At 44.4% G+C, this 115,343-nt stretch carries 89 protein-coding genes, 6 rRNA genes and 1 riboswitch (2 of these 96 only partly in view); of the genes, 81 read left to right on the plus strand and 14 right to left on the minus strand.

Annotated elements, in window-relative coordinates; translation table 11 throughout:
* From AABM38_RS01595 to rrf (AABM38_RS01620), 6 genes are all read left to right on the plus strand, one after another.
* Positions 1-96, plus strand: a 16S ribosomal RNA gene (locus AABM38_RS01595) (it extends 1,455 nt beyond the left edge of the window).
* A gap of 243 nt (positions 97-339) precedes the next feature.
* Positions 340-3,274, plus strand: a 23S ribosomal RNA gene (locus AABM38_RS01600).
* A 74-nt stretch (positions 3,275-3,348) separates the two neighbouring features.
* A 5S ribosomal RNA gene (gene rrf / locus AABM38_RS01605) occupies positions 3,349-3,464 on the plus strand.
* Between the two features lie 323 nt (positions 3,465-3,787).
* Positions 3,788-5,338: ribosomal RNA gene (locus AABM38_RS01610) — 16S ribosomal RNA — on the plus strand.
* A 243-nt stretch (positions 5,339-5,581) separates the two neighbouring features.
* Positions 5,582-8,516, plus strand: a 23S ribosomal RNA gene (locus AABM38_RS01615).
* A gap of 74 nt (positions 8,517-8,590) precedes the next feature.
* Positions 8,591-8,706 (plus strand): 5S ribosomal RNA (gene rrf, locus AABM38_RS01620).
* Together the 16S, 23S and 5S rRNA genes form the textbook arrangement of a ribosomal RNA operon.
* Before the next feature lie 778 nt (positions 8,707-9,484).
* On the opposite strand, the gene AABM38_RS01625 is transcribed toward rrf (AABM38_RS01620), so the two are convergent.
* Positions 9,485-10,258 (minus strand): DeoR/GlpR family DNA-binding transcription regulator, encoded by a 774-nt coding sequence (locus AABM38_RS01625; protein ID WP_423408816.1) that lies wholly within the window; start codon positions 10,256-10,258, stop codon positions 9,485-9,487.
* 280 nt (positions 10,259-10,538) lie between these two features.
* On the opposite strand from AABM38_RS01625, the gene AABM38_RS01630 reads away from it, so the two are divergent.
* The 14 genes from AABM38_RS01630 (at position 10,539) to purD (ending at position 25,196) form a co-directional block, all read left to right on the plus strand.
* A complete protein-coding gene (locus AABM38_RS01630) occupies positions 10,539-11,081 on the plus strand; it encodes a DUF2179 domain-containing protein (RefSeq protein ID WP_335378195.1) in 543 nt (180 codons plus the stop codon).
* Positions 11,078-11,284: an NETI motif-containing protein gene (locus tag AABM38_RS01635; RefSeq protein ID WP_423408817.1), complete on the plus strand. Its 207-nt coding sequence runs from the start codon at positions 11,078-11,080 to the stop codon at positions 11,282-11,284. Before AABM38_RS01630 ends, AABM38_RS01635 begins: the two co-directional genes overlap by 4 nt.
* A gap of 152 nt (positions 11,285-11,436) precedes the next feature.
* A riboswitch (purine riboswitch) is annotated at positions 11,437-11,538 on the plus strand.
* 141 nt (positions 11,539-11,679) lie between these two features.
* Positions 11,680-12,168 carry a 5-(carboxyamino)imidazole ribonucleotide mutase gene (purE, locus tag AABM38_RS01640; protein ID WP_423408818.1) on the plus strand — a complete coding sequence of 163 codons (489 nt, stop codon included), beginning with the start codon at positions 11,680-11,682 and terminating at the stop codon, positions 12,166-12,168.
* Positions 12,155-13,315 (plus strand): 5-(carboxyamino)imidazole ribonucleotide synthase, encoded by a 1,161-nt coding sequence (gene purK / locus AABM38_RS01645; RefSeq protein WP_423408819.1) that lies wholly within the window; start codon positions 12,155-12,157, stop codon positions 13,313-13,315. Before purE ends, purK begins: the two co-directional genes overlap by 14 nt.
* Positions 13,312-14,604 carry an adenylosuccinate lyase gene (purB, locus tag AABM38_RS01650; protein ID WP_423408820.1) on the plus strand — a complete coding sequence of 431 codons (1,293 nt, stop codon included), beginning with the start codon at positions 13,312-13,314 and terminating at the stop codon, positions 14,602-14,604. Before purK ends, purB begins: the two co-directional genes overlap by 4 nt.
* Positions 14,605-14,704: 100 nt before the next feature.
* Positions 14,705-15,424: a phosphoribosylaminoimidazolesuccinocarboxamide synthase gene (purC, locus tag AABM38_RS01655; RefSeq protein ID WP_423408821.1), complete on the plus strand. Its 720-nt coding sequence runs from the start codon at positions 14,705-14,707 to the stop codon at positions 15,422-15,424.
* Complete coding sequence (gene purS, locus AABM38_RS01660; protein ID WP_423408822.1) at positions 15,417-15,671, plus strand: phosphoribosylformylglycinamidine synthase subunit PurS; 255 nt, start codon at positions 15,417-15,419, stop codon at positions 15,669-15,671. Before purC ends, purS begins: the two co-directional genes overlap by 8 nt.
* A complete protein-coding gene (purQ, locus tag AABM38_RS01665; RefSeq protein ID WP_423408823.1) occupies positions 15,668-16,354 on the plus strand; it encodes a phosphoribosylformylglycinamidine synthase subunit PurQ in 687 nt (228 codons plus the stop codon). Before purS ends, purQ begins: the two co-directional genes overlap by 4 nt.
* Positions 16,338-18,554 (plus strand): phosphoribosylformylglycinamidine synthase subunit PurL, encoded by a 2,217-nt coding sequence (gene purL, locus AABM38_RS01670; protein ID WP_423408824.1) that lies wholly within the window; start codon positions 16,338-16,340, stop codon positions 18,552-18,554. The genes purQ and purL overlap by 17 nt, the downstream gene beginning before the upstream one ends.
* Positions 18,539-19,951, plus strand: coding sequence for an amidophosphoribosyltransferase (purF, locus tag AABM38_RS01675; RefSeq protein ID WP_423408825.1), 1,413 nt, complete (start codon positions 18,539-18,541; stop codon positions 19,949-19,951). The genes purL and purF overlap by 16 nt, the downstream gene beginning before the upstream one ends.
* A 292-nt stretch (positions 19,952-20,243) precedes the next feature.
* A complete protein-coding gene (purM, locus tag AABM38_RS01680) occupies positions 20,244-21,287 on the plus strand; it encodes a phosphoribosylformylglycinamidine cyclo-ligase (RefSeq protein ID WP_423408826.1) in 1,044 nt (347 codons plus the stop codon).
* Positions 21,288-21,337: 50 nt separating this feature from the next.
* A complete protein-coding gene (gene purN / locus AABM38_RS01685) occupies positions 21,338-21,940 on the plus strand; it encodes a phosphoribosylglycinamide formyltransferase (protein ID WP_423410625.1) in 603 nt (200 codons plus the stop codon).
* Positions 21,919-23,457, plus strand: a complete 1,539-nt coding sequence (gene purH / locus AABM38_RS01690; protein ID WP_423408827.1) for a bifunctional phosphoribosylaminoimidazolecarboxamide formyltransferase/IMP cyclohydrolase — start codon at positions 21,919-21,921, stop codon at positions 23,455-23,457. The genes purN and purH overlap by 22 nt, the downstream gene beginning before the upstream one ends.
* A 476-nt stretch (positions 23,458-23,933) precedes the next feature.
* Positions 23,934-25,196: a phosphoribosylamine--glycine ligase gene (gene purD / locus AABM38_RS01695; RefSeq protein WP_423408828.1), complete on the plus strand. Its 1,263-nt coding sequence runs from the start codon at positions 23,934-23,936 to the stop codon at positions 25,194-25,196.
* Positions 25,197-25,237: 41 nt separating this feature from the next.
* Here purD and AABM38_RS01700 read toward each other — a convergent pair whose 3' ends face one another.
* Together AABM38_RS01700 and AABM38_RS01705 are read right to left on the minus strand one after the other, a co-directional pair.
* The gene (locus tag AABM38_RS01700; RefSeq protein WP_423408829.1) at positions 25,238-25,351 is read right to left on the minus strand and encodes an EYxxD motif small membrane protein; all 114 of its coding nucleotides are present in this window, start codon (positions 25,349-25,351) and stop codon (positions 25,238-25,240) included.
* 68 nt (positions 25,352-25,419) lie between these two features.
* Entirely contained in the window at positions 25,420-25,692 is a 273-nt protein-coding gene (locus tag AABM38_RS01705) for a YgaP family membrane protein (RefSeq protein WP_423408830.1), read from the minus strand.
* 156 nt (positions 25,693-25,848) lie between these two features.
* Here AABM38_RS01705 and AABM38_RS01710 point away from each other — a divergent pair, with 156 nt between their 5' ends.
* The 8 genes from AABM38_RS01710 (at position 25,849) to AABM38_RS01745 (ending at position 36,093) form a co-directional block, all read left to right on the plus strand.
* Positions 25,849-27,588 carry an adenine deaminase C-terminal domain-containing protein gene (locus tag AABM38_RS01710; protein WP_423408831.1) on the plus strand — a complete coding sequence of 580 codons (1,740 nt, stop codon included), beginning with the start codon at positions 25,849-25,851 and terminating at the stop codon, positions 27,586-27,588.
* A gap of 63 nt (positions 27,589-27,651) precedes the next feature.
* Positions 27,652-28,695 carry a DUF3048 domain-containing protein gene (locus AABM38_RS01715; protein ID WP_423408832.1) on the plus strand — a complete coding sequence of 348 codons (1,044 nt, stop codon included), beginning with the start codon at positions 27,652-27,654 and terminating at the stop codon, positions 28,693-28,695.
* Between the two features lie 74 nt (positions 28,696-28,769).
* Positions 28,770-29,087, plus strand: coding sequence for a YerC/YecD family TrpR-related protein (locus AABM38_RS01720; RefSeq protein ID WP_335378212.1), 318 nt, complete (start codon positions 28,770-28,772; stop codon positions 29,085-29,087).
* A 289-nt stretch (positions 29,088-29,376) separates the two neighbouring features.
* Positions 29,377-30,066: a heptaprenylglyceryl phosphate synthase gene (locus AABM38_RS01725; protein WP_423408833.1), complete on the plus strand. Its 690-nt coding sequence runs from the start codon at positions 29,377-29,379 to the stop codon at positions 30,064-30,066.
* 147 nt (positions 30,067-30,213) lie between these two features.
* Positions 30,214-32,436: a DNA helicase PcrA gene (gene pcrA, locus AABM38_RS01730; RefSeq protein WP_423408834.1), complete on the plus strand. Its 2,223-nt coding sequence runs from the start codon at positions 30,214-30,216 to the stop codon at positions 32,434-32,436.
* A gap of 81 nt (positions 32,437-32,517) precedes the next feature.
* A complete protein-coding gene (gene ligA / locus AABM38_RS01735) occupies positions 32,518-34,524 on the plus strand; it encodes an NAD-dependent DNA ligase LigA (protein WP_423408835.1) in 2,007 nt (668 codons plus the stop codon).
* A 14-nt stretch (positions 34,525-34,538) separates the two neighbouring features.
* On the plus strand, positions 34,539-35,747 hold the full coding sequence (locus AABM38_RS01740; RefSeq protein WP_423408836.1) for a CamS family sex pheromone protein: 1,209 nt from the start codon (positions 34,539-34,541) through the stop codon (positions 35,745-35,747).
* 211 nt (positions 35,748-35,958) lie between these two features.
* Positions 35,959-36,093: a hypothetical protein gene (locus AABM38_RS01745; RefSeq protein ID WP_423408837.1), complete on the plus strand. Its 135-nt coding sequence runs from the start codon at positions 35,959-35,961 to the stop codon at positions 36,091-36,093.
* A 163-nt stretch (positions 36,094-36,256) separates the two neighbouring features.
* Here the strand turns inward: AABM38_RS01745 and ftsZ are convergent, their stop codons facing one another.
* Entirely contained in the window at positions 36,257-37,540 is a 1,284-nt protein-coding gene (gene ftsZ, locus AABM38_RS01750; protein WP_423408838.1) for a cell division protein FtsZ, read from the minus strand.
* Between the two features lie 349 nt (positions 37,541-37,889).
* On the opposite strand from ftsZ, the gene AABM38_RS01755 reads away from it, so the two are divergent.
* The 16 genes from AABM38_RS01755 (at position 37,890) to AABM38_RS01830 (ending at position 58,908) form a co-directional block, all read left to right on the plus strand.
* Entirely contained in the window at positions 37,890-38,993 is a 1,104-nt protein-coding gene (locus AABM38_RS01755) for a sugar ABC transporter substrate-binding protein (RefSeq protein ID WP_423408839.1), read from the plus strand.
* Between the two features lie 86 nt (positions 38,994-39,079).
* A complete protein-coding gene (locus tag AABM38_RS01760) occupies positions 39,080-40,600 on the plus strand; it encodes an ATP-binding cassette domain-containing protein (protein WP_423408840.1) in 1,521 nt (506 codons plus the stop codon).
* Positions 40,601-40,612: 12 nt separating this feature from the next.
* A complete protein-coding gene (locus AABM38_RS01765; RefSeq protein WP_423408841.1) occupies positions 40,613-41,788 on the plus strand; it encodes a sugar ABC transporter permease in 1,176 nt (391 codons plus the stop codon).
* A gap of 343 nt (positions 41,789-42,131) precedes the next feature.
* Positions 42,132-43,109, plus strand: coding sequence for a sugar ABC transporter substrate-binding protein (locus tag AABM38_RS01770; RefSeq protein WP_423408842.1), 978 nt, complete (start codon positions 42,132-42,134; stop codon positions 43,107-43,109).
* On the plus strand, positions 43,106-44,575 hold the full coding sequence (locus AABM38_RS01775) for a sensor histidine kinase (protein WP_423408843.1): 1,470 nt from the start codon (positions 43,106-43,108) through the stop codon (positions 44,573-44,575). Before AABM38_RS01770 ends, AABM38_RS01775 begins: the two co-directional genes overlap by 4 nt.
* Positions 44,550-46,091, plus strand: a complete 1,542-nt coding sequence (locus AABM38_RS01780) for a response regulator (RefSeq protein WP_423408844.1) — start codon at positions 44,550-44,552, stop codon at positions 46,089-46,091. Before AABM38_RS01775 ends, AABM38_RS01780 begins: the two co-directional genes overlap by 26 nt.
* Positions 46,092-46,118: 27 nt before the next feature.
* Entirely contained in the window at positions 46,119-47,204 is a 1,086-nt protein-coding gene (gene xylF, locus AABM38_RS01785; RefSeq protein WP_423408845.1) for a D-xylose ABC transporter substrate-binding protein, read from the plus strand.
* Entirely contained in the window at positions 47,201-47,374 is a 174-nt protein-coding gene (locus AABM38_RS01790) for a hypothetical protein (RefSeq protein WP_423408846.1), read from the plus strand. Before xylF ends, AABM38_RS01790 begins: the two co-directional genes overlap by 4 nt.
* 133 nt (positions 47,375-47,507) lie before the next feature.
* The gene (gene pruA, locus AABM38_RS01795) at positions 47,508-49,055 is read left to right on the plus strand and encodes an L-glutamate gamma-semialdehyde dehydrogenase (RefSeq protein WP_423408847.1); all 1,548 of its coding nucleotides are present in this window, start codon (positions 47,508-47,510) and stop codon (positions 49,053-49,055) included.
* A gap of 880 nt (positions 49,056-49,935) precedes the next feature.
* Positions 49,936-51,216 carry an isocitrate lyase gene (gene aceA / locus AABM38_RS01800; RefSeq protein WP_423408848.1) on the plus strand — a complete coding sequence of 427 codons (1,281 nt, stop codon included), beginning with the start codon at positions 49,936-49,938 and terminating at the stop codon, positions 51,214-51,216.
* Positions 51,217-51,893: 677 nt separating this feature from the next.
* Positions 51,894-52,340: a YueI family protein gene (locus tag AABM38_RS01805; RefSeq protein WP_423408849.1), complete on the plus strand. Its 447-nt coding sequence runs from the start codon at positions 51,894-51,896 to the stop codon at positions 52,338-52,340.
* Positions 52,341-52,893: 553 nt separating this feature from the next.
* A complete protein-coding gene (gene gatC / locus AABM38_RS01810) occupies positions 52,894-53,184 on the plus strand; it encodes an Asp-tRNA(Asn)/Glu-tRNA(Gln) amidotransferase subunit GatC (RefSeq protein WP_423408850.1) in 291 nt (96 codons plus the stop codon).
* 12 nt (positions 53,185-53,196) lie between these two features.
* The gene (gene gatA, locus AABM38_RS01815) at positions 53,197-54,654 is read left to right on the plus strand and encodes an Asp-tRNA(Asn)/Glu-tRNA(Gln) amidotransferase subunit GatA (RefSeq protein ID WP_423408851.1); all 1,458 of its coding nucleotides are present in this window, start codon (positions 53,197-53,199) and stop codon (positions 54,652-54,654) included.
* 12 nt (positions 54,655-54,666) lie between these two features.
* A complete protein-coding gene (gatB, locus tag AABM38_RS01820; protein ID WP_423408852.1) occupies positions 54,667-56,094 on the plus strand; it encodes an Asp-tRNA(Asn)/Glu-tRNA(Gln) amidotransferase subunit GatB in 1,428 nt (475 codons plus the stop codon).
* 387 nt (positions 56,095-56,481) lie between these two features.
* Positions 56,482-58,119: a PTS transporter subunit IIBC gene (locus AABM38_RS01825; RefSeq protein WP_423408853.1), complete on the plus strand. Its 1,638-nt coding sequence runs from the start codon at positions 56,482-56,484 to the stop codon at positions 58,117-58,119.
* Positions 58,120-58,122: 3 nt separating this feature from the next.
* The gene (locus tag AABM38_RS01830; RefSeq protein WP_423408854.1) at positions 58,123-58,908 is read left to right on the plus strand and encodes an endonuclease/exonuclease/phosphatase family protein; all 786 of its coding nucleotides are present in this window, start codon (positions 58,123-58,125) and stop codon (positions 58,906-58,908) included.
* 603 nt (positions 58,909-59,511) lie between these two features.
* Here the strand turns inward: AABM38_RS01830 and putP are convergent.
* The 3 genes from putP to AABM38_RS01845 form a co-directional block, all read right to left on the minus strand.
* Positions 59,512-60,987 (minus strand): sodium/proline symporter PutP, encoded by a 1,476-nt coding sequence (putP, locus tag AABM38_RS01835; RefSeq protein WP_423408855.1) that lies wholly within the window; start codon positions 60,985-60,987, stop codon positions 59,512-59,514.
* 192 nt (positions 60,988-61,179) lie between these two features.
* A complete protein-coding gene (gene plsY / locus AABM38_RS01840; protein ID WP_423408856.1) occupies positions 61,180-61,803 on the minus strand; it encodes a glycerol-3-phosphate 1-O-acyltransferase PlsY in 624 nt (207 codons plus the stop codon).
* Positions 61,804-61,865: 62 nt separating this feature from the next.
* Complete coding sequence (locus AABM38_RS01845) at positions 61,866-62,732, minus strand: aminoglycoside 6-adenylyltransferase (RefSeq protein WP_423408857.1); 867 nt, start codon at positions 62,730-62,732, stop codon at positions 61,866-61,868.
* 288 nt (positions 62,733-63,020) lie between these two features.
* Between AABM38_RS01845 and AABM38_RS01850 the strand changes: the two genes are divergently transcribed.
* From AABM38_RS01850 to AABM38_RS01890, 9 genes are all read left to right on the plus strand, one after another.
* Complete coding sequence (locus AABM38_RS01850; RefSeq protein WP_423408858.1) at positions 63,021-63,962, plus strand: diacylglycerol kinase; 942 nt, start codon at positions 63,021-63,023, stop codon at positions 63,960-63,962.
* Positions 63,963-64,858: 896 nt separating this feature from the next.
* Positions 64,859-65,410 carry a cysteine hydrolase family protein gene (locus tag AABM38_RS01855; RefSeq protein ID WP_423408859.1) on the plus strand — a complete coding sequence of 184 codons (552 nt, stop codon included), beginning with the start codon at positions 64,859-64,861 and terminating at the stop codon, positions 65,408-65,410.
* Positions 65,411-65,455: 45 nt separating this feature from the next.
* A complete protein-coding gene (locus AABM38_RS01860) occupies positions 65,456-66,931 on the plus strand; it encodes a nicotinate phosphoribosyltransferase (protein ID WP_423408860.1) in 1,476 nt (491 codons plus the stop codon).
* Positions 66,932-67,200: 269 nt separating this feature from the next.
* Complete coding sequence (locus tag AABM38_RS01865; RefSeq protein ID WP_423408861.1) at positions 67,201-68,286, plus strand: ATP-binding protein; 1,086 nt, start codon at positions 67,201-67,203, stop codon at positions 68,284-68,286.
* A 111-nt stretch (positions 68,287-68,397) separates the two neighbouring features.
* Positions 68,398-68,778 carry a VOC family protein gene (locus AABM38_RS01870; RefSeq protein WP_423408862.1) on the plus strand — a complete coding sequence of 127 codons (381 nt, stop codon included), beginning with the start codon at positions 68,398-68,400 and terminating at the stop codon, positions 68,776-68,778.
* Positions 68,779-69,415: 637 nt separating this feature from the next.
* Positions 69,416-70,237 carry a cupin domain-containing protein gene (locus tag AABM38_RS01875; RefSeq protein ID WP_423408863.1) on the plus strand — a complete coding sequence of 274 codons (822 nt, stop codon included), beginning with the start codon at positions 69,416-69,418 and terminating at the stop codon, positions 70,235-70,237.
* Between the two features lie 313 nt (positions 70,238-70,550).
* Complete coding sequence (locus AABM38_RS01880) at positions 70,551-70,694, plus strand: hypothetical protein (RefSeq protein ID WP_423408864.1); 144 nt, start codon at positions 70,551-70,553, stop codon at positions 70,692-70,694.
* A 19-nt stretch (positions 70,695-70,713) separates the two neighbouring features.
* Positions 70,714-70,971: a hypothetical protein gene (locus tag AABM38_RS01885; protein ID WP_423408865.1), complete on the plus strand. Its 258-nt coding sequence runs from the start codon at positions 70,714-70,716 to the stop codon at positions 70,969-70,971.
* A 692-nt stretch (positions 70,972-71,663) separates the two neighbouring features.
* The gene (locus tag AABM38_RS01890) at positions 71,664-72,314 is read left to right on the plus strand and encodes a pyridoxamine 5'-phosphate oxidase family protein (RefSeq protein ID WP_423408866.1); all 651 of its coding nucleotides are present in this window, start codon (positions 71,664-71,666) and stop codon (positions 72,312-72,314) included.
* 120 nt (positions 72,315-72,434) lie between these two features.
* Here the strand turns inward: AABM38_RS01890 and AABM38_RS01895 are convergent, their stop codons facing one another.
* Positions 72,435-72,974: an MEDS domain-containing protein gene (locus AABM38_RS01895; RefSeq protein WP_423408867.1), complete on the minus strand. Its 540-nt coding sequence runs from the start codon at positions 72,972-72,974 to the stop codon at positions 72,435-72,437.
* A gap of 450 nt (positions 72,975-73,424) precedes the next feature.
* Between AABM38_RS01895 and AABM38_RS01900 the strand changes: the two genes are divergently transcribed.
* From AABM38_RS01900 to AABM38_RS01955, 12 genes are all read left to right on the plus strand, one after another.
* The gene (locus tag AABM38_RS01900; RefSeq protein WP_423408868.1) at positions 73,425-74,378 is read left to right on the plus strand and encodes an ABC transporter permease subunit; all 954 of its coding nucleotides are present in this window, start codon (positions 73,425-73,427) and stop codon (positions 74,376-74,378) included.
* Complete coding sequence (locus AABM38_RS01905; protein WP_423408869.1) at positions 74,371-75,261, plus strand: ABC transporter permease subunit; 891 nt, start codon at positions 74,371-74,373, stop codon at positions 75,259-75,261. The genes AABM38_RS01900 and AABM38_RS01905 overlap by 8 nt, the downstream gene beginning before the upstream one ends.
* A gap of 304 nt (positions 75,262-75,565) precedes the next feature.
* Positions 75,566-77,698, plus strand: a complete 2,133-nt coding sequence (gene recQ, locus AABM38_RS01910) for a DNA helicase RecQ (protein ID WP_423408870.1) — start codon at positions 75,566-75,568, stop codon at positions 77,696-77,698.
* A 141-nt stretch (positions 77,699-77,839) separates the two neighbouring features.
* Entirely contained in the window at positions 77,840-78,319 is a 480-nt protein-coding gene (locus tag AABM38_RS01915) for a hypothetical protein (protein WP_423408871.1), read from the plus strand.
* Positions 78,320-78,506: 187 nt separating this feature from the next.
* A complete protein-coding gene (locus AABM38_RS01920; RefSeq protein WP_423408872.1) occupies positions 78,507-78,929 on the plus strand; it encodes a hypothetical protein in 423 nt (140 codons plus the stop codon).
* A 168-nt stretch (positions 78,930-79,097) separates the two neighbouring features.
* On the plus strand, positions 79,098-80,450 hold the full coding sequence (locus tag AABM38_RS01925; protein ID WP_423408873.1) for a TrkH family potassium uptake protein: 1,353 nt from the start codon (positions 79,098-79,100) through the stop codon (positions 80,448-80,450).
* 154 nt (positions 80,451-80,604) lie between these two features.
* Positions 80,605-81,069: a BsuPI-related putative proteinase inhibitor gene (locus AABM38_RS01930; RefSeq protein WP_423408874.1), complete on the plus strand. Its 465-nt coding sequence runs from the start codon at positions 80,605-80,607 to the stop codon at positions 81,067-81,069.
* 190 nt (positions 81,070-81,259) lie between these two features.
* Positions 81,260-81,604, plus strand: a complete 345-nt coding sequence (locus tag AABM38_RS01935; protein WP_423408875.1) for a DUF3221 domain-containing protein — start codon at positions 81,260-81,262, stop codon at positions 81,602-81,604.
* A 69-nt stretch (positions 81,605-81,673) separates the two neighbouring features.
* The gene (gene rlmD, locus AABM38_RS01940; protein WP_423408876.1) at positions 81,674-83,044 is read left to right on the plus strand and encodes a 23S rRNA (uracil(1939)-C(5))-methyltransferase RlmD; all 1,371 of its coding nucleotides are present in this window, start codon (positions 81,674-81,676) and stop codon (positions 83,042-83,044) included.
* 189 nt (positions 83,045-83,233) lie between these two features.
* On the plus strand, positions 83,234-87,016 hold the full coding sequence (locus AABM38_RS01945; RefSeq protein ID WP_423408877.1) for an AAA domain-containing protein: 3,783 nt from the start codon (positions 83,234-83,236) through the stop codon (positions 87,014-87,016).
* Entirely contained in the window at positions 87,009-87,770 is a 762-nt protein-coding gene (locus AABM38_RS01950; protein ID WP_423408878.1) for a hypothetical protein, read from the plus strand. The genes AABM38_RS01945 and AABM38_RS01950 overlap by 8 nt, the downstream gene beginning before the upstream one ends.
* Before the next feature lie 565 nt (positions 87,771-88,335).
* A complete protein-coding gene (locus AABM38_RS01955) occupies positions 88,336-89,319 on the plus strand; it encodes a tRNA dihydrouridine synthase (protein ID WP_423408879.1) in 984 nt (327 codons plus the stop codon).
* Between the two features lie 220 nt (positions 89,320-89,539).
* Here the strand turns inward: AABM38_RS01955 and AABM38_RS01960 are convergent, their stop codons facing one another.
* Both AABM38_RS01960 and AABM38_RS01965 read right to left on the minus strand, forming a co-directional pair.
* Positions 89,540-90,715, minus strand: coding sequence for a hypothetical protein (locus AABM38_RS01960; RefSeq protein ID WP_423408880.1), 1,176 nt, complete (start codon positions 90,713-90,715; stop codon positions 89,540-89,542).
* A 441-nt stretch (positions 90,716-91,156) separates the two neighbouring features.
* Positions 91,157-92,899, minus strand: a complete 1,743-nt coding sequence (locus AABM38_RS01965) for an ABC transporter ATP-binding protein (RefSeq protein ID WP_423408881.1) — start codon at positions 92,897-92,899, stop codon at positions 91,157-91,159.
* Between the two features lie 345 nt (positions 92,900-93,244).
* Here AABM38_RS01965 and AABM38_RS01970 point away from each other — a divergent pair, with 345 nt between their 5' ends.
* Complete coding sequence (locus AABM38_RS01970; RefSeq protein ID WP_423408882.1) at positions 93,245-93,415, plus strand: hypothetical protein; 171 nt, start codon at positions 93,245-93,247, stop codon at positions 93,413-93,415.
* Positions 93,416-93,430: 15 nt separating this feature from the next.
* Positions 93,431-94,435 carry an ABC transporter substrate-binding protein gene (locus tag AABM38_RS01975; protein ID WP_423408883.1) on the plus strand — a complete coding sequence of 335 codons (1,005 nt, stop codon included), beginning with the start codon at positions 93,431-93,433 and terminating at the stop codon, positions 94,433-94,435.
* 174 nt (positions 94,436-94,609) lie between these two features.
* Here AABM38_RS01975 and AABM38_RS01980 read toward each other — a convergent pair whose 3' ends face one another.
* Positions 94,610-95,179 (minus strand): DUF6143 family protein, encoded by a 570-nt coding sequence (locus tag AABM38_RS01980; RefSeq protein WP_423408884.1) that lies wholly within the window; start codon positions 95,177-95,179, stop codon positions 94,610-94,612.
* The gene (locus AABM38_RS01985) at positions 95,172-95,714 is read right to left on the minus strand and encodes a DUF6143 family protein (protein WP_423408885.1); all 543 of its coding nucleotides are present in this window, start codon (positions 95,712-95,714) and stop codon (positions 95,172-95,174) included. Before AABM38_RS01985 ends, AABM38_RS01980 begins: the two co-directional genes overlap by 8 nt.
* A gap of 317 nt (positions 95,715-96,031) precedes the next feature.
* Here AABM38_RS01985 and AABM38_RS01990 point away from each other — a divergent pair, with 317 nt between their 5' ends.
* The 7 genes from AABM38_RS01990 (at position 96,032) to AABM38_RS02020 (ending at position 103,473) form a co-directional block, all read left to right on the plus strand.
* The gene (locus AABM38_RS01990; protein ID WP_423408886.1) at positions 96,032-97,231 is read left to right on the plus strand and encodes a sensor histidine kinase; all 1,200 of its coding nucleotides are present in this window, start codon (positions 96,032-96,034) and stop codon (positions 97,229-97,231) included.
* Positions 97,232-97,888 (plus strand): response regulator, encoded by a 657-nt coding sequence (locus AABM38_RS01995; protein WP_423408887.1) that lies wholly within the window; start codon positions 97,232-97,234, stop codon positions 97,886-97,888. It begins immediately after the preceding gene.
* Positions 97,889-98,053: 165 nt separating this feature from the next.
* A complete protein-coding gene (locus AABM38_RS02000) occupies positions 98,054-98,989 on the plus strand; it encodes an ABC transporter ATP-binding protein (RefSeq protein WP_423408888.1) in 936 nt (311 codons plus the stop codon).
* 11 nt (positions 98,990-99,000) lie between these two features.
* Complete coding sequence (locus tag AABM38_RS02005) at positions 99,001-100,215, plus strand: ABC transporter permease (protein WP_423408889.1); 1,215 nt, start codon at positions 99,001-99,003, stop codon at positions 100,213-100,215.
* Positions 100,216-100,229: 14 nt separating this feature from the next.
* Positions 100,230-101,387 carry an ABC transporter permease gene (locus AABM38_RS02010; RefSeq protein ID WP_423408890.1) on the plus strand — a complete coding sequence of 386 codons (1,158 nt, stop codon included), beginning with the start codon at positions 100,230-100,232 and terminating at the stop codon, positions 101,385-101,387.
* 560 nt (positions 101,388-101,947) lie between these two features.
* Positions 101,948-103,186, plus strand: a complete 1,239-nt coding sequence (gene sstT / locus AABM38_RS02015; RefSeq protein WP_423408891.1) for a serine/threonine transporter SstT — start codon at positions 101,948-101,950, stop codon at positions 103,184-103,186.
* Positions 103,187-103,326: 140 nt separating this feature from the next.
* Positions 103,327-103,473, plus strand: coding sequence for a hypothetical protein (locus AABM38_RS02020; RefSeq protein ID WP_423408892.1), 147 nt, complete (start codon positions 103,327-103,329; stop codon positions 103,471-103,473).
* A gap of 244 nt (positions 103,474-103,717) precedes the next feature.
* Here the strand turns inward: AABM38_RS02020 and AABM38_RS02025 are convergent, their stop codons facing one another.
* Complete coding sequence (locus AABM38_RS02025; RefSeq protein WP_423408893.1) at positions 103,718-106,759, minus strand: efflux RND transporter permease subunit; 3,042 nt, start codon at positions 106,757-106,759, stop codon at positions 103,718-103,720.
* 224 nt (positions 106,760-106,983) lie between these two features.
* Here AABM38_RS02025 and AABM38_RS02030 point away from each other — a divergent pair, with 224 nt between their 5' ends.
* Positions 106,984-107,715: a sulfite exporter TauE/SafE family protein gene (locus tag AABM38_RS02030; RefSeq protein WP_423410626.1), complete on the plus strand. Its 732-nt coding sequence runs from the start codon at positions 106,984-106,986 to the stop codon at positions 107,713-107,715.
* Positions 107,716-108,203: 488 nt separating this feature from the next.
* On the opposite strand, the gene AABM38_RS02035 is transcribed toward AABM38_RS02030, so the two are convergent.
* Positions 108,204-109,559, minus strand: coding sequence for a helix-turn-helix domain-containing protein (locus AABM38_RS02035; RefSeq protein ID WP_423408894.1), 1,356 nt, complete (start codon positions 109,557-109,559; stop codon positions 108,204-108,206).
* Positions 109,560-109,923: 364 nt separating this feature from the next.
* On the opposite strand from AABM38_RS02035, the gene AABM38_RS02040 reads away from it, so the two are divergent.
* From AABM38_RS02040 to AABM38_RS02065, 6 genes are all read left to right on the plus strand, one after another.
* The gene (locus tag AABM38_RS02040) at positions 109,924-110,643 is read left to right on the plus strand and encodes an EAL domain-containing protein (protein WP_423408895.1); all 720 of its coding nucleotides are present in this window, start codon (positions 109,924-109,926) and stop codon (positions 110,641-110,643) included.
* 32 nt (positions 110,644-110,675) lie between these two features.
* Positions 110,676-111,131, plus strand: a complete 456-nt coding sequence (locus AABM38_RS02045; RefSeq protein ID WP_423408896.1) for a chemotaxis protein CheW — start codon at positions 110,676-110,678, stop codon at positions 111,129-111,131.
* Between the two features lie 25 nt (positions 111,132-111,156).
* Complete coding sequence (locus AABM38_RS02050) at positions 111,157-112,854, plus strand: methyl-accepting chemotaxis protein (RefSeq protein WP_423408897.1); 1,698 nt, start codon at positions 111,157-111,159, stop codon at positions 112,852-112,854.
* A 265-nt stretch (positions 112,855-113,119) separates the two neighbouring features.
* Complete coding sequence (locus AABM38_RS02055; RefSeq protein WP_423408898.1) at positions 113,120-113,275, plus strand: cytochrome c oxidase subunit 2A; 156 nt, start codon at positions 113,120-113,122, stop codon at positions 113,273-113,275.
* Between the two features lie 11 nt (positions 113,276-113,286).
* The gene (locus tag AABM38_RS02060; protein WP_423408899.1) at positions 113,287-113,754 is read left to right on the plus strand and encodes a cytochrome c oxidase subunit II; all 468 of its coding nucleotides are present in this window, start codon (positions 113,287-113,289) and stop codon (positions 113,752-113,754) included.
* 14 nt (positions 113,755-113,768) lie between these two features.
* Positions 113,769-115,343, plus strand: the 5' portion of a protein-coding gene (locus AABM38_RS02065) for a cbb3-type cytochrome c oxidase subunit I (RefSeq protein ID WP_423408900.1). The gene runs 111 nt beyond the window's last position; the window shows 1,575 of its 1,686 coding nt (coding positions 1-1,575); its start codon is at positions 113,769-113,771; the stop codon falls past the right edge of the window.

The raw sequence follows: 115,343 nt of genomic DNA on the forward strand, positions 1-115,343 counted from the left end.
CCTTTATGGAGCCAGCCGCCTAAGGTGGGACAGATGATTGGGGTGAAGTCGTAACAAGGTAGCCGTATCGGAAGGTGCGGCTGGATCACCTCCTTTCTAAGGATATTGCCTATTGGCAATCGGAACTCAGATCTTCGGATCTGATGAATACGAATCTTAGGATTCGTACAGTTGACCGCTTGTTTGTTTAGTTTTGAGGGAGCAATTCTCTCAAAACTTTTTTGTTCCTTGAAAACTAGATAATCGTAAGTAAGAAGAACCAAGAAAAACCGAGTGATCGCCATTTTAGTTTTTCTCTCTATTTAATAGAGAATCAACCACGACAATTTATTGTCAAACGGTTAAGTTAGAAAGGGCGCACGGTGGATGCCTTGGCACTAGGAGCCGATGAAGGACGGGACTAACACCGATATGCTTCGGGGAGCTGTAAGTAAGCTTTGATCCGGAGATTTCCGAATGGGGAAACCCACTGTTCGTAATGGAACAGTATCTTTACCTGAATACATAGGGTATTGAAGGCAGACCCGGGGAACTGAAACATCTAAGTACCCGGAGGAAGAGAAAGCAAACGCGATTCCCTGAGTAGCGGCGAGCGAAACGGGACATAGCCCAAACCAAGAGGCTTGCCTCTTGGGGTTGTAGGACACTCTACATGGAGTTACAAAGGAACGGGGTAGATGAAGTGGTCTGGAAAGGCCCGTCAGAGAAGGTAAAAACCCTGTAGTTGAAACTTCGTTCCCTCCTGAGTGGATCCTGAGTACGGCGGGACACGAGAAATCCCGTCGGAAGCTGGGAGGACCATCTCCCAAGGCTAAATACTCCCTAGTGACCGATAGTGAACCAGTACCGTGAGGGAAAGGTGAAAAGCACCCCGGAAGGGGAGTGAAATAGATCCTGAAACCGTGTGCCTACAAGTAGTCAGAGCCCGTTAATGGGTGATGGCGTGCCTTTTGTAGAATGAACCGGCGAGTTACGATCCCATGCAAGGTTAAGTTGAGAAGACGGAGCCGCAGCGAAAGCGAGTCTGAATAGGGCGAATGAGTATGTGGTCGTAGACCCGAAACCAGGTGATCTACCCATGTCCAGGGTGAAGGTTGGGTAACACCAACTGGAGGCCCGAACCCACGCACGTTGAAAAGTGCGGGGATGAGGTGTGGGTAGCGGAGAAATTCCAATCGAACTTGGAGATAGCTGGTTCTCTCCGAAATAGCTTTAGGGCTAGCCTCACGTTGTAAGAGTCTTGGAGGTAGAGCACTGTTTGGACTAGGGGCCCTCATCGGGTTACCGAATTCAGACAAACTCCGAATGCCAAAGACTTATCCGTGGGAGTCAGACTGCGAGTGATAAGATCCGTAGTCAAAAGGGAAACAGCCCAGACCACCAGCTAAGGTCCCAAAGTATACGTTAAGTGGAAAAGGATGTGGAGTTGCTTAGACAACCAGGATGTTGGCTTAGAAGCAGCCACCATTTAAAGAGTGCGTAATAGCTCACTGGTCGAGTGACTCTGCGCCGAAAATGTACCGGGGCTAAACGTATCACCGAAGCTGTGGATTGACATCTCTGATGTCAGTGGTAGGAGAGCGTTCTAAGGGCGTTGAAGCTAGACCGTAAGGACTGGTGGAGCGCTTAGAAGTGAGAATGCCGGTATGAGTAGCGAAAGATGGGTGAGAATCCCATCCACCGAATGCCTAAGGTTTCCTGAGGAAGGCTCGTCCTCTCAGGGTTAGTCGGGACCTAAGCCGAGGCCGAAAGGCGTAGGCGATGGACAACAGGTTGATATTCCTGTACCACCTCTTTATCGTTTGAGCAATGGGGGGACGCAGTAGGATAGGGTAAGCGCGCTGTTGGATATGCGCGTCTAAGCAGTAAGGCTGCAAGTGAGGCAAATCCCGCTTGCGTGAAGGCTGAGCTGTGACAGCGAGGGAAATATAGTACCGAAGTTCCTGATTTCACACTGCCAAGAAAAGCCTCTAGCGAGATAAAAGGTGCCCGTACCGCAAACCGACACAGGTAGGCGAGGAGAGAATCCTAAGGTGAGCGAGAGAACTCTCGTTAAGGAACTCGGCAAAATGACCCCGTAACTTCGGGAGAAGGGGTGCTCATTTGGGTGAATAGCCTAGATGAGCCGCAGTGAATAGGCCCAGGCGACTGTTTAGCAAAAACACAGGTCTCTGCGAAGCCGCAAGGCGAAGTATAGGGGCTGACGCCTGCCCGGTGCTGGAAGGTTAAGAGGAGGGGTTAGCGCAAGCGAAGCTCTGAATCGAAGCCCCAGTAAACGGCGGCCGTAACTATAACGGTCCTAAGGTAGCGAAATTCCTTGTCGGGTAAGTTCCGACCCGCACGAAAGGCGTAACGATCTGGGCACTGTCTCAACGAGAGACTCGGTGAAATTATAGTACCTGTGAAGATGCAGGTTACCCGCGACAGGACGGAAAGACCCCGTGGAGCTTTACTGTAGCCTGATATTGAATTTTGGTACAGCTTGTACAGGATAGGTAGGAGCCTGAGAAACCGGAGCGCCAGCTTCGGTGGAGGCGTCGGTGGGATACTACCCTGGCTGTATTGAAATTCTAACCCGCGCCCCCGATCGGGGCGGGAGACAGTGTCAGGTGGGCAGTTTGACTGGGGCGGTCGCCTCCTAAAGAGTAACGGAGGCGCCCAAAGGTTCCCTCAGAATGGTTGGAAATCATTCGCAGAGTGTAAAGGCACAAGGGAGCTTGACTGCGAGACCTACAAGTCGAGCAGGGACGAAAGTCGGGCTTAGTGATCCGGTGGTTCCGCATGGAAGGGCCATCGCTCAACGGATAAAAGCTACCCCGGGGATAACAGGCTTATCTCCCCCAAGAGTCCACATCGACGGGGAGGTTTGGCACCTCGATGTCGGCTCATCGCATCCTGGGGCTGTAGTCGGTCCCAAGGGTTGGGCTGTTCGCCCATTAAAGCGGTACGCGAGCTGGGTTCAGAACGTCGTGAGACAGTTCGGTCCCTATCCGTCGTGGGCGCAGGAAATTTGAGAGGAGCTGTCCTTAGTACGAGAGGACCGGGATGGACGCACCGCTGGTGTACCAGTTGTCTTGCCAAAGGCATCGCTGGGTAGCTATGTGCGGACGGGATAAGTGCTGAAAGCATCTAAGCATGAAGCCCCCCTCAAGATGAGATTTCCCATAGCGCAAGCTAGTAAGAACCCTGAAAGATGATCAGGTTGATAGGTCAGAGGTGGAAGCGCGGTGACGTGTGGAGCTGACTGATACTAATCGTTCGAGGACTTAACCAAAATAGATTACTCGTTCTTCTTTTTTCTTCTTACACATTATCTAGTTTTGAGGGAACAAACCTCAAACCAAATAGTCTGGTGGCGATAGCGAGAAGGTCACACCCGTTCCCATACCGAACACGGAAGTTAAGCTTCTCAGCGCCGATGGTAGTTGGGGGTTTCCCCCTGTGAGAGTAGGACGCCGCCGGGCGAAAAGACAGAGATTCAAATCCCTGTCTTTTTTAATCCCTATAATAGAAAGAATCGATTATAAGGACCTGTTGTTTTTATAACGAAGTTATCTTGTTCTACACAGTGCATGAAACAGCATTAAATGTTTTGAAAAAAACTTAAAAAAACTGTTGACTTGCCGGCTTGGTAGATGATAAGATATAAAAGTTGTCACTGAAACAACAACACAAATTGTTCTTTGAAAACTAAACAAACAAGCGTCAACAAACAATATTATAGTGACTTCTATTATATAGATGATCACTAGCCAACGTTTTAAATTATGAGCTTAACTCATACTCTTTTTTGGAGAGTTTGATCCTGGCTCAGGACGAACGCTGGCGGCGTGCCTAATACATGCAAGTCGAGCGGATCTTCATTAGCTTGCTTTTGAAGATCAGCGGCGGACGGGTGAGTAACACGTGGGCAACCTGCCTGTAAGACTGGGATAACTTCGGGAAACCGGAGCTAATACCGGATAATCCTTTTCCTCTCATGAGGAAAAGCTGAAAGACGGTTTCGGCTGTCACTTACAGATGGGCCCGCGGCGCATTAGCTAGTTGGTGAGGTAACGGCTCACCAAGGCGACGATGCGTAGCCGACCTGAGAGGGTGATCGGCCACACTGGGACTGAGACACGGCCCAGACTCCTACGGGAGGCAGCAGTAGGGAATCTTCCGCAATGGACGAAAGTCTGACGGAGCAACGCCGCGTGAGCGATGAAGGCCTTCGGGTCGTAAAGCTCTGTTGTCAGGGAAGAACAAGTATCGGAGTAACTGCCGGTACCTTGACGGTACCTGACCAGAAAGCCACGGCTAACTACGTGCCAGCAGCCGCGGTAATACGTAGGTGGCAAGCGTTGTCCGGAATTATTGGGCGTAAAGCGCGCGCAGGCGGTTCCTTAAGTCTGATGTGAAAGCCCCCGGCTCAACCGGGGAGGGTCATTGGAAACTGGGGAACTTGAGTGCAGAAGAGGAGAGCGGAATTCCACGTGTAGCGGTGAAATGCGTAGAGATGTGGAGGAACACCAGTGGCGAAGGCGGCTCTCTGGTCTGTAACTGACGCTGAGGCGCGAAAGCGTGGGGAGCGAACAGGATTAGATACCCTGGTAGTCCACGCCGTAAACGATGAGTGCTAAGTGTTAGAGGGTTTCCGCCCTTTAGTGCTGCAGCAAACGCATTAAGCACTCCGCCTGGGGAGTACGGCCGCAAGGCTGAAACTCAAAGGAATTGACGGGGGCCCGCACAAGCGGTGGAGCATGTGGTTTAATTCGAAGCAACGCGAAGAACCTTACCAGGTCTTGACATCCTCTGACAACCCTAGAGATAGGGCGTTCCCCTTCGGGGGACAGAGTGACAGGTGGTGCATGGTTGTCGTCAGCTCGTGTCGTGAGATGTTGGGTTAAGTCCCGCAACGAGCGCAACCCTTGATCTTAGTTGCCAGCATTTAGTTGGGCACTCTAAGGTGACTGCCGGTGACAAACCGGAGGAAGGTGGGGATGACGTCAAATCATCATGCCCCTTATGACCTGGGCTACACACGTGCTACAATGGATGGAACAAAGGGCAGCGAAGCCGCGAGGTGAAGCCAATCCCATAAAACCATTCTCAGTTCGGATTGCAGGCTGCAACTCGCCTGCATGAAGCCGGAATCGCTAGTAATCGCGGATCAGCATGCCGCGGTGAATACGTTCCCGGGCCTTGTACACACCGCCCGTCACACCACGAGAGTTTGTAACACCCGAAGTCGGTGGGGTAACCTTTATGGAGCCAGCCGCCTAAGGTGGGACAGATGATTGGGGTGAAGTCGTAACAAGGTAGCCGTATCGGAAGGTGCGGCTGGATCACCTCCTTTCTAAGGATATTGCCTATTGGCAATCGGAACTCAGATCTTCGGATCTGATGAATACGAATCTTAGGATTCGTACAGTTGACCGCTTGTTTGTTTAGTTTTGAGGGAGCAATTCTCTCAAAACTTTTTTGTTCCTTGAAAACTAGATAATCGTAAGTAAGAAGAACCAAGAAAAACCGAGTGATCGCCATTTTAGTTTTTCTCTCTATTTAATAGAGAATCAACCACGACAATTTATTGTCAAACGGTTAAGTTAGAAAGGGCGCACGGTGGATGCCTTGGCACTAGGAGCCGATGAAGGACGGGACTAACACCGATATGCTTCGGGGAGCTGTAAGTAAGCTTTGATCCGGAGATTTCCGAATGGGGAAACCCACTGTTCGTAATGGAACAGTATCTTTACCTGAATACATAGGGTATTGAAGGCAGACCCGGGGAACTGAAACATCTAAGTACCCGGAGGAAGAGAAAGCAAACGCGATTCCCTGAGTAGCGGCGAGCGAAACGGGACATAGCCCAAACCAAGAGGCTTGCCTCTTGGGGTTGTAGGACACTCTACATGGAGTTACAAAGGAACGGGGTAGATGAAGTGGTCTGGAAAGGCCCGTCAGAGAAGGTAAAAACCCTGTAGTTGAAACTTCGTTCCCTCCTGAGTGGATCCTGAGTACGGCGGGACACGAGAAATCCCGTCGGAAGCTGGGAGGACCATCTCCCAAGGCTAAATACTCCCTAGTGACCGATAGTGAACCAGTACCGTGAGGGAAAGGTGAAAAGCACCCCGGAAGGGGAGTGAAATAGATCCTGAAACCGTGTGCCTACAAGTAGTCAGAGCCCGTTAATGGGTGATGGCGTGCCTTTTGTAGAATGAACCGGCGAGTTACGATCCCATGCAAGGTTAAGTTGAGAAGACGGAGCCGCAGCGAAAGCGAGTCTGAATAGGGCGAATGAGTATGTGGTCGTAGACCCGAAACCAGGTGATCTACCCATGTCCAGGGTGAAGGTTGGGTAACACCAACTGGAGGCCCGAACCCACGCACGTTGAAAAGTGCGGGGATGAGGTGTGGGTAGCGGAGAAATTCCAATCGAACTTGGAGATAGCTGGTTCTCTCCGAAATAGCTTTAGGGCTAGCCTCACGTTGTAAGAGTCTTGGAGGTAGAGCACTGTTTGGACTAGGGGCCCTCATCGGGTTACCGAATTCAGACAAACTCCGAATGCCAAAGACTTATCCGTGGGAGTCAGACTGCGAGTGATAAGATCCGTAGTCAAAAGGGAAACAGCCCAGACCACCAGCTAAGGTCCCAAAGTATACGTTAAGTGGAAAAGGATGTGGAGTTGCTTAGACAACCAGGATGTTGGCTTAGAAGCAGCCACCATTTAAAGAGTGCGTAATAGCTCACTGGTCGAGTGACTCTGCGCCGAAAATGTACCGGGGCTAAACGTATCACCGAAGCTGTGGATTGACATCTCTGATGTCAGTGGTAGGAGAGCGTTCTAAGGGCGTTGAAGCTAGACCGTAAGGACTGGTGGAGCGCTTAGAAGTGAGAATGCCGGTATGAGTAGCGAAAGATGGGTGAGAATCCCATCCACCGAATGCCTAAGGTTTCCTGAGGAAGGCTCGTCCTCTCAGGGTTAGTCGGGACCTAAGCCGAGGCCGAAAGGCGTAGGCGATGGACAACAGGTTGATATTCCTGTACCACCTCTTTATCGTTTGAGCAATGGGGGGACGCAGTAGGATAGGGTAAGCGCGCTGTTGGATATGCGCGTCTAAGCAGTAAGGCTGCAAGTGAGGCAAATCCCGCTTGCGTGAAGGCTGAGCTGTGACAGCGAGGGAAATATAGTACCGAAGTTCCTGATTTCACACTGCCAAGAAAAGCCTCTAGCGAGATAAAAGGTGCCCGTACCGCAAACCGACACAGGTAGGCGAGGAGAGAATCCTAAGGTGAGCGAGAGAACTCTCGTTAAGGAACTCGGCAAAATGACCCCGTAACTTCGGGAGAAGGGGTGCTCATTTGGGTGAATAGCCTAGATGAGCCGCAGTGAATAGGCCCAGGCGACTGTTTAGCAAAAACACAGGTCTCTGCGAAGCCGCAAGGCGAAGTATAGGGGCTGACGCCTGCCCGGTGCTGGAAGGTTAAGAGGAGGGGTTAGCGCAAGCGAAGCTCTGAATCGAAGCCCCAGTAAACGGCGGCCGTAACTATAACGGTCCTAAGGTAGCGAAATTCCTTGTCGGGTAAGTTCCGACCCGCACGAAAGGCGTAACGATCTGGGCACTGTCTCAACGAGAGACTCGGTGAAATTATAGTACCTGTGAAGATGCAGGTTACCCGCGACAGGACGGAAAGACCCCGTGGAGCTTTACTGTAGCCTGATATTGAATTTTGGTACAGCTTGTACAGGATAGGTAGGAGCCTGAGAAACCGGAGCGCCAGCTTCGGTGGAGGCGTCGGTGGGATACTACCCTGGCTGTATTGAAATTCTAACCCGCGCCCCCGATCGGGGCGGGAGACAGTGTCAGGTGGGCAGTTTGACTGGGGCGGTCGCCTCCTAAAGAGTAACGGAGGCGCCCAAAGGTTCCCTCAGAATGGTTGGAAATCATTCGCAGAGTGTAAAGGCACAAGGGAGCTTGACTGCGAGACCTACAAGTCGAGCAGGGACGAAAGTCGGGCTTAGTGATCCGGTGGTTCCGCATGGAAGGGCCATCGCTCAACGGATAAAAGCTACCCCGGGGATAACAGGCTTATCTCCCCCAAGAGTCCACATCGACGGGGAGGTTTGGCACCTCGATGTCGGCTCATCGCATCCTGGGGCTGTAGTCGGTCCCAAGGGTTGGGCTGTTCGCCCATTAAAGCGGTACGCGAGCTGGGTTCAGAACGTCGTGAGACAGTTCGGTCCCTATCCGTCGTGGGCGCAGGAAATTTGAGAGGAGCTGTCCTTAGTACGAGAGGACCGGGATGGACGCACCGCTGGTGTACCAGTTGTCTTGCCAAAGGCATCGCTGGGTAGCTATGTGCGGACGGGATAAGTGCTGAAAGCATCTAAGCATGAAGCCCCCCTCAAGATGAGATTTCCCATAGCGCAAGCTAGTAAGAACCCTGAAAGATGATCAGGTTGATAGGTCAGAGGTGGAAGCGCGGTGACGTGTGGAGCTGACTGATACTAATCGTTCGAGGACTTAACCAAAATAGATTACTCGTTCTTCTTTTTTCTTCTTACACATTATCTAGTTTTGAGGGAACAAACCTCAAACCAAATAGTCTGGTGGCGATAGCGAGAAGGTCACACCCGTTCCCATACCGAACACGGAAGTTAAGCTTCTCAGCGCCGATGGTAGTTGGGGGTTTCCCCCTGTGAGAGTAGGACGCCGCCGGGCAAACGAAAGAACAGCTGTAATGGCTGTTCTTTTTTTTGTCTCTGTTATAGTTCGATGTTTATGTTGAGCACCTGTTGGTTGGAGCAAAGATCACTCGACTCCAGCGGGTTCAGCTGACGCCCCGCGAAAAGTGAATGCCTGAAGCCGACCTAAACGCGGGAAGATTGTCTTTCTGCTATTCAAGGTATGGGTAGAACAGCTGATAAGAGATAAAATAAGCATGACTTAACTGGCAAACACATGATAAAGGAGAAATTCATTTTATGTTTGGCTTCTTGAACAGAACGAAATTAATAAAAACTGATTTAAAAGGTATTGCGAAATTAATGTATCAGGATGTCTCAGATGATTCCTGGGATAAAGAGAATCATACAAAAAGAAACTTAGATTTTACTATTGAGAGCGTTCGATATATTGATGTGTATACTAAAAGGTTAATGAATACGGATTCGGTTACTGAACTGCTGAACAAGCATTTTGATAATTTTGTGTTCCGAATAGTACGTATCTTGGTGAGGTTATTAAAATTATTCTACGACAGGACTTTTGTTGGTATGAGTTTGATTCTGTATACAATTTTTCACACAAACTGGATGAATTGTATAGCAGTATAGAGTCACAGAGTGTTCTTTATTCAAAAAAGAGAGATTTAGTAATATTACCTTTGAATGAAGTATCGGAATTCTTGAACGGAAGCTCTTCTTATACTAATTTCCAAACTTACATAGAAGAAATGATTTGTGAAAATTCCTAAACAAAACTCCCGCTCTCCTTTAAATCAATTCTTATCAATGGTAGCTATTAATACTTCAACACCTTGCGCTTTTAACAAATCAACCTGTTCGCTGGTGGTTTCTTCATCGGTTATGATGATGTTTAGTTTTTTTACTGGATACATTCCAGAAAACATATCACTGCCTATTTTGAAATGCTCGACTAAAGCTATGATTTTTCTGGCGTTGTTATATACGGTTTTATGAAAAACTGCTACTTCCGGTGTGGCTGTGCTCAAGCCTTTTGCAGAAAGGGCACCCGCAGTTGCAAAGCATAGATCGACGGTAAATTGGCGGGCAAACTCATTGGCTAAAGCATCTGTGATATTCCCTGAGTTTTTTACTTGTCCTCCTATGATGTAGGTTTGGATATTATCAAAATTTCTGAGGTGATATGCGATTTCTACAGAATTGGTCAGGACGGTAAATGAAATTTCCTTCGGCAGGTATTTAAGCATGACATAGTGTATCGCAGCACCGCCAATGAAGACAGTCTGGTTATCCTGGATGTAAGTGACCGCCAGTTTTGCGATTGCGTTTTGAAATTCGCTTCCTTCTCCATAACGTATTGAGGGCGGCCGGGCCATCATTCTTACGTTGGTGACGGGGATAGCTCCACCATGGGTTCTTTTTAAAAGACCTTGCTCTTCCATAATCGATAAGTCTCTTCTGATTGAATCAATTGACATCTCAAATTTACTTGCCAGATCCTTCGCCAAAACCCTGCCGCTTTGCTCCAACATCTTTAATATTTCTTGTCTTCTCTCTTCTGAAAACATATGGTTCACCTCTACTGTTAAATTATGGTTCTCTTCTGCATTATTTCATGTTCATGCATGTTTAGTCAATAATTTATTCGTTTTTATTCATGTTTATTCCTTTTTATCCGTGATTAGTGGATGGATTTAAGGCTGGAAAATAATAAAGTTTCAAAAATCCTTATAGAGGAAAACCTTTAATAAAGCGATGCTTTTCGATATTTTCATGTACGTCCTTTACAACCAGATTAATTAATGGGAACATTAAGGCTTATTAGAAGAGATGCTTGGAGGGTTATAAATGCTGGAGAATAGTTTTGTCATGGTTGCCATCATCTTAATAATCAATATTGTGTACGTGTCATTTTTTACGATCAGGATGATCCTGACTCTGAAGGGTCAGCGATATCTTGCTGCGGGACTTAGTACGATTGAAGTTGTGGTCTATGTTGTCGGGCTTGGTTTGGTGCTCGATAATTTGAATGAGATACAGAACCTGATTGCTTATGCAGTCGGGTATGGAATAGGTGTTATTGTTGGGATGAAGATTGAAGAAAAGCTGGCGCTTGGTTATATTACTATTAATGTGATCACGAAAGAGTATGATCTTGATCTTCCGAAGGTATTACGGGAAAAGGGATACGGTGTTACAGATTGGGCTGCTAATGGGCTTGAAGGAGATCGGATGGCGCTGCAAATTTTAACGCCTAGAAAGTATGAGCTGAAATTATACCAGACCATCAAGGAATTGGACCCGAAGGCATTTATCATTGCCTATGAACCTAAATCAATTCACGGCGGATTTTGGGTTAAATCGGTACGGAAAGGGAAGTTGTTTTCATGAGCAAGGATACGAAAAAGAAACAAATGTATGAAGTTGGAGAGAATGAATCAATCGATGAGTGCCTTAATAGAATGAAGAAGGATGGATATGCTCCTGTCCGCAGGATGGAGAAGCCGATCTTCAAGGAAGTCGAAAGGAATGGGACGGTCGAATATGAGCCAGCTGGAAGGCAGATTATTTTCGAGGCAAGGCCTGTAGAGTAATTTGGGTGGTACCCGCTTTACTGCATTAACGCGCCGGGGGTCTGACCCCCGATGCGTTAATGTGGTAAAGGCGAACAATTATATTGAAATCACTTTAAATGTTCGATTATTGATTGACAAGGGTTTGATATAGTTGTTAATATGGAGTTGTTGATAGCGAATAGTTTTTCCCTCGTATAATAATGGGAATATGGCCCATGAGTCTCTACCCGGTTACCGTAAATGACCGGACTATGAGGGGAAGTAGTTTTTAAGTGAAGGGATAGGAATCATATTCTTTTGAGTATTGATTTCTTTGCGCATGCACCCGGACAGACTACTTTCTCTTCTGTATGTAGAGGGAGTAATCTATCCGGGTTTTTTGTTTTGATACTCCACACAGGGAGGTTAGATAAATGAGTGAATCGGTTGCGGTCATTATGGGGAGCAAATCGGATTGGGAAACAATGAAGCATGCTTGTGACATTCTGGATCAATTGGAGATTTCTTATATAAAGAAAGTGGTTTCGGCCCATCGCACTCCAGACTTAATGTTTGAGTTTGCAGAGGGTGCAAGAAAAGAAGGGATTAAGGTAATCATTGCTGGAGCAGGCGGTGCGGCACACCTGCCTGGAATGGTTGCGGCAAAGACGACACTGCCGGTTATCGGGGTGCCAGTCCAGTCTAAAGCGTTGAATGGTCTTGATTCACTGCTTTCGATTGTCCAGATGCCGGGCGGTGTACCGGTAGCGACGGTGGCAATTGGCAAGGCAGGCGCAACGAACGCAGGGCTGCTCGCAACTCAAATCCTTGGTACGTTTGACAGCGAGATTGCTGAAAAGCTTGAAAGACTGAGAGAAGAAACGAAGATGTCGGTGATGGAAAGCAGTGATGAGCTTGTCTAAATTGATTTTACCAGGACAGACAATCGGGATTATTGGCGGCGGACAGCTTGGCAAAATGATGGCTCTGTCAGCAAAAGCGATGGGATTTCGCGTAGCTGTGCTCGATCCGACAGATGATTGCCCGTGCGGCCAGGTGGCAGATGAGCAGATTCTTGGCGGCTATGATAATCTTGATAAAATAAAGCAGCTTTCTGAAATAAGTGATGTGATCACTTATGAATTTGAGAATATCGACGCGGATGCACTTGAGTGGCTGAATAAAAATGCTTATGTACCGCAGGGTACTGAATTGCTGAGGATTACTCAGGACAGGATAGAAGAGAAGCGCCATATGCAGGAAGCTGGGGTTAGAGTCGCGCCTTATGCAGTCGTGACGAAGACGGAGGATGTAGCTGCAGGGATCGGGAAGCTCGGAATGCCGGCAGTCCTTAAAACGGCAAGGGGCGGTTATGACGGCAAGGGACAGCTGGTTATCAGGACGACTGAGGATATCGCCATAGCTGAAACGCTTGTCAGCCAGGGAGCTTGTGTTCTGGAAAAATGGATTTCTTTTGAAAAAGAAATTTCGGTGATCATTACCCGGAGCACTGCCGGTGAGACAGCCGTTTTTCCAGTAGCGGAAAATATCCATATGGACAATATCCTGCACGAGACAATCGTGCCAGCAAGGATCAGCAAGCAGGCTGCAGAGAAGGCAATTGAGGCAGCGAAACAGATTGCTTCGGCACTTGATTTGACTGGTACGCTTGCTGTGGAAATGTTTTTGGCACCGAATGATGAGATTTATATAAATGAACTCGCACCGAGGCCGCATAATTCGGGGCATTACACGATTGAAGCGTGTGAAACCTCGCAATTTGAGCAGCATGTCAGATCGGTGTGCGGCTGGCCGCTTGGCAGCACTGATTTACTTAAACCAGCTGTGATGGTGAATATCCTTGGTGAGCATCAGCAGCCGCTATTAGAGAGAATTACAGAGCTGCAGGATTGGAAAATCCATTTATACGGCAAAAAGGAAGCGAAGCACAAACGAAAAATGGGCCATGTGACCCTTTTACGAGAAACAGTAGAAAAGGCGCTTGAAGAGGCTGAGCAAAGCGGCATCTGGGAAAGCGCGGCAGAATTGACTGGAGGACATAAGAGATGATCGATCGTTATACAAGACCTGAAATGGGAGCAATTTGGACTGAGGAGAACCGTTTTAAAGCATGGCTGGAGGTTGAGATCTTAGCATGTGAAGCGTGGTCTGAGATTGGAGATATCCCTAAGGAAGACGTTCAGAAAATCCGTGAAAAAGCGTCATTCGATATCGACAGAATCAAAGAGATTGAAGAAGAAACGCGCCATGATGTCGTGGCCTTCACAAGGGCGGTATCGGAAACACTTGGCGAAGAGCGAAAATGGGTTCACTACGGACTGACTTCTACTGATGTGGTTGATACAGCGTTATCGTATGTCCTTAAGCAGGCAAATCAGATTTTACAAAAAGATCTAGAGAACTTCATCGAAATCCTGACAAACAAGGCAAAGGAACATAAGTACACAGTCATGATGGGGCGCACTCACGGTGTTCATGCGGAACCAACTACATTTGGTTTGAAGCTCGCTCTTTGGCTGGAGGAAATGAAGCGCAACCTTGAGCGTTTTAAAATGGCAGCTTCTGATGTGGAGTTTGGCAAGATTTCCGGAGCGGTTGGAACGTATGCGAATATTGATCCGTTTGTAGAGTCTTACGTTTGTGAAAAGCTTGGCCTTCAGCCAGCGCCGATTTCGACGCAGACGCTGCAGCGTGACCGCCATGCATTTTACATGTCTTCGCTGGCATTGATCGCCACTTCAATTGAAAAATTCGCGGTTGAGATCCGCGGTCTGCAAAAGAGCGAAACAAGGGAAGTTGAGGAGTTTTTTGCTAAAGGTCAAAAGGGATCCTCTGCAATGCCTCATAAACGTAACCCGATCGGCTCTGAAAACATGACAGGGATGGCAAGGGTCATCCGCGGTTATATGACGACGGCTTATGAAAATGTTCCGCTGTGGCATGAGCGCGATATCTCACATTCATCTGCTGAGAGAATCATTCTTCCGGATGCGACGATTGCCTTGAATTATATGCTCAATCGCTTTGGCAACATCGTTAAAAATCTAACGGTATATCCAGAGAACATGAAGCGCAATATGGATCGTACACTTGGCTTGATTTACTCACAGCGCGTGCTGCTTGCCTTGATTGACATGGGCATGTCCCGTGAGGAAGCATACGATACAGTCCAGCCTCGTGCGATGGAAGCATGGGAAAAGCAAGTTCAATTCCGCAGTCTGATTGAAAGTGACGAGAAAATCTCTGGTCTTTTAAGTGAAGCGGAAATTGATGATTGCTTTGATTATCACTACCATATCAAGCATGTTGATATGATTTTTGAACGGCTGGGGTTGTAAGTTTGACTTTCTGAAAAACCATATGGGCGAGGTAATACCTTGCCCTCTTTTAACAATAGGTGACTGAAGATTGCTAATTATCTCAATCGGAGGCGTTGAAATGGAAAAGCAAGCACTGTTATATGAGGGAAAAGCAAAGCGGATTTACGCTACTGATGAAGCAGAGGTTGTAAGGGTTCAGTATAAGGACTCTGCTACGGCGTTCAATGGCGAGAAGAAGGCTGAGATTATTGGCAAGGGCCGACTGAATAATGAGATTACTAGTTTACTATTCTTAAAGCTTAGCGAAGCGGGAATCCAATCCCATTTTATCGAAAAAATTTCTGAGAATGAGCAATTGGTAAAACGAGTTAACATCATTCCACTTGAAGTGGTGGTCAGGAATTTTGCAGCTGGCAGCTTTTCAAAAAGACTTGGAGTGGAAGAAGGCAAAAAGCTTTCAAGGCCGATCGTTGAGTTTTACCTGAAGGATGATGCGCTCGGAGATCCGCTGATCACGGATGACCATGTTGATGTGCTGAAACTGGCTTCGGCTGAAGAAGTTGCACAGCTGAAGGATGCTGCTTTGAAAATCAATACGGTGCTAGGCGGATTTTTCGCAGAGATTGGTGTTACGTTAATCGATTTCAAGCTTGAGTTTGGGAAGGATGCTGATGGCCAGATCTTATTGGCTGATGAGATATCGCCTGATACCTGCAGGCTTTGGGATATGGAAACGCAGCAGAAGCTTGATAAGGACGTATTTCGCCGCGATTTAGGGAATCTGACAGATGCTTATGAAACTATTTTAACGAGATTGGGAGGACAACTGCATGTTTAAAGTAAAGGTGTATGTCACGTTAAGGGAAAGTGTTTTGGATCCACAGGGAACGGCTGTGAAAAATGCGCTGGCGACGCACGGTTACGAAGGCATTCAGGATGTCCGGATTGGCAAGTATATGGAACTGACATTGGATGAGAGCGTGAAGGATGTTGACGGAGCGGTCAAGGAAATGTGTGAGCGCCTGCTGGCGAATACAGTGATTGAAGATTACAGGTATGAAGTCGAGGAGGTTGTTGCAAAGTGAAATTTGCGGTGATCGTATTTCCGGGTTCAAACTGTGACATCGACATGTACCATGCGGTAAAAGATGAGCTTGGCGAACAGGCTGAGTATGTCTGGCATGACGCTGAAAGTCTTGAAGACTACGATGCTGTTCTTTTACCAGGGGGATTTTCATACGGAGACTATTTAAGATCAGGCGCGATTGCGCAGTTCAGCAATGTCATGAAGGAAGTTGTGAAGGCGGCTGAAGCGGGAAAGCCTGTGCTTGGCGTCTGCAATGGATTTCAGATTTTACTGGAAGCAGGATTGCTGCCTGGGGCGATGCGCCGAAATGACAGCATGAAGTTCATCTGCAAGCAGGTCGAGCTTAAGGTTGAAAATAACGAAACGATGTTTTCGGCTGGCTATGAAAAAGGCGAAGTCATCACGATTCCGGTTGCGCATGGTGAAGGCAACTATTATTGCGACGAGAAGACTTTAGCAAGTTTGAAGGAAAATAACCAGATTGTGTTCACATACAATGGCGAGAATCCGAATGGAAGCCTTGAAAATATTGCCGGGATCATCAATGAGCGTGGAAATGTCCTTGGCATGATGCCTCATCCAGAACGTGCAGTAGATGAGCTGCTTGGCGGCGCAGACGGTCTGCAACTATTCCGATCAATCGTCAAACAATGGAGGGAAGCAAATGCGGTTAATGCTTGAACCAAGTCCAGAGCAAATTAAAGAGGATAAAATCTATCAGGAAATGGGTCTTTCAGACAGCGAGTTTGCTTCTGTTGAAAAAATCCTTGGGCGCCTGCCTAACTACACGGAGACCGGATTGTTCTCGGTTATGTGGTCAGAGCACTGCAGCTACAAGAACTCGAAGCCTGTGTTGAAAAAGTTCCCTGTCACTGGCGAACGCGTTTTACAGGGACCGGGCGAAGGCGCAGGGATTGTGGATATCGGAGATGGCCAGGCGGTCGTTTTTAAGATCGAAAGCCATAACCACCCCTCTGCGATCGAGCCTTACCAGGGTGCCGCTACAGGTGTCGGCGGAATCATCCGCGACGTTTTTTCAATGGGAGCAAGGCCAATTGCATTGCTGAATTCTCTCCGCTTTGGCGAGCTTGAATCGCCGCGCGTGAAATATTTGTTTGAACAGGTTGTTGCCGGGATTGCTGGCTACGGAAACTGCATCGGCATTCCGACGGTTGGCGGCGAAGTCCAGTTTGACGGCGCATATGAAGGAAATCCGCTTGTGAACGCAATGTGCGTTGGATTGATCAATCACGAAGACATCAAGAAGGGCCAGGCACATGGCGTAGGAAACACTGTTATGTACGTTGGCGCGAAAACAGGACGCGACGGAATCCATGGTGCGACTTTCGCTTCTGAGGAATTGAATGAGTCATCTGAAGATAAGCGTCCTGCTGTCCAGGTCGGCGATCCTTTTATGGAAAAATTGCTGCTTGAAGCATGCCTGGAGCTTGTGAAAAATGATGCACTTGTCGGCATCCAGGACATGGGTGCAGCTGGATTGACGAGTTCGTCTGCTGAAATGGCGAGCAAGGCAGGTTCAGGGATTGAGATGAACCTTGATTTAGTGCCGCAGCGTGAAACGGGTATGACGGCTTATGAGATGATGCTGTCTGAATCCCAGGAGCGCATGTTGATTGTCGTTGAAAAAGGACGTGAACAGGAAATCATCGACCTATTTTCAAAGTATGAGCTCGAAGCGGTTGCAATTGGCCGGGTGACGGATGATAAAATGCTTCGCCTTTTACATAAAGGGGAAGTCGTTGCCGATGTTCCAGCAGATGCACTTGCTGAAGAAGCGCCTGTTTATTACAAGCCTTCTAGTGAACCAGCTTACTTCCGTGAGTTCCAGTCGATGAAAAATGAGATTCCTAACGTTGAAAACTATGAAAAGACCTTGTTGGATTTGCTGCAGCAGCCGACGATTGCAAGCAAAGAGTGGGTTTACGACCAGTATGACCATATGGTGCGCACGAGCACAGTTGTTTCACCTGGTTCTGATGCGGCTGTCGTGAGAATCCGTGGAACCGAAAAGGGTCTGGCGATGACGACAGACTGCAACTCCCGCTATATCTATCTTGATCCGGAAACAGGCGGGAAGATTGCTGTTGCTGAAGCGGCTCGTAATATTGTTTGTTCCGGCGGTGAACCGCTCGCGATCACGGATTGCCTGAACTTCGGAAACCCTGAAAAGCCGGAGATTTTCTGGCAGTTTGAAAAAGCAGTTGATGGCATGAGTGAAGCGTGCAGGACACTCGGAACGCCTGTCATTGGCGGAAACGTCAGCTTGTATAACGAAACAAATGGAACAGCCATCTATCCCACTCCGGTTGTCGGCATGGTTGGTCTGGTTGAGAATTTGCAGCATGTTACGACGCAGCATTTTAAAAATGCCGGCGATTTGATTTATCTATTGGGCGAAACGAAGGATGAATTCGGAGGCAGTGAGCTGCAGAAACTTATGTATGGGCGCATTTTTGGAAAGTCGCCTGAGCTTAATTTAGACGTAGAAGCAAGCTATCAGGGACAAATTTTAACCGCGATCAAGAACGGTCTTGTAGCATCAGCGCATGATGTCGCGGAAGGCGGAGTGGCGGTTGCTCTTGCTGAGTCGGTGATCGGAAGCAAGGGCTTGGGAGCTGAGGTCGAGCTGGAAGGTACTGCTGTATCGGCATTGTTCAGCGAATCGCAGTCCAGGTTTATTTTATCGGTAAAACCAGAGCACCAAATTGAGTTTGAGAGTTTAACAGACGCAGTGCTGATTGGAAAAGTGATTGAGACGCCAGTTTTAAAGATTGATGTAAACGGCGAGAATGTGATCAATCAAGATGCAACTGGGCTGAAGAAGGCCTGGAAAGGAGCCATTCCATGCTTGCTGAACTAAAAGGCTTGAATGAGGAATGCGGCGTTTTTGGAATTTGGGGACATACCGAGGCAGCACAAATCACTTATTACGGTCTTCACAGCCTGCAGCACCGCGGCCAGGAGGGTACTGGCATTGTCGTGACTGATGGCCAGCAGCTTAAGGTCAGGAAGGGTGAAGGACTTGTTAATGAGATTTTCACCGCTGATGTGATGGAAGACCTTCAGGGCGTTGGCGCAATCGGTCATGTGCGCTATGCGACAGCAGGAGGCGGCGGCTATGAGAATGTCCAGCCGCTCCTGTTCCAATCGCAAAGCGGCGGTCTGGCGCTTGCTCATAATGGCAATCTCGTGAATGCTGATGCTCTGAGGAATCAGCTTGAGGCACAGGGAAGTATTTTTCAAACGAGCTCGGATACTGAGGTCCTTGCCCACTTAATCAAGCGCGGCGGTTTCAGCCAGCTGAAGGACCGTGTGAAAAATGCGCTGCCGATGCTGAAGGGTGCTTATGCGTTTTTGATCATGACGGAAACGGAAATGATGGTCGCGCTCGATCCGCATGGCCTGCGCCCGCTGTCATTAGGGAAGCTTGGCGATGCTTATGTAGTAGCTTCCGAGACTTGCGCGTTTGATATTATCGGCGCTGAATTTGTCAGGGATGTCCTTCCTGGTGAATTGCTGATCATCGATGCTGATGGTCTCCATTCAGAAATCTATTCAATGAATTCAACGACTGCCATCTGTACGATGGAATATATATATTTTTCAAGACCGGATAGCAACATTCACGGAATTAACGTCCATACTGCCCGGAAAAATCTTGGCAAGCAGCTGGCGGTTGAAGTGCCGATTGAAGCGGACGTTGTTACCGGTGTTCCGGATTCAAGTATTTCTGCGGCAATCGGATATGCCGAGGAATCAGGCATTCCTTATGAAATGGGCTTGATCAAGAACCGCTACGTCGGACGGACATTCATCCAGCCATCCCAGTCACTTAGGGAACAGGGCGTGAAAATGAAGCTTTCACCTGTGCGCGGTGTGGTCGAAGGGAAGCGTGTCATCATGGTCGATGATTCGATCGTGCGCGGAACGACTAGCCGCCGGATTGTGAACATGCTGAAGGAAGCAGGTGCGACGGAAGTGCATGTCGTCATCAGCTCGCCGCCGATTAAGAACCCGTGCTTTTATGGAATCGATACATCCACTCGTGAGGAATTGATTGCATCTGAGCACTCGGTTGAAGAAATTCGTGAATTGATCGGTGCGGATTCGCTTACGTTTTTAAGTGTCGAGGGCATGCTTGAGGCGATTGGCCGCAATGAACCTGGTGAGACGCGGGGACAGTGTCTGGCTTGTTTTACAGGGAAGTACCCGACGGAAATTTATCCATCGGCGACTCCTGCTGGACAGAAGTGCTGATTGAGTTTTTCTATATATAGGATGACGGCGCGATTATGCGGGAGTTCCGGGAGAATAACGCCGTTTTTCGGGCAATTATGACGGTGATTCGGTAGAATTGGACTGTGTTTTGGGAGATTATGATCGATGATTGGGAAATTGCATTCAGTGATGGTACTAATACATGAATTTAGAGTGCACTTACACCCCGTAACCGAGGGAATCAGCCAATCAGGGTGCAATTACACAGAATGATGGCGTACAAATATCAAGAAATTTTAAATGAAAAACAGCCAAATAGGAGGTAGTGAACATGGCAAACGCGTATAAGCAGGCAGGTGTGGATATTGAGGCTGGGTATGAGGCGGTTGAGCGGATCAAAAAGCATGTGAAGCGGACGGTAAGGCCGGGTGTGATCGGTGCGCTGGGCGGATTTGGCGGGATGTTCGACCTATCCAGCCTTGGTCTGAAGGAGCCTGTGCTCGTTTCAGGTACTGATGGCGTCGGCACAAAGCTTATGCTGGCCTTCATGATGGACCGCCATGATACAATTGGCATCGATGCCGTGGCGATGTGCGTGAATGACATCGTTGTACAGGGAGCCGAGCCATTATATTTCCTTGATTACATTGCATGCGGCAAGGCTGTTCCTGAAAAGATCGAAGCGATTGTCAAAGGGATTGCCGATGGCTGCGAGCAGGCAGGCTGTGCGCTTGTGGGCGGGGAAACTGCGGAAATGCCAGGCATGTACTCTCCTGAGGAATACGATTTGGCTGGTTTTGCGGTTGGTGCCTGCGAGAAGTCAGATATCATAACCGGTGCCGGAATCAAAGCCGGTGATGTATTGATCGGGCTTGCATCAAGCGGGATCCACAGCAATGGCTACTCACTTGTCCGCAAGGTTTTTCTTGAACAGGCTGGACTGGAGTTAGACCATTATGTGGACGTATTTGGCTGTACACTTGGCGAGGAGCTTTTAAAACCAACTCGCATTTATGTAAAATCTGTGCTTGCCGCGCTGAAACAATATGAGATCAAGGGCCTTGCCCACATCACGGGCGGAGGTTTTATCGAAAATATTCCAAGGATGCTTCCGGAAGGATTGGGCGCTGACATTGAAGAGGGCAGCTGGGAAATTCCGCAGGTGTTTAAAACTTTGGAATCCCTTGGGGGACTTGAGCGCCAGGATATGTACAACATTTTTAACATGGGGATTGGCATGATCGCTGCTGTAGATCCGGACGTTGCGCCGGAAGTGGTTCGTTTGTTTAATGAAAATGGTGAAATGGCTTCGGTGATTGGTACAGTCTCTGAATCTGAAGGGATTCGTATTAAGATGGCTGGTGGCTTGATATGATGTGGGGCAAATTGCGTGCAGCTGCCGACCGGTCTGATGAGAAGCAAACCTTGAAGAAAATCGCTGTTTTCGCTTCAGGAAGCGGCAGTAATTTTCAGGCGATAGGTGTCGCTGTGCAATCTGGCATCCTAAATGCTGAAATTTGCTTGCTCGTATGCGACAAGCCGGGGGCATTTGTGGTGGATCGTGCAGAAATGTTGGGGATATCGAGCCTGGTCATTAACCCGAAGTGGTTTCGGTCAAAAGAAGCATATGAGACGAAGATTTTACAAAAACTAACGAGTCTTGATGTCGAGCTTGTGGTGCTGGCCGGTTATATGAGGTTGATCGGATCGACGCTGCTTAAGGCTTTTGAAGGAAGGATTGTCAATATACATCCTTCGTTATTACCTGCGTTTCCGGGGAAGGATGCCATCGGACAGGCGCTGGCAGCGGGTGTGGAGAGAACAGGTGTCACGATTCATTATGTTGATGAGGGGATGGACACAGGCCCTGTCATAGCCAGCAGCGCAGTCGCGATTGACGTGGGAGAAACGAGAGAGTCACTTCACAAGAAAATACAGCAGATCGAACACAGCCTGTATCCAGAGGTTTTGGAACAGCTGCTGAATGGAAAAGAGGAGGCAGTACAATGGGAAAAAAGCGTGCACTGATCAGTGTTTCAGATAAAAACGGAATTGTTGAGCTAGCGAGGGAATTAGTCGAGCTAGGTTTTGAAATCGTTTCGACTGGCGGAACAAAGAAAGCTCTTAAGGATGGCGGCGTGCCGGTCATTGGCATTAGTGATGTCACTGGTTTTCCTGAAATCCTTGAGGGCCGCGTGAAGACGCTGCATCCAAAAATCCACGGCGGTTTGCTTGCGAAATATAGTGATCCTGGACATCAGACTCAAATGGCTGACAATGAAATCGAGAAAATCGAGCTTGTCTGCGTGAACCTTTATCCTTTTAAAGAAACAATTTCAAAGCCTGGTGTGACGCCTGAGGATGCGATCGAGAACATCGACATCGGCGGACCTGCGATGCTGCGCGCTTCAGCTAAAAACCATCAATTCATAACCGTTCTAGTTGACCCAGCCGATTACCAGCAGGTCATCGAAGAATATAAGAGTAATAACGAAACGACGATGGAAACACGTCGCAGGCTTGCAGCAAAAGTGTTCCGCCACACAGCTGCTTATGATGCGCTGATTGCTGAATATATGACGAAACTTGCAGGTGAAGAGCAGCCAGAAAAAATGACGGTGACCTATGAGTTGAAGCAAAATCTTCGCTACGGTGAAAATCCGCACCAAAAAGCAGCGTTCTACCAGAAGCCGCTTGGGTCCGCATTTTCGGTCGCGGCTGCGGAACAGCTCCATGGAAAAGAACTTTCTTATAACAATATTAATGATGCAAATGCAGCTTTGCAGATCGTGAAGGAATTTTCTGAGCCGGCTGCGGTTGCGGTTAAGCATATGAATCCATGCGGTGTCGGAACTGGTAAAGATGTATTCGATGCTTTTGGTAAAGCGTTCGAAGCAGATCCAGTTTCTATTTTTGGCGGGATCATTGCCCTGAATCGCGAGGTCGACGGGGAAACAGCAAGCAAGCTGTATGAAATCTTTCTTGAAATCATCATAGCGCCTTCTTTTAGCGAGGAAGCTTTGGAGATTTTAACGGCTAAGAAAAATCTTCGTTTGCTAAAAGTGCCTTTTGAGGGGGAGATGGCGAAGGAAACTGCGTTAACTTCAATCGAGGGCGGAATGCTGGTTCAGGAACAGGATGCGTTTGGATTTGAAGATGCGGAAATTTCTGTGCCAACAAAGCGTGAGCCGAATGAGGAAGAGTGGGCAGCATTGAAGCTTAGCTGGAAGGTCGTAAAGCATGTGAAATCGAATGCGATTGTTGTTTCAGATAAGGATTCTACTTTAGGAATCGGCGCAGGCCAAATGAATCGTGTAGGCGCAGCGAAAATTGCGCTTGAACAAGCTGGAAAGAAAGCCGAGGGAGCTGCGCTTGCTTCAGATGCATTCTTCCCAATGGATGACACAGTTGAAGCTGCGGCAAAAGCAGGAATCACTGCGATTATCCAGCCAGGCGGATCCGTACGTGATGCTGATTCGATTAAAAAAGCGGACGAATACGGCATTGCGATGGTGTTTACGGGTGTCAGGCATTTCAGGCATTAAGATTTGGAGTAGAGGGATCAGCAAGTCAGGTTGAGTTACATTGGGTTTTGGGTCAGGGATGTTCTGCTGGTGATAAATGGATGGTTATTGGTAATAAAGCGGCACTTACTGGTGATAAACCGATACTTATAAGTAATAAATAAACTTACAAGTAATAAATCGATACTTATAAGTAATAAGTCCAAACTTACAAGTAATAAATCGATACTTATAAGTAATAAGTCCAAACTTACAAGTAATAAATCGATACTTACAAGTAATAAGTCCAAACTTACAAGTAATAAATCGATACTTACAAGTAATAAGTCCAAACTTACAAATAATAAAATCCAAACCAACTAGCAATTAATGAATCCAACACGAAAAAAAGCGATTGGGATCGTGGCTGGACGTTAAATATAGTTAAATAAACCTCATAAAGTACAATTTCAAACCAAAAAATCAGAAAAAGGTATTTTAAAACGGAGGTGCGGGGAATGAAGGTTCTTGTGGTTGGCAGAGGCGGCCGGGAGCATGCGATTTGCCAGAAGGTCAGCGAGAGTCCGCTGGTGTCGGAGGTTTTTGCGGCTCCGGGCAATCCGGGGATGATGGACTGCGCATCGCTTGTGAAGATCAATGAAAATCAGCTGGATGAGCTTGCTGTTTTCGCTAAGGAAAGGGAAATTGGCCTGACGATCATTGGTCCTGAGGTTCCATTACTTGAAGGATTGGCAGACCGATTCATTGAGGAGGGCCTTAAGGTTTTCGGTCCTCGAAAGTCTGCGGCAGTGATCGAGGGCAGCAAGTCGTTCGCGAAGGATCTCATGAAAAAATACGGAATCCCTACTGCAGAATACCAGGTTTTCACTAAGTATGCTGAAGCAAAAGCCTATCTTGATAAAATCGGAGCTCCGATTGTGATCAAGGCAGACGGGCTGGCGGCTGGCAAGGGCGTGGTCGTGGCGATGACCCAGCATGAGGCGGAAAACGCGCTCCAGGATATGTTATTGAACGAAAAGTTTGGCGAGGCGTCGGCAAGTGTGGTCATGGAGCAATTTTTAACTGGGGAAGAGTTTTCGCTGATGGCATTTGTGGACGGTGAAACCGTGATCCCGCTGGAAATCGCGCAGGACCATAAGCGTGCGTTTGATGGCGACAAGGGGCCGAACACTGGCGGAATGGGCGCTTATTCACCGGTACCGCATATTCGCAAGGAAACAGTCGAGGAAGCAGTGCAAAAAGTGCTGATTCCGGCGGCGCGCGCAATGGTTCAGGAAGACCGCAGTTTTACTGGTATCCTTTATGCCGGGCTGATTGAAACCGCGGACGGACCCAAAGTGATCGAATTTAATGCGCGTTTTGGCGACCCGGAAACTCAGGTGATTTTGCCAAGGATGAAATCGGATTTGGTTGAGGTTATGCTTGAGGTGCTGGATGGGAACTCTCCGCAGATTGAGTGGCATGAGGAAGCGATGGTAGGAGTTGTCGTCGCGGCAAATGGCTATCCCGAGGAGTACGAGAAGGGTGCGGTCCTCAAAGGAATAGAAAATATGTCTCAGGTTTTCCATGCAGGTACAGCGAAGAACGATGAAGGTCAGTTTACGACCAACGGCGGACGGGTCCTGCTGGTCGGGGCAAAAGCACCCTCATTAAAAGAAGCGCAGCAAAAGGTATATGCTGAGCTTGAAAAGCTGGAGTGCAAGGAAACGTTTTACCGTAAGGACATTGGCTATAAGGCAATCGGCCGCGTATCTTGTTAGGACCTGTAATCATACACGTATAGAGTAGGAACCAATAGAAGTTATCGTGCGCGTCTCTTGTTAACTCCACGGGTAAAAACAAGCAGCAGGGCAATGATGCTTCCGACGATCGCGATCCATACGAAGCTCATGTCCGTCACGTATTCCCAAAACATAATTTCATCTCCTTTATGGAGCCCCCAGGTTTGGGGGCTTTTGTCTTTCTCATTGACCCGGCAGAGTGTCAGCTTGGATTATAGGGAATCCATCCTTCGCCATCGCCTGTTTCGGCGTTGTTGTCCTCCATCATATCCTGGCCTTTTTCGTAGGCGGCTGTTAGCGGGCAGTAGCGGACGATGCCTTCGCCGACTTTCATTGCTCCAAGCATTGCCATGAAGATATATGAGTCTTTCCACGGGCGTTTCACCATTTTTGAAGTGGACCAAGCAAGAATCGTCAGTCCCATCGTGATTCTGACCAGTGCGTTAATGATTCCAATGTTCGGGCGTACATTCATTTTTTAATCGCTCCTTTACGAAGTTTTTACAATTAATTTGAAATTCTTTAGTGCGTTAAACGACGAAATATGTTACCATAGTAACCAATAATGAAAGGGCTTTCTTTTATTGGGATTAAACGATTTTTTTATATATAGAGAAAAGGGGAACATGGTATGGAACAACGTTATCGATGGAAAAACAAACAATTGCGCGACCATGCTGCTGTTTTGGACGGCTCCCTTTCACCGACGATTTTGCTGAAGAATGCGACTTATTTGAACCAGACTTTCCGCAAATGGATGACTGCGAACATTTGGATTTACAAGGACCGGATTGTGTATGTTGGTGAAAATCTGCCTGAGAATACGAAACAGTGCGAAACAGTTGATTGCAGCGGAATGAAGCTTGTGCCGGGTTATATTGAACCGCACGCCCATCCGTTTCAACTTTATAATCCCCATTCTTTTGCTGCCTATGCATCTCAGACTGGGACGACCACGATGATTAGCGATAATATGGTGCTTGCTTTACAATTGGGTAAAAAGAAAGCGTTTACTTTTATCAATGAGCTGAACAATAACCCTGTCACGATGTATTGGTGGTGCCGGTTTGATGCACAAACGGAAATCCAGCATGAGGAAGAAGTGTTTTCAAACAGCAATGTCAGAGCCTGGCTTGAGCATGAGAATGTCCTTCAGGGGGGCGAGCTGACGTGCTGGCCGAAGCTGATGAACGGGGATGACATGATTCTTCACTGGATGCAGGAAACGAAGCGCCTTCATAAGAAAATCGAAGGCCATTTTCCTGGCGCATCTGAAAAAACGCTTGCAAAAATGATGCTGTTTGGTGCGGATTGCGACCATGAGGCGATGACGGGTGAAGAAGTTAGAAGAAGGCTGATGCAGGGCTATATGGTGTCACTCCGGCATTCTTCGATTCGCCCGGATTTGCCGAAGCTGCTTGATGAAATTCATGAGCTTGATATCGCGGTTTATGACCGCTTCATGATGACAACGGATGGTGCGTCAACAGCCTTTTACGAAAATGGAGTGATGGATGAATTGATCCGGATTGCCATCGATAGAGGTGTTCCGGTCATTGACGCTTACAATATGGCGACAATTAATGTGGCGCGGTATTATAATTTCGAGCATTTGCACGGCAACATTGCGACAGGCCGGATTGCGAACATCAACTTTTTAAGTGATGAGCGTGAACCTGCTCCTGTTTCCGTGCTGGCAAAAGGCCAGTGGGTGAAGCGTGACGGAGACGCAATCGAAGCGGCAAGTGAGCTGGATTGGTCAGAATTAGGATTCGAGCCGTTAAAAATCGATTGGGAGCTGACGTTTGATGATATGCAATTCTCGATGCCGTTTGGCATTAAGATGGAGAATTCGGTCATTACAAAACCATATTCCATCTCAATTGATGTATCAAGTGATGAATTAGCTTCAAGTCATGATGAGTGCTTTTTCATGCTGATTGACAGGAATGGCGAGTGGAGGATCAATACAATTCTAAAAGGCTTTGCGACTGATTTGCAGGGACTTGCGAGTTCATTCTCCAACACAGGTGACATTATCCTGATCGGCAAAAACAAGCAGGATATGATGGCTGCTTTTAACCGGATGAAAGAGCTTGGCGGCGGAATTGTTGCCTGCGAGAATGGAGTGCCTGTAAGGGAAATTCCGTTAAGGCTGCAAGGCATCATGTCCAGTCATCCTGTAGGTGAATTGATGGCTGAAGAAAAGAAGCTGCTTGAGTATTTGAAGGAAAAAGGGTATAAGTTCGCAGACCCGATTTATTCACTGTTATTCTTCTCATCAACGCATTTGCCATACATCAGAATCACGCAGCGGGGCATCTATGATGTCATGAAAAAAACGGTACTCTTTCCAACGATAATGCGTTAAAATATAAAAGTGCATCAAGACATTTACAGCCATGAGAACAGGGAGTTCACAGGGGTGGCGAGAATGATGAAAAAATGGATCGCTGTAACAGCGGCTTTGATGATCCTTCTAGCCGGGTGCAGCAGTAAAGAGACAAAGACAGATAAAGATGCAGCGGAACAACATAAAGAAAAAGAAGTTGAAGACGTTGTCAAAGAAGCAGAAAAGCTGCCTTATCAGTTCCCGCTGACGGGAATTGGCACAAAAGAAGAGCCGGCAGGCAGAGCCATTGCGGTTGTGGTGAATAACCACCCGAAGGCAAGGCCGCAGTCGGGTCTCAATGAAGCGGATCTCATTTATGAGGTTTTAGCTGAAGGGGAAGTAACAAGGCTGGTTGCAATATACCAGAGTGAACACCCTGAGAAGGTGGGGCCCATCCGAAGTGCAAGGGAGTATTTTATCGACATGGCTTTAGGATATGACAGCTTTTTTGTGGCCCATGGCTACAGTCCTGAAGCGAAGGAAATGCTCGATCGCGGGGATATTGACAACATCAACGGCATTCAGTATGACGGTTCACTTTTTAAGAGGGCAAGCTTCCGCAAGGCCCCGCACAATTCATATATCACTTATGAGAATATGATAAAAGGTGCTGAAAAAAGAAACTACGATATGAATGCGGCACCAGATTCTGCAGCTTTTTTAAGCAAGGAAGAATTCGATGGGCTTGAAGGTGCAGCTGCCAAGGATATCATGGTATCTTACGGGACGCCAGCATTCGATTTGATTTATGAATATGATGCTGAAGCCGGGAAGTATCATCGTTTTTCAGGGAATGAAGAAACGGCTGATCTCGATTCGAAGGAACCAGTGCTGATTGATAACCTTCTGGTCGTGCAGATGGATCACAAAATTGTAGATTCAGCTGGCCGCAGGGATGTTGATTTGGAATCTGGCGGTACGGGTTATCTGTTTCAAAAAGGCAAAGTCAATGAGATACAATGGAAAAATGAAGCTGGCAGGATTGTCCCTTATAAGGATGGGGAAAAAGCTGGTTTCGTTCCCGGGAAAACATGGATTAACATCGTCCCATCAATCAGCGATGTCTCATTCGACTCTGAACAATAAGGCGATGTTCGCGGAGTAAATACAAAGCGGAAACAGTCATAATAAAAATTAGAGTATATAAGGGGTATGACTATATGCAAATTGATAAATTAAGAGGTAAAGAATTAGATCAACTTTTCAAGGCGATTTTATCGCTAAAAGATCTTGACGAAGCGTATCGCTTTTTTGATGATTTGGCGACTGTGAACGAAATCCAGTCACTGGCACAGCGACTCGAAGTTGCCCGCATGCTTCGCGAGGGCAAAACCTACCATAAAATCGAGACAGATACAGGTGCAAGCACAGCCACGATCTCAAGGGTCAAGCGCTGCTTGAACTATGGTAACGATGCATATGAAATGGCATTGGATCGTTTGAAGGAAGAAGAGAATGCTGCGAAGGAACAGGCTTAGAACCTGGGTTTTATAAGGCTAAAAGATTGCAGGAACCGGAGTCCAGTGGGGCTTCGGTTTTTTTGTTTGCGTTTGAGGCGGCCATTTAGGAATAGTTAGGGAAAAACGGCCTGGAGTTAGCGATAATGAAAATGATTGAAAGTCAGGAGTAGAACGCGCAAGGAAGGAAGAAAAGTTCTCCTCCTAGTTAATCTGTTAAATTCCCCATTAACCTGATGTTTCCTTTTTGTCTGGAGGGAACAAATGCTATAATGGTGGAATGGAAATATAGAATGGGGGCAATTCAAGGATGTACGATGTTCGCGAGTGGCGACATGTGTTTAAACTCGATCCAAATAAAGAAATAACTGATGAAGAACTTGATAGAATCTGCGAGTCTGGAACCGACGCGATCATGGTAGGAGGGACCGATGGTGTCACTCTTGAAGGAGTCCTTGATTTGATGTCCCGAGTCCGCCGTTACACGGTTCCATGCATTCTAGAAGTTTCTACTATAGATTCTATCACACCGGGATTCGATTTTTACTTTATCCCGACTGTACTCAACAGCGGCAATCCGCAGTGGATTACCGGGATGCATCACGAAGCAGTGAAGGAATATGGCGATTTGATGGATTGGGACGAGGTTATGATGGAAGGCTATTGCATCCTGAATCCAGAATGCAAGGCTGCTAAGCTAACCGAGGCCAAGACGGAATTGGACGTTGAAGAAGTCAGAGCCTATGCGATGATGGCAGAAAAAATGTTCAGCCTGCCAATCTTCTATTTAGAATACAGCGGTACCTATGGTGATCCCGAAATCGTCAAAGCAGCCAAAGGCGCACTCGAAAAGACCGTCCTCTTCTACGGAGGCGGAATCGAAACAGCACAGCAGGCAGCCGAAATGGCCGCCCACTCAGACGTAATCGTCGTAGGAAATGCAGTCTACAGCAACCTCGAAGAAGCGCTCAAAACAGTAGCTGCCGCTTCAGTGCGTTAAAGCGCTGGGGGTCAGACCCCCGGTGCGGTGATACGGTGAAGTGGTGGGGGTCTGACCCCCAGCGAGGTAGTGCGTTAATGTGTGTGTTTGTCTGGAATTGGATTTTGATATAAAATAAGAACAAATGTTTGTATGGTGGTGAGGAATGTGCAATTTTTGACGGATAAATTATTGAATGGTTTGAACCCGGAGCAACAGAAGGCTGTCAAGACGTTGGACGGGCCGTTATTGTTGATGGCTGGTGCGGGCAGTGGCAAAACGAGGGTTTTAACGCACAGGATTGCGTATTTAATGGTGGAAAAAGGGGTAAATCCTTATAACATCCTGGCGATTACGTTCACGAATAAAGCAGCACGTGAGATGCGCGAGAGGATCCATAAGATGATGGGCGGCGCGGCAGACGATATCTGGATTTCGACGTTCCACTCGATGTGTGTCCGTATTTTGCGCCGGGACATCGATCGTCTTGGCTTCAACCGCAATTTCACGATCCTCGATTCGACTGACCAGCAGTCAGTCATTAAATCGATTCTGAAAGACAAGAACATGGATCCGAAGAAATTCGATCCACGCGCGATTCTTGGAACGATCAGCTCGGCGAAAAACGAACTGATCACACCGGAGGAATACGCGAAAACAGCTGGTGATTACTTCTCGCAGAAGGTCAGCGATGTGTATGAAGAATACCAGCGCAGGCTTCGCAAAAACAATGCGCTCGATTTTGATGACCTGATCATGTCGACGATTACGCTGTTCACCCGTGTGCCGGAAGTGCTTGAATACTATCAGCGCAAGTTCCAGTATATTCACGTCGATGAGTACCAGGATACGAACAGGGCGCAGTATATGCTTGTAAAATTACTTGCGCAGCGTTTCCAGAATTTATGTGTAGTTGGTGACTCAGATCAGTCGATCTATCGCTGGCGAGGGGCTGACATCGCAAACATCCTATCATTCGAAAAGGATTATCCGAATGCATCTGTCATTTTGCTAGAGCAAAACTACCGCTCAACAAAGAAAATTCTTTTAGCAGCTAATATGGTCATCCAGAACAATATGAACCGTAAGCCGAAGAACCTCTGGACGGAAAACGCAGAAGGCAACAAAATCATGTATTACCGTGCAGACAGCGAGCAAGGTGAAGCCCAGTTTGTCATCGGTAAAATTCAGGAGCTCCTGAGGAATGGCCGCAAGCTTTCTGATATTGCGATTTTATACAGAACCAATGCCCAGTCCCGTGTAATCGAGGAATCATTCCTGAAGTCAAACATCGATTACAACATTGTCGGCGGCATCAAGTTCTATGACAGAAAAGAAATCAAGGATGTCCTTGCGTACCTTCGTTTGATTTCAAACCCTGATGATGATATCAGTTTGCAGAGGGTCATCAATGTGCCGAAGCGCGCGATTGGTTCCACTTCAATCGATAAAATCGCCAACTTCGCAACGATGCATGACCTATCGATGTACCAGGCGCTTGAAACGATCGAAATGATCGGCCTCAGCCCTAAAGCGGAAAAGGCGGCCATCGAATTCCGTAATCTGATCCGTAACTACACACAGCAGCAGGAATATCTTTCTGTAACGGAGCTAGTAGAGGAAGTTCTTGATAAGACTGGATACCGTGACATGCTGAAAGCGGAAAAATCGATTGAGTCTCAAAGTCGTCTTGAGAACCTGGATGAATTTTTAACCGTAACAAACAGCTTTGAAGAAAGCAGTGAAGATAAAACTCTTGTCGCATTCCTGACTGATTTGGCGCTAGTCGCTGACATTGACCGTCTCGATGATGATGGCCAAAAGAAGACGGATGTTGTCACACTGATGACGCTCCACTCTGCGAAAGGTCTTGAGTTTCCAGTCGTCTTCTTGATTGGGTTGGAAGAGGGAGTATTCCCGCACAGCCGTTCATTAATGGAAGAGATGGAGATGGAGGAAGAGCGCCGTCTGGCTTATGTCGGAATTACACGTGCAGAAGAAGAACTGTTCATCACGAATGCCCAGATGCGTACCTTGTTTGGCCGTACAAATATGAATCCAGAATCAAGGTTCATTAAGGAAATCCCGGCTGAATTGGTTGAAGATGCTGCTCCGAAACCGAAGAGATCTGCACCAGTAAGCGGCGGCAGACCAGCAGCAAGACCGGCAATCCCACAGCGAGGTGCAGTTGCCCGTCCAGTTGCAGCATCTAGCGGCGGCGAGGAAATCGGATGGAAGGTTGGAGACAAAGCGCAGCACGGCAAGTGGGGAACAGGCACGGTTGTCAGCGTAAAAGGATCCGGTGAAGGAATGGAGCTTGATATCGCGTTCCCAAGCCCAACAGGAATCAAACGACTGCTGGCAAAATTCGCGCCGATTCAAAAGGCGTAAACGACTGCTTGTAAAATGTGCTCCAATCAAAAAGCGTAATCATCTTATAAATTTAACGCTAGTTATGAAAGGGCTGGATTTATGGATTTTCAGAGCGCTGAAAAAAAAGCCAAGGATTTGCAAAATCTGCTTAATCAATATGGATATGAATATTATGTACTCGACCAGCCATCGGTCCCGGATGCCGAATACGACCGATTACTAAGAGAATTAATTGAGATTGAGGAGCAATTCCCTGAATTGCAGACACCTGATTCTCCAACACTGCGTATCGGCGGCGAGATTTTAACGATGTTCAACAAAGTGCAGCATGCCACGCCAATGTTAAGCCTGGGCAACGCGTTTGATGAACAGGATCTTCGTGATTTCGATCGCAGGGTCCGCCAGGGTGTTGGCGAAAATGTTGCCTATGTTTGCGAGCTGAAAATAGATGGACTTGCTGTTTCGCTCATTTATGAAGACGGTATGTTTATCCGTGGGGCGACACGGGGGGATGGAACGACGGGTGAGGATATTACATCTAATCTTAGGACAATCCGCTCCTTGCCGATCCGCCTGAAGGATTCTGTTTCACTGGAGGTTCGCGGTGAAGCGTTCATGCCAAAGAAGTCCTTTGAAAAATTGAACAAGGCGAAACTTGAACGGGAAGAGGAGCCATTCGCGAATCCGCGCAATGCGGCTGCAGGCTCTTTGCGCCAGCTTGATCCTAAAATTGCTGCTTCACGGAGCCTTGATGTGTTCCTTTATGGGATTGCTGATGTCGGCAATACAGGAATCGAGTCCCACAGCGAAGGTCTGGATTACCTTGAGATGCTGGGCTTCAAGACAAATAAAGAACGACGCAAGGTTGCTGACATTGAAGGTGTCATTGAATATGTAAACGGATGGGTCGAAAAGCGCCCGAATCTTCCGTATGATATTGATGGCATCGTCATTAAAGTCGATTCGTTTGATCAGCAGGCAGAGCTTGGTACCACTGCGAAAAGCCCTCGCTGGGCCATCGCTTTCAAGTTCCCGGCTGAAGAAGTCGTCACAACTTTGAAGGATATTGAATTGAGTGTCGGACGTACTGGAGTTGTTACGCCGACTGCCATTTTAGAGCCTGTTCAGGTTGCGGGGACGACGGTTGGAAGAGCATCGTTGCACAATGAAGATCTGATCCGTGAAAAGGATATTAAAATCGGCGATAAAGTGGTCGTGAAAAAAGCCGGGGACATCATTCCGGAAGTTGTGAACGTTCTTGCAGAGCAACGGACTGGCGACGAAGTGGAATTCCATATGCCGACCCATTGCCCTGAATGTGAAAGCGAGCTTGTCAGGATTGAAGGGGAAGTCGCACTTCGCTGCATCAATCCGAAGTGTCCTGCGCAAATCAGGGAAGGCTTGATCCATTTCGTTTCCCGCGATGCGATGAACATTGACGGACTTGGTGAAAGAGTGGTCAGCCAGCTGTTTGCTGAACAGCTGATCAAGGACGTTGCCGATATCTACAAACTGACTCGCGAGCAGCTGCTTGCACTTGACCGGATGGGCGAAAAGTCCGTCAACAACCTGCTGTCAGCGATCGAAGCTTCAAAAGCGAATTCGCTGGAAAAGCTCTTGTTTGGCCTTGGCATCCGCCTTGTCGGAGCGAAAGCAGCCAAAACGCTTGCCCAGGAATTTGGCACGATGGACCAGCTGATGGAAGCATCACGTGACCAATTAACAGCGATCAACGAAATCGGCGATAAGATGGCCGATTCAGTTGTCATGTATTTTGACAATGATGAGGTAAAAGAATTAGTCTCTGAGCTGAAGGCTGTCGGAGTTAACATGGAATATAAAGGCCCAAGAAAAATTTCTGCTGAAGATTCGGATTCATTCTTTGCAGGTAAAACGGTCGTGCTGACAGGGAAGCTTGAGCAAATGGGACGAAACGAAGCGAAGGAAAAAATCGAGGCGCTTGGCGGCAACGTAGCCGGAAGCGTGAGCAAGAAAACAGATTTGGTCATCGCAGGTGAAGATGCGGGATCGAAACTGACAAAAGCAGAAAGCCTGGGGATTGAAGTGTGGAACGAGGAGAGAATGCTTGAAGAATTAAATAAATAAGAGGTGTAAACGCCATGAGAAAGCTCTCAATGGTCGCTTTATCTCTTGTCCTTTTGCTGACGGCCTGTGCCCCTAATTTTCAAAAGCAGGAAGAGGTCGTCCAGAAGAAGGATGATGATACGAAAGAAAAAGCGATTATCCCGAAATACAAGATTTCGGACGAATATTACCGGACCATCATGCCGTTTGAGCCTGGGGAAGCCCGCGGTATGGTCGTCAATAATTTAAATACGCGCTATGATATCACCGAGTTTGAAACCGGCTTGATGCGCATTGCCCAAAACTCTTTTTCCACAGATCAATACGTTTTCAAGGAAGGGCAGTACCTTGATGGTGACACTGTGACATCCTGGCTTAACCGAAAAATGACCGATGCTCAGGTTAAGGCCAAGGAAGAGGAATTGAAAAAGAAAACGAAAAAGACAAAGGTCACGGTGGACAATCCAGGATTAAATCCTGCCGATCCTGGTACAGGTGACGTACATGAACGAAATAAGAAGAACCCGATTTACCTCGCCCACATACTTGAACACGACTACTTGGTAAAAGTAGGCGGAGAAAAGGGAACGTACCAGTTAGGCGGCGTGGCAATCGGGCTGGCGATGAATTCCGTTCACTATTATACAAAAGAAAAGTATGGCGCTGTTTATGAAAAGAATATTTCCCGTGCCGTCCTTGAAAGGGAAGGCAAGAAAATGGCCCAGGAAGTCGTCAACAGGCTAAGAGGAATCAAGGAATTAAGCAATGTGCCGATCACTGTCGGACTGTTTGAACAGCAAAGCAAATCGTCTGTCGTGCCTGGAAACTTCTTTGCATATGCCGAGGTATCCCAGGGAAGCAACAATATCGGCAGCTGGAAGGATGTAAAGGAAGAATATATCCTATTCCCTTCAGATCAAGCGCAGAAGGACCACAGGGATGACTTAACCTTCTTCCAGAACTTCAAGCAAGATGTAGAAACCTATTTTCCTAACTTCAATGGAGTCATTGGAAAGGGATTTTATCTAGATGGCCAGCTACAGGAGCTGAACATCAATATTCCAATCCAGTTCTACGGAAAAGCCGAAGCCATTGGTTTCACCCAGTACGTAACGGGGCTTGTCATGGAGCACTTCCCGAGCTATGTATCGGTGCAGGTCAATATTTCCTCCGTCATGGGACCGGAAGCATTGATTGTAAAGAAACCGGACCAGGATGAACCGTTTGTCCATATTTATCAATAAGGGAATATAGTGAAAGAAGCAAAGAGCTGCGGCACTTTGCTTCTTTTTATGGGGAAAAGCTTTCATCGCTACAGTACTGTACATAGTAAAAAGGATTCCCGAAAAAGGAAGGTCTTATTTTTCATATTCGCACCTCCTTCGAGGGAGACTACGATGGTGTCGAATCCGGGAAGTGGACCCAATATAAACATTCAATGGAGGGCAGGGGCTAATGTCTGAAACGAAAGAAGAACTTAAGGAACAGCTAAGTGTACTCACCGCTCGCAGGGACCGGATGCAGAAAAATCTCTACGAGGTCGAGAAGGAAATAGCAGAACTCAATAAGAAGCTGGCCAAGATGAAATAAGTTTCAGGGACTAGTAACGCTTTTTTAAAGACCATTCGAGGTGAAATTTTTCATCTGAAAGGTCATATACACTTAACCAACTAAAAAAAGCTGTAGACTACCTTGTTTCCTGAGGTTGTCTACAGTCTGAGATTTCTATTCGAATCGAATCGTTTTTAAAATATTATCTTCTTCTGCTTCTTTTACGAAGGAAGGCTGGAATGTTTAGTGAGTCATCTTGATTTTGCGTTTGGCGGTCTTGCTGTACGGGTTCATCATAGCTTCGTGGTTCATCATAACTTCGTTGTTTTCCGTAATTTCGTTGTTCTTCATATCTTCCTGGTTCTTCATATTCACCGTATTCTTCATATTCTATAGGTTCCATTTCAGTTTTTTCGAAATGAGCAGGTTCTCTGTAAGCTGCACTCTCATGCCGTGCTGCGTGCCTTTGAGATCGGTGCGTTCCGATTCCTTCTGTTAACGAGCGTTGGGAGGGATTGGCTGGGAGTTCGTCATCATGGTTGAAACCAGTGGCAATCACTGTAATCATGATATTTTTATCAAGCTGTTCGTTAATGACGGAACCGAAAATCATATTCAATTCCTGGCCGGTTGCTTCGGCTACAATATCGGCTGCTTCTTGTACTTCATACAGGCTTATATCCCTGCCGCCAGTTATATTCAACAATACTCCCTTGGCTCCATCGATGGAGGTCTCAAGCAATGGGCTGGAGATGGCTTTCTTCGCAGCTGCGACAGCACGTCCATCACCTGAGGCAACACCAATCCCCATTAAGGCTGTTCCTGGAAATGACATGATTGTTTTTACGTCAGCAAAATCAAGGTTTATTAAACCCGGTACGGCAATTAAATCCGAAATACCCTGAACACCCTGCCTGAGGACATTGTCCGCTTCACGGAAGGCTTCGAGCATCGGGGTTCTTTTGTCGACTACTTCCAATAATCGTTCGTTTGGAATGATGATTAAAGTATTAACGGCTTTTTTCATCTCTTTAATTCCGGCTGCCGCATTTTGTGCACGCTTGTTTCCTTCGAATTTGAATGGACGTGTGACTACACCAATTGTCAGTGCGCCAACATCACGCGCGATTTGAGCAATAGCCGGCGCAGCTCCAGTACCAGTGCCTCCGCCCATTCCCGCTGTCACGAACACCATATCCGCGCCTTTTAACACTTCCTCAAGTTCTTGCCTGCTCTCCTCGGCTGCCTTTCTGCCGATTTCGGGATTTGCACCTGCACCCAATCCTCTTGTCAGCATACTCCCGATCTGCATCTTGATTTCCGCTTTTGACATATGAAGAGCTTGTGCATCAGTATTAACAGCAATAAACTCTACACCTTGTACTCCGTCTTCAATCATCCGGTTAACGGCGTTATTTCCACCGCCACCTACTCCAATCACTTTTACCGTAGCAAATTTATCTATATATGGATCCAAATCAAACATCCCTAGTCCTCCTAATTGTTTTTCTAAGTATCCAGCTCATTCGTTTTTCTCTATCATTATACAATTCGTTCGAGGAAGCCTTTTCCTGAAGGTTGTTAATGAATTGTAACGCCAAAGTAATAAAAGAGACAAGGATAAGGGGTTGGCAGCTGGGAAATTGAAAGGATTTGATTCGCCAAGCCCATCCATTTTTAAAAGATGAGGACACTAATTTCGCTCTGCAGCCTGTCCACCATAAAAAAGTATAGGTGATATTAAAAGAGTGCTAGTGATAGCGCTTTCAGTGGCTTTTTCCCTAGATATAATGGACTTGTAAGCACATAAATACAAGTTTGAAAGGGGAATGGGAATGAAGAAAGCTTGGAAATTGATCTCTCTTATGCTGGTTGTCCTGTTGTTTACCGGCTTGGCTGCTGGATGTAACAACGGTGGAGGAAAAGTAAACGTTGGTATCGTTCTTCCTACAAAGGATGAGCCTCGTTGGGTGCAGGATGAGCAGCGATTTAAAGATGCTTTATCTGATACAAAGTATTCGACTGAAATTTTATTTAGCCAGGGATCTTCTGCTAAGGAAAAAGAGAACGTTGAAACATTGATTAACAAGGGCATCAAGGTCCTAATTATCAGTCCTCAGGATGGCGATGCTGCAGCTGCTGCAGTAGAAGCCGCTAAAAAGGAAGACATTACGGTTATCGCTTATGACCGTCTTATTACAAATACAGATGCAGTTGACTACTATGTAACGTTCGACAGCCTTGCAGTAGGTGCTGCCCAGGCGCAATACTTGATCGATCATGCGAAAGGTTCTGGCGTGCCGTTGTACTTATACGCTGGTGCTGCTTCTGATAATAACGCGTTCTTGTTCTTCGAGGGTGCATGGAAGGTGCTTCAGCCAAAGATTGCTGATGGCACATTCAAAATCGCAAACTCAAGCGAGGCGGAAGCTTTGAAAGATAAGGCTGAGCTTTCTCGTGACGAGCTAAGTAAGATTCTTGGCCAGGTCACGACAAACTGGGATGCAAACGAAGCGAAAAATAAAGCTCAAACACATTTGACTGCAGCTAGCGCTGATCTGAAAGGCGATGTGGCCATTCTTGCACCGAATGATGGAACGGCTCGCTCAATCGCTGACGTTTTCGCAACAGATGGCGATGTATCAAGCTTTGTTGTAACAGGGCAGGATGCTGAAAAAGCATCAATCCAATATATCATTGATGGCAAGCAATCTATGACTGTCTTCAAGGATGTACGTACTCTTGTAAAAGATGCAATCGATATGGCGGTTACAGTGCTGGATGGCAAAAAGCCTGAAACAACTGGCACATACGACAACGGCAAAGTCGATGTAAAAGCAAAACAGACAGACGTCATCGTTGTTGATAAGGAAAATGTGAAAAAAGAACTGATTGATTCTAAGTATTACAAAGCAGATGATTTTACAGGATTAGAATAATACTCAATAGTTGCGCGAAATAGTGGCAGGGCATTCTGTCACTATTTCGCAAATGCATCAGTTGTTTGGTTAAGGGAGGGATCAGGATGAGCGAATTTATTTTGGAGATGAACCAGATATCCAAGGAATTCACAGGGGTCAAAGCGCTCTCCGATGTTAATTTTAAAGTGAAAAAAGGCGAAATTCACTGTTTGATCGGGGAGAACGGAGCAGGAAAATCGACCTTGATGAAGGTGCTCAGTGGCGTGTATCCCTATGGCACATACGAGGGTGATATCGTTTTTGAAGGAGCTGTGCAGAAGTTTAATAGAATCAGTGACAGCGTGAATGCCGGCATCGCAATAATTTACCAGGAGTTAGCATTGTTCCCTGATCTTACGGTTTATGAAAATATTTTCGCAGGCAACGAAGTGAAGCGCGGCTCAATCGTCGACTGGAACCAGACCATCGTGAAAGCGAAGGAATTGCTGAAAAAGGTGAAGCTGAATGTAAACCCAGAAACGCTTGTAAAGGATTTGAGCGTAGGGAAGCAGCAGCTGGTCGAAATCGCAAAAGCGCTAAGCAAAAACGTAAAACTGCTCATTCTTGACGAACCAACTGCCGCACTCAATGAAGACGACAGCGAAAACCTGCTGGAGTTATTGGGAGATTTGAAAAATCAGGGAATCACGTGCATTATGATCTCGCACAAGCTGAAGGAAGTCATTTCAATTGCCGATCAGGCGACGGTTCTGCGTGATGGCCGGACAATCTGTACACTCGATGCATCCAAAGGGGAAGTTTCCGAAAGCATTATCATCAAAAATATGGTCGGCAGGGATATTGAAGATATTTATCCTAAAAGAGTGAATAAAACCTTCGGGGAAAAAATTCTTGAATTGAAAAATTGGTGTGCTTACGATGCACAGCTTGGCCGCCAGGTTGTAAAGGATGCCAATCTCCATGTGAAAAAGGGTGAAATTGTCGGGATAGCCGGATTGATGGGATCTGGCCGGACAGAGCTTGCGTTAAGCATATTCGGCAATCCTAAGTCTTACAAGGTGCAGGGAGATCTGCTGTTGCATGGTTCATCAAGGAAGCTGAAGCATCCGAGGGAAGCCATCAAAGCGGGAATTGCCTACGTCACTGAAGATCGCAAGGGCGATGGCCTGTTTTTGCTTCAGGATATTAAAAGCAATGTTTCCGCTGCGCATCTGCAGGGTGTCTCAACAAATGGAATCATAAACGATAATGAAGAAATAAAAGTCGCAACAGATTACAAAAAGTCCTTAAACATCAAATCATCTTCACTCGAGCAATTGGTCGGCAACTTAAGCGGCGGCAACCAGCAGAAGGTGTCTCTTGGCAAGTGGCTGTTCGTTGGGCCTAAGCTCTTGATTCTGGATGAACCGACTCGAGGGATTGATGTTGGGGCCAAATTCGAAATTTACACAATCATGAACAAGCTAATCAGCGAAGGCATGAGCATCATCATGATTTCTTCAGAGCTTGGCGAGGTGCTCGGAATGAGTGACCGAGTATACGTCATGGCGGAAGGACAAATCAAAGGCGAGTTGTCCATAACTGAGGCGAATCAAGAAATGATCATGCAGCTTGCTACGCAATAGGAGGTTTTCCCTTTGAACTTTTTCACTGAACTTAAGTCGTTGGTCAAAGTAAATATTCGTGACTACGGAATGTATATTGCACTGTTATTCATTATGCTTACCTTCTCACTCATGACGGATGGGCTGTTCATGTCATCCCGTAATATCAGCAACCTGCTCGATTCAGCTGGATATATTGCTGTCCTGGCAGTCGGAATGACGCTGGTCATTGTCATCAGGCACATTGATTTGTCAGTTGGATTTTTGGCAGGCTTTCTTGGAGCGATTGCCGCAATCCTGCTCACACAGGCAGGCGTGCCCATCTATTTAACGATTCCAATCATTCTTGTGCTGGGAATCATTATCGGGATGTTCAATGGTCTGCTTGTCGCGCAAATTGGGATTCCTTCTTTTGTGGCGACGCTCGCAGGAATGCTCATTTTCAGGGGTGCTTTGCTTCAGGTGACGGAGAAATCCGGAACGATCATAATCAAGGACGAAAATTTCAATGCAATCGGCAACGGCTTCATACCTTCCATCGTGGAAGTGAACGGCCTGCATTTGCTCTCCTTGATTGTCGGTATTGCAGGAATCATTTTGTACATTTACAGCGAAATTTCCACTCGTAAAAATAAGCTTAAATACCAGTTTGAGGTTGTTTCCAAAGGCATCTTCACTCTGAAGCTCGTATTCATTTCAGCAATCATTGCCTATATAACTTGGATTCTCGCAGGCTATAACGGTTTCTCTTGGACAGTTGTCATCATGCTGCTTGTTGTTCTTGTCTATCACTTCCTGACAACAAAAACAGTGCTAGGCAGACATATTTACGCTGTCGGAAGCAACCCGGAAGCAGCCCACCTAAGCGGGATCAACGTTAAGAAAATCACGTACATGGTATTCGGTTCGATGGGGATGCTCGCTGCCCTGTCAGGTGTTTTATTCACATCCCGCCTGCAATCGGCTACTACGACCGCAGGTACACTGTTTGAGCTTGATGCCATTGCGGCAGCCTATGTAGGCGGAGTTTCCTCAGCAGGCGGTGTCGGCAAAGTAACGGGTGCAATTATTGGTGCGATCGTAATGGCCTCGCTGTCCAACGGGATGAACCTTTTGGGAGTAGGCATCTCTTATCAATACATCATTCGCGGCGGGGTATTGGCCGCAGCGGTCATTTTTGATGTTATGACCCGCAGGAAAAAAGCTTAGTCAGGTTAGAAAAATAGTTGAGGCTGTGTGACATGGTGAACGGAAAGAACATTGAGTTTCACATGGCCTCTAATCTATTAGGAAATTCTAAAGTCTATGAATCTATGAAAAAATTTTAAAGAGCTGAAGAAGTTTGACATCGCTCAACTATATGAAAGAATTTCAAATTGCTGCGTATCTTGAAGAAGCTTACCATCACTCGAATCCATGAAAAAATTCTCCAATCATTCCTCCCAGATCGGCTCCGCGACGTATTTTTCTGAATCGTCCAATAAGTATTGAACATTCTCCCGCAGATGGTATTATGAAACTAATTTACTAGTAGAAAAAGGAGATTCTTCTTTTGCGAAAAATAGGCATAATCCTACTCTCTTTCTTAATCATTGTCCTTTTTTATTTTACATGTTCATCAGCAGTTAAAGTTTTTCGCTTTGATTGGGAAATGCCTGAGACTGCAGCTTCAAAGGAGACTCCATACCGGCTTGTGCTGATTACGCAGGAGCTGGATACACCTTTTTGGGATAAAGTTGGAGCTGGCGCACAAAGGCAGGCAAAAGATGAAGGAGCAAGCCTTGAGGTTTGGGGCAGCTACGGGAAGAACCAGGAGGACTTTTTGAAGAAAGTTGAAATTGCCATCCATTCCAAGGTTGATGGAATCATTGTGCAGGGTCTGGATTCGGAAGAGTTTAAGAATTTGACAAAGGTGAAAGCGGCGTTCTATGGAATTCCGATTATCACGGTCGCCAATGATGTGCCCATGACGGAGAGCCTGAGAAGGACATACGTTGGATCTGATCAGTACATGGCCGGACGGATGATCGCGAGCCAAATGGTCTCTGCCATGGGAGCGTCGGGGAAGATTATCTTGCTGTCTGACAGCCACCATGAATATTATCAGCAGCAGCGGCTTAACGGAATCCAGGATGTTTTCAAGGACTACCCTGATATCCAGACAATCCAGGCGGAAACAACTGAGGCAAGGGAGCTGGTGATCGCCACGACGAGGGATATGCTGAATAAAACGCCTGACGCAGATGGTTTTATCGCAGTCAATGCAAATATTGCGGGTTCGATGATTCAGGAAATCAGCAGACGTTCACAGGTCGAGCCTTTCCACATTTATACGTTCGACGATGCTCCAGATTCACTCTCGCTGCTGATGCGGGGGAAGCTTGACGGAGTAATTGAGCAATCACCCGAGGAGATGGGCAAGGTGAGTGTCAATCTGATCATGAAATGGCTGAGGAATGAAACGGTCCCTCTCGATAATAAAGGCTACTTGACGGATATTCGGATGCTGAAAGCGATGGACGGAAAATGAACAAAATACAAAAGAAAATTTGGATGCTTGCCATGGTCGTTCTCGTCTTCATGTCGGCAATTTGGATAGCGCTTACATACTACAATCATAAAACACAAAGTCAATATAATGATATTTTGCAAAGATATCTAAGTTTTAACGAGGTAACGATCGCAAGCCAGCAGCTGGTAACAGATTTGAATAATTACTTGCTTCTTCCTTCTCCGGGCAATTTAGAGAGGATCAGCCACAGCAAAGAGAAAATCCGCAATGCGAAATACGATGTTTATAAGCTGAAAAATGCAAAAAACGATTTTGCCTTAACGAACTATATGAATCTGATGGATAGTCTGATTGAAACGGCAGACAGGGCTCTTTTGTTCCAGTCTGAAAAGGAAACGGAAGATTCGGCACAAGAGTTCTCCGAAGCAACGCGAATCTCGATGTATATTTCCGAAACGTCCCTCACCTTGCTTGATAAAGAACTGAAGACATATGAGCTGATGTATCGGGGAATCATTGGCCAATCAAAGGAACTGAATAAGCTTGGAGTCTGGCTGCTTCTCCTGATTACAAGCTTGAGTTTGCTATTAACCTATTGGATTTCGTTAAGTATTACGAGACCGGTAGAGAGGCTGACCAAAGCGGCGAATGAATTGTCAAAAGGGCGGTTCGATTTGCAAATCAAGGTTGAATCCAATGATGAAATCGCCTTTCTTGCTAAGACATTTGATCATATGCGGGTGAATATCAATAATCTTATTTCAGAAATACATGAGAAAGCGCAGCTCGAGCGGGAACTCCAGCAAAATAAGCTCCTGCTGCAGGAGAGCCAGCTGCTCAGCCTGCAAAGCCAGATCAACCCGCATTTTTTATTCAACACACTGAATACACTTTCTAAAAAAGCCTATCTTGAAGGCGCAGAAGAAACGAGCAATATGATTGTGAATGTTGCCGGATTATTGCGCTACAGCTTAAAGCGGCTGGACAGGTCTGTCATGTTAAATGAAGAAGTGGCAGTTTTAAAACAGTATATCGACATCCAGAAAGCGAGGTTCACTGAACGGCTGCAGCTTCATATGGAGATGGATGAATCATGCCAGCATGTGCAGATTCCGGGACTGACTTTGCAGCCAATTATTGAAAATGCGGTCATCCATGCGGTCGAGCCTGAGGAAGATGGCGGTGTAATTTGGTTCCGTATTGCGGATGAAGGCGAAAGTGTAAGGATTGAGATTGAAGACGATGGACCGGGAATGACGGAGGAAAAAATCAACCAAATCCTTGAGGGGCAGCAGATTGTCCAGTCCGGAGGCCACTCAACTGGAATTGGGCTCAGCAACGTCGTCAAGCGTCTGCGGTTATTTTACGAGAATGAAGATGTGTTAGAGATTCATAGCGAGATTGGAAACGGCACAAAGGTAGTCTTAAAAATACCGAAGGCAAGGAGGATTGCAGAAAATGAGAAAACTCCTGATCGTGGATGATGAACAGATTGAGCGGGAAGGAATGCAGGCCATTTTGCATAGAGCCTATCCGGAACTAACCATTCAACAAGCGAGAAATGGAAAAGTTGCGGTAGAAATGGTTGAGGAGTTCATGCCTGACCTGATCCTGATGGATATCATGATGCCAGGAATGAACGGCCTTGAAGCGATCGAACGCATAAGTTCCGTTCATCCAGACATTAAATTCGTCATGGTGACAGCCTATGATATGTTCGATTACGCCCGTTCTGCTTTAAAACTTGGTGTGAAGGATTATTTACTCAAGCCTAGCAAGCCAAGTGAAATCCTTGATACCGTCGGGAAAGTGCTCAAGGAAATAGAAGCAGAGAGCGAAACGCATGCTGTAACCAAACTTCAGCAGGATGCGCTTGAAAAAGCATTGCGGGTCGTCGAAACAGATGTGGTGACACAGCTACTGTATGACCATGTGCATGAAGTCCACTTAGACTTGTTGATGGAAATGCTGGGCATACAGTCTGCAAGGGAAAGTTTTGTCATGGTTGTTTTGCTGCCTGCGGGCTCTGAACATCTCTACCAGGTCATCAAAGAGAAGGTACGTAAAACAGGAAGCGGCTGGGTAGGAGCATTATCAGGCTGCCAGCTTCCGATCATTGTTTTTCGTGAACAAGACAAATCATTTCGAACCCAGGCTGTTTCGCTGGCAAGAGACATTCTTTCAGCTGTAAAATCGGAATCCGGTGCCCGCTGGTTCGCAGGGATTGGCAATGCCTATGGCTCTTTTGAGCAAATCAGGCAATCCTATCAGGAAGCATTGAACGCTACCATGGATACGTCCCTCCCGGTAAAATATCGTTTTTACGGAGATATGCCAGTCCTTGGCGCTGTCAGTGACGGGCAATTGGGCAGGCAAAGGGAAAAGCAGTTATTTGATCAAGTCCGGCTCGGGCAATGGGATCAAGTGATAGATACTGTCATGGATGTGATCCATAGTTATGCTAACGCCGAAACGAATCTTTTACAGGCGCAGCAGCGGATACTGGAGCTGCTTTGGATGGCAGCCCGTGTGATGAGTGAGCTGGGCATTGAGATCGATACGCCTACCTATTCCCTTCAGGCGCAGGATTACCGCCAGCTTCGGATTGAAACAAGCCATCTGATCGGACAGATGCGGCAGGCCCATGAGGAGTCTTATGACCGGCTAGAGTCTGATAAGATCCAGCAGATTAAACAATACATTGCCGAACACTCACACGAAGATATTTCGCTAGATGCACTTGCCAATAAAGTGGGATTAAGCCCGATCTACATCAGTAAAATGTTCAAAGAGAAGCTTGGGGTCAACTATATCGACTTTTTAACGGAATGCAGGATTGAAAAAGCGAAGAAACTGCTATCAGATTCCGAGAAAAGCTTGAAGGAAATCACCTTTGAGATCGGCTATCACGAGCCGAATTATTTTAGCAAGGTATTCAAGAAAATGTGCGGTATTTCTCCGACGGAATACAGAAGGACCCTTCTGAGTAAAAAGTGCTGACGCATGTGGGAATTGGGAGAGAGAAAAATGAGGAAGATCCTTTTATATGTTGTAATAGTCATAGGTTTCCTGTCTCTGATGGCCGCGGTGTCAGCATGTGATGCTGAAAAAGAACAAGCTGTTGTCCCTGAAAAGCCGTCATCAGCCGGCGGCGAAAAATCTGTTGTTGATAAAAAGGTCAAAGTCGGCTTTACAATGGATACTCTGGTCGAGGAACGCTGGCTGCGGGACAGGGAGATGTTCAGGGATGCCGTAAGGGCGCTGGGGGCTGAAGTGGAAATATTAGCAGCAAACGGTGATGACGTACTGCAAATTGCCCATGCAGAATCCTTGATCAGCCAGGGCGTGGACGTGCTTGTTGTTGTTCCTCACAATGCAGAAGCGACCGCGACCATCGTTAAAAAGGCACATATGGCGGGAATCAAGGTCATGGCCTACGACCGGCTCGTTAAAAATGCGGATATTGATATGTATGTGTCCTTTGACAATGAGAAGGTCGGGGAGCTGCAGGCAGAGGCAATTACAAAGTTAGTGCCTAAAGGGAAATATGTCTATATCGGCGGCGCCATCACCGACAATAATGCCCATCTATTCAAGAAGGGTGTCTTCAACGTGCTTCAGCCATACATCGACAGAGGGGATATAACCGTCGTATTCGATCAGTGGACGAAGGACTGGACACCGGCCAATGCCAAGGAAAACATGAAGGCGGCGCTTAAGGCGAACAACAATCAAGTTGATGCAGTCATCGCTGCCAACGACGCGACCGCAGGCGGAGTCATCGAGGCGCTTGCTGAACAGGGCCTGGCGGGGAAAGTCCCTGTATCTGGACAGGACGCTGAACTTGCGGGAACCCAACGGATTGTTGAGGGCACACAGACCATGACTGTCTACAAACCACTCAAGGCTTTGACGCAAAAAGCGGCTGAAATCGCAGTGCAGATGGCAAAAGGCGAGGCTGTCGAGATCAACAGGAAAGTAAACAATGGCAAAATAGAAGTGCCATCCGTGCTGCTGCTGCCGATCGCTGTTGATAAAACAAATATAGAAGAGACGATTATTGCGGATGGTTTTCATTCAAGGGATGAGGTATTTAGGAATCTCGGTAAATGATGTTTGGGGATGATTTTTTAGATGATGAAAAAGGGCTCGGACTCTACCTGGTATTTGAAAGTGAAAATATCGGTGGATGTTCTGTGGCTCTTTTTTTTTTACAGAGCGATAGAAAGAGGCTGGCACTAATTTCAGACCACTGCTTTCATGCTAAACCTGTAGCACAATAACAATATTGCAATAATAAAAATAAAGAAAATTCTCAATCCATTACTTACTAATGCGTGGGCATTGAACACTATGAGACTCTCATGATAGAATATGAAAGGATGTAAACGTTTTAATACATAGGAGGGGATAGGAATGGTTCAGCCTTATAAACACGAGCCTTTCACGAATTTTAAAGTTGAGGAAAACCGTCAGGATTACTTAACAGGATTAAAGACAGTAGAAGGCTATCTTGGCCAGGATTACGACTTGGTGATTGGCGGAGAGCGTATCTCAACTGAAGACAAGATTGTCTCTTACAACCCATCCAATACAGAAGAAGTAATTGGACGAGTTTCAAAAGCAAACCGCGACTTAGCTGAAAAGGCTATGCAGGCTGCTGTTGAAGCGTTCAAAACTTGGAAAAAAGTGAAGCCTGAAACACGTGCAGACGTACTTTTCAAAGCTGCAGCGATCATTCGCCGCCGCAAGCATGAGTTCTCAGCACTTTTAACAAAAGAAGCGGGTAAGCCATGGAACGAGGCAGATGCTGATACAGCTGAAGCAATTGATTTCCTTGAGTACTATGCTCGCCAAATGATTAAAATCAAAGACGGCATGCCAGTAAACAGCCGTCCAAATGAATATAACCGTTATGATTACATTCCTCTAGGAGTGGGAATCATCATTTCTCCATGGAACTTCCCATTGGCGATCATGGCTGGGACAACTGTAGCAGCAATCGTTACTGGTAACACAGTTCTATTGAAGCCAGCTTCTACAACTCCTGTAGTTGCAGCTAAGTTTGTTGAGGTTATGGAAGAAGCAGGCCTTCCTGCGGGCGTTCTTAACTTCGTACCAGGAAGCGGCGCTGAAGTGGGCGACTACCTTGTTGACCACAAAGATACTCGCTTCGTAAGCTTCACAGGTTCACGTGACGTGGGTCTTCGCATTTACGAGCGCGCTTCAAAATTGAACGAAGGCCAAATCTGGCTTAAGCGCGTAATCGCTGAAATGGGCGGAAAAGACACAATGGTTGTCGACAAAGATGCTGATCTTGAATTAGCTGCTCAAGCGATCACTGCTTCAGCTTTCGGCTTCTCAGGACAGAAGTGTTCTGCATGTTCACGTGCTGTTATCGTTGAAGATGTATACGACCAGGTTCTTAACCGTGTTGTTGAACTTACTAACGAGCTTAAGCTTGACGATCCAACAGATCAAAGCACATTCATGGGTCCTGTAAACGACCAGGGCGCATTCGACAAGATCATGAGCTACATCGAAATCGGCAAGGAAGAAGGCCGTTTGATGACTGGCGGCGAAGGAGACAGCTCAAAAGGCTACTTCATCAAGCCAACAATCTTTGCTGACCTTGATCCTAACGCTAGACTTATGCAGGAAGAAATCTTCGGACCAGTTGTTGCTTTCGCAAAAGCGAAGGATTTCGATCACGCGCTTGAAATCGCGAACAACACAGAATACGGCTTAACTGGAGCAGTTATCACGCGTAACCGTGAAAACATCCAGAAGGCTCGTGAAGACTTCCATGTCGGTAACCTTTACTTCAACCGCGGCTGCACAGGCGCAATCGTAGGTTACCAGCCATTCGGCGGCTTCAACATGTCAGGAACAGATTCAAAAGCTGGCGGACCAGACTATCTGCTTCTTCACATGCAAGCTAAGACAACTTCAGAGATGTACTAATACAGATTTGGAAATCCCCTTCTCCTTTGCGAGAGGGGGATTTTTTTGTCATGGGAAGGGTTATGGAGACAACTCGTGGGTGGAAAACGGGGTGCGAGTTGTTATGGAGAAGTTTCTGATAACAACTCAGGAGTGGCAACCAGGGTAGGAGTTGTCATGGGTAGGGTTATTGAAACATTGCATTGAGTAAATGATGGCTTACTATGTTGCAATAAGGGTGATTGGAACAAACCAAGCGGAGAAAATGAGGTGTCCATTGTTCCAATAAGGGTGATTGGAACAACCCAAGCGGAGAAAATGAGGTGTCCATTGTTCCAATAAGGGTGATTGGAACAACCCAAGCGGAGAAAATGAGGTGTCCATTGTTCCAATAAGGGTGATTGGAACAACCCAAGCGGAGAAAATGAGTGTCCATTGTTCCAATAAGGGTGATTGGAACAACCCAAGCGGAGAAAATGAGGTGTCCTATGTTCCAATAAGGGTGATTGGAACATCCCAAGCGGAGAAAATGAGGTGTCCGATGTTCCAATAAGGGTGATTGGAACATCCCAAGCGGAGAAAATGAGGTGCCTGATGTTCCAATGCCTATAATCCGAACACTCATTAGAGTGAAATAAGTCCACGAATAATTGAAATTTCCTATGTTTTATAGGGCGTTTTCACTATTTATAATTTTTTTTCAGAAAAATTCAGTAAATTAATTGCATTTTGAAAAGTCTGTTATATAATACATATTAGAGTTATTGATTCTGTACTATAACAAACTATTATTATAGTACATATCAATACAATTTCAAAAATAGAAGTGAGCATCAATAAGCGAAGTATTGACACCGAAGATTTTTAAAACAAAAAAACCATTCATTAGGAGGAACGGAAAATGACTCAAAATCGTGTTAAGCAATTGCAGGAAAGCTGGGAATTGGATAGCCGTTGGAATGGAGTAGAAAGAACGTATAGCGCTGAAGAGGTTATCAAGCTTCGCGGATCGGTTGATATTGAATATACGCTTGCTCGCCGTGGGGCTGAAAAGTTATGGAAGCTTGTGAATGAAGAGGGTTTTGTTAATGCTCTGGGTGCGTTGACTGGAAACCAGGCAGTGCAGCAGGTAAAAGCAGGCTTGAAGGCCATTTACCTGAGCGGCTGGCAGGTTGCGGCGGACGCGAACCTTTCCGGAAATATGTATCCAGACCAGAGCTTGTATCCAGCCAACAGTGTTCCTGCCGTTGTGAAGCGAATCAACCAGGCGCTGCAAAGAGCGGATCAGATCACTCACTCTGAAGGCGATAACTCGATCGACTGGTTCGCGCCGATCGTGGCTGACGCGGAGGCTGGCTTTGGCGGGCAGCTGAACGTGTTCGAGCTGATGAAGGGAATGATTGAAGCGGGTGCGGCAGGCGTTCACTTTGAAGACCAGCTTTCCTCTGAAAAGAAGTGCGGACACTTAGGTGGAAAGGTACTTCTGCCAACGCAAACGGCGGTTCGCAACCTGATTGCGGCGCGCCTCGCAGCTGACGTCATGGGAACACCGACGCTCATTGTTGCACGTACTGACGCCAATGCTGCAGATCTGATTACAAGCGATGTTGATCCATATGATGCACCATTCATCACTGGTGAAAGAACACCGGAAGGATTTTTTCGTACAAATGCTGGCCTTGACCAGGCAATTGCCCGCGGACTTGCATACGCACCTTATGCAGACCTCGTGTGGTGTGAAACTTCTGAGCCGGACCTTGAGGAAGCTCGCCGCTTTGCGGAAGCGATTCATGCGAAGTATCCAGGGAAGCTGCTGGCGTACAATTGCTCGCCTTCATTCAACTGGAAAAAGAAGCTGGACGATGAAACGATCGCGAAGTTCCAAGTTGAGCTTGGCAAGATGGGCTACAAGTTTCAGTTCGTCACACTTGCAGGCTTCCACGCCTTGAACCACGGCATGTTCGAACTGGCTCGCGGCTACAAAGATCGCGGCATGGCTGCTTACTCCGAATTACAGCAGGCGGAATTTGCCAGCGAACAGCACGGATATACAGCAACAAGGCACCAGCGTGAAGTTGGAACAGGCTACTTCGACCAGGTTTCAATGGTCATTTCAGGAGGAACTTCTTCCACTACTGCATTAAAAGGCTCAACTGAGGAAGCGCAATTTACTGTTTCTTGATGACTCGCTTTGGTTGCAATTTCTATGCTGGCGGTAAAATTTGATTCAGCACCAGCCTTGATTAGAAGGTGGCTGCTCAAAACGAAATTAGCATCTGTTCTCGATGAATGCTGGTAATATTGAATCAGTGTATCGCTCGATTCCAGCTAACCGTATCGGTCTGGCAATGACAATTAAATGCAATCAAATCAATGTTTAACGAGGTATGATCCTCGCACGATCTGGTTGGCGTATCGCTGGCCGATATACGGATTTACTCTTACGACTTGTTTGAGTGTATCGCTGACCGATATACAGGATTTGCTCTTGCGACATGTTTGTGCGTATCGCTGACCGACACACAGGGTGATCTCCACTCAATCTATGCACATTCAATACTCCTATTTGCTGCCTTCTCTTCAATCAGAAGAGGAGGTTTTTTGTTTGAAAGTATATTGCTCTAAATGACAGCATAATGCCATTACATCAAATGATTAACAGGGCACGACCTGATTGGCGTATCGCTGGCCGATATGGGGATTTACTCTATTCCACATGATCGCATTCAATACTAATTGGTTTGCCTTCGCTTCAAGTCGTCATAGAGGTTTTTTTTGCCTGAAATAGGTTAACCTTAAACTAGCACAGTCTTGTAGGCAGAATCATACATAGTAGTAATGAATGCTGGAGGTGATTGGATGAGCAACAGCAAATTGGACGAATATTTGCAGCAGGGGATGTATGGGGCGAAACAGACGAAGCCTGATGAGAGAAGGAGATTCCTGACAACCCTTCGTGAGCGGGTCGTGATTGCGCTGACCCAGGCACAGGTGTTGAAAAAAGGGGTCGAACCTGAGGTCACGAAGCTCATGGATGAAAACGTGCAGGCGCACCTTTTCTTAAATGGTCATATAACATATTCGTATTTATCCAAATACATCAAGGAAGCAGAAAAAAGAAACATCGAATTCACGATCGTTACAAACAAAGACTATGATTCTGAGTTGGGTCTTGTCCTGGCACATGATCATGCCATAGATAAAGAGGATATTTATCTTTCGAAAAAGCCGGTGGTGACTCCTGTGCAGATGGATGAGAAAAAAGGGTTCTTTTCTGGGCTGGGAAAGTGGTTTAGGAAAGGGTAAGGAGCTGCCTGTTAGAGGCAGCTCTTTTTATCTGACCTTTAAGTGCTTATCTAATAAAAGAACAAACTTTTTCTGTGCGCGTTCATCTCGGATCATTTTTTTAACACGAAGAGTGCTCTGCAAATATCCTCTAACATGCCAGTTTACAAAGAATAGACGGTGGTACCTTTCGTCTTCATATAAAGCCTTAAACCATGTGTGCTCGTTTAACAATCTAATGTTCTGGTCTATTTTCCGAGTATTTAATGTTGGGTTATTGCCAGCACTCTCAAATAGATCGCCAATAAATTCGAAGATAAAAGTAAGGATAGCAATCTCTCCTAACCTAAAGTTTTGTTAAAGAATGTTTTCTTTAAGTATAACAGGTATTATTTCTCTGAAAAAATGTTCTCTTTCCTGCGATCCGCTTCCAGTCATGTTAAAATAGTACAGATGGCAAGGCTTGTATTGCTTTAACGTGTGAAACTTTGCTATGATCAATATTATTGTTTTTTCAGAAAAAGGGTTGAATGCCCTTCTGATGGACGTTTCACTTACTTATGGAGGTGCTTTTATGTCAAGGATTTCTGAGGATCAGGTGAAGCATGTGGCGCACCTGGCAAGATTGGCGATTACCGAGGAAGAAGCCAATACTTTTACAAAACAGCTGGACAAGATTATTTCGTTCGCTGAGCAACTGAATGAGCTGGATACAACAAATGTCGAGCCAACTGCACATGTGCTTGAAATAAAGAATGTTATGCGTGAGGACAAATCAAATCCTGGTTTGCACCGCGAGGAAGTTTTGAAGAATGCGCCTGAGCACCAGGATGGGCAGATCAAAGTACCTGGAATTATGGAGTAAGGAGGATTGGCGATGAGTTTATTTGAACATAAGATTTCGGAGCTTCATGAGCTTTTACATAAAAGAGACCTCAGCGTTTCCGACCTGGTTGACCAATCGTTCAAAACAATTGGCGAGGTCGAAGGCAAGGTCCAGGCTTTTTTAACATTAGATGAAGAAAACGCCAGAGCTGCAGCGAAAGCGTTGGATGATAAGGCGATACAAAGCTCGCCGGCAAACAAACTGTACGGCATGCCGATTGGGATTAAGGACAATATTGTCACGAAGGGGCTGCGTACGACATGTGCGAGCAAAATTCTTGAAAACTTTGATCCTATTTATGATGCGACTGTAATAAAGAAGCTGAAGCAGGCTGAGACGGTCACGATCGGGAAACTGAACATGGATGAGTTTGCAATGGGGTCTTCCAATGAAAACTCAGGTTTCCAGAAGACATTCAATCCGTGGAACCTTGAAACAGTGCCTGGCGGGTCTTCAGGCGGATCTGCAGCATCTGTTGCGGCAGGTGAAGTATTGTTCTCGCTTGGTTCTGACACAGGCGGATCCATTCGCCAGCCAGCTTCTTTTTGCGGCGTTGTCGGCATGAAGCCTACATACGGACTTGTATCAAGATTTGGTCTTGTAGCATTCGCGTCGTCGCTTGATCAAATCGGTCCAATCACGCGCAATGTTGAAGACAATGCCTTTTTGCTAAAAGCAATTGCAGGCCACGATGAGATGGATTCGACTTCCGCAAAGGTGGACATCCCTGACTATCTTGGTTCTTTGACAGGTGATGTAAAAGGCATGCGTATCGCTGTGCCGAAGGAATATATCGGTGAGGGCGTAAGTGAAGAGGTCCGTAAATCAGTGCTTGATGCATTGGCGGTCCTTGAAAAGCAAGGGGCGACATGGGAAGAGGTTTCACTGCCGCATTCCAAGTATGCTTTGGCTACCTATTATCTATTATCTTCTTCGGAAGCGTCTGCTAACCTGGCGCGCTTTGATGGTGTTCGCTACGGTTACCGCACACCAAACGCGGAAAATCTGATTGAAATGTACAAAAAGACGCGTGCTGAAGGCTTTGGTGACGAAGTGAAGCGTCGTATCATGCTGGGTACCTTCGCACTTAGCTCAGGTTATTATGATGCTTATTATAAAAAAGCACAAAAGGTCCGCACGCTGATCAAGCAGGACTTTGAAAATGTATTTGAAAAATACGATGTAATCGTTGGGCCAACGACACCAACACCAGCATTTAAAATTGGCGAAAACATCGCGGATCCATTGACGATGTACGCGAATGATATTTTAACGATCCCTGTAAACCTAGCAGGCGTGCCAGCCATCTCCGTTCCATGCGGATTTGATAAAGGGCTGCCATTAGGCCTCCAAATCATCGGCCGTCACTTTGATGAAAGCACTGTATACAAGGTTGCGCATGCATTTGAGCAGGCAACGGAATTCCATAAACAAAGACCACAGTTGTAAGGGGTGAAAACAATGAAGTTTGAAACGGTAATTGGCCTTGAGGTCCATGTAGAATTAAAAACAGATTCGAAAATCTTTTCGGCGAGTCCGAACCATTTCGGTGCTGAGCCAAATACAAATACAACCGTGATCGATTTGGGATACCCAGGTGTCCTTCCGGTCGTGAACAAAAAAGCGGTCGAGTACGCGATGAAAGCAGCGATGGCTTTGAACTGTGAAGTTGCTGAGCATACGAAATTCGACCGGAAGAACTATTTTTACCCGGATAACCCGAAAGCTTACCAGATTTCCCAGTTCGATAAGCCGATTGGGGAAAATGGCTGGATTGAAATCGAGGTTAACGGCTACAAGAAGAAAATCGGCATCACTCGTATCCATATGGAAGAGGATGCTGGCAAGCTGACGCACGGCAACGGATACTCCTTAGTCGATTACAACCGCCAGGGAACACCGCTAGTTGAGATCGTATCGGAACCCGATATAAGCACACCGGATGAGGCTTATGCTTATCTGGAAAAATTGAAATCAATTATCCAGTATACGGGCGTATCGGACTGCAAGATGGAAGAGGGCTCCCTCCGCTGTGATGCGAACATCTCCATCAGGCCGGTTGGACAGAAGGAGCTTGGCACAAAGACTGAGCTTAAGAACTTGAACTCTTTTAACTTCGTCCGAAGAGGGCTTGAACATGAAGAGAAGCGCCAGGAAGAGGAAATCCTAGCTGGCCGTGAAATCCAGCAGGAGACTCGCCGCTTCGATGAAGCAACAAATACAACGATTCTCATGCGTGTAAAAGAAGGTTCAGATGATTATCGTTACTTCCCAGAGCCGGATCTGCCGGATCTTTATATCGATGAAGAGTGGATGGCAAGGGTACGTGCAGAAATCCCTGAGCTCCCAGACCAGCGTAAAAAGCGATATGTCGAGGATATGGGATTGCCTGCATATGACGCAGAAGTTTTAACAGTGACAAAAGAAATGGCTGATTTCTTTGAAGCTTCTGTCGCAGCACAGGCTGATCCAAAGCAGGCATCCAACTGGCTGATGGGAGAGTTCTCGGCGTACTTGAAGGCTGAATCAAAGGAACTTCATGAAACGGCACTGACACCAGAGGCGCTTGCCGGCATGATCAAGCTGATCGAAAATGGCACGATTTCCACAAAAATCGCGAAGCAAGTGTTCAAGGAATTGGTCGAAAACGGCGGTAACGCTGAGCAAATCGTCAAGGAAAAAGGACTTGTCCAGATTTCTGACGAAGGTGCGCTGCTGAAGATTATTTCCGAGATCCTTGATGCCAACCCGCAATCCGTGGAAGATTTTAAAGGCGGTAAGGACAAGGCAAAAGGCTTCCTGGTCGGACAGATCATGAAAGCCACAAAAGGCCAGGCGAACCCGCCGCTTGTTAATAAATTGCTTGTCGAAGAATTGAATAAGCGATAAAGGTTGCAGCAAAGGCTGGCGGTAGTGTCCGTCAGCCTTTTTGTTGTGTCTGATGAAGGTTATGTCGAAATGTATTTTCGACATGATATTTCCCGGGAAAGTTAAAATGTTGAATTTTCAGTCATTTACAGATTCGACATTTTCCTAATCACCAGCATATACTTCTATCTTTCGATAAAATTTATCATCTGCTGAGAGCTGAGGAAGATAGATATATTTGTTAATCTTAAAATTATCCGCAAACGTTTGCATAAAATCTGAAAGCGTGTTATTTTAATATAACAATAAAAATAAATTAATAATTTGATAGATAAGGCTGTTCGGAAATCTGCTGGGAAATTGCTTATGGATTTAAATGAAAGCCTATACATCAAGGGAGGAAACACTGTGAAGAAGTTTTTATCTTTCGATTTTTGGCAGAAGTTCGGTAAGGCACTTCTGGTTGTAGTAGCAGTTATGCCTGCTGCCGGGATCATGATTTCACTTGGTAAATTGGTCGGAATGACAGCTTCAGATATCGTTTTTCTGCAAACGATTGCACGAATTTTAGAAGACATTGGCTGGGCTATTATTACGAACCTACATATCCTATTTGCGGTAGCAATCGGGGGCTCATGGGCTAAGGAGCGTGCTGGAGGTGCATTCGCAGCACTTATCGCTTTTATCCTGATTAACCGGATTACCGGTGCGATCTTTGGAGTAAGCGGTGATATGCTTACGAATCCGGAGGCGACGGTAACGTCTCTCTTTGGACAAGAGTTAGTTGTAAAAGATTATTTTACTTCCATCCTTGGTGCGCCTGCATTGAACATGGGCGTGTTTGTGGGAATCATCGCAGGTTTCCTTGGGGCGAACCTGTTCAATAAGTACTATAACTATGATAAATTGCCAAACTCACTTTCTTTCTTTAACGGGAAACGTTTTGTGCCATTCGTTGTAATCGGCGGTTCAGTTGTCGTGGCGCTGATCCTGTCACTTGTATGGCCGTTCATCCAGGGTCTTTTGAATGACTTTGGGCAATGGATCGCAACATCACGCAATACAGCGCCGATCATCGCGCCATTTATTTTCGGTGCATTGGAACGTTTGCTATTGCCATTCGGACTTCATCACATGCTGACGGTTCCAATCAATTATACGGAACTGGGCGGAACGTACAAAATTATGACTGGTTCAAACGCTGGTTCAATTGTAGCCGGACAGGATCCACTATGGCTTGCCTGGATTGCTGACTTGAACAACTTCCATGCTGCTGGTGACACAGCTAGCTACAAGCAATTGCTGAATGATGTAACACCTGCTCGTTTTAAAGTCGGACAGATGATTCTTTCAACTTCGGCATTGATCGGTATTGCGCTTGCGATGTACCGCAACGTCGATCCAGATAAGCGTACAAAGTATAAATCCATGTTCTTATCTGCTGGTTTAGCGGTATTTTTAACAGGGGTAACAGAGCCGATTGAATTCATGTTCATGTTTGCGGCACCAGTATTATATGTGGTCTATGCCGTTATGACAGGGTTTGCGTTCGCGATTGTTGACATCATTCACATCCGTGTACACTCTTTCGGTTTTATCGAATTGATGACGAGAACACCGATGATTATCAAAGCTGGATTATGGTTAGACCTTGTTAACTTTGCAATCGCATGTTTAGTATTCTTTGGCTTAAACTATGGGGTAGCGAACTTCATGATCAAGAAATTCAACTTCCCGACTCCTGGCCGCAACGGCAACTATATCGAGGAAGAAACTTCATCTGCTTCAACTGCTTCAGTGAAGAAGGATTCACTTGCTCCAGTGTTGATCGAATTATTAGGCGGACAAGAAAATATTGAAGATGTGGATGCATGTATGACGCGTTTGCGTGTGACGGTAAAAGATCCTTCGGCAGTCGCTGGCGAGCAAGTGTGGAAGAGCAATGGTGCACTTGGACTGATCGTAAAGGATAGAGGAGTCCAAGCAATTTACGGACCAAAAGCTGACGTCTTGAAGTCAGACATCCAAGACCTTTTGGGGGCTTAATAGATGAAATTACTGACGCTGAATTGCCACTCTTGGCAGGAAGACAACCAGCTTGAAAAAATAAAGATACTGGCAGAGACGATTGCAGAGAATGACTATGGTGTCATTGCTTTGCAGGAGGTCAGTCAGCGGAGGGATTCTCCAATTGCCTTCGGAGCTGTCAGGGAAGATAATTTTGCGCTTGTGCTTGTCGAGGAGCTGCGCAAACTCGGTGCAGTGGATTATCGCTTTACCTGGGATTTTGCTCATCTTGGTTATGAGGTCTATGAAGAGGGCCTTGCGATTTTGACGAAGCATAAGATTGAAGAAGAGTACTCCTTTTTCATCTCTCGTGGCCAAGACCAGAGCTACTGGAAGACGAGAAAGATTGTCGGTGCAAAAATTAATGTTGATGGACAGCCCGTTTCCTTCTATTCATGCCATCTCGGATGGTGGCATGATGAAGAGGAGCCATACAAGTTTCAGGCCGATTCACTTCTGGAACAGGTGAAAAATGATGGTGTATTCTTTTTGATGGGCGATTTCAATAACGCCGCCTCTGTTCGCGGAGAAGGGTATGATTACTTATTGGACCAGGGTTTGTATGATACCTTTGAACTTGCGGTTGAGAAGGATTCCGGAGTGACGATTGCTGGAAACATCGCTGGTTGGGAAGAGAACAAGCAGGACTTGCGGATTGACCTGATTTTGACTGGCCAGCTGGTGGAGCCGCAGTACTCCAGGGTGATTTTTAATGGTAAAAATAAACCTGTTGTGTCGGATCATTATGGGGTGGAAGTGGCAATTTAAGCTGGTAGTAAAACTGGGGATTTTCGAGGGATTTTTCCAGTTTGCCAAATCAAGTGGTGATATCGCCAGATTAATTGTATTTTCGCCAGATTTTTTAGTGAATTCGCCAGATTCCTACCTGTTTCGCCGGATTCTTAGCACACGATAAAGAAACACTTGATCCAATCCAAAAAAGACCCAGTCCATGGGCCTTTTTTGCGTATTAAAAGCCTAATGCGTTTCCATCTGTAAACAATTTAATTAATTCTTCTTTAGTGCTATACAAAAACACTAATTCCTTGTCGTTGAAAACCAAGTACACAGGCACTGTTTGGATAAACATTTCGGGGTATTCTTTCATCAGGACTTCAGGATCCTCTTAAATATGGAATGCATCTAATTATTGCGTAAATTTATCTGGAATGTCATACTTTTCTGAATCTCCACGTGGAACAATCGCCAAAACGGATAGTTTATTCTTATCTTTAGACAGGAAGTCATAGAAATCGGGGGGTGACTTTGATTTGTAGTTTTACATAAGAGGTAGTGAAAGCTTTGGAGATGTAGAAATTCTGTTGTTAAAAAAAATAGTGCCCTCCCAAATAGGAAAGGCACTGCGGAATTTTAGGAATTCAAGTTTTTAACGCTTAAGTCAAATTCCCTCTCGATTTCAGGGTTTGGTCTGTAAGTAACTAAGCTGATTACCACTGAAACAATCAGGTTAATGATAAAACCAGGAACGATTTCGTACATGACATCGCTCAGTCCTAATTTACTCCAAACGATGACGGTTAGAGTACCTGCCACCATACCCCAGATGGCGCCCCAATTGGTCATCTTTCTCCAGAATAAGCTCAGCAGGATCACTGGTCCGAATGCGGCACCAAAGCCTGCCCATGCATATGCAACCAGGCCGAGGATTGTATCATTCTGCACCCATGCGAGTAATGCTGCGATGATGGCAACAGCAAGAACTGCCATACGGCCGAAGAATACATATTGCTTATCTGTTCCGTCTTTTTTCAACAGCACCTTGTATAAGTCTTCCGTCAATGCGCTCGATGTAACAATCAGCTGGGAGGAGATGGTGCTCATGATTGCCGCCAATACAGCAGCCAGCATGAATCCGGCAAACAATGGATGGAAGAAAATCTGTCCAAGTTCAATGAATACAGCTTCAGGGTTTTCAAGCTTGAAATCTGGATTCTGGGCGAAAAATGCAAGTCCAATCAACGCTGTGAAGATTGTTCCAAGCAAGGAGAAAATCATCCAGCCCATGCCGATTCTTCTGGCACTCTTTGTTTCTTTTACAGTAGTAATTGCCATAAAGCGAACGATGATATGCGGCTGTCCGAAGTAGCCAAGTCCCCATGCGGCAGCGGAGATGATGCCGAGGAATGTCGTGCCTTTGAACAAATCGAGCAAGGCAGGGTCGATTGAACGGATCGTATCAAAGGTTTCTGCTGGGCCCCCTGTCTTGCCGAATCCTATGATAGGAACGAGCAGAAGTGCGAACAGCATCATCAAGCCCTGGATGAAATCTGTGTAACTAACTGCCAGGAACCCGCCGAATAATGTGTAGGCCACAACAACAGCTGATACTAGCAGTAATCCAGTATGGTAATCGAGGTCAAATGAACTTTGGAAGAATACAGCTCCGGCTACCATTCCGGATGAAACGTAGAATGTGAAGAATAGTAAAATAACAATACCAGAAACAATTCGTAATAGCTTTGTGTCGTCTTTAAAGCGATTTTCAAGGTAACCAGGAATCGTGATGGAGTCATTGGCTACCTGTGTGTAAGAACGCAGGCGAGGCGCCACTAAAAGCCAATTTAGATAGGCTCCGACTGTTAAACCAATCGCAATCCACGCACTTGCTAAACCGCTTACATAAATTCCGCCAGGCAGTCCCATCAACAGCCAGCCGCTCATATCAGCAGCGCCAGCGCTTAACGCGGTTACCGCGGGTCCAAGAGATCTTCCGCCAAGCATATAGTCTGTCAGATTGCTAGTCTTTCTGTAGGAATACCAGCCGATGTACAACATCGCGGCCATGTAAATCCCAATCGAGATTAGCTGAAAAGCTTCATTCGACATAATCTTTCCCCCTTTGTTATAGTGAAAAATTATTAATAAAATATTGCTAATACAAATAATATTCTATCATTTTAACTAACTGAATAACAGAGCCTTTTTTCATAAAAAATATTATTCAATCAATAGTAATTTGCTTTATTAATATACTTCTAGAATAAAGAAAAACCATAGCTTAAAAGCTATGGCGATGAATCAAGATTTGAATGAACCCTTTGGAGGAACGCGATCTTTTTTCGCATTACGGTCATTGATTTTCGGTTCCGTTCCCATCATGAAGCTGCGTATGTTTGAACGATGGAGGAAAAATAATAATAAAATAAACGCGATAAACAGACGCGGTTCCAAACTTTCCTGTACGAAGAGGGAATATAGCAGCATGGCAAACCCGACAGAAATGGAACCCATGAATACATACTTTGTAATCAAGATGACGGAAAAGAATGTCAGATAGACAGCGATAAACATCCCGATATCAAACACGAGCAGAGCACCTGCCGTCGTTGCAATCGCCTTACCTCCACGGAATCCGGCAAAAATCGGGAAGCAATGGCCGATGACAGCGATCATGCCAGCGTAAAGCGGATTAATCGGCACATCAAAAAGCAATGGAAGCGAAGCGGCAAACATGCCTTTTGCCACATCTACCAACAGCACGATGACGGCTGCCTTTTTGCCCATCACCCTTAAAGTGTTGGTCGCACCGGGGTTTTTGCTGCCGTGGTCTCTGATATCTACATTGAAAAAAAACTTGCCAACCAATAAGGCGGTTGGGATCGATCCGATCAAATAAGCAGCCAGAAGAATCAGCCAAATCATAAAAAGTCACCCTTTTAGTGTCGTTAAAAAATCATATTCTAACAAAGACCAGCTAATGTTCGTTATTTTACAGTGAGAATAGAATTCTCGTATAAGTGAATGAAGCTGCTTGCCGAAGCATCTGCCTTTTCGGGATATGGATAACGAAGTGCAGTGCCTGTTTCAGCCGCCAGCAGCCTGAAGATATCCACCGTTTCCTTTAAGGCTTGAAGCATGTCGTTTCTATCATACTTCGCAAAAATCCTCGAGAATGAGCTTACCAGACGTGGGTCGGCCCAATTTTCAATAAATCGCCCATTATGCCATGGTGATTGATCCATTACGGCAATTGCGTGCCACTCGGCCATTGTCCTGAGTAAATACTTTAGGTTGCTGTCCAAGCATTCCTTCGCTACCCAAAGTTCGCCGCGCAGCATCTTTTTGCTCACCCATACAACGTGATACCAAAAATCCTGAACGAGTTGATCATATTGCTCTTTAGACGGCACCGCGCGAGCTAGCGAAAGATCATCGGAAACTTTTATCCCACTCGTAACGTCTGTTTTATCGAATAGCAATTGGTATCCATTTTTAAATACCTGCTGCACTTCTTTCACTTGAAGCATGCCTGAAAAATGCTCAGGTGTCAGGATGACAAAATCAACATCTAAGTGGGGGCTGAACATAACGCGCCTTTCCATCCCATTTCCAACCGCTGTTTTTTCCAGAAAGGTAATAGAATAAGGATGGATTTGATTCAGCCAGCTTTCCGAGTAGATGAACTGTTCTGGTTTGTCTGTCAAAAAGATAATATCAAGATCGGACCATTGGTCAGCAGGTGCATCTGTCCTCGCTCTCGATCCAATGATCAATGCAGCTTGAATGTCTTTCTCCGCTTTTGCCCATGCTGTAAAGCGGGCAGTGATGTCGTCAAACGTAATAATATTCATAAAGGTAGCTCCTCAACTTTTAATAGGTTGATGGGTATTTCCAATTTATGTAACTAATCTCTTTGTATTGTAAAAAAGAATATGTATGAATGGAAGAGTTTTTCGAAAAATAGAATAGTTAACAATATATATTCTTCGTGAAAAAAACGTCTTTCCCTTTGGCAAAAAAACAAAAAGTGGTTTATGATATATCGGTGAAAGATTTTGGGGCAATTGCCTGTCTGTTGAATTTGAGCTATGATGTAAAATGATGGGATTTTAAAAACCATATTAAGTAGGATGATGGGTATGAAAAGAGCAAGAATAATTTATAATCCGACTTCAGGACGTGAAATCTTCAAAAAGAATCTTGCAGAAGTTTTGGAAAAGCTTGAGACTGCAGGATATGAAGCTTCCTGCCATGCGACAACATGTGAAGGCGATGCAATCAAGGCAGCAAGGATAGCTGTTGAGCGCCGTTATGACCTTGTCATCGCAGCTGGAGGAGATGGCACGATCAATGAAGTGGTCAATGGGATTGCTGAACAGGAGTACAGACCAAAGGTGGGAGTCATTCCAGTTGGGACAACCAATGACTTTGCCCGAGCGCTCCATATTCCGCGCGATATCATGGCGGCGGTTGACATCATTATTAAAAACCAAACGATCCCGGTCGATATTGGCAGGATCAATGATAAATATTTTATAAATATTGCAGGCGGCGGCAGGCTGACAGAGCTGACATATGAGGTTCCAAGTAAGCTGAAGACTGTCCTTGGCCAGCTGGCATACTATTTAAAAGGAATGGAGATGCTGCCGTCCATTCGTGCTTCTGAAGTGAGCATTGAGTATGATGGAAAGCTTTTTGAAGGCGAAGCCATGATGTTCCTAGTCGGGCTGACGAACTCCGTCGGCGGTTTTGAAAAACTGGCACCGAATTCTTCGATCAATGACGGTTTGTTCTCGCTGCTGATTTTGAAAAAAACAAACCTTGCCGATTTTATCAAGATTGCCTCACTCGCAGTCCGCGGGGAGCATATCCATGATCCAAACGTGATCTATACACAGGCGAACCGCATCAAGGTTCATGCGAAGGAACACGTCCAGCTGAATCTTGACGGCGAATACGGCGGCAATTTGCCAGCCGAATTTGAAAACCTGTTCAGACACATAGAAGTATTTGTACCTCTGGATGAAATCCGTCCGGAAGACCGACCTGAGAATCTAGATTTGAACTTTAGAGTTGAATAATAATGAGTCGCTCCTTTTTGGGGCGATTTTTTTTGTGATTGGGTAGGTTGTGTCTTGGTTATGGGGTAAATGCCTTGGTGGAAGGATTGGTAAAAGGAAGAGATGAATCGATTGGAACAGACAAGGAGAAAGAACACTGTTGCGGTGTTCAAATAGGGGTCATTGGAGCAATGGGAGGATAAGAAAAAGGTTGTGGTTTGTTCCAATAAGGGTCATAGGAACAATGTTAGGTGAAAAATTGGCTGTAGATTGTCCCAATAAGGGTCATTGGAACAATGTTAGGTGAAAAAACGGCAAAGGGATGTTCCAATAGGGGTTATTGGAACAATGAGAGGTGAAAAATTGGCTGTAGATTGTCCCAATAAGGGTCATAGGAACAATGTTAGGTAAAAAAAACGGCAAAGGGATGTTCCAATAGGGGTTATTGGAACAATGAGAGGTGAAAAAACGGCAAAGGGATGTTCCAATAGGGGCTATTGGAACAATGAGAGATGAAAAAACAGCAAAGGGATGTTCCAATAGGGGTTATTGGAACAATGAGAGGTAAAAAAACGGCATGGGAATGTTCCAATAGGTGTCATTGGAACAATGAGAGATGAAAAAACAGCAAAGGGATGTTCCAATAGGGGTTATTGGAACAATGAGAGGTAAAAAAACGACAAAGGGCTGTTCCAATAATGGTCATTGGAACAATCAAAACTACGTAAGCGGTCCTCAGCTGGTATTAAGCAACTTCATGTGCGAGGGGAGATTTTTATTCTAGGAAAAAAACGAAATATGTCTGTGACAACTGGGTAAATGCATAGGGTAAATGTGTAAAATTTGCCTGTAACACATAAATGGAAGAAAATAAGAGATATCAGGCAAGATAATAATATGAAGGATGTGGATACATAATGGGGAACAAGGCGTTGATCAACATCGACTATACGTATGATTTCGTGGCGGATGACGGGGCTTTGACATGCGGCAAGCCGGGCCAGGACATTGAGGAGAAGCTTGTCGGCGTTACCAGGGAATTCATCCAGAATGGTGACTATGTGGTTTTCGCTATTGATGTCCATGATGAGGGTGATGAGTTCCATCCGGAAACGAAGCTGTATCCGCCTCATAATATCCGCGGCACGAAGGGAAGAGATTTGTACGGCAGCCTTCAAGCGATGTACGAGGAGAATAAGCATCTAGAGCATGTATATTATATCGATAAAACAAGGTATTCAGCCTTTGCCAGGACGGATCTTGAAGTGAAATTGCGAGAGAGAGGCATTACGGAAGTGCATCTTGTCGGCGTTTGTACCGATATTTGTGTCTTGCATACAGCAGTTGATGCTTACAATAAAGGATTTAAGGTTATTGTGTATAAGGAGGCAGTTGCTTCATTTGACCCTGTCGGCCATGAGTGGTCGCTTCGCCATTTCGAAAGCTCGATTGGCGCGGAGGTGAAGTAGCCTATGAAAAGGAACACGGATGGCAGCAAACTTGGAGGTTTTTGGATGAGCACGAAATTTACAGATGACAGCTTGATGCTTCATACAGACTTATATCAAATCAACATGATGGAAACATACTGGCGCGACGGTATGCACAATCGCCGTGCGGTGTTTGATTTATTTTTCCGCAAGCTCCCTTTTGGGAATGGGTACGCTGTTTTTGCCGGACTGGAAAAAATCATCAGTTACATTGAGAACTTCGGATTTACCGAAGATGATATTCAATACTTAAGAGAAGAAGCCAATTACGGAGAGGACTTCCTGGCGTATCTGAAGGATCTTCGGTTTACAGGTTCGATCCGTGCGATGCAGGAGGGCGAAATCGTTTTTGCCAACCAGCCATTAGTCAGAGTTGATGCGCCGCTCGCAGAGGCACAGCTGATTGAAACGGCGTTGTTAAATATCGTGAATTACCAGACACTGATCGCAACGAAAGCATCAAGGATCAAGCAGGTGGTGAAAGACGAAGTTGCGATGGAATTTGGTTCCCGTCGGGCACATGAAATGGATGCGGCACTTTGGGGAACGCGAGCTGCTTACATCGGCGGTTTTGATTCCACGAGCAATGTGCGCGCAGGCAAGCTGTTCGGAATTCCGGTGTCTGGAACGCATGCCCATTCCATGGTCCAGGCGTATAAGGATGATTACACCGCTTTTAAAAAATACGCGGAAACGCATAAGGACTGCGTGTTCCTCGTTGATACGTACGACACATTAAGGTCGGGTGTGCCAAATGCCATCCGTGTCGCAAAGGAATTCGGAGATAAGATCAATTTTATCGGTATCCGACTCGACAGCGGTGACCTCGCTTATCTTTCAAAGGAAGCAAGGCGGATGCTGGATGAAGCAGGCTTTAAAGATGCAAAAATCGTCGCATCGAGCGATCTTGACGAATATACGATCATGAACTTGAAAGCCCAGGGCGCGAAAATCGATACATGGGGTGTGGGCACGAAGCTGATTACGGCCTATGACCAGGCGGCACTTGGTGCGGTTTATAAAATTGTCTCGATTGAGAGGGCGGACGGCACGATGGAGGATACAATCAAGATTTCCTCCAATCCTGAGAAAGTCACGACTCCCGGAATCAAAAAGGTGTACCGGATCATCAATAATTCAAATAACCGTTCAGAGGGAGACTATATTGCTCTTGAGGACGAGAATCCGCAAGAGGAAAAGCGCCTGAAAATGTTCCATCCAGTCCACACCTTCGTCAGCAAATTCGTCACGAATTTCGATGCGCGGGAGCTGCATCATGATATCTTTAAAGAAGGCAAGCTTGTCTACACCCAGCCTAGCCTTGAGGAAGTACGCTCTCATTCCAAGTACTGCCTTGGCGTTCTTTGGGAAGAGTACACACGTATGCTGAATCCCGAAGAATACCCAGTCGACCTCAGCCAGAAATGCTGGGACAACAAAATGCGCAATATAGAAGAAGTACGAGAGAAAGTCATGGAAATGACCGGAGAGAATAAATAAGATGAGAGGCTGCTTTCAATATTATGAAAGCAGCCTTATTGATAATCTCGCAAGTGCGTTAGAAGCATGGGGACGTACCTTCTGCTTCCATAATTATAGCATCTTGCAAAGGACCCCATAATTCTATAATTCTGAACACCAGCTTAAAGAAGCAAAGGATACGTCCCTCTGCTTCAGTCTTTTTTTCTGAGAATGGTCAAACGATAAAGGATTTTGGTAATAAAAAAAGAATTAATAGTATAATAATTTTTTCTGAGGGTGTTTTCCATATGAATGATCAAAGCAATAAGGTGGATTACGAACAGTTCATACCTAGAGAAAGTGGCTTTATATTCAAGTTCGTTAAAAAGGAAGGTCGATTCATTCATACATTTATTGAAGGTAAACTCATTGAAAAAATTGGTTTGAAACCTGAAAGTGTCGTGGGTAAACCATTGTTTGAATTTCTGCCAGCTGAACAGGCAATCCGGAAAGAAGTCTTTTATGAGATCGCCTGGAAGGGAGAAAACATTAACTATGAAGGGTGCGTTGGGGATACGCATTACTTGGCAATTCTTAATCCAATCCGCAGGAATGGGAAAACAGTTGAGGTTATTGGAACGGCCATTGATATTACCAAGGAAAAAGAGAGGGAAAAGCGGATTCAGCAAATGGAGAAGCTCTCTGTAGTAGGTGAACTGGCTGCTGGAATTGCACACGAAATTAGAAACCCCCTGACTTCCCTAAAGGGCTTTGCGAAAATTGTTAAAGAAAGTGTGGATCAGGAAGATTTAGCAGGTTACCTAGATATCATGATGGATGAAATGGATCGAATCAATCAGATTGTCAATGAATTTATGTTCATTGCAAAACCAAATGAGCACGTTCATTTTCAGCCTACAAATATTAATAAACTGCTTCAAAGCTGTATTGTGTTGATGGAGCCACAGGCTAATTTAAAAAGTATAAAAATAGAATCAAACCTGGAATCCGAACTATTTTTAAATTGCGATCAGAATCAAATTAAGCAAGTATTGATCAATCTCCTGCAAAATGCGATTGAAGCAACAGATGATCGGGGCAATCACATAGAAGTGACGTTAAAGGAAGCCTGTGAAAAAAACATCTTAATCCTCATTAAAGATAAGGGCTGCGGTATATCTGAGAAGAGACATAAAAGGTTGTTTGAACCCTTTTATTCTACGAAGGAAAAAGGGACTGGCCTAGGGCTGATCACATGCAAACGAATTATTGACCTTCACCAAGGCAGCATAGATATTAAAAGCAAACAAGGAGAAGGTACGACAATTAAATTATTTTTACCAAGTTATTCTAATGCAGATCATACAGCGGTTCGTCATATGGTAACTAGTTGAGTGATTGAGGAATAAAGGTGTCAAATAGACCTTCGTTTTTAATTTATTTTTAGAATATTATGAACATTTAGGGTGATATACTTTTAAAATCGTGGATAAGGAGTGAAGTTAATGATTAGTAAAGTCGGCCAAATCATGCTTTATGTAAATAACCAGGATGAGGCAGTAAATTTTTGGACGGAAAAAGTAGGATTCAGTGTCATTTCTGAAGAAGATAATGGCCAGGGAATGAGATGGATTGAAATTGCGCCGACAAAGGATGCAGAAACAAGCATCATCCTGCACAATAAGGAATTCGTTGCTAAAATGTCGCCTGGAGTAAATCTTGGTACACCTTCTTTATTGTTTTTCTCAGAAAATCTCGATCAACTGCATAGCGACTTATTAAATAAAAATATCACAGTCGGAGAAATTGTAAATATGCCTTCTGGCAGAGTATTTAACTTTGCAGACGGTGAAGAAAATTACTTTGCAGTGATGGAGAAAAAGTAATGTGAGTACTGAGAAAAATTAGATGGGCTAATAAGGTGCACTGATCCACGAAGGATTAGTGCTCTTTTTTTTATGTAGTGAAGGCAGTTGGAGCATCAATCTATGATTTTTGGTAGTCTTGGAAGGAACAATCCCAATATTACCGAAGCACCATAAGACGCTGTAAAGTCTAGGGGTTTTGGACAAAGTGAATGTTTCATGAATAATAATAGCCAAATTAAAATATATAAAGATTAAAAGTATAACAAATTTTGCTTCCGACTATGTATCTATAAGGTGCTGATTTTTTGTACAGGAATAAAAACTTGAATTTAATCATATTTTTGCTTTTATGCTTACTTATCATTCTTGTTGTTCATGTGATTCTTCATATTAAAATTTATGTAGTATACAGCGCGAGCATAGGTTCTGTGTTCATGATCGGATTAATCATTTTCCTAATTGTATACCTATATTTAAATGGATGAAGCATGGGGACGTATCTGATGCTTCCTTTTTTATAGATGTGAGTCCTAATCAAATATGACGCTGAGCTATACTCTAAGAGAAGCAAAAGGAACGTCCCTCTGCTTCTTTGGGCACATTCCCTTTAAAAGTGCATAGGATAATTTGATAATCTGTGAAGGGATTGAGAAAAATGTACAATAATCCATATATGTATTCATATCCGCAACAATATCAATATCCTTATAATGTGAATGTACCTGTGTATAACTATGGAAGTCAGCCTGTTCAATGGGGTTTTCCCAATGAGTATGCAAACTCTTACCGCTTTCCCACTGGTGACGGCAATATTGTATTAAAAGATTATGGTCCAAACCCATATTCCGTTAATATCAATGAAGCAACGAAGCAAAACAATACGTATCGAACCGCTTTATGGACAGGGAATCATTTGCAAGTTACGTTGATGAGTATCAATGTCGGCGATGATATCGGGCTGGAAATACACCCTGCTGTTGATCAATTTTTACGTATTGAACAAGGCCAGGGAATTGTTCAAATGGGCAAGAGTAAAGATAATCTAACCTATGAAAAAAATGTCGCTGATGATTTTGCCATCATGATCCCTGCAGGAACATGGCATAACGTCAAAAATACAGGCAATATCCCGCTCAAACTTTACTCGATCTATGCCCCGCCTAACCACCCATTTGGCACGGTTCATGTAACCAAAGCAGATGCAGAGGCTGGGCATGGAGGCAACGGGAATGGAAATGGAAATACAGTTGCTTTTGGCAAGACTCCAGACGAATGGGTAAAATACACCGAATTCCTGGTGAACGAAGGATTAGAGGACGTGAAAAGAGGAATAAATGCGTTACACATTCTTCAAGAATTCATTCTAATGGGAGTACTCGTAGGGAAAGGATACACACCTGAAAAAGCATATGAAACAGTAGAAGCATGGGAAAAAACAGGGAAATCCAAACTTCTTCAGCAAAGCAAAAAACTATAAGCATGGGGACAATTCTCCTCTTTATTAGTAGGTAGCATGGGGCGCTTCTCATGCTTCCTTTTTTTATAAGTAAGGAGCAAGGGGACGTATCTTGTGCTTATTTTTAATAGAAGCTTTCACTGGATCACATAAGCTATAAAACTGAGCATTACTCTAAAAGAAGCGAAGTTTACGTCCCTCCTAAATTAGAAAATGGAAAAAGGAGGGATTTGAATATAAAATGGCGAATCGGAATGTTGAGAAGTTTTAAATGGTAGATGTAAAAGGTAATAAGGGCAAATGATGGCCCGATACATAATAAGGAGCTGATCAGATGGTAGATTTTTCAAAAGAACTGAAAAGACTAATGGAGAAGCATCCAGTCCTTACAGCAGTGGGGTTAACATTATGGATTTGGTATGCATCCTACCGTCTGGGAGGTAACGTTGGAGAGTTTATTGCAAATATAATGAACTAAACCCTGGAGTGCATCGTCAATGGAGGGTGAGGAATATCGCCTTTTTATTGAAATGCTTGTTAAGCTAAAGAAACGGGTAGAATCGCTGAACTGCCAGATAGATAGAAGTCGAATTTGTGGAGGTGTGGGCGTGACTAAGTTTATAGATGATTTGGCTGGTGCAATATATGATTTCATAAAATTTATCCTCACCAGCATCAGTTATATTATAGGTGGTATGTTAATCGTTGGCACACTCATGTATCTAATAACATTTTTGTTTATAAGACTTAATTAAATCTAATCCTTTGATAATTGGTGCGTTGATCTATGAAAGATTAAGGCACTTTTTTGTTGGAAATCTTATTGAGATAAGGGCAGGTTAGCTTAAGAAGGAATTACCTGAGAAATATTGAATTTTTAATAAGAAGAAATATTTATATCTAGGAGGGATAAAATGTCCAATAAAAAACCCATTAATGATGCAATGGAGCACATGAGCAATGTCGGAGGATACCCGACTGATGTAGATTTGAAAAAGCTCCAAAACCCTTGAGATATTTTGGATATATCATGATAGGTTTCTTTTCACTATCTATACTCTTTATCATTATTGCTAAGTTTTTGACATAACACTCCCTTACCCGCTGCTATATGCGGGCTTTCTTAATAAACAAACGTTTCATCAAACGATATTATGAGGAGGTTAAAATGGGAGTTATAATAGCAATATTATCTGTATTATTATCCGCAGGAGTCCTCTATTATTTGGGTAAGTCAGGATTTGAATGGGGGAAAAATATTGATGAGGATTAGAAGCATGGGGACGTACCTTATGCTTCCTTTTTTATAGAGGTATTTATCGGATTCGATCATACATGAGGCTTAACTTTACTCTAATAGAAGCGGAGGCTACGTCCCTCTGCTTCTCAAATAAACTTAGGTTTCTAAAGTTTTTACTATACTATAATTATATAGAAAATATTAAAGGTGGTTTTTGAGATTAAGAAGTTTGAAGGTATTGTTTCTACTGCAGAAGAATTTGAATTATTCCGTACCTCTGTTGGAACTCCAAGTGAAAGAGCAGCGAATAAAGTGATTTCATATATCGATGACCATGTCAGAGAATATATTTCAAAGTCTCCTTTTTTGACGATGGCTACTGCAAACTCAGAGGGACAATGTGATGTTTCGCCAAGAGGGGACCAGCCTGGATTTGTGTCTGTGATTGACGAGCAGTACCTGTTCATTCCAGAACGTCCAGGCAATAAGAGAATGGATTCTGCCCAAAACATCATAACCAACCCTAATATCGGACTCATCTTTTTGATTCCCGGGCTGGGAGAGACATTGAGGGTAAACGGAAAAGCGTATATATGCCGGGATCCTGAGCTTCTTGAAATGAGTGCGGTTAATGGAAGAGTGCCGCTATTCGGGATCCTGGTTAAAGTGCAGGAATGCTATGTACACTGCGCAAAAGCGTTAATCCGCTCGTCCATGTGGAAACCGGAATCATGGCCTGAAAAAGCAACCCTGCCATCCGTTCCACAAATGCTGGTCGATCATGCAAAAATACCGAATGTAACATCCGAGGAAGTGGCCAAGTCTTTACAAGAAGGTTATGTGAATAGGCTTTATTAAAGAAGGACGGGGACGTATCTTATGCTTCCATTTTTTCATTGAAGCTTTTCTTGGTTCCTATAATACGATGACGCTGAACATAGCTAAAAGAAGCAAAGGATCCGTCCCTCTGCTTCTTTTTTAGTTCTTCTCATTTATTAGAAGGTTGTGGCAAGTTAGGAGGCCTTCTTTAAACTCCTGACTGACTCTTTCTGAATCGTAGGCACAAACGGAAAGGAGTTTTGTTTCGGTAACTATTTTATCGGCTTCAATTTCTGAATCCAATAAATGTTTACTTACTTCGTGCTCATCCCGCCATTCTATATGAGCCCAGCTTCGGACAACTATATCAAGTTCAGAATTGCCTGTAATAATATTAGGGAGATAGTCAAAAATAGAATTGATTCTAAAGTCTCCCTTTGCATAATAGAAGTCATAATTATTGACGAACGTCACTTTTTCAAGACGTTTTTTATTCACTAACACTGTGAGCTTTTTTTTAATCAATGGAGTAATTCGATCATTTTCTATAATGATACAATGTTCATTCAATTCTAAACCGGAGATGATAAAATCAACAATTTTTGAAACATACTGATCCTGATCATCAAAAAAATACAAAGCATGACCCTTGGTAAGGTTTTGTATTTCATCAATTTCTATTAAATGTGTACTTTCCAACTATGCACCCCATTAAATATAGACATATAACGCCTTGAAATTTAGTATAACATACGCTGAAACCCGGAAGCATGGGGACGTACCTAATGCTTCCATTTTTTATTGAAGGTTTTATTGGTCCCTAATAATACGATGCACGCTGAACAAATAGCTATAGAAGCGATGGGTACGTCCCTCTGCTTCAAATTTTCTATTCCTTGTAATATGAAAAAAATGGTAATATGAATGTATGTCTTAAGTAGGATGGTGGATGGTGATGCGTCCTTCTGTGGTTTTTGGAGATTTTGATTGTATTAGCTATTTTCGATAGGGTTCTTGGACTCGGATTTAAAGGGGTCCATCATGATTTGATATAGAGCGTTTGTAAGGTTTTGAGTTTTAAAGTGTTTGAGAGCTTTCACGCCTTAAAGAGACGAAAAATTATGCATATTCAGCATGGCAGGAGGAAAAATGGTTTATTTGAAAAAAGCAGTCGAGCAATTTTTGTTATGGATTATTTGTGTATTTTTGTTTATAGCGATTTTGTTTTTGCCGAATACGACGAAGTATGAGGTGGGGAAGGGCGGACAATTTGAATCGGCCAGCTATGTTTATGATGTGGACAAGCACATTGCGAATATTAAGGGTTTCTTTCAGTATATAAAAGAAAACCAGGGGTTGGGGGAAATCATACCGGGCCAGTCTTACTCGGAAAAAATATTGCCCAAGGCCTGGAAGAGTTTGCTGCTGATTGTGCCAGCCTTGATTTTGGCTTTTATTTTTGGTGTATTGAAGGGGATCTTTGATTTCCGGATGCAGAAGCGAAGGCTGAACTTTTTGGGGAACGGGACGACGTGGCTGTTCATCTCGATGCCGGATCTCTTTTTCATCATCATCACTCAAATAGGCTTGATGTATCTATATGAAAAAGGGCTGTTTTTCCACGTCGCTTTGTATGGCAGCGATAATCTCGAAACCTATGTTGTTTGTATTCTATTTTTATTGATCTATCCTGTTTTTTACCTTGCGAATATCACCAATGTTAGTCTGCGTGAGCAGGAGGGGAATGACTACATACGAACCGCGAGATCGAAAGGGACCTCTGGCACAAAAATTTTGTTCTTGCATATCTTGAAAAATTCATTGCCCAAAATCCTTGCGCATGCAAATACAATCACACTCTATGTATTATCAAACCTATTTATCGTCGAAAAACTGACGGATTTCAAAGGAGCTGCCAGCGGGCTGTTCCAGGCGGTCTTTAGCGGGACAGGCTTCAACATTGGGCTTGAAATTGGGATGGACGGAGTATCGGCGTTTGGCTACACGATTTTCTTTACATCGATCATTCTTGTTTCGAATCTTGTGGCGCAGATTTTCAGAAGTATCGTTACACCGGCTTCACAGGAGATGAATCATGAATAAATCACTGACAATAGGCTTACTCATACTATCTTTCCTGTTGGTTATCGCCTTTACGGCGCCATACCTTCCGTTTGTTGACACATCTTTAAAAGAGCAAGTGATGAGGCAGAAAGAAGATGGCGGCTATGAACTGCCGCCTTTCGCCCTATCAAAAGAATACCCAATCGGCTCGGATGCGAATGGGGTCGATTTATTGAGCAAGCTGCTGCTGGGGACGAAGGAAACGCTGCTTACCATTCTGGCGATTGCCCTGATCCGGTATATTTTCGCCATACCACTGGCATTGGCGAGCTTTTATTCGCGATTTTTCCATAAAATCCTCATCGTTTGGAATCGGTTGTTTTCATTCATACCGCCCATTTTCTTTATCATTTTAATCGTAGGCACACCGTTTATCGTTTTTTCGGAGAATCGGTACCTGTGGTTCATGATCGTTCTTGCTCTGATTGAGGTAGGCAGGGTGGCGGATATCTTTTATCAAGGAATGCTGGATATCAAGAAAAAACCTTATGTGGAGGCAGGAATTGTCGCCGGCTCTTCAGCGCTGGCGATGCTGCGGAACTACTATTGGCCGCCGTTAAGGCCTTTCTTCATCGTCCAATTTTTTTCGGACCTGGGGAGGATTCTCTTCCTGATCGGGCAGCTCGGAATCGTTGAAATCTTTTTCAGCGTCCAATTCGTTTCGCAATTGAGCGGTGGGTACAAAGCCATGAACACCTCCAACATTTGGCCGACCTATTACCTGGATCTCACCAAGCATATCTGGTCGCACCCATGGCTGCCGATCACAGGCACCATTGCAATAGGCATCACGATCTTCGCATTTTCTCTCACAAGCAATGGCCTGCAGCAATATTTTGATAGAAAATATAAAAGGGTTTAAAACGAAGGAAGCATGGGGACGTATCTTATGCTTCCTTTTTTTAATAGAAGAGTTCACCGGATTCTATCATCCTATGGTGTGCTGAAATGTATTTTATAAGAAGCGGAGGAAACGTCCCTGTGCTTCGGCGAGGAAGCAGGGGAAACGTCCCCTTGCTTCCAGAAGAAGCGTCCCCTTGCTTCCAGAAGAAGCGTCCCTTTGCTTCTTCTTTTTTCATTGGGTTGAATCAGCGAATCTGTTACAATATGATTGTTACTCCTCTTAAATCCCCTCAAAATTTTACCTTGAAAGGAGCCCGCCTATCATGCTTCAAAAAGCCCGTGAGTTATTGCAAAATCATTTTGGATATTCTTCGTTTCGCCATGGTCAGGAACAGGCCATCAGTTCCGTGCTCGAAGGAAAGAACACGGTTTGTGTCATGCCGACTGGCGGCGGTAAGTCCATTGTTTATCAAATCCCTGCTCTTGTTCTGCCGGGTACGACTATTGTTATTTCTCCGCTCATCTCTTTAATGAAGGACCAGGTCGACACGCTGATCCAGCATGGCATTCCTGCGACCTATATCAACAGTTCGCTGACAGCCGGGGAAGCGGCTGCCCGCATGGATGATGCGCGCCGGGGAAAGTACAAGCTGTTGTATATTGCACCTGAACGTCTTGGTTCGTGGGAGTTTATGGACGATCTTCAGGACATGGACATCCCGCTGATCGCAGTCGACGAAGCGCACTGTATTTCCCAGTGGGGCCATGATTTCCGGCCGAGCTATCTGCACATCTCAAGTCTTGCTGACCGTCTGCCAAAGCAGCCAATCGTGCTCGCCTTAACGGCAACGGCTACACCAAAGGTTAGGGAGGACATCTGTGCCTCGCTAAAAATAAACCGTGAGAACACCGTCATTACAGGGTTTGAACGGACAAACTTAAGCTTCTCGGTCATTAAAGGCCAGGACCGGCAATCGTTTATGAAGGAATTTGTGAAAAAGAATGAAAAGGAAGCTGGCATTATCTATACGGCAACAAGAAAGAATGTCGACCAGCTTTACGAGTGGCTGAAAAAGGAAGGAATCAATGCGGCCCGTTATCATGCCGGGATGAACGATGAGGACCGGAACAGCGAGCAGGAGCGATTTTTACAGGATGAAGCAACGGTCATGGTCGCGACCTCGGCATTTGGAATGGGGATCGATAAAAGTAATATCCGCTATGTCATCCATTTCCAGCTGCCAAAGAATATGGAGAGTTATTATCAGGAGGCAGGCCGTGCAGGGCGTGACGGGCTGGACAGCGAATGTATCGTGCTGTATTCGTCGCAGGATGTACAGGTTCAGCGCTTCCTGATCGATCAATCTGCTGACAGGGAACGGATGGCCCCTGAGCTTGAAAAGCTGCAGCAGATGGTCGGCTACTGCCATACCGAGGAATGCCTGCAGTCTTACATTCTCCATTATTTTGGCGAAACCGAAACGACGCCATGCGGCCGCTGTGGCAACTGTACCGATGCCCGCGAAACGCAGGATGTCACGAAGGATGCGCAGATGGTGCTGTCGTGCATCATCAGGATGGGCCAGAAATACGGGAAAGCGATGACGGCCAATGTCCTGACTGGTTCCAAAAACAAAAAAGTCATCGAATTCCGTCTCGATAAATTGCCGACATATGGCTTGATGAAGGATCGGAACGCCAAGCAGGTGAATGACCTGATTGAATTCCTGATTTCCCAGGAGCTGATTGGCGTCGAGCACGGCTCATATCCGACAATCTATGTCCCAGCGAAAGGGAAGGATGTTCTTCTCGGTAAAATTCAAGTTTTCCGCAAAGAAGCAGTCCAGATCAAGCAGGTTTCAAATGATGATCCATTGTTCGAGGAGCTGCGGGCTCTTAGGAAGACGGTGGCGGATAAGGAAAAGGTACCGCCTTTTGTGATTTTCTCCGATTCAGCTTTGAAGGACATGTGCCTGAAGCTGCCGTTAACAGATGCGGAGTTCCTTAAAGTCAGCGGAGTTGGTGAGCACAAGCTGACGAAGTATGGAGCGCCTTTTATCGAGAGAATCATAGAGTTTTGCGAGGAGAACCCGGAGCGGCAGCCCGTGCTGAATGCAGCTGCAGAGCCGCCTAAACCAGCAAGGAAGAAAACCGTCGGTGACTCCCATCTCGGAACGTACAAGCTGCATCAGGAAAAACTGTCTGTGAGCCAGATTGCTTCTCAGCGTGAGCTCGCGGAAAGCACTGTGGAGAACCATCTGATTCAATGCATCCAGCAGGGAATGGAAGTTGATTATTCGCTGCTGATCCCTGCGGACTACATCGGTGATCTTGAAAAAGCAGTTGCAGAAGCAGGACGTGACAAGCTGAAGCCGATTAAAGAACTGCTGCCGGATGAAGTCAGTTATTTTATGATAAAAGCATTCTTATATTTGTCGAAGCAAAAAGTGAAGTAACAAGTAACCAGTAGAGACGGAACTGTTTAGATTCCGTCTTTTTTGTATTTGATAAAAATAAACACTTCCTAAATTTCGGTTTTTTTAATAAAAACTGGTTATTTTAATAAGAGTAGAATTCTTAGGATGGGTGGAGTGTTCATGACGTCAAGGCGGCACTTTTTATTTAATCTAGCGATTACCATGATTCCGTGGTTATCGTTGTTATTTATAGGCAAGCGCAGTATAAAACGTTACAGTTTTGCAGGCATATTTATTGTGATTTTTGAAATCATCAATCATCTGTATGGGCATAAGCGGAAGTGGTGGAAGTTTTATGATAAGCGGAAATCCTTCATAAAGGATGAACTTCCGTTTAGTGTTGGTCCTTACATGCCGCTTTCCATGTGGCTGCTGAAATTTTCGTACGGAAACTTTAAAAAGTTTGTGTTGCTTAATGTTATCGCTGATGGTCTTTTCGCGTTTCTGTTCATTGATGTACTGAAAAAGCTAAAAATCATCAGCCTAAACAGATTAAATCATTTTCAATTTTTCCTATACCTGCACTATAAAGCCTACCTGCTATATGGAGTCCAGTATCTAATCGAAAAATATAGATTATCAAGATATAGAGTGTTGTAATGGGGGGCGGTTCTTCTGCTTCCTTTTTCTGCTTTAAGTTAAAGACCATTCTATCCAGAAGGTCTTTTTTATTTTTCAATTAATAAAATGAAGTAGCAGAAAAATAGAATAAAATGGTAATGTGGAGAAAAGAGGTTTGCTTGATAGGAAGTCTATCAAAAGCTAGTTTTTACTAAGGAGGATAGGCATGCACCCGATTACCATTATTGAAATTTTAATAGCTTTAGGAATTGCTGCAGGGTTCCTTGTTCTTGCTTTTATCCTCCCGAAAAAATTCAGGCGGATCGGCATGTATATTGTCCTTGCGGCAGCCCTGGCGGAATTGTCTTTTTTCGCTATCAGGCCAATCTGGATCGACTATCATCTGGGAATCAAGATTGAGCAGCTAAATGAATATCTGGAAGTTCAGTATCCCGGAGAGGAATGGGAAGTCCGCACAAGGACGAGCCGCAGCTATAATCCTTATCATCTGGAAGTGAGCTTTGCGAATGAAAAAGGCTGGGTTTATGCTTATAGAGTGGATGGGGATAAAATAAAACAGGTTTCCGTGGGAGTCCCAGACGAACAATTCTATGAAAGTGGATTGCATTATGAGGGTTTAGGTGATTGATTAAACGTCTGGCTGCCAGTGGAATATGGTGACGGTTCTCCTGTTCCGTTTTTTTAAACCGTTCAGTCATTTGAGAAGGACCTAAACAAACCTGCTGAAGTTTACGCTGCAACGCTTTGTGAAATAATAAAGAAATAATATAAGCCGTTATGATACAAGGAGAACAATATGTCATTTTTTCAGCGAATTAAACGGCCGGGAATCGTAAAATTACACCCAGCCCATATTCTTTTACTCGGATTTCTAGCATTGATTATCATTGGCACCTTGCTATTCATGATTCCTGCGGCAACGAAAGACCGGCATCATTTAAGCTTAATAGATGCGCTGTTTGAGGCCACTTCTGCTGTCTGTGTGACGGGACTGGCAGTCGTTGATACGGGAACGACCTTCACTTTGTTTGGGCAGATTGTCTTGTTAGCTCTTATTCAAGTGGGGGGCTGGGGTTTTATGACCAGCGGGATTTTGATGTTCATTGTCATGGGGAGAAGAATTGGCTACAAACAAAGAATGCTTCTTCAGGAGTCAATGAACGCTTTTTCTTTGCAGGGGATTATCCAGCTGCTTAAGCGCGTGATCGTGATTACGTTAATAGTGGAAGCGATTGGCGCTGTTGCATTATCGATTCGCTGGGCGCAGGAAATGAGTGTTGGAAAGGCTGTTTATTATGGAATTTTCCATTCGATCTCAGCTTTTAACAACGCGGGATTTGGTCTGGAAGCTGATAGTTTAATGAAATGGGTAGGGGACCCTACCGTGAATATCGTCATTACAGGATTATTCATTGTCGGCGGGATTGGATTCTTTGTCATAGCTGATGTTTTTGAAAAGAAAAAAATCACGAAAATCTCTTTGCATACGAAAATAGTTTTAGCGTTCACGTTGTTGCTCAACGTTGGCAGCACGGTTCTTATATTTGCCCTGGAATATCATAACCCGGCAACGTTAGGCAGCCTGAGTACAGGAGACAAATGGTGGGCCGCTTATTTTCAGGGTGTCGTGACTCGGACAGCGGGTTTCAATTCTATTGATATCAGCCAGATGACGTTAAGCTCCCTTGTCTTGATGATGGGCCTAATGTTTATCGGTGCTTCTCCGGGTTCGACGGGCGGCGGAATTAAAGTGACCACCTTTGCGATATTGATTCTAACGCTCTGGGCAGTTGTCACGAATAAGGAAGATATCAATATTTTCAAACGGAGAATACCGAGTTCACTCGTATTCAGGGCTTTATCGATTGCTGTATCAGGAGTTATATTCATTTTTGTTATTTTCTTTTTGCTGACCATAACGGAACCAGGAGCAGAGATGCATCTCATTGCTTTTGAAACCGTATCTGCTTTCGGAACCGTAGGGATGAGTGCCGGGTTAACCGCGGATTTAAGTCCGTGGGGCAAAATCCTGATTACCATCATGATGTTCATCGGCCGCGTTGGACCATTAACCATGGCCTTCGCACTCGCCATTCATTCCAAAAAAGCAAATCTCCGCTACGCCGAAGAAAAGATTCTCATCGGGTGAACATGGGGACGGTTCTCGTGTTCCAGGTTTGACGGTATATGTGGATGCTTCCTGTGAGTGGGATTTTTATTTCCCATCCGTGTAACCTTTTGATCGCACTCTCTGACAAATAGAGTGAAGGATAATTTGATGGATTTATCAGGAGGAGCGGGCGATGAAAAAATTATCGATTATAATATTGCTACTGGGATTTCTGGTTTCGGGATGCGGAACGGAGAACAAGGTTGCAAATGACGAACCAGTTAATGGTACTGGTGGAGGAGGGCATGGGATCGTGGCAGGAGAAGTGGCTGCAAGTTTGACACGGCAAAGTCCATTGGTTTTTCAGTACGAAGTGAAAAACCAGACGGAACAGGAAGTTACCCTGGAATTCACAAGCTCACAGAGATATGATTATTCGGTTAAAAATAAGGACGGCGAAGAAATCTTTCTATTTTCAAGCACAGCCGCTTTCTTACAGGCTTTGGGTGAAGTAAAGATCAAACAGGGAGAAACTTTGAGCTATGTCATTGATCTGAAAAGACTTTCCCTCGAAAAAGGAGACTATACACTGACAGTCTGGATGACACCAACAGGAGGACCAAAATACAAAGCCGAACAGGAATTTTCCGTAGAATAAGGGAAGCAAGGGGACGTTTCTCCTGCTTCTTTTTTTGGGGTCGGGGACGGATCTCCGGCTACTTTTTTAGTGGCGTTTTTAGAAGCAGGGGGACGGATCTTCTGCTTCTTTTTATATGGGCATTTTTAGGCTAGAGGGACGGTAACTTTTTTAACAAGGAATCGTCGAATTGGAAAAGGGGGAAATAGAGATGAAAGCGATGCAGTTCTTTTTTCTGCTGGTGGTAGCGATTTCGGTCATCGTGATTGGCTGTACAGGTAAGCTGGAGAATTCTGATTCAAAAGAGGGGTTTATTTTAGAGAAAAAAGAGGGGCGGATTCTGATTGTACAGGAGATCAGTCAGGACACGTATAACGATATCAAAGATGCTTCGAGCGAGGCACTGATCGACCAGGGGGGTCTGAAACTCATCTGGCTCATTTATGACAAAGTAGATCAGTTTCAAAAAGGCAACCATGTGATGTTCTGGACAGAGGGGCCTGTAGCGGAGAGTTACCCTGAACAGGGCCGGGCCAAGAAAGTGGAAGCCAAATAAGCTTTTCGCAATCCGCCCTTCATTATGATAAAATCTGACTTAGCTAATTCACAGCAAAGGACGGAAAACATGAGCAAAACTATACCGGTTAAAAAGAACGATTTTATAGATGTAGTGTTTGAGGATTTGACGCATGACGGCGCGGGTGTGGCCAAGGTTGAGGGCTACCCGATTTTTGTGCCAGGGGGCCTTCCTGGCGAAAAAGCGAAGGTAAAGGTGATCAAGGCAAACAAAGGATACGGCTTTGGGCGCTTGATGGAGATTATGGAAAAAAGTTCATTCCGGGTCGACTGCCCGGCAGAGGATGCCCACAAATACGGCGGCTGCCAGCTGCAGCATATCAGCTATGAGGGGCAGCTGAAGTATAAGGAAAATCAGGTGAAGCAGGTGCTGACGCGCATCGGCAAGCTTGAGGATGTAAGAGTGCATCCGATTTTGGGGATGGAGAATCCATGGCATTACCGGAACAAGGCCCAGGTGCCGGTTGGCGAGCAGGACGGCAGGCTAATTGCAGGCTTTTTCAAGCCGCGCAGCCATGAAATCGTTGATACGAACGAGAGTCTTTTGCATTTGCATGAAATAAATGAAGCCGTTCAGGCGGTAAAAGAGATCGCCAGTGAGCTCGGAATCCAGGCGTATAATGAGGAGTCGCACAAAGGAGTGCTTCGCCACATCATGGCCCGCTACGGCAGGCAGACCGGCGAGCTGATGGTAGTCGTTGTGACGAGAACGAATGAGATTCCTCATAAGAACAAGCTGGTTGAGGAAATCATTGCTCGTCTGCCTAAGGTTAAATCGATTGTTCATAACGTGAATTCGAAGAAAACGAATGTAATCATAGGTGATAAAACAGGGGTCCTCTGGGGGAGCGAAGTTATTTATGATTTTATCGGTGACATTAAGTTCGCGATTTCAGCCCGTTCATTCTATCAAGTAAACCCTGAGCAGACGAAGGTGCTTTACGACAAAGCTTTGGAATACGCAGAGCTGACTGGCGAAGAATCCGTCATCGACGCGTACTGCGGCATCGGCACGATCTCGTTATTTTTAGCGCAAAAAGCAAAGAAGGTATTCGGAGTGGAAATCGTTCCCGAGGCAATTGAAGATGCAAAGAGAAATGCTGAGCTGAATGAGATTACCAATGCAGAATTTGCAGTTGGTGAAGCGGAAAAAGTTATTCCTGCCTGGTATTCTGCAGGCAACAGTGCCGACGTGTTAGTCGTCGATCCGCCACGTAAAGGCTGTGACGAAGCACTGATGCAGACCATTATTGATATGAAACCGAAGAAGGTTGTGTATGTGTCTTGTAATCCAGCTACTCTGGCGAGGGATTTGCGGATCCTTGAGGATGGCGGGTATAAGACGGTTGAGGTGCAGCCGGTTGATATGTTTCCGCAGACTACGCATGTTGAGTGTGTGGCGAAGATGGAATTACTTTAAGCGAAAGAGCCTTATCCCTTTGACGGATAAGGTTCTTTTTATCCAAATCCCCCCACCAAAAATTGGACAATAAACCTGAACTTCCACCCCTAAACATTATGCTATAATAACCTAATTAAAAAACTGTATATACTTATAGATTAATTAACTATTTCAAAACTTTTTTTGTTAAAAAAAGCAGGTGGATATATGAAAAGTTCTCAAAAAATGGCATATCGTTGTCCGATCGTTTTGACCAATAAGGCAAAGAGTAAAATGCGAGAGGCTGGGTTGGATGAGCGATCGTTTTTTTTATTGGAGAAATCGTTTTATGTTTATATAGAAAAGTATCCGCAATCGGCAGATGGTCTTGTTTCGGCTGCCTTGTTTTTTGACATTGAAAGAAATGAAAGACTGGCAGAGGCATATGGTAGGTTTGTTGTTGTTTTACACTGTTTGGTAAAAGAGGATGGATTTGTTGCGACAAATGTAACGACGAGACCGGCACATATCCCCTTGCCGTCTAATTGGCGCCTTCCGGCAGAACTCGCTTTTGACTTAAATGTTCATGGTAGTGGACCTTTACCGTTTGGGTTACTGAACTTAATTCACAACATGCCGGTTGCCCAGGAAAGTTCTATGTATGTGAAAAAGCGTATTGCGAGTTGGGAAGGCTACCTGAAAATTCAGGAGCAGTCCGCAGATATTCCTGATATAACATCCCGCTATTCTACGCTTTTATTCAATGATGACTTCAGTACGGTAAAAATAACAGGCTGTGAGCTGAATGAAAAGGATTGGAAGTCGCTCAAGGATATGAGCGTCAAGCTAAAAGGAATGGACCAGGAGATCGGCAAAGTTCTAAAAACGAATCGTTCGGCTTCCACGGTTGAAGTGGAACTACACAGTTATATGGAAGCTCAGGCCCGCAGGCAGCGGCTTGATGTACCTTCTAAGGAAGTCATCTTTAGCAATTTTGCAACCTTGAGCCAGTTGAAAAGACTTCGGCAAGGGTTTAAGCAATTAGAAAACGGTTTGGCTGCGAATCCTGAACTGGAACGTCTTTTATTTGAAAATAAGCCGCCGGTCAAAGAGGTCAAAGCTCAGGCAAAGCTGCAGTTTCACAATCGATTGAACGAGTTCCAGCAGGCAGCTGTCACAGGCGCTATGTCTGCTGAAGACTTATACGTCATCCAAGGGCCTCCAGGAACAGGAAAAACAACCGTTATTTCTGAAATCTGTCTGCAAAATGCGAAGGCGGGGCTGCGAACGCTAGTTGCGTCGCAGTCGAATTTAGCGGTCGACAATGCCCTCGGCCGATTGCTGGCAACCAAGGAGATCCGAATCCTCAGAGTGGGGCGGATGGAAAGCATAGAAGAAGAGGGCAAGAAGTTCATCGAGGAGAATATCGGACAGTATTGGAAAGACCATACGCTGCAAGAAGTCTCCAGCCAAATCGAAACTCGAAACCAGCGGGAAACAGAAATAGAAACGGAATGGACGGCGAATGAACAGGCACAAGAGAGCCTCCAGCAACAGCTTGCGCAATTGGAAGCGAATCTTGAAGCAAAGAAGAAAGCACAGCAGCAGTATAATGAAGTTCAGTCGGTAATTGAAAAGCATAAAAAGAACATTCATGATGTTGAACAGGAGGGGCAAGTAGTTCAGCTGCTTTTACAGAAAACCGAACAATCTCTACGTTTGTTAAATGAAACCATTGATCAAGACGAAACTTTTCTGGTCGAAGAGCCAGATCCTGACTTTATCCAAAAAGAGTTGGAAGCCAACCAAGAAGAGATTGTACGGCTGAAAGACAGTGTAGCCCTTCAGGTGCTAGAAGACGAAATGAATGAACTAAAACAAACGATAGACAAGGCTTCTGCTGAATGTGAGACATGGAAAGATGCCATGAAGCAGAAGGAAGCTATAACAGAAAGAATAACTGCCGCCAAAAAATTCAACAGTTTAAAGTGGATCATTCTGGAACAAAATCTGACCCGCTCTCCTCTAGTGCAGTCATTCATCGCAAAGCTCGATCATCTTAGCGAAAGACTCAATCAGCTGTGTAAGTTAAAGGAATATAATGAAAAATTAAATCCGGCGATTTCCTATCTTGAGCAGCTTTTGAGGGAGGAGAAGTACCAAAAACAATTTAAAAACATGCCTCCAGTTGTTACGACTGCTCTCGAAATTGACCAATTTCTAGAGAAACTGAGAAGTGAGTTAAAAGAAAAGTCAACCATTCATCATAACAGGCTTGAAACCTTTCTTAAGGGCCTATATGGCCGGAGACATTTTATATGGCAAAAAGCGGACCAGCTAAAACTGAATAATACAGATAAAAAAATGGCACAAGAAGCACTTCTGCATTTGAAACAGGAGCTGATTCGCCAGCTTCAGCCTGAACTCGATGAATACAAGATGATGCAACAAAAGTATCGGAGAGAGATGAACGAACAGACTGCCAAGCTTACTTTTCTGGAAAACAAGTACGCACAAAACAGGGTCTCAGCAGTATTTATTCCAAATGCAAAAGAATTGCTTCATGAAAAAGAAGCCAAGACGTTTGAACTGCAAACCAAGAAAGAGCAATATGGACAAGCAAAGCTACGGGTTGAAATGAATCGCCAGAAACGGGAACAAGAATCTCTCCAGCTGCAGCAAGCAAAGCAGAAACAAACCGAAATCGAAGTCCGTCTAGAAAAGTTCTCCTGCATAATTAAAGAAAAAGAAGCTGAACAAACGCCACTACTTGAAATCATTTCTTTAGAACCCGAAAAGGAGCATGAAGAGGTATTAAAGAAGCTGGCGAGCGTTTCTTTTACCCGAGAGTCGTTGAAACAGGAAAAGCAGAGACTACCGCTGTTCCAGGAAGTTCAGGGAATGTGGCAGTCCTTGCTAGAAGAAGCAAATGACCATGACCTGAATGAAATCCGCAAGCTTTATGTGAAGCATGCAAATGTAATTGGAACAACATGTGTGGCCTCCGCCCGCAAAGATTTCATTGAAAACTACCCGATGTTTGACGTTGTCATAATTGATGAAGTATCAAAAGCAACCCCGCCGGAGCTCCTTTTGCCGATGCTGAAAGGAAAAAAAATCATTCTGGTCGGCGACCATCATCAACTGCCGCCTCTTTTGGGTAACGATACACTGGAGGAAACGCTGCAGGAAATGGCGGATGAAAGTGAAGACTTTGAAGGAAAAGCGGAACTTAAAAAGCTTTTAAATGAGTCGCTTTTTGAGCGATTGTTTAAAAACTTGCCGAAAAACAATAAAACGATGCTTGCTATTCAATATCGGATGCATGAAAACATTATGGAAACGATAACGCCATTTTATCTGCAAGAAAACGAACAGCTCCAATGTGGCTTAATCGACTCCGATCTGGATCGGGACCACAAGCTGGAATCAATGCACATCAAGCGAAACAATCATTTCCTTTGGCTCGATATGCCGAACGAGCCTTTATTTTTCGAAGAAAGAATGAAAGGCGGAAAAAGCCTGTACAATCCGGCTGAATTGAAAAGGATTGGCGAATTGCTGAAGGAATTGGATGATGCAAGTGCTGAGGCAAAGAGAGCTGGAAGAATGGAAACCAATGAGAAAAAAAGCATTGGAGTCATCAGTTTTTACGGAGAACAAGTGAAAAGGATCGACCGTATGCTTCAACAGGAGTTGCATTTGTCCCACTTAACGATCCGCACGGGGACAGTGGATAGATTCCAGGGCATGGAGATGGATGTGATTCTGTTAAGTATGGTGCGTAATCACGATAATAAGCAGGATGATATCGGTTTTGCCAAAGACTATCGCAGGCTGAATGTGGCTTTGTCGAGGGCAAGAGAGCTGCTTGTGATGGTTGGCAGCACGAAGATGTTCACTGAGCGGACGAAGCATAGGGATGCCAGAAAAATGTATACTCACGTTTTTGAAACTGTCAAAAAGCACAATGGATTGCAGACCCTTGAAGAGGTGGGTATGAATGGATAAATTAAAAAAGCAGCTACATGCGAATTTACTTAAAAATCCAGCTGTCCAAATCAAGAAAGCGGTTATCTGGCAATTCCCGGTGACCATTTATACAGTGGCATTTAATCGTGTAAAACGGTCTAAAATGGACATTCTCATGAAAATGATGTTGCTCACTATTGAAAAGGCCCAAATCCATCGGGCAGCCAATTTATCTCAACTGTTGCTGGTCGAGGAGCTGTTCATTGAAGATTTACTGAAGAAAATGCAGCGCACGGGTTTGATCACACTGGAAAAAGGAAGCTACAGGCTGACATCGAGAGGGCACGGGCAGTTGAAAACAGGGATTATGGAAGAGGAGTTGGCAGAAGAGTCGGCAGTGCTTTCATACAGCCCGATTCACGATGAGGTTTGGCCAGAGATGACCGAGCCTTTGCCTGAAACTGACGAAGAACTGCCGCTTTACCGGTATGGAAATTATGAGAACTTCTTAGAGAAGGACCGTATTCTGCAAGTTCTCGCAGAGAGCCGAAATGGTGAGGAGGAAGACGGCTTCCAAACAGTAGTGGCTGCAGTAAATAGCTTTGACGAACAGAAAGTTGAGCACATCCCATGTCTCGAATTTCAACTCTACAATAAAGAACAAGACAAATTCTATGCACGTGTCTGGAATACCCTGCACCAACGATGGGATGAAACATTGGAAAAGCAGATAGAAGAGAAAGAACGTCTGGTATGGCGGGATGGGGACGTACCTCATGCTTCCTTTTATTAAGAAAATCTTTCAATACTTTTGCTCTGAATATAAGTTCTCAAAAGAAGCAAAGGGTACGTCCTGCTTCTAACCAAAACAGAGTTTTACTTAAGCGGTTATAATGATCAAATTATACTGGATTCCGGATATGTGCTCCATGACATGTTAGGCGTCTAGTCATAGAGCCTTTGTTAATTTGAAAAGTTGAGAGAAAATAAGAATCTTTTCTCTTTACCTTCTTCCAACAAACATATAAAAAGTCCTCATAGAAAATGTAAGTTCACACCACACTGTGAGACAGTTGCACGTATCGTACTGGTGTAATGTAAATAGCAGAGCCTTATCCCTTGGCGGATCAGGCTCTTTTAGTGTCACGATTTTTCCTTGTTGATAGTAGTACTTCGATTTGCGAATGAAACGCGAGAACCGTCCCCCTGGCTCTAAAGTTAAAATTACCATTCCAATCAGTTTGATAAAAAGTGCTTAAACATGGTATAAGTGTAAAAGGAGCAGGGATATTCTGCTTTTTAATTTTGGGATAAGGGGTTAGCTTGGTATCCCTTAATGAGAGGATTTGAATGGCACGATGAAAGAAAATTTTTGGCGTGATTTACCACGGCCTTTTTTTATACTGGCACCAATGGAAGAAGTGACGGATGTTGTTTTTCGTCATGTAGTAAGTGAGGCAGCAAGACCTGATGTATTTTTTACGGAGTTTACAAACAGTGAGAGTTATTGTCACCCTGAGGGAATCAAAAGTGTGCGGGGGCGTTTGACTTTTACAGAGGATGAACAGCCAATTGTCGCCCATATCTGGGGGGACAGGCCTGAAAACTTCCGGCAAATGAGTATTGGGATGGCGGAACTGGGCTTTAAGGGTTTGGATATCAATATGGGCTGTCCGGTACCCAATGTGGTGCAGAACGGGAAGGGAAGCGGCCTGATCTGCCGTCCGGAAGTGGCAGCAGAATTAATACAAGCTGCAAAAGCGGGCGGTTTGCCTGTAAGTGTAAAGACAAGGCTTGGTTTCTCAGATGTAGACGAATGGAAGTCCTGGCTAAGACACATTTTGGAACAGGACATTGCGAATCTTTCCATCCATCTGCGTACAAGGGATGAAATGAGCAAGGTGCCAGCGCATTGGGAGCTGATCCCGGAGATTAAGAAGCTTCGTGACGAGGTGGCGCCGGATACCCTTTTGACGATTAATGGGGATATACCTGACCGTCAAACTGGATTGAAGCTCGTTGAACAATATGGTGTTGATGGGGTTATGATTGGGCGTGGAATTTTCCATAATCCATTTGCATTTGAAAAAGAGAAGAAAGAACACAGCAGTGAGGAATTGCTTGATCTCTTAAGACTGCATATGGAGCTTCATGATAAGTATGCGCACTTAGAGCTGCGGCCGTTCACGGCTCTTCATCGCTTTTTCAAGATTTATGTTAAGGGATTCCAGGGAGCTGCTGGATTAAGAAATCAATTAATGAACACGAAGACAACAGATGAAGTGCGGGAATTGCTTGAGCAGTTTGCGTCCGAGAATCTGGAGGGAATTGGAGAGCAGTAGGAGTTTCCCCACTTCGAGCTGAAATAGATTGCCTCCAAACAGTTATTTTAATAGTAAGCAGTTAGTTGGCTGGTGTGGAGTCCGGGATACAAACCGTTCTCCACACCGGCCAATTTTTTTATTCTTAAAATCCAACCGTTCTCTTTTCCTTATGTAAAATAATGAATTTCAACTTGGTGACAGCAATAGAGGCACCAAGTTGAGATTCCTTTTACTTAGCCTAACAGGCGGGAAGCCGGAGCGTTCCAGATATGGTATAAATTTGATTTCCACATGGATCTGTACCGGCCAGTTTCACGGAAATAGGCGTATTAACCGTAGTAGTATCAAAGAATCCTGGAGCACATGGATTCTCTTCATCGAGGCAAATGGAACAGATCACATTATCAACGCAAGTGACACCTTGGCAACAGAATGAAGCTGTTGAGCCGTTTTGATTATGTGTTCCCGTCACGGACACATAAAATGGGATGCACCCGACTGCTCTTACGGAATTGATATCAACATCACAGTTCAATGGACTTCCGCATGGAGTAGGGATTTCTACATTTACAAAGCAGGGCTCTACCACACATTGCAGGCAATTAGTTTCAAAACCAACTTGTACAGATGCATTGTCAATCGTAAAGTTTGGCGGGACGACAACAGAGCAGCAGAAATCCACTGTATCATCACATGGTGCACAGCTCGTTTGAATACAGCCCTCAACTACCAGATTATCGATAAAAGCTGCAGAGTCAAAGATACAGTCCGTTGTGTCTGCAACTTGGAAAGATAAAGTAATAACTTGATTTGCGAATGGAGAAAGGTCGAATGAAGCAGTCTGTATTGTTGGATTAATATTGTTAAAACACACATCATTTGGAGTGGGCGGAGCTAATACAACATCTTGTGGTGTAACTGGAAAACCGGGTATTGGTGTACCGTTTACAAGCACATTGAAAAAGTCAAGACGGCTTCTTGGATTCTCCTCGGTCCCGAACTTCCAATCAAAAGTTAAATTACCGGGATTCGATGAAAGTGAAAATTGGAGATTCAACGTTACTGTATCTACACCGCTCGAGTTATAACAGGTGCTGCAGAAATTTGATGCAGGACCCGCAATTTGAGCAGCGTTTCCGTTGCTCAGCACTGCAAACGAAGTACCCTCCGTCGGGAATCCTTGCAGGGGTGACGTGTGCACCGCTCCTTGCTCCGGGTTATTTGCCGTTAACGCAGCATCGAGTAAACATTCTAGGGACTCCGGTGAAAGAATTGCTTCTGCGAGTTCTAATGCTGTTGCCGGCGTTTGCTGAACCGAAATGTATTCCTTCTTTTTCGAATTCACCTTTTCTTCGTGCATTCTTTGCCTTTCTTTTTTAAGTTTTTCCAAATCATTTGGATCCAAAGATAACACACTCCTTATAATTTTTTTATAAAGTCATTCATAAATGGATAGGGAAGTGTAGTCATTTTTTCTTCTCTGTGTTGGTTAACGGAGTATTCTTGCAGTTTTTGATTTTACTTGGATATTGAGTGTTTATTTATGAATGATAGACTTGTAATTATGGTATTCTCATGTTTGCTGCCTTGATTGTATGTTTGTCCTTCAATTGAAAAAACAAACTTTCGGCCAGTCGGATATTGATAGTTGTAATCTGGAGGGGAATGGGAGAACAGTAGCAGTGTCCCACTTGAAGGTAAAAGCGGAGTAAGGTAAGAGAAGGCAGCTGACCCAAAAGGGAGCTGCCTACTTTTTTTTGAATGATGGGTGAGAATCAGTACCTAGAATTTATATTTTTTTAAAAGCTGAAAAAAAATCGGCCCATTATAAGAGAGCCGATTTAAAAAACGAATACTACATTATTGATTCAAACTGCTTGGAATAGAGGTGAGAATAAGCTCCATCCCTTGCAAGCAGCGTATTATGTGTGCCTTCCTCCACAATACCCTCTTCCGTCAATACGATGATCCGCTGTGCGTTCCGGATGGTTGAAAGGCGATGGGCTATGACAATGGTTGTACGCCCTTTTGCAAGCAAATCCAGCGATTCCTTGATGATGCTTTCGCTTTCGTTATCCAGTGCGCTCGTTGCTTCATCCAAAATAAGGACTGGCGGATTCTTAAGGAAGACACGGGCGATGCTAAGCCGCTGTTTTTGTCCGCCCGAGAGCCTTACCCCACGCTGTCCAATTTCGGATTGATAACCTTCCGGCAGCTTCATGATAAAGTCATGCGCATTAGCACGCTTGGCTGCCGCGATAATATCCTCATCACTCGCTTCTGGATTTCCGTAACGGATATTTTCCATCACCGTTCCTGCAAACAGGTAAACATCCTGCTGAACGATTCCTATGTTCTTTCTTAAAGAAGAGAGGTCGATATCACGGACATCGGTTCCGTCGAGCATTACCTTGCCGCCAGTCACATCATAAAAGCGCGGGATAAGCGAGCAGAAAGTGGTTTTGCCTGCACCTGATGGGCCAACCAAGGCAACATATTCTCCAGGCTGTATTTTCAGAGACATATTTTCAAGGACATGGTTCGAATGGTCATCATACCGGAAATGAACGTGTTTAAACTCAATTTCGCCACGGACTTCCCTTAGTGTAACTGCATTCGGTTTGTTTTCAATTGCTGGCTGTATATTCATGATTTCCGTAAAGCGCTGGAAGCCGGTGATTCCTTCCTGAAATAGCGTGCTCATTTGAACCATTTTTTGAATCGGTTCGAGCATAAAGTTTATATACAGCATAAAAGTGATCAAATCGGCTAAATCCAATGTATTTTTTACGATGCTTGAACTTCCGAAGATGATTACCGCAATTGTAACAAGCTGGATTAGCGTTTGGATCACATTGTAAAAGTTAGCCTCTGTCTTATAGAAGCTGATCCTGCTTTCAAGGAAACGGTTATTTTCACGGTTGAACTTCCCTATTTCTACCTGCTCGTTGGCAAAAGACGTAACAACCCGGATGCCAGCCAGACTATCCTCCACCTGGGCATTTACGTCTCCAATTCTTACTTTGTTTCTTATTAAGGCCTTGTTTTCCATCTTGTTGAAATATAAAGTAAATAATCCCAGGATCGGCAAAAAGCAGAATATCACAATCGTCAATGGCGCGTTAATAAAGGACAAGATGACAAATGCTCCGATAAAGCGGACGAGATATTTTAAGTAATCTTCAGGGCCATGATGGTACAGCTCAGATAGCCAAAGCAAGTCGTTCGTAATCCTGGCCATAAGCTGACCGGTCTGTTCCTTATCATAAAAGCTAAAAGAAAGCTTTTGCATGTGTTCAAACAGCTCGGTGCGGAGGCTGCTCTCCATTCTGGCACCCAATTCATGGCCCTTATAGTCCACAATGTAGTTTCCGATATTCTGGATTGCAGTAAGCAAAAGCATCAGCCCGCCAATCCAGTACACCTTATTTAACGCCATAGACAGGTCACCCTCCAGCACATCCTTTGTAATATACCGGACGAGCAGCGGAAACAGCAAAGACAATGCTGATACGAGCAAAGCACATGCCAATATGGACAAAAACAATTTAAGATACGGTTTATAATACGAGAAAAATTTTTTGACTGGAAAATCCATGAGTTACCCCTTTATGTGTTATTTAAATAAACACATATAAGGGAGTACACCGTTACAATTAAAGAAGTGTTTCCCCCTTATATGTTTGTACGGTTTTGTTCATGATGTTTCTCATTGAAATTCCTCCTTAAACGTTGATATGAAAAGTATAAACTAAGTATTTGATTAAAGTACAGAATATTTGAATAATTATTGCTTAGGGATTTTTGAGTGTGCTTATAAACAAATTGATTCCAAGTATTATCACTTCTTTGAAAAAATGAGGATTTTGGATAAGCCATCTTTTATATATTGAATAGAAATAAACAACTGACTTTTTCTTAATGGTATAGGGAGGAAGAAGTAATGAAAGAGGGAAAAGAAATAAAAATTGGAGCCATCTATCCTTTTACAGGTTCTCTGGCAGCAGTTGGGAAGGATATTCGCCAAGCCATTGATCTGGCTGTTGAGATCGTAAATAATCGATATGATTTGCCTTTGCCTTTAGCTCGTACTAAAGGACTTCCCTTATTATAGAATCGAAAAATCAAGGTGATTTATGGAGATTCTCAGGGTATACCGGCAACTGGCCGGGAGGAAGCCAAACGATTAATTGTTAAAGAGAAAGTTGCAGCACTGATTGGTTCTTATCAAAGCAGTGTGACTTTACAAGCTTCCGCTATTGCAGAAGCAGAAAAGGTTCCTTTCTTAACTCCAGATGCATCTGCACCGTCGCTTACAGAGAGGGATTTTCAGTACTTTTTCAGAACAGCACCCAACGATCATTTATATACCAATCTATTCTTTGAACTATTTCATTTTCTAAGATCAAGAGGCAAAGAGATCAGCAATTTTGCTATTTTGACCGAGGATTCTATTTTTGGATTGGAAGCAGCTGCGATCGAAAAAAGTCTTATTCGGAGGTTCTCAGGTGAGCTGGTAGCTTTTGAAATGTATACCCCGCCTGTTACATCGCTTTTGAATGAACTCCCCAGGATTCGAAAAAGCAATGCACAAGCCATTTTTGGGCATCAATTCCTTTCTGATGCGATAAATGTAGTTCAAGGTCTTAAAAGGTTAAAATGGTTTCCAGAAGGGCTGGTGGTTCAAAATGCAGGTTACACCATACCGGAATTTCTGGAAAGGCTAGGGGAGGATGGCAATAATATCATTAGTCGTGTTGCCTGGGCACTCGGTTTGGGCAGGGTCAAACCAATTGTAACGGAAGTCAATGAACTTTATCGCTCCAGATATAAAGAGAATATGAATGAAACCAATGCACGCAGCTTTACAGGTTTACTCGTCCTGGCTGATGCCATTAATCGAGCCGGAAGTATAAATAGAGATGAAATAAGAAGAGCTCTGCGTCAAACAAACATTCCAGGAGAAAATTTAATAATGCCATGGCGAGGAGTCCGCTTTGATTCAAACGGGCAAAATATATTGGCGGATGCATTATTGGCTCAAATTATCAATCAGGAATATAAAATTATATGGCCCTTAGGTGTTGCAGAAACAAAGGCAGTATGGCCAGCTCCGTCATGGGATGAGAGATAGCATAGTGAAGGCGGCTTTTATGGTATGAAAAGCCGTCTTCTTTGTATGAAGTAATCTTATTTGTTCTTTAATATCTTCTATGCACCCTTAAATGAAACTTGATTTTTCCCCAAGTCCTCAAATCCTCATACTTCTCCTAAATACATTCAAAACCATAACGCTTTTAAACTTTTATTATACTTTCTCCTCCCACCACCCAAAGGCGACTCTTGCATGTACCTGTCTTTTCCCCGGGGACAAAAAGAATAATGAAAAAGAACTTCCTGGAGGGATGATGAACATACCTTGAAAATCATGTTTTGTAAGGGTCGTAATCGGTTCAACCCTTCTTAAAAAGGCGTTTGTGCCACCGCTCGGTTTTCCAGATATGAAACTGGCATTTTTGATTTTAATCTTGGGCATTGGCGGCGGAATAATGGCTTGGTTTCCGGCAGCGAAATTTGCCGACGTTTTTCCGCTTCCGGGAAGGATGTTGCTGATCCACGCTTCAGTGGTTAACGCCTCATTGGAATAGTTGCTAATGGTATAGGCATTCAGAAAGATATTCACCTTGGAGTCCGGCGGGTTGACCAGTCCGCCCCATCCGTTGTACCCGCCACCGAAGGATATGAGATCCGTTTGACCGAGAAAGTATTCTCCGAGATAAGAGTGATAAACATTTTCGGGCAGTATATTGACCTCATTGAGGTGTTTTTCGTTATCCATTGACTCAAAGTTCATGGCTGACTTCTCATGATCATGCATTGGCCGCTTCCTCCCACCAAGTCAAAACGATTGTTCCTGTGATGTATTGATAACCCGGCGGTCTTAGAAGGATTGAGAAGGAGCCTCCAGGACCAATTATAATGGATCCGTTGTGTGAATCACTTACAAGGGTGGAATTTTGGTTAACAATTCGATCAAATATATTCACACCTTTTGTCATGGGTTCAGCAGAATAACCAGCATACTTCATGACTGCCTTTGGTTGTGGAGAAGGTGAAATAGCCTGATTTGTTGGAGTTACCTGTGACGAGACTGCTGCTTTTCTTGGAGGATTGGCGTTTAACCAGATTTCACTTATGAAATTTTGATTTGAAAAGTTTGTTATTGTAAAAATATCGATATATACATTGACTCCAGAATCAACCGGATTTACGATTCCGCCCCATGCGTAATATCCGCCTCCGAAATTCAGTAATCCGGTTTTGCCTATAAAGTATTTTCCACGCCTTGAATTTAAGGCCGGACTTGTTATATTCACCACTTCAATTGGCTGTTTATCTATTTCATTTGGCATACCATTACTCCTAACTGTACTTTTTTCAGAATATATAATATGAAAAAGTGTGGGCAGGTGTTCAGGTTGGTTTTACAGAAGCGTGGGGACGTACCTTATGCTTCCGTTTATTGAGTGGATCTTCCACCGGATTTCAATACTTTTGCGCCTTAAACAAGTCATCATAAGAAGCAATGGGTACGTCCCTTTGCTTCCATGGCTCTCCTGTTAATAAATGTTAATTACTAGCTTATCAAATTATAAGATTAAGATTATAATGGTGTTATCTTCTCAAGCATGTAAGACAGGGAGAAAAATCTCATAATAGAGGTGATGGTGTGAAGCTGACCTTTTTGAGCAGTCTCCGGTTGGTCATGTTCATTTTAATCAGTTTTACTTATTATTCTTCTGTGGATACACCTACAACAACTCAGCTCATCTTTGTGATTGCAGCAGGAATAGGATTCTGTATCAATCATCTGTTTTTGGCAACCCCGCTTGGAAAAAAATATTATTCTATTCCTTTAGCATTGGACTTTCTACTGATTGTCGGATTTGTTTATTTTTATCCCGAATCGACTCTTTATTTAATTTTGTTCGGAGTGAATGCCGTTACTCTTTTCTTAATAGCGCAAAACAAAAGGGCTATTTGGGGATTTTCAGTTGCTTTTTTCCTGATTTGGGGCGTATGTCTTTACTATATCTATCTCGTTACTGGCACGATATCAATCAGGGAAAATATCATCAACTTTACTTTTATTGTATTTGAGGCGGTCGTCGGTAAACTTATACATAAATTGCTTCATGCCCAGGATAAAATCGAAACCCAGTACGGCGAGCTTCACGACACTCACCTTGCTTTGAAAAACGCACATCAGCAGTTGCATCATTACTCCAGCCAGGTGGAAGAACTAACCCTGGTGCGTGAGCGCAACCGGATTTCAGGCGAGATTCATGATACGGTCGGCCACAAAATGACCGCGCTGCTCGTTCAGCTTCAGGTTGCAAAGGAATTGATGGATTCTCAGCCTGAAAAAAGCAGACAGACGATGCTGCTTTGTGAAGAGCTGGCGAGAAATGCTCTCCAGGAAATCCGCTTGTCTGTCAGGACCTTGAAAGATCATGATCAGCCACAGTCCTTCGTCACTACAGTGAAAAAACTGCTGGAGGATTATCAAGTAATGACTGGGCTCGCATCCCGTTTCTCTGTAAAAGGAGATGTAGCCCAACTACCAATTTCCATTCAATTAGACTTAACCCGTGTCATTCAAGAATCGATCACTAATGCAGTCCGCCATGGGCAGGCGAAGGAATGCACCGTTCAAATGGATGTATCGGAATCAACTGTTCGTATAATGATTCAAGATAACGGATCGGGGGCAACAAAGGTAAGCCCTGGATTTGGTTTGAAAAATATGAGAGAAAGAGTCCTTGAACATGGAGGGACTATCTTGTTTGAAAGCACATCTTCAGAAGGATTTGTTGTGAAAGCAAGTTTTCCACTGAAAGATATGCAGTGGCAAATAGGGGGAGCATAGATGGTCAATATTTTAATAGTCGATGATCAGGAATTGATGAGGGACGGACTGGCGACCATTTTAGCGTTGCGTCCGGAGATAGATGTGGCGGGTGTCGCCTCCAATGGGCAGGAAGCTTTTGAAAAAGCGAGTCACTTGCGTCCGGATATTGTGCTGATGGATATTCGCATGCCTGTTGCAAATGGAGTCGAAGGAACGAGGCTGATCACGTCCGCCTATCCAGATATCAAGGTGTTGATGCTGACGACTTTTAATGATAGTGCGTTGATTTTTGAAGCTCTTGAAGAAGGTGCAAGCGGATATTTGTTAAAAGACATGCCGACCGATGCAATTGTGCAGGCGATCATGACTGTCCAATCAGGAGGCATGGTGCTTCCGAAAGAACTGACAGCGGAAATTATCAGAGAAATGAAAAGAAGCCAGTCCGCCGATCAAATCAGCGAGGTTCCGGAAATCATTAAAGAATTGACGGAACGGGAGCTGGAGGTCTTGAATAAGCTTGGGTTCGGATTGAATAATAAAGAGATTGCCAAAGAACTGTACATCACAGAAGGTACCGTGAAAAACCATGTTTCCAACTTAATCAGAAAGCTTGAGCTGAGGGACAGGACACAGGCAGCCATCTTTGCTGTCAGGTATAACATAACAAATTTTTAATCCGTGACTTTTGGCATAGTCTTCCATGAAATACAGCTATTAAAGCTGTATTTTTTTTATGGGAATTTCTATCGCTGGAGGGATTTGGTTTGCAGGCATCCACTTTATACTTTAGATATTGCGAATGAAAATGATCAATCCCATAAAGACGAAGGATGTGGAGAAATGTTAGAGGTTAAAGAGCTGAAGAAAAGCTATGGAAAACAAGAAGTTGTGAAAAATGTTTCATTTACGATAAAAAAGGGCGAGGCGTTCGGATTGCTTGGACCGAACGGAGCGGGGAAATCGACAACAATCTCGATGATCTGCGGCCTTGTGCAATATGACCAAGGGGAGGTGCTTGTCGCCAATCAATCGGTAAAAAAATCCCCTCTATTCATCAAAAAGAAAATAGGAGTGGTTCCTCAGGAAATCGCCCTTTATCCAACAATGTCAGCTAAGGATAATCTGCTCTTCTGGGGAAAAATGTACGGTTTGACAGGTGCGCAGGCAAAAAAACGGGTGGGAGAAGTACTCGAAATCGTCGGATTGAAGGACCGGGAAAAAGATCGCATTGAAACCTTTTCCGGTGGAATGAAACGGAGGATCAACATCGGCGCCGCCTTAATGCATGAACCAGAGCTGCTTATTATGGATGAGCCGACCGTCGGAATTGATCCGCAGTCGCGCAATCATATCCTGGAAACGGTCAAAGCCTTGAACGAAAAAGGCATGACGATCATCTACACGAGCCATTACATGGAAGAAGTGGAGTTTCTCTGTAACCGCGTCGGCATCATGGACCACGGAGAAGTGATTGCCATCGGAACTAAAGCTGAACTGTGCAGCCGCTTAGCGGGAAGCAGCTTCATTCAGATGAAAGTCGAATCCTTTTCTGATGAAGCGATGGAGGCAATGAAGGAAGCAGCGGATGTGACTCAGATTATTTACCAGGAAGAGTCAGGTATCATCGAGATATTTGCACAGAACCCCCAGAAGGTATTAGGTTCCATTATTACAACAGCAGTTAATCTTGGATTGAAAATAGAAGCGGTAGAAATGAAAGAATCGAATCTTGAGACGCTTTTCTTGCAGCTCACAGGACGATCATTACGAGACTAGGAGGATAAGAGATGAGGATGTTCACAATAGCATGGAAAGATTTAAAAATCCGCCTCAGGGATAAGAAGTCCTTTATCACGCTGTTACTGATGCCGATTGTATTGACGGCAATCCTCGGTTCAGCCCTGAGCGGAGTATTCGGCGAAAGCGGTGCCCTTCCGGAAATGACAGCGGGGGCAGTAGTGAATTCCACAGATGAGGTAACTGTCCAGTTTCTCAATAAGGTTCTTCAGGGAAAGGATTTACGTGAAAGCATCACATTAAAGGAATTTAAAACAGAATCCGATTTAAGAGAAGCATTAGAACATCAGCAGATAGATGCCGGTTTGCTTTTCCCTGCCGAATGGGGAGAGGGTTTGCTGAAGGGTGAAAGCAAACAGGTGACCATTTTAAAGGACCCCGAAAAAGAAATTCAGGCTTCCATTCTTTCTTCCATCACAAAATCCTTTATCAACCGGGTCACATCCGTATCTATAGCTTCCCGAACAGTAGCGGAGGGGTTTAATATGGCCGTCCCCGTATCGAATCAGAATATCAATATTTCTGAGAACGTAACGGAGCTTACTGCAGAACTCTCGAAAGTTGCGGAATCCACTGTGAATAGTGTAACCATGGAAAAGGATGGAAAGGAACCGATTACGGGAATGCAATACTACGCAGCAGCAATGGGAGTCATGTTCATTTTATTCAATACGACAATCGGTGCAAAAACGATCATTCAGGAAAGAAATACAGAAACATTGGCAAGGTTGATGAACAGTCCGGTCCGCCACTCCTCTATTATGGCTGGGAAATTCCTGGGGACACTCTCTTTTGCCTTCCTGCAATTCATCGTGTTTATCATCGCCACCCACTATCTATTTGGAGTAGCTTGGGGCAGCAATGTATGGCAGCTTATCGTACTCGGCATGGCCTATTCCGTATCGGTTTCGGGATTTGCCATGATTATCGCTGGTTTCATAACTGAAGAAAAAACTGCAGATTCCATTGGAGGAATTGGAGTGCAAATTCTGGCACTACTAGGCGGTTCAATGATTCCAATGGCAGCTTTTCCAAGCGTTTTGCAGCAAATCGCAAGCATCGCTCCGAACAAATGGGCCCTTGATAGCTTGCTGGATATCATGGACGGCACGTCTTGGAATACACTTGTAATGCCCGTCACGATTTTAATGTTAAGCGGACTGGCAGCCTTATTGGCCGGATCCATGAAATTAAAGCATAGATAAGGAGTGAAAAAAGGATGAGAAGAATTGGAGCCATCGCAGCCTTTGAAATAAAACGGATCTTTCAAAAGCGGCAGTCCTACCTGCTTCTGTTTGGGATGCCCTTATTATTCACCTTCATATTTGGAGGACTAATTTCAGGAGATGGGGAGAATAAACCAGTAATTTCAGTGGTTGATATAGACAATACTCAGTTATCACAGGCATTGATCAATGAAGTGAAAACCACAAGTGCAGTAAATATTAGTATGGAAGATGATAAATCAGCTAGTGAGAAGTTCGACAAACAAGAAATAACGGGATATATCCGTCTGGATGAGGGTTTTGAAGAAGAGCTGTTGAAACAGAAAGTACCGGAAGTCGTGTTTGTTTCCTCGCCATCGTTTGAGGGATCGGCCCTGGTTCAACAAATCATCAATGATAGTATCACCAAACTTCGAATCAGCGCAGCGGCCTCTACCTTTTATCACGACGTAACAGGAGAAAGCCCTGCCGCCATTCAAGAGAAAATTTCTAACGAGCTAGCTTCCGTCCCGACCGCAGTGAAAACCGTAACGGTAACCAAAAACAGTAAACTCGAAAACATGAACAATATGACAGCCCGCTCAGCCGGCTTTACAATCATGTTTGTCATGATAGCCATGCTCTCAGTTACTGGAGTGCTCTTGGAAGCGAGACAAACCGGAGTCTGGTACCGAATGATGTCCACACCAGCCTCGAAGCCGGAACTATTAAGTGGGTATCTGCTGGCTTTCTTCTTAATCGGATGGATCCAATTCGGGATATTGATGCTTGTGTCCAAATGGGTGTTTCATGTGGAATGGGGCAACACGCTCGCCAACATCGTTCTTGTTTCAAGCTTATTGCTGTGCACCATCGGTCTCGGACTCTTCATCGCAGGATTCGTCAAAACCTCAGAACAGCAATCCGTCTTTGGCAACCTCATCATCATCTCCACCTGCATGATTGGAGGAGTTTACTGGCCACTGGAAATCATGCCAAACTTCATGCAGCAGGCTGCCAGATTCGTACCGCAATACTGGGGGCTGGAAGGCTTCGCAGAACTGGCAGCAAGAGGAGGAGCACTCTCTGACATCATCGGACCAGTCGGAATACTGCTAGCGTTTACGGTTGTGTTTCTTACAGTAGGGATGAAGAGAGTACGATTCGAGTAGGGGACGTATCTTATGCTTCTTCTGTTTATTAAGCTGAAGCATGGGGACGTATCTTATGCTTCTGTTTAATAAGTGGATCTTTCACCAGATTTCTAAACTTTTGCATTGAAAAGAAGTCGTAAAAGGAAGCAAATGGTATGTCCATAAGCCGTTCTCTTTTGGAGTACCCGCACCTATAAAAACACTTATAAAATCTGCTAAAAGGAAGCATGGGGCCGTATCTCATGCTTCATTTTTTTACCAAACTATTCATTAAAAGGAGCAAAGGGTACGTCCCCGCGCTTCATTCCTGGGAAGATTTATCTATTAACAGGTGGGTGCAGTTTAATGTATTATTGACTGAGTATTTAGATAGTTAAAACTTTTGGTAAATTCAAAGTTTTATATTGTAATATATCATTTTTGCATCTATAATACACGAAACGAGGACAATTGTATTTTTACAGAGGACAAGGTGTCTCGAGTCTATTAGATAACTTTTGTCAGCCTCTTGCAAAACCAAAGCAAAAAAGTATAACAATGTAAAAGAAAAAAAGAACTTACTGGTGGGGGAGACGTCGATGAAAGATTTACTGAAGAAGTTGAATCAAGTAAGCCTGGTGAAACAAATCATTGTGGGTATGTTAATTGGTATTATCCTTGCGGTAACAATCCCGGAACTTGCAAAACCAGTTGCCATTTTAGGGTCTCTATTTGTAAGTGCCTTGAAAGCAGTTGCCCCTGTATTAGTTTTATTCCTAGTTATGTCGGCCATTGCTCAGCATAAACGCGGCCATAAAACAAATATGAAAACGATTATTTCTTTATATCTTTTTGGTACTTTCGCAGCCGGACTTATTGCCGTTATTGCAAGTTTTATGTTCCCGGTAAGCCTGAAACTTACAGCTGGGGCTGAGGGCATGACACCTCCTGGGGGTGTAGTTGAAGTTCTTAAAACGTTATTGCTCAACATCGTTGATAATCCTGTAAATGCTATTATAAATGCCAATTATATCGGTATTTTAGCCTGGGCGGTCCTTCTTGGCTTCGCTTTAAAGAATGCCGCTGATTCAACAAAAACGGTGATCGCGAATTTATCTGATGCAATGTCCAAAGTCGTTACGTGGGTGATCAAGTTCGCTCCACTGGGTATCATGGGCCTTGTATTTGAATCGATTACATCAAACGGTCTTGGATCATTGCTTGGCTATGGAAAATTACTTGCCATTCTGATTGGCTGCATGCTTGTTGTGGCTCTTGTGGTCAATCCGCTCATCGTGTTCACTTTGATCAGGCAAAACCCATATCCGCTTGTCTTTAAATGTTTGAAAGAAAGTGGTATAACAGCATTCTTCACACGCAGTTCAGCTTCAAATATCCCTGTGAATATTAAAATTTGTGAAGATTTAGGCCTGAATAAGAACGCTTATTCTGTTTCCATTCCATTAGGCGCAACCATCAATATGGCTGGAGCTGCCGTCACAATCTCTGTTATGACGCTTGCTGCAGTTCATACACTAGGTATCCAAGTGGATATCCCGACTGCCATCCTTCTTAGCGTAGTGGCTGCAATCAGTGCCTGCGGTGCTTCGGGAGTTGCTGGCGGTTCTCTATTGTTGATTCCGCTCGCATCCAGCTTGTTCGGCATCCCGAATGATGTCGCCATGCAGGTCGTTGCTGTAGGGTTTATCATCGGGGTTTTACAGGACTCTTTTGAAACCGCCCTTAATTCATCCACAGACGTACTATTCACGGCTGCGGCAGAATTTAAGGATTGGCGTAAAGCAGGAAAAACGATTGAAGTTAAAAAGGCAGCGTAATTTATTTGGAGCAGGAACCAACTTGGTTCCTGCTTTTTTATTTAGCCAATTTATAAAAAATAAGCCTGAAAACAATTTGTTTATGGATATAGGAAAGGAATTCGGAAAATCTATTACCAATGTGAAAAGGAGGCAATTAAATGAAAGATCAAGATCAGGAAACTTCCGAAGGATTAAATCAAATTTTTGAAATTATAAATGCAAAAGGTGATGTCGGAGAAATTAAGGAGATACTGGAGAAAAAAGGCGATGATTCTGCAACGGATCATTCCAAATCCACTTCTTAAACGAGTAAAAAGATCCGGAAATGACTCCGGATCTTTTTACATTATTATTAACGAGACACCATAGGCATATTACCCATTTGGACCTACTCAAAGCCTCTCTTGTACTCGCTTCTGATTATTAATTGTTGGTGCACATTATAGGACGTGCTTTCATCATGGAAGAAGCAAAAGGTACGTCCCCGCGCGTCATCATGGAAGAAGCACAGGGTACGTCCCTGTGCTTCCATGTTTACTTCCCAGTGCTTTACAAGGATGAAGCAAAAGGTACGTCCCCTTGCTCCTTGTTCTGTTCTAAGCGTTGCTTTTTGGATTTTCTGAAATGCAGCAGTTCGTAGATGACTGGGATGACGATGAGTGTTAGTATGGTGGCGACTGCGAGGCCGCCGATGACTACTACTGCAAGGCTTTGGGAGACTAGATTGCCTGTCTCTGCTTTTTTATAAAGCAGCGGGACCATTGCAGATATGGTTGCGACAGCTGTCATCAGGATTGGGCGCATTCTTGTTGCTGCTGCTTCGACAAGTGCATCGCGCATGATCATTTTTTCTTCGTTTTGTTTCACTCTGTCAAGCAGGACGATTGCGTTCGTGACAACGATTCCGATGAGCATCAGTGCTCCAAGCAGTGCTGTGATATCAACAGGAATCCTGCTGATCAACAAACCAAGGATTGCTCCGATGGCTGCGAGCGGCAAGGAGAAAAGAATGGCGATCGGTGCGCGCATTGATTTGAATGTGATGACCATGATTAAGAAAACAAGCCCGATGGAAACGGCCATTGTGATATACAAATCAGTGAAATCATCCATTTGCTGTGCATTGGCTCCACCTACAAAAGCTTCAACCCCATCAACAAATTTAAGGCCCTTGTCTTGTGGAGTACCGATTACGGCTTTGTTGATGGCTGCAGCAACTTCAGATAGATTTCTAGGATTCACTGTCGCTGTTACGCGGATATAAGTGTCACCGTCTTTATGGAATCTGCTTGTAGCCTCTTCGCTTTTTTCAAGGGTGGCAAGGTCTGAGGCCAGCGCTGGTCCAGCGGCAGTCATGACAGGGATCGTCTTTAAATCCTCAGGTGATGTTGGATTTACTAAAGGCTCCAGGAAAACGGCTGTTTCTTTTTCATCAAGAGTGATCGTACCTGCTGGAGTCCGGTTCAGCATGCCAGCCAGTTGCCCAGCTAGTTCTCCGGCATTTGCTTTGGCAGGGTCCACTTTTAACGTGTAAACTGTTTTCTTGGCTTCCTGATTGGTTGAAACTTTTTCTACATGTTTAATGTCCTGGATTTCTTCTTTAATTTTTGCTGCTGCATTTTCGATATCTTCTATCTTCTCGCCAACGACATCGATCGTAACTTCTGTACCGCCGCCGCCAATTAGAGATGCGGCTACGACAGAGAAGCCTGAATCAGGGTAATTCTCTTTTTGTGTTTCAATTTTTTTGACGATTTTATCCATATCTTCTTTGTTCTTTGGAATGACCATGAAAGAGCCAGTCGTTGGTGAACGGACTTCACCGAACTTTGCCTGTTCCTCGGAATTGCCAAGCTGTGTAAAAACATCCTTTACTTCGCTCAGCCCCAAGATATACTCTTCCATTTTAAGCGTATTTTCTTTTACTTCTTCCAAAGGGGTGTCATTTGGATAGTTCAAGTTGACGGATACAAGATCCTTTGTTGAATTGTCCACCGCGCCTTTAGGCATGACAGCATATGTTCCAATTGATCCCACAAATAAAAGAAATGAAAGCAGCAGAACAACCCATTTATGGTTGAGCGACCATTTAATGAAACCAATGAATTTTTTTGATGGGTTATGCTCATGCAATTTTGCGTTTTTCAAAAGTCCTGCGCTCATCAGCGGCACTACAGTCAGAGCCACCAAAAGAGAAGTAAGCAGGGAATACGTAAGTGTCAATGCGAATGGCAGAAGGAAATCCTGCAGCCCGCCGCTGACAAGGCCGATCGGTAAAAATACGGCAACGGTCGTAAGGGTCGAGGCGGTAATGGCAGGGCCAACCTCTTTTGTCGCAGTAAGAATCAATTCCGCCGAAAACTTTTCTTTTTGCAGCTTCCTGAAAATATTCTCGATGACAACAATACTGTCATCGACCAATCGTCCGACGGCAACTGCCACTCCGCCCAGTGTCAGGATATTCAGGGTGACTCCCGAGCGGGCTAAAAGGAATAAAGTCAGTGCCAGCGATAGCGGGATCGAGATGATGGCAATAAAGGTCGAACGGATACTCCTTAAAAAGACCATGATGACAATCGTTGCAAACAGTGCGCCAAGAAGGACTTCTTTCATCATGGAGCTGACGGATGACTTTACCATATCGGCAGTGGCAATAACCACTTCTGCCTTAGCGTCAGGATATTTTTTATTGATTTCTTTTGCTGTTTCTCTAAGTTCTTTCGTCACGGATACGGCATTTGCACTGCTTTCCTTCGTGACAATCAGAAGAATGCCCTCTTCGCCATTTACGCGCATCATGACGCCTTCTGCTTTTTTCGTTTCGATCTTGGCGACATCCTTTAAGAGTACACCAGGCGCTACAGGCAGCTGTTCAATGTCTGAAATTCCATCAATTGAACCCGAAACCTTTATATTGCTTGCTTTGCCATCTATTGTTTTTTCACTGATGGCAGCAGATAAATTTTTGCCCTGGAGTACGCCCATCACTGCTTGCAGGGGAACCTGCTTTTGAGCAAGGAGGCTATTATCCACTTTAATAGAAACATAGGAATTGTCTTTGCCAAAGGTTTGGATGTTGCCAACACCATCTATATCCTTAAAGCGGGGGAGTATATTCTTGGATGAGAACTCGAGATTATCGGCTGTCGGACCGTCCTTGAAGGTGATTGCGATATCTGCGATGGGAATCATGGAGGTATTAAGCTGGACAATGTTTGGTTTTGAAACATTTGCAGGGAGCTGGATTGAACTTAATAAATCCTGCACTTGCTGCTTTGCTTCCTTCATATTTGTACCTGATTCAAAGGTTACATCAATTTTGGCGTAACCATCTCCGGTAGTGGAAAAAATATTGCTTTTTCCCTTTACACCTGAAATAGCTGATTCAATTTGTGTTGTAACCTGAGATTCCATTGTTTTGGAATCAGTTCCCTGTCCCATGACAACAACCATTACCTGCGGTTGATCAGCAGCGGGAAGGAATTCCATTGGCAATGTAAAATAACTTGCCAGGCCTAGGAGCAGGGTCAAGGTTGTAACTAATGTGACCGCTGCCTTGTTTCGGAACGCCCATTTGGTAATAAAACTCATGAAAACCACCTCTTTATAGGAAAAATTGCCTATTATAGCATTTTGACTATATCACTTAGAAGAAAAAAATGGAATATGTTATTTGGATTTTGAAACAAGTAATGATGTTACTTTTTTTAATTACGAAAACAGTCCTCACCTATTGAAGTTCTATAATAGAAATTAGGCTATTTAAATAGTAAGCTGTTTTGCATAGGGGGATGGAAGCATTGATCACACTTACTATGTTGTTATTGGGTTTATTAGTAGGTTTTATTGGTGCCGGGGGTTCCGGTTTTATTATTGCGATATTGACAGTTGGATTTGGCGTGCCCATTCATACGGCCCTCGGGACTTCGCTTGCGGCAATGGTGTTTACAACTCTCTCGGGGGCTTACAGCCATTATCGCCAGGGGAATATCGATTTGAAGACAGGGCTTACTGTAGGCGTCTTTGGAGCAATAGCATCTTTTTGGGGATCAAAAATTGCCGTGTGGATTCCGGTTGATTCCTTGCACTGGCTGACTGCGGGAATGCTGTTTTTATCCGCCGTTATGCTGTTGTTCCGTCTTTTTATCGTAAATAAAATATCAGATGCGGGAGTAACAAATCCACGACGAGGTGTTCAACTGATACGGGCTGTTCATGTCGGCGGTATTACAGGTATTTTATCGGGAACGTTTGGGATTGGCTCCGCTCCGTTTATCCAATTGGGACTGATGATTACTTTAGGACTTTCCGTGCAAAAATCAGTCGGTACAACGATGCTGGTCATTTTGCCAATCGCTATGGCTGGCGGGATAGGCTATTATTTTGAAGGATACTTTGACGTTGTGCTCCTGCTGCAGGTATTGGCTGGAACCATGGTTGGATCCTACATCGGAGCAAAATTTACAAACAATGTACCATTGCCAATTTTAAAAAGTGCCATGGTGCTTACCCCGGTGATGGCGGGAGCTATCTTGTTGATTAAGTGAGTATTAATTCTGTCAGAAACAGCAATTACCGTTGCGGAAATTTCCAGCATAAGTACCCACATGGTGTTTCCTTGCGCGTATTGATCTACAAGTCAGAAGCCTTGTCTATGGGTAACTTCAATTTAAGAAGCCATCCCAAAAGCAGCAATATTAATGTGGAGAAAGTTATTACGGGGACAATGTGGGTCAGAATTTTGGCTATGACCTTGTTAAAATATTCATTGATGCTCAAGACCGTAAGAAGACATCCTCCTCTTATGGTTATTTTTTGGCTGATTTTTAGATATATCGATTGAATTGTAAAGGGAATTCCACTTTGTTCTTTGTAAGGAAGTATTGATAAAGACCCGTGCCGGGGATGACACAAGTATAAATAAGGCAAAAATAATAAGTGCCTGTACCTCCGAAGGTTGTCAATTCATCGACCAAATTCAAGTGGTGCAGGCACTTTTTAGGGTTATTGGGAATGATTTATTTCGTTTTTTCTTCTAGTATTTAAAAGATGGCATGGATAAGTCGTGAAAATGACAAAATAAAAATTGGTTTTCCAAATGACTGTGGTACAGCTCTAATGCAATTAATGCATCGCTTTCTACTGATTTTATTTTACAGATTTCAAATAGAATATCTGCCTTTAAAAGGCCTTCGTACCAATCGTCTAAAGTTTCGAGTGCGGTTTGAAATAGCTCAAGTGCATAAGTAGCGTCCTTTTGAACCTCTTTGTAGAATTTACCCTCAAGATAATAGTTCCTTGCATGCAATAATGGGTTGTCGGTTTGGAGCAGCAGTGGTTTTGTTTTATTGAACATTTCATGGATAATGCTTGAGTCTATATTTTTTGTTAGAGAAACGTAGATTCCTAATTGAAATAGGGAAAGGCTTGTTTCTTTTAAACTGTCAATTTGACTGATCATTTCTGTATCAGACCAAAATGGTTGCTTTAATTTCGCAATTAGATTTTCTTTTGGTAAGGAAGTCATTAGCGTATAGACTGTTAAAGCCCAGCCTCTAATAATTCCTTCATGGCTATTTATTTGATGTAACTTCTCTCTAAGTGATAATAGATCTTTCCGTACTTCTGTGCTAGAAGTGTTTTCTAGGAAGCGAATAAGTATTTTTATGTACTCTGTCTCAATAGGAGAAATTACATAATGGTTTACACTATTGATACTTTTTAGGGCTTTTGGCAAAGATCCGATATATAGATTGAGAATGGACAGATTGTAAAAAATATTGTCCCTTTCTTCTTTTGTAATAGTAGGGCTTTCCTTGGAAAGTTCCAATGCTCTTTCAAGCAGTGCAGTGCTTTGGGATACCTTTTTATCAGCAAACCCTATGCTGGCTAAAGCGTTAAATGCTCTTAGTTTTAACTTTAAAATATAATTGTTACTCTCGTTTGAATCGATTACCCTTTGGAACGATTTCTCTGCTTTAGGCTGTTGATTCGTTTTCAAGGATAAAAGTGCAGTAAGAAAAATATAATCAATTTCTCTGCTTGGAATATCGTATTCTTTTATTTTCTTCTCGAAGGATTGCAGTTCCGTTTTTGCGCCAATCCAATTTTGGAGGCTAATCAAATCGTTGATCTTTTGTTTTTGATAATCAAGTTCTTGGATCTTGGTTTCGATATATGGGTCAGAAAAAAAGTTAGAAGATGTGTTTAATTTTTCACTAATCAACTTAAGGTCTTCAGCTGAGATTGGAATATGTCCATTCTCGATATTGCTCATTTTTCCTACTGAACAAATCCCTTTTGATAACTCTCCTAATGTTATCCCTTTTTCTTTTCTCTTTGCTCTAATTTTCTCTCCGATATCATTATGTCTGGGAATCTGGGTTTTCATAGTTACTCCTAATCAAATATGCTTTTAGTAGTCCAATTGTACTACATGAGAGGAATAAGATAAAATTCTAAGTGGTTAAAATGAATATTTTTTACATTTTTTCTAAAAAAACCATTGAAAGTTTCATTTTCCCTGTTATAATTTAGGGAGTTAGCACCAACACCATGTATATACAACTAGGTCTAATGATGGATATAGGGTAGAGAACCTGTCACTAATTCGCATTTTGAACAATCTTAGTTAGGAACTAATGGAATTTTGGCAGCGCTCCTGCCATAAACCTAAACACTTCCTTTTCCCGGATTTTTTCTGGATAAGTAAGTGTTTTTTTTATGGAGTTTAATTAGGAATAGGAGTTAGAGAAATGGGTGAACCTGCATTTAATATTTTGGGCTTAATAAGGAAGCGGTCTTTTTTTCATGAGTTTCAGCCTTTATGGAATACAGAAACCAAAGAAATCTTTGCCTATGAGGCTTTGATTCGTACTGAACCACGAATAAATCCAATCTTACTATTTCAACACGGGAGAGAGCAGGGTACTCTTTTTGAATTTGATGCGGTATCTATTTCAAATGCAATTAACGAGTATCCCGAATCTTACTTTGAAAAGTATTTTCTCTTTGTAAATATTTTTCCTTCAACCATGGTGCACCGTGAATTCTCTGCATTCATAGAGGAGTTAGTTAAAACATATCCAAAGATAAAGGGAAAAGTTGTATTTGAAATAAATGAGGATTTAGTCGAATCTCATTTATGGGAAGAAGAAGCGTTTGTTTCAGGCTTAGAGCTGTTAAAAAGCAGGGGGTTTCAGATTGCATTGGATGATTTAGGACTAACAGCAGCCTCTGTTGAAAAGATTGCTAGAAATAAACCTGATTTTGCTAAATTAGACCGTTCATGTTCTGAGAACTTAGCAAATTCCATCAATAAGCAAAAAAACATTTATTCCATACTGTCGAAGTCAGACCGTGATATGGTGGTCGTTCTTGAAGGAATCGAAAAAAAGGAAGACTTAATCATGGCTTCTCGTTTAGGGGTGCGAGCGGTTCAAGGATACTATATCGCCAAACCACATCGGCTGTAAGGAATAAATAAAGATTCTCAAGGAGAAACAGAATGAAAAGAACATTTATTTTATTTAATGCCAAGCAATCAGTTTATGGAATTGAAATTAATAAAGTTGTCTCCATCGAAAGGATTAGTGAAGCAACGAGTATCCCGCAGGAACCTGATTACATGATTGGGGTCGTGAATATCAGGGGAAAAATCGTACCTGTGGTCGATAGTCATTTCGTTCTCTATCATGAGCATCTCAAGATTAATGAAGAGACGAGATATATTCTATTGGAGGTTCAGGGATCAAACATTGCTTTCATGGTTGAAAATACAAATGAAATAATCGATATCGATGATGACTTGATAAAACCTGTTGGAATGATAGAGGGCAGCCACTTTGTCGAAGGGGTTTCTCTTATTGATGGCCGAATCATTTCTATCTTAAACAGTGAAGGAATGATTTCGTCCATGAAGGGTTCTGAAGATTTTACAAAAGATGATGCTATTATCATATAAACATAGACAAAAAGGGGAAAACGTAATGAGAAAGGTATTAAAATTGAAACTGGGAATGAAGATTAATTTAATCGTTCTTAGTATTGTCCTGCTGCTTTCTATTATTATAGGTGCTGTTGTGGTAAATGAAGTAACAAAGGGGATTAAGGCCTTCGCGATTGAAAAGGCAAAGGGAGATCTAAGCTTAAGTGATCGATACATAAGAAATAAATTCCCCGGAGAATGGGTAATTAAAAATGATCAGTTATACAGAGGGGAACAGACCTTTAACGAAAACTTTGAATTAGTAGACACAATTGGAAAGGATACTGGTGATACCGTAACCATTTTTAAAGGGGATACACGAATCGCTACGAATGTCATCGTAAATGGGGAAAGAAATATCGGTACACAAGTGTCTCCTGAAGTAGCCAGCGTGGTCTTAAAAGAAGGCAAAAACTATTATGGAGAAGCTGAAGTAGCTGGTAACAGGTATCAAACAGCCTATATGCCATTGAAGAGCGGAAATGGAGAGGTTGTTGGAATCCTCTATGTAGGAGCGCCTCAATCCATTATTGAAAAGATTTTATCTGGATTCATGTTGAAATTCTTGATTCTTGTCGTTATTGTTATTATTCTTTCATCCCTTGTGGTCTTATGGTTTACGAGAAGGCTGCAGAAAAGGCTAACTTCTATTACTGGAGCCTTGGAGCTTGCAGGCAAGGGTGATTTTACAACAAGCGTGGCTGATCATACGGGGGATGAATTAACCGATCTAGCTAATAGTTTCAACCATATGAAGGAAAATTTAAGCAGGATGATTAAAACGGTGTTGGAAACATCTGAACAGGTAGCAGCGTCTTCCGAGGAGTTAACAGCCGGCGCAGAACAAACAAGCAAGGCGACTGAACAGATTACAGAGTCCATCCAACAAATTGCAAGTGGATCGGATACACAAACCCAAAGCATTGAAGAAAGTGCGAGAGCTTTGGAGGAATTAACATTTGGTGTTTCCAACATTGCAGAAGCTTCCGCGGCAATAGCTGAGAACGGAGCCGAAACAAGTGAGCGTGCCGAACAGGGCGGGAAGTATGTTGAACAAACAGCTCAACAAATGAATATGATCCACTCATCTGTAAATAATACGAGCCAGGTAATTCGGGCATTAAATGAAAGATCTAAACAAATCGGTGATATTTCAAAAGTAATAACAGACATTGCGAATCAGACTAATTTATTAGCCCTCAACGCAGCAATTGAAGCAGCAAGGGCCGGAGAGCATGGGAAAGGCTTCGCCGTAGTGGCAGATGAAGTCCGAAAGCTGGCAGAACAATCCCAAGGCTCATCTGCCCAAATATCTGATTTAATCAGGCAAATCCAGCAGGATATGGACCAATCAAATGAGTCGATGCAAATGGTCAAGCAAGAGGTTCAAAATGGACTAGGTATCGTTGTTAAAACTCAGGATCGTTTTGAAGAAATCTTAAAATCGATGGCGGAAATGGGCGAGCAAATAGATGGGATGGCCGCAACGGCCCAACAAATGTCAGCAAGCACCCAGCAGGTATCCGCCACGGTATCCGGTATCACAGCCATTTCTAAAGAATCCTCTGCACATAGTCAAGGTGTAGCTGCAGCAGCAGAAGAACAGCTGGCGTCAATGGAAGAAGTATCAGCTTCATCCTACAATTTATCCAAGATGGCTGAGAATCTTCAGGATACAGTAAGTCATTTTAAAATTTAATTTTAATAGATTGAAACGGCACCCTGAAAAGTATTGGGGTGCTTTTTGGCTTTCTTTCATTATGGAAAGAAGCACAAGGTACGTCCCCGCACTTGGTTTTCTTTCATTATGGAAAGAAGCACAAGGTACGTCCCCTTGCTTCCTTGGGGCGCGTTGAGCATTTTACTTGATTTTTTTAAAAAAGGGCTTTTACTGTGATTTGACTCACTACATTGATAATCATTCGCAATTAAGATGAAGGTAAGAAAACAAAGGGGGGATTTCAGTGAAAGCGAAAGATGAGGTCGTTCAGGGGAAAAAAGGGAAAGTTTCCACTCATGAAACAACGAAGATCGGCACATGGATTTCAGTTGGAATTGTGGGAGCAGTCATTCTTGCTACGTACTTTGTGCTATTCGGATTATATATGGCGAGGGTCTAGGAGGGGGAGAGATGAAGATGCATTTGGACGAAAAAATCTGGTTATTTTTAAGCTTTGGGATGATTATGGTATTTATGATTTTTACCGGATATCAAGCAATCGCTTTGGGAATGGGGCCGCCAAGTAATAAAGAAACAATTGATCCGAAAAAGGTCGATCAAACGGCGCCGTTCGATCAGCCTGGAATAAAGCAAGTTGGCAAAAACGAATATGAAGTTGTCATGACGTTACAAGTATTCAGTTTTACACCGATGGAAATTGAAGTACCTGCTGGTTCGACTGTCCATTTCACACTGACTTCAAAGGACGTTGTCCATGGATTCCAGGTGGCGAATACGAACCTGAATGCAATGGTTATGCCAGGGCATATTCAAAAAATCTCGCAAAAGTTTGATGAACCTGGTGAATATTTAGTGCTATGCAATGAGTATTGCGGTGCGGGGCATCAAGCGATGAGTACAAAAATTATCGTTAAATAAAAGGGGGAAGGAAAGTGGAACCTGCATTACAAAAGAAATCATTTAAACAAAAAGGAAACCAAGTATTGGGGATTAGCATAGAAGATGCCAGAATATCGAAATCATATTTATCTGTTGCGTTCATCGCATTGCTTCTAGGTGGTTTTCTTGGACTTTTACAAGGATTGAATCGTGCTGGTGTGTTACAACTGCCGCCATGGCTGAATTATTATCAAATATTAACAGCTCATGGCATTCTATTAGTCGTTGTCTTATCAGCTTTCTTCACAATTGGTTATTTTTATGCCGGACTTTCTCATACATTAGGTGGGCTGCTTCCTAAAGTAAGGAAGATGGCATGGATCGGTTTCTGGATGAAAATGTTCGGATTTGTGCTGGTCGTCATTCCGGTCTTAATGAATGAAGCTTCTGTTATGTATACATTCTATCCGCCGATGGCGGCTCACCCAATGTTTTACTTCGGTTTAGTCTTTATCGTGTTAGGCATCTGGATGCTTTCATTTGGGGCATTTACCCAGGTGGCGGATTGGAGAAAGAAACACAAAGGGGAACATCTTCCGATCCTGGCTTTCTTTGCAACTGGAGTTTTTGTTCTTTTAGTTGGCGCCACAGCCTTTGTTGCGGTCGAAGTTCTCTTCATGATTATTCCCTGGACTCTTGGATGGACGGATGGCATAAACGTATTGCTTGCTCGTACACTATTCTGGGCATTCGGACATACAGCGGTTAATATCTGGTATCTGACAGCCGTTTCTGCATGGTACGTTGTGGTTCCGAAAATTATCGGCGGAACCCGTTGGAATGACCTATTAACCCGAATGGTAATCATTCCATTAGTGATCATGAACATTACAGGTGGATTCCACCATCAAATCATTGACCCAGGTATCTCGGAATCAATTAAATATATGCACGTATTCATGAGCTTGGCAATCGGATTTCCTTCATTAATGACGGCGTATGCTATGTTTAGAGTGTTCGAGCGTACTGCAAGAGCGAAAGGTGGGAAAGGCCTGGTTGGCTGGTATAAAAAAATGCCATGGGGTGATGTCCGCTTTTTAGCTCCATTTATCGCCATGGTGTCATTCATCCCAGCAGGGGCGGGCGGAATTGTCCAAAGCACAAACCAATTGGACCAAGTCGTCCACAATACGATGTGGATTGTAGGGCACTTCCACTTAACATTAGGCATGTCTGTTGTCATGACATTCTTCGGTATTAGTTATTGGTTAGTTCCTTATCTTTCAAAACGTGTATTAACCCCGGGCATGAACAGATTGGGTGTGGTCCAAACCATCGTCTGGACAATTGGCATGGTTATAATGGCTATCTCCATGCATATTGTGGGCCTATTCGGATCACCGCGCAGAACTTCTTTCACAACTTACGGAGACTTCGCGGAAAAGCTAGGATGGAGCCCGTATATGGCAGCTGTAGGTATTGGGGCAACATTATTGCTCATTGCCGTCATTCTTCAAGTCTATGCCGTATTCAATCTCATGTTCTTTGCTCCAAAAGGAGTAACAGAGTTTCCAATTGCGGAAGAGGAAGCAGGAGCAGAAAAAACGCCATATTGGACAGAACGCTGG

The sequence above is a fragment of the Heyndrickxia sp. MSNUG genome (assembly GCF_049532715.1).
In the GTDB taxonomy this organism is placed as follows: Bacteria; Bacillota; Bacilli; order Bacillales; family Cytobacillaceae; genus Mesobacillus.

Bases quoted from the DNA above. Each gene is read 5' to 3' on its own strand.
- AABM38_RS01625 (WP_423408816.1), bottom strand. From the start codon at position 10,258: ATGTTTTCAGAAGAGAGAAGACAAGAAATATTAAAGATGTTGGAGCAA.
- AABM38_RS01630 (WP_335378195.1), top strand. From the start codon at position 10,539: ATGCTGGAGAATAGTTTTGTCATGGTTGCCATCATCTTAATAATCAAT.
- AABM38_RS01635 (WP_423408817.1), top strand. From the start codon at position 11,078: ATGAGCAAGGATACGAAAAAGAAACAAATGTATGAAGTTGGAGAGAAT.
- purE (WP_423408818.1), top strand. From the start codon at position 11,680: ATGAGTGAATCGGTTGCGGTCATTATGGGGAGCAAATCGGATTGGGAA.
- purK (WP_423408819.1), top strand. From the start codon at position 12,155: ATGAGCTTGTCTAAATTGATTTTACCAGGACAGACAATCGGGATTATT.
- purB (WP_423408820.1), top strand. From the start codon at position 13,312: ATGATCGATCGTTATACAAGACCTGAAATGGGAGCAATTTGGACTGAG.
- purC (WP_423408821.1), top strand. From the start codon at position 14,705: ATGGAAAAGCAAGCACTGTTATATGAGGGAAAAGCAAAGCGGATTTAC.
- purS (WP_423408822.1), top strand. From the start codon at position 15,417: ATGTTTAAAGTAAAGGTGTATGTCACGTTAAGGGAAAGTGTTTTGGAT.
- purL (WP_423408824.1), top strand. From the start codon at position 16,338: ATGCGGTTAATGCTTGAACCAAGTCCAGAGCAAATTAAAGAGGATAAA.
- purF (WP_423408825.1), top strand. From the start codon at position 18,539: ATGCTTGCTGAACTAAAAGGCTTGAATGAGGAATGCGGCGTTTTTGGA.
- purM (WP_423408826.1), top strand. From the start codon at position 20,244: ATGGCAAACGCGTATAAGCAGGCAGGTGTGGATATTGAGGCTGGGTAT.
- purH (WP_423408827.1), top strand. From the start codon at position 21,919: ATGGGAAAAAAGCGTGCACTGATCAGTGTTTCAGATAAAAACGGAATT.
- purD (WP_423408828.1), top strand. From the start codon at position 23,934: ATGAAGGTTCTTGTGGTTGGCAGAGGCGGCCGGGAGCATGCGATTTGC.
- AABM38_RS01700 (WP_423408829.1), bottom strand. From the start codon at position 25,351: ATGTTTTGGGAATACGTGACGGACATGAGCTTCGTATGGATCGCGATC.
- AABM38_RS01705 (WP_423408830.1), bottom strand. From the start codon at position 25,692: ATGAATGTACGCCCGAACATTGGAATCATTAACGCACTGGTCAGAATC.
- AABM38_RS01710 (WP_423408831.1), top strand. From the start codon at position 25,849: ATGGAACAACGTTATCGATGGAAAAACAAACAATTGCGCGACCATGCT.
- AABM38_RS01715 (WP_423408832.1), top strand. From the start codon at position 27,652: ATGATGAAAAAATGGATCGCTGTAACAGCGGCTTTGATGATCCTTCTA.
- AABM38_RS01720 (WP_335378212.1), top strand. From the start codon at position 28,770: ATGCAAATTGATAAATTAAGAGGTAAAGAATTAGATCAACTTTTCAAG.
- AABM38_RS01725 (WP_423408833.1), top strand. From the start codon at position 29,377: ATGTACGATGTTCGCGAGTGGCGACATGTGTTTAAACTCGATCCAAAT.
- ligA (WP_423408835.1), top strand. From the start codon at position 32,518: ATGGATTTTCAGAGCGCTGAAAAAAAAGCCAAGGATTTGCAAAATCTG.
- AABM38_RS01740 (WP_423408836.1), top strand. From the start codon at position 34,539: ATGAGAAAGCTCTCAATGGTCGCTTTATCTCTTGTCCTTTTGCTGACG.
- AABM38_RS01745 (WP_423408837.1), top strand. From the start codon at position 35,959: ATGTCTGAAACGAAAGAAGAACTTAAGGAACAGCTAAGTGTACTCACC.
- ftsZ (WP_423408838.1), bottom strand. From the start codon at position 37,540: ATGTTTGATTTGGATCCATATATAGATAAATTTGCTACGGTAAAAGTG.
- AABM38_RS01755 (WP_423408839.1), top strand. From the start codon at position 37,890: ATGAAGAAAGCTTGGAAATTGATCTCTCTTATGCTGGTTGTCCTGTTG.
- AABM38_RS01760 (WP_423408840.1), top strand. From the start codon at position 39,080: ATGAGCGAATTTATTTTGGAGATGAACCAGATATCCAAGGAATTCACA.
- AABM38_RS01775 (WP_423408843.1), top strand. From the start codon at position 43,106: ATGAACAAAATACAAAAGAAAATTTGGATGCTTGCCATGGTCGTTCTC.
- AABM38_RS01780 (WP_423408844.1), top strand. From the start codon at position 44,550: ATGAGAAAACTCCTGATCGTGGATGATGAACAGATTGAGCGGGAAGGA.
- xylF (WP_423408845.1), top strand. From the start codon at position 46,119: ATGAGGAAGATCCTTTTATATGTTGTAATAGTCATAGGTTTCCTGTCT.
- AABM38_RS01790 (WP_423408846.1), top strand. From the start codon at position 47,201: ATGATGTTTGGGGATGATTTTTTAGATGATGAAAAAGGGCTCGGACTC.
- pruA (WP_423408847.1), top strand. From the start codon at position 47,508: ATGGTTCAGCCTTATAAACACGAGCCTTTCACGAATTTTAAAGTTGAG.
- aceA (WP_423408848.1), top strand. From the start codon at position 49,936: ATGACTCAAAATCGTGTTAAGCAATTGCAGGAAAGCTGGGAATTGGAT.
- AABM38_RS01805 (WP_423408849.1), top strand. From the start codon at position 51,894: ATGAGCAACAGCAAATTGGACGAATATTTGCAGCAGGGGATGTATGGG.
- gatC (WP_423408850.1), top strand. From the start codon at position 52,894: ATGTCAAGGATTTCTGAGGATCAGGTGAAGCATGTGGCGCACCTGGCA.
- gatA (WP_423408851.1), top strand. From the start codon at position 53,197: ATGAGTTTATTTGAACATAAGATTTCGGAGCTTCATGAGCTTTTACAT.
- gatB (WP_423408852.1), top strand. From the start codon at position 54,667: ATGAAGTTTGAAACGGTAATTGGCCTTGAGGTCCATGTAGAATTAAAA.
- AABM38_RS01830 (WP_423408854.1), top strand. From the start codon at position 58,123: ATGAAATTACTGACGCTGAATTGCCACTCTTGGCAGGAAGACAACCAG.
- putP (WP_423408855.1), bottom strand. From the start codon at position 60,987: ATGTCGAATGAAGCTTTTCAGCTAATCTCGATTGGGATTTACATGGCC.
- plsY (WP_423408856.1), bottom strand. From the start codon at position 61,803: ATGATTTGGCTGATTCTTCTGGCTGCTTATTTGATCGGATCGATCCCA.
- AABM38_RS01845 (WP_423408857.1), bottom strand. From the start codon at position 62,732: ATGAATATTATTACGTTTGACGACATCACTGCCCGCTTTACAGCATGG.
- AABM38_RS01850 (WP_423408858.1), top strand. From the start codon at position 63,021: ATGAAAAGAGCAAGAATAATTTATAATCCGACTTCAGGACGTGAAATC.
- AABM38_RS01855 (WP_423408859.1), top strand. From the start codon at position 64,859: ATGGGGAACAAGGCGTTGATCAACATCGACTATACGTATGATTTCGTG.
- AABM38_RS01860 (WP_423408860.1), top strand. From the start codon at position 65,456: ATGAGCACGAAATTTACAGATGACAGCTTGATGCTTCATACAGACTTA.
- AABM38_RS01865 (WP_423408861.1), top strand. From the start codon at position 67,201: ATGAATGATCAAAGCAATAAGGTGGATTACGAACAGTTCATACCTAGA.
- AABM38_RS01870 (WP_423408862.1), top strand. From the start codon at position 68,398: ATGATTAGTAAAGTCGGCCAAATCATGCTTTATGTAAATAACCAGGAT.
- AABM38_RS01875 (WP_423408863.1), top strand. From the start codon at position 69,416: ATGTACAATAATCCATATATGTATTCATATCCGCAACAATATCAATAT.
- AABM38_RS01880 (WP_423408864.1), top strand. From the start codon at position 70,551: ATGGTAGATTTTTCAAAAGAACTGAAAAGACTAATGGAGAAGCATCCA.
- AABM38_RS01885 (WP_423408865.1), top strand. From the start codon at position 70,714: ATGGAGGGTGAGGAATATCGCCTTTTTATTGAAATGCTTGTTAAGCTA.
- AABM38_RS01900 (WP_423408868.1), top strand. From the start codon at position 73,425: ATGGTTTATTTGAAAAAAGCAGTCGAGCAATTTTTGTTATGGATTATT.
- AABM38_RS01905 (WP_423408869.1), top strand. From the start codon at position 74,371: ATGAATAAATCACTGACAATAGGCTTACTCATACTATCTTTCCTGTTG.
- recQ (WP_423408870.1), top strand. From the start codon at position 75,566: ATGCTTCAAAAAGCCCGTGAGTTATTGCAAAATCATTTTGGATATTCT.
- AABM38_RS01915 (WP_423408871.1), top strand. From the start codon at position 77,840: ATGACGTCAAGGCGGCACTTTTTATTTAATCTAGCGATTACCATGATT.
- AABM38_RS01920 (WP_423408872.1), top strand. From the start codon at position 78,507: ATGCACCCGATTACCATTATTGAAATTTTAATAGCTTTAGGAATTGCT.
- AABM38_RS01925 (WP_423408873.1), top strand. From the start codon at position 79,098: ATGTCATTTTTTCAGCGAATTAAACGGCCGGGAATCGTAAAATTACAC.
- AABM38_RS01930 (WP_423408874.1), top strand. From the start codon at position 80,605: ATGAAAAAATTATCGATTATAATATTGCTACTGGGATTTCTGGTTTCG.
- AABM38_RS01935 (WP_423408875.1), top strand. From the start codon at position 81,260: ATGAAAGCGATGCAGTTCTTTTTTCTGCTGGTGGTAGCGATTTCGGTC.
- rlmD (WP_423408876.1), top strand. From the start codon at position 81,674: ATGAGCAAAACTATACCGGTTAAAAAGAACGATTTTATAGATGTAGTG.
- AABM38_RS01945 (WP_423408877.1), top strand. From the start codon at position 83,234: ATGAAAAGTTCTCAAAAAATGGCATATCGTTGTCCGATCGTTTTGACC.
- AABM38_RS01950 (WP_423408878.1), top strand. From the start codon at position 87,009: ATGGATAAATTAAAAAAGCAGCTACATGCGAATTTACTTAAAAATCCA.
- AABM38_RS01955 (WP_423408879.1), top strand. From the start codon at position 88,336: ATGAAAGAAAATTTTTGGCGTGATTTACCACGGCCTTTTTTTATACTG.
- AABM38_RS01965 (WP_423408881.1), bottom strand. From the start codon at position 92,899: ATGGATTTTCCAGTCAAAAAATTTTTCTCGTATTATAAACCGTATCTT.
- AABM38_RS01970 (WP_423408882.1), top strand. From the start codon at position 93,245: ATGAAAGAGGGAAAAGAAATAAAAATTGGAGCCATCTATCCTTTTACA.
- AABM38_RS01980 (WP_423408884.1), bottom strand. From the start codon at position 95,179: ATGCATGATCATGAGAAGTCAGCCATGAACTTTGAGTCAATGGATAAC.
- AABM38_RS01985 (WP_423408885.1), bottom strand. From the start codon at position 95,714: ATGCCAAATGAAATAGATAAACAGCCAATTGAAGTGGTGAATATAACA.
- AABM38_RS01995 (WP_423408887.1), top strand. From the start codon at position 97,232: ATGGTCAATATTTTAATAGTCGATGATCAGGAATTGATGAGGGACGGA.
- AABM38_RS02000 (WP_423408888.1), top strand. From the start codon at position 98,054: ATGTTAGAGGTTAAAGAGCTGAAGAAAAGCTATGGAAAACAAGAAGTT.
- AABM38_RS02005 (WP_423408889.1), top strand. From the start codon at position 99,001: ATGAGGATGTTCACAATAGCATGGAAAGATTTAAAAATCCGCCTCAGG.
- AABM38_RS02010 (WP_423408890.1), top strand. From the start codon at position 100,230: ATGAGAAGAATTGGAGCCATCGCAGCCTTTGAAATAAAACGGATCTTT.
- sstT (WP_423408891.1), top strand. From the start codon at position 101,948: ATGAAAGATTTACTGAAGAAGTTGAATCAAGTAAGCCTGGTGAAACAA.
- AABM38_RS02020 (WP_423408892.1), top strand. From the start codon at position 103,327: ATGAAAGATCAAGATCAGGAAACTTCCGAAGGATTAAATCAAATTTTT.
- AABM38_RS02025 (WP_423408893.1), bottom strand. From the start codon at position 106,759: ATGAGTTTTATTACCAAATGGGCGTTCCGAAACAAGGCAGCGGTCACA.
- AABM38_RS02030 (WP_423410626.1), top strand. From the start codon at position 106,984: ATGTTGTTATTGGGTTTATTAGTAGGTTTTATTGGTGCCGGGGGTTCC.
- AABM38_RS02035 (WP_423408894.1), bottom strand. From the start codon at position 109,559: ATGAAAACCCAGATTCCCAGACATAATGATATCGGAGAGAAAATTAGA.
- AABM38_RS02040 (WP_423408895.1), top strand. From the start codon at position 109,924: ATGGGTGAACCTGCATTTAATATTTTGGGCTTAATAAGGAAGCGGTCT.
- AABM38_RS02045 (WP_423408896.1), top strand. From the start codon at position 110,676: ATGAAAAGAACATTTATTTTATTTAATGCCAAGCAATCAGTTTATGGA.
- AABM38_RS02050 (WP_423408897.1), top strand. From the start codon at position 111,157: ATGAGAAAGGTATTAAAATTGAAACTGGGAATGAAGATTAATTTAATC.
- AABM38_RS02060 (WP_423408899.1), top strand. From the start codon at position 113,287: ATGAAGATGCATTTGGACGAAAAAATCTGGTTATTTTTAAGCTTTGGG.